109 protein-coding genes, 5 tRNA genes and 1 pseudogene (1 of these 115 only partly in view) are annotated in these 114,249 nt (G+C 56.5%); 44 read left to right on the plus strand and 71 right to left on the minus strand.

What is annotated here, in order from left to right:
* The first annotated feature begins 1,033 nt into the window (after positions 1 to 1,033).
* The 4 genes from CYR55_RS04845 (at position 1,034) to CYR55_RS04860 (ending at position 5,946) form a co-directional block, all read left to right on the plus strand.
* Positions 1,034 to 1,555, plus strand: a complete 522-nt coding sequence (locus CYR55_RS04845; protein ID WP_101815033.1) for a sugar dehydrogenase complex small subunit — start codon at positions 1,034 to 1,036, stop codon at positions 1,553 to 1,555.
* 8 nt (positions 1,556 to 1,563) lie between these two features.
* Entirely contained in the window at positions 1,564 to 3,165 is a 1,602-nt protein-coding gene (locus CYR55_RS04850; protein ID WP_101815034.1) for a GMC family oxidoreductase, read from the plus strand.
* Between the two features lie 10 nt (positions 3,166 to 3,175).
* Positions 3,176 to 4,573: a c-type cytochrome gene (locus CYR55_RS04855; protein ID WP_101815035.1), complete on the plus strand. Its 1,398-nt coding sequence runs from the start codon at positions 3,176 to 3,178 to the stop codon at positions 4,571 to 4,573.
* 92 nt (positions 4,574 to 4,665) lie between these two features.
* Positions 4,666 to 5,946, plus strand: coding sequence for a DUF445 domain-containing protein (locus CYR55_RS04860; protein ID WP_101815036.1), 1,281 nt, complete (start codon positions 4,666 to 4,668; stop codon positions 5,944 to 5,946).
* A gap of 34 nt (positions 5,947 to 5,980) precedes the next feature.
* Here CYR55_RS04860 and CYR55_RS04865 read toward each other — a convergent pair whose 3' ends face one another.
* The 3 genes from CYR55_RS04865 to CYR55_RS04875 all read right to left on the minus strand — a co-directional run bounded on the left by CYR55_RS04865 (position 5,981) and on the right by CYR55_RS04875 (position 9,599).
* Positions 5,981 to 6,373, minus strand: a complete 393-nt coding sequence (locus CYR55_RS04865) for a VOC family protein (protein ID WP_101815037.1) — start codon at positions 6,371 to 6,373, stop codon at positions 5,981 to 5,983.
* 72 nt (positions 6,374 to 6,445) lie between these two features.
* Positions 6,446 to 7,543, minus strand: a complete 1,098-nt coding sequence (locus tag CYR55_RS04870; RefSeq protein ID WP_101815038.1) for a glycerol dehydrogenase — start codon at positions 7,541 to 7,543, stop codon at positions 6,446 to 6,448.
* 403 nt (positions 7,544 to 7,946) lie between these two features.
* Entirely contained in the window at positions 7,947 to 9,599 is a 1,653-nt protein-coding gene (locus tag CYR55_RS04875) for a glucan biosynthesis protein D (RefSeq protein ID WP_101815039.1), read from the minus strand.
* Positions 9,600 to 10,146: 547 nt separating this feature from the next.
* Between CYR55_RS04875 and CYR55_RS04880 the strand changes: the two genes are divergently transcribed.
* Together CYR55_RS04880 and CYR55_RS04885 are read left to right on the plus strand one after the other, a co-directional pair.
* Positions 10,147 to 10,728, plus strand: coding sequence for a flavin reductase family protein (locus CYR55_RS04880; RefSeq protein ID WP_101815040.1), 582 nt, complete (start codon positions 10,147 to 10,149; stop codon positions 10,726 to 10,728).
* 46 nt (positions 10,729 to 10,774) lie between these two features.
* Positions 10,775 to 12,163 (plus strand): CoA transferase, encoded by a 1,389-nt coding sequence (locus tag CYR55_RS04885; RefSeq protein WP_101815041.1) that lies wholly within the window; start codon positions 10,775 to 10,777, stop codon positions 12,161 to 12,163.
* Positions 12,164 to 12,181: 18 nt separating this feature from the next.
* On the opposite strand, the gene CYR55_RS04890 is transcribed toward CYR55_RS04885, so the two are convergent.
* Positions 12,182 to 13,036, minus strand: a complete 855-nt coding sequence (locus CYR55_RS04890) for an AraC family transcriptional regulator (protein ID WP_101815042.1) — start codon at positions 13,034 to 13,036, stop codon at positions 12,182 to 12,184.
* A 319-nt stretch (positions 13,037 to 13,355) separates the two neighbouring features.
* Between CYR55_RS04890 and CYR55_RS04895 the strand changes: the two genes are divergently transcribed.
* The 3 genes from CYR55_RS04895 to CYR55_RS04905 all read left to right on the plus strand — a co-directional run bounded on the left by CYR55_RS04895 (position 13,356) and on the right by CYR55_RS04905 (position 17,767).
* The gene (locus tag CYR55_RS04895; protein WP_101815043.1) at positions 13,356 to 15,206 is read left to right on the plus strand and encodes a DUF2264 domain-containing protein; all 1,851 of its coding nucleotides are present in this window, start codon (positions 13,356 to 13,358) and stop codon (positions 15,204 to 15,206) included.
* A 73-nt stretch (positions 15,207 to 15,279) separates the two neighbouring features.
* The gene (locus CYR55_RS04900) at positions 15,280 to 16,566 is read left to right on the plus strand and encodes an oligosaccharide MFS transporter (protein ID WP_101815044.1); all 1,287 of its coding nucleotides are present in this window, start codon (positions 15,280 to 15,282) and stop codon (positions 16,564 to 16,566) included.
* Between the two features lie 28 nt (positions 16,567 to 16,594).
* The gene (locus tag CYR55_RS04905; protein WP_101815045.1) at positions 16,595 to 17,767 is read left to right on the plus strand and encodes a glycoside hydrolase family 88 protein; all 1,173 of its coding nucleotides are present in this window, start codon (positions 16,595 to 16,597) and stop codon (positions 17,765 to 17,767) included.
* Between the two features lie 39 nt (positions 17,768 to 17,806).
* Here CYR55_RS04905 and CYR55_RS04910 read toward each other — a convergent pair whose 3' ends face one another.
* The gene (locus CYR55_RS04910) at positions 17,807 to 18,520 is read right to left on the minus strand and encodes a GNAT family N-acetyltransferase (protein ID WP_101815046.1); all 714 of its coding nucleotides are present in this window, start codon (positions 18,518 to 18,520) and stop codon (positions 17,807 to 17,809) included.
* A gap of 833 nt (positions 18,521 to 19,353) precedes the next feature.
* On the opposite strand from CYR55_RS04910, the gene rcsA reads away from it, so the two are divergent.
* Entirely contained in the window at positions 19,354 to 19,986 is a 633-nt protein-coding gene (gene rcsA, locus CYR55_RS04915; RefSeq protein WP_101815047.1) for a transcriptional regulator RcsA, read from the plus strand.
* Between the two features lie 501 nt (positions 19,987 to 20,487).
* Entirely contained in the window at positions 20,488 to 22,206 is a 1,719-nt protein-coding gene (locus tag CYR55_RS04920) for a methyl-accepting chemotaxis protein (protein WP_101815048.1), read from the plus strand.
* Positions 22,207 to 22,253: 47 nt separating this feature from the next.
* Here the strand turns inward: CYR55_RS04920 and dsrB are convergent, their stop codons facing one another.
* From dsrB to CYR55_RS23490, 6 genes are all read right to left on the minus strand, one after another.
* Complete coding sequence (gene dsrB / locus CYR55_RS04925; protein ID WP_101815049.1) at positions 22,254 to 22,445, minus strand: protein DsrB; 192 nt, start codon at positions 22,443 to 22,445, stop codon at positions 22,254 to 22,256.
* Positions 22,446 to 22,845: 400 nt separating this feature from the next.
* Entirely contained in the window at positions 22,846 to 23,055 is a 210-nt protein-coding gene (gene cspE, locus CYR55_RS04930) for a transcription antiterminator/RNA stability regulator CspE (protein WP_072928349.1), read from the minus strand.
* Between the two features lie 340 nt (positions 23,056 to 23,395).
* Positions 23,396 to 23,737 carry a hypothetical protein gene (locus CYR55_RS04935; protein ID WP_101815294.1) on the minus strand — a complete coding sequence of 114 codons (342 nt, stop codon included), beginning with the start codon at positions 23,735 to 23,737 and terminating at the stop codon, positions 23,396 to 23,398.
* Between the two features lie 116 nt (positions 23,738 to 23,853).
* Positions 23,854 to 24,864 (minus strand): AI-2E family transporter, encoded by a 1,011-nt coding sequence (locus CYR55_RS04940; protein WP_101815051.1) that lies wholly within the window; start codon positions 24,862 to 24,864, stop codon positions 23,854 to 23,856.
* A 450-nt stretch (positions 24,865 to 25,314) separates the two neighbouring features.
* Positions 25,315 to 25,965 carry a metallophosphoesterase gene (locus CYR55_RS04945; protein ID WP_101815052.1) on the minus strand — a complete coding sequence of 217 codons (651 nt, stop codon included), beginning with the start codon at positions 25,963 to 25,965 and terminating at the stop codon, positions 25,315 to 25,317.
* Between the two features lie 254 nt (positions 25,966 to 26,219).
* Positions 26,220 to 26,372 carry a hypothetical protein gene (locus CYR55_RS23490; protein WP_165699526.1) on the minus strand — a complete coding sequence of 51 codons (153 nt, stop codon included), beginning with the start codon at positions 26,370 to 26,372 and terminating at the stop codon, positions 26,220 to 26,222.
* Positions 26,373 to 27,096: 724 nt separating this feature from the next.
* Here CYR55_RS23490 and CYR55_RS04950 point away from each other — a divergent pair.
* Positions 27,097 to 27,855 carry a DUF2076 domain-containing protein gene (locus CYR55_RS04950; protein ID WP_101815053.1) on the plus strand — a complete coding sequence of 253 codons (759 nt, stop codon included), beginning with the start codon at positions 27,097 to 27,099 and terminating at the stop codon, positions 27,853 to 27,855.
* A 31-nt stretch (positions 27,856 to 27,886) separates the two neighbouring features.
* On the opposite strand, the gene CYR55_RS04955 is transcribed toward CYR55_RS04950, so the two are convergent.
* From CYR55_RS04955 to CYR55_RS23495, 3 genes are all read right to left on the minus strand, one after another.
* On the minus strand, positions 27,887 to 28,150 hold the full coding sequence (locus tag CYR55_RS04955; RefSeq protein WP_101815054.1) for a hypothetical protein: 264 nt from the start codon (positions 28,148 to 28,150) through the stop codon (positions 27,887 to 27,889).
* Between the two features lie 100 nt (positions 28,151 to 28,250).
* Positions 28,251 to 28,598: a phage holin family protein gene (locus tag CYR55_RS04960; RefSeq protein ID WP_101815055.1), complete on the minus strand. Its 348-nt coding sequence runs from the start codon at positions 28,596 to 28,598 to the stop codon at positions 28,251 to 28,253.
* 78 nt (positions 28,599 to 28,676) lie between these two features.
* Positions 28,677 to 28,850, minus strand: coding sequence for a hypothetical protein (locus tag CYR55_RS23495; protein WP_165698501.1), 174 nt, complete (start codon positions 28,848 to 28,850; stop codon positions 28,677 to 28,679).
* Positions 28,851 to 29,174: 324 nt separating this feature from the next.
* Here CYR55_RS23495 and CYR55_RS04970 point away from each other — a divergent pair, with 324 nt between their 5' ends.
* Both CYR55_RS04970 and CYR55_RS04975 read left to right on the plus strand, forming a co-directional pair.
* On the plus strand, positions 29,175 to 29,558 hold the full coding sequence (locus tag CYR55_RS04970) for a helix-turn-helix domain-containing protein (protein WP_101815056.1): 384 nt from the start codon (positions 29,175 to 29,177) through the stop codon (positions 29,556 to 29,558).
* A gap of 127 nt (positions 29,559 to 29,685) precedes the next feature.
* Positions 29,686 to 30,087 carry a hypothetical protein gene (locus CYR55_RS04975; RefSeq protein WP_101815057.1) on the plus strand — a complete coding sequence of 134 codons (402 nt, stop codon included), beginning with the start codon at positions 29,686 to 29,688 and terminating at the stop codon, positions 30,085 to 30,087.
* Between the two features lie 111 nt (positions 30,088 to 30,198).
* On the opposite strand, the gene CYR55_RS04980 is transcribed toward CYR55_RS04975, so the two are convergent.
* Positions 30,199 to 30,288 (minus strand) — tRNA-Ser (locus CYR55_RS04980).
* Between the two features lie 93 nt (positions 30,289 to 30,381).
* On the opposite strand from CYR55_RS04980, the gene mtfA reads away from it, so the two are divergent.
* The 18 genes and pseudogenes from mtfA (at position 30,382) to CYR55_RS05070 (ending at position 47,142) form a co-directional block, all read left to right on the plus strand.
* A complete protein-coding gene (mtfA, locus tag CYR55_RS04985) occupies positions 30,382 to 31,149 on the plus strand; it encodes a DgsA anti-repressor MtfA (protein ID WP_101815295.1) in 768 nt (255 codons plus the stop codon).
* A 129-nt stretch (positions 31,150 to 31,278) separates the two neighbouring features.
* A tRNA-Asn gene (locus tag CYR55_RS04990) sits at positions 31,279 to 31,354 on the plus strand.
* A 240-nt stretch (positions 31,355 to 31,594) separates the two neighbouring features.
* Positions 31,595 to 31,670 (plus strand) — tRNA-Asn (locus tag CYR55_RS04995).
* A 343-nt stretch (positions 31,671 to 32,013) separates the two neighbouring features.
* Positions 32,014 to 32,589, plus strand: coding sequence for a TetR/AcrR family transcriptional regulator (locus tag CYR55_RS05000; RefSeq protein WP_101815058.1), 576 nt, complete (start codon positions 32,014 to 32,016; stop codon positions 32,587 to 32,589).
* Between the two features lie 617 nt (positions 32,590 to 33,206).
* A pseudogene (locus CYR55_RS23935) lies at positions 33,207 to 33,956 on the plus strand (iron-containing redox enzyme family protein).
* Between the two features lie 226 nt (positions 33,957 to 34,182).
* Positions 34,183 to 35,052, plus strand: a complete 870-nt coding sequence (aepX, locus tag CYR55_RS05010) for a phosphoenolpyruvate mutase (RefSeq protein ID WP_101815059.1) — start codon at positions 34,183 to 34,185, stop codon at positions 35,050 to 35,052.
* 77 nt (positions 35,053 to 35,129) lie between these two features.
* Complete coding sequence (locus tag CYR55_RS05015) at positions 35,130 to 35,390, plus strand: thiamine pyrophosphate-binding protein (protein ID WP_101815060.1); 261 nt, start codon at positions 35,130 to 35,132, stop codon at positions 35,388 to 35,390.
* A gap of 109 nt (positions 35,391 to 35,499) precedes the next feature.
* Complete coding sequence (locus tag CYR55_RS05020; protein WP_101815061.1) at positions 35,500 to 36,639, plus strand: 2-aminoethylphosphonate--pyruvate transaminase; 1,140 nt, start codon at positions 35,500 to 35,502, stop codon at positions 36,637 to 36,639.
* Positions 36,636 to 37,655, plus strand: a complete 1,020-nt coding sequence (locus tag CYR55_RS05025; protein WP_101815062.1) for a GNAT family N-acetyltransferase — start codon at positions 36,636 to 36,638, stop codon at positions 37,653 to 37,655. The genes CYR55_RS05020 and CYR55_RS05025 overlap by 4 nt, the downstream gene beginning before the upstream one ends.
* Before the next feature lies 1 nt (position 37,656).
* The gene (locus tag CYR55_RS05030) at positions 37,657 to 38,577 is read left to right on the plus strand and encodes a hypothetical protein (RefSeq protein ID WP_101815063.1); all 921 of its coding nucleotides are present in this window, start codon (positions 37,657 to 37,659) and stop codon (positions 38,575 to 38,577) included.
* Between the two features lie 10 nt (positions 38,578 to 38,587).
* Entirely contained in the window at positions 38,588 to 39,811 is a 1,224-nt protein-coding gene (locus CYR55_RS05035; protein WP_101815064.1) for a pyridoxal phosphate-dependent aminotransferase, read from the plus strand.
* Positions 39,804 to 41,144, plus strand: a complete 1,341-nt coding sequence (locus CYR55_RS05040) for a hypothetical protein (RefSeq protein ID WP_101815296.1) — start codon at positions 39,804 to 39,806, stop codon at positions 41,142 to 41,144. Before CYR55_RS05035 ends, CYR55_RS05040 begins: the two co-directional genes overlap by 8 nt.
* Positions 41,145 to 41,190: 46 nt before the next feature.
* A complete protein-coding gene (locus CYR55_RS05045) occupies positions 41,191 to 41,931 on the plus strand; it encodes a phosphocholine cytidylyltransferase family protein (RefSeq protein WP_101815065.1) in 741 nt (246 codons plus the stop codon).
* Positions 41,928 to 43,214, plus strand: coding sequence for a pyridoxal phosphate-dependent aminotransferase (locus CYR55_RS05050; RefSeq protein WP_101815066.1), 1,287 nt, complete (start codon positions 41,928 to 41,930; stop codon positions 43,212 to 43,214). The genes CYR55_RS05045 and CYR55_RS05050 overlap by 4 nt, the downstream gene beginning before the upstream one ends.
* The gene (locus CYR55_RS05055; protein WP_101815067.1) at positions 43,211 to 43,840 is read left to right on the plus strand and encodes a CDP-alcohol phosphatidyltransferase family protein; all 630 of its coding nucleotides are present in this window, start codon (positions 43,211 to 43,213) and stop codon (positions 43,838 to 43,840) included. The genes CYR55_RS05050 and CYR55_RS05055 overlap by 4 nt, the downstream gene beginning before the upstream one ends.
* Positions 43,841 to 43,870: 30 nt before the next feature.
* Complete coding sequence (locus CYR55_RS05060) at positions 43,871 to 45,163, plus strand: ATP-grasp domain-containing protein (protein WP_101815297.1); 1,293 nt, start codon at positions 43,871 to 43,873, stop codon at positions 45,161 to 45,163.
* Positions 45,132 to 46,463: an MFS transporter gene (locus CYR55_RS05065; RefSeq protein WP_241522085.1), complete on the plus strand. Its 1,332-nt coding sequence runs from the start codon at positions 45,132 to 45,134 to the stop codon at positions 46,461 to 46,463. Before CYR55_RS05060 ends, CYR55_RS05065 begins: the two co-directional genes overlap by 32 nt.
* Before the next feature lie 139 nt (positions 46,464 to 46,602).
* Positions 46,603 to 47,142, plus strand: coding sequence for a P-loop NTPase family protein (locus CYR55_RS05070; protein ID WP_101815069.1), 540 nt, complete (start codon positions 46,603 to 46,605; stop codon positions 47,140 to 47,142).
* A 65-nt stretch (positions 47,143 to 47,207) separates the two neighbouring features.
* Here the strand turns inward: CYR55_RS05070 and fusA are convergent, their stop codons facing one another.
* Entirely contained in the window at positions 47,208 to 49,310 is a 2,103-nt protein-coding gene (gene fusA / locus CYR55_RS05075) for an elongation factor G (protein ID WP_101815070.1), read from the minus strand.
* A 204-nt stretch (positions 49,311 to 49,514) separates the two neighbouring features.
* On the opposite strand from fusA, the gene CYR55_RS05080 reads away from it, so the two are divergent.
* On the plus strand, positions 49,515 to 49,826 hold the full coding sequence (locus CYR55_RS05080; RefSeq protein ID WP_101815071.1) for an ArsR/SmtB family transcription factor: 312 nt from the start codon (positions 49,515 to 49,517) through the stop codon (positions 49,824 to 49,826).
* Between the two features lie 99 nt (positions 49,827 to 49,925).
* On the opposite strand, the gene CYR55_RS23500 is transcribed toward CYR55_RS05080, so the two are convergent.
* The 7 genes from CYR55_RS23500 to CYR55_RS05110 all read right to left on the minus strand — a co-directional run bounded on the left by CYR55_RS23500 (position 49,926) and on the right by CYR55_RS05110 (position 57,521).
* Positions 49,926 to 50,090, minus strand: coding sequence for a hypothetical protein (locus CYR55_RS23500; protein WP_165699527.1), 165 nt, complete (start codon positions 50,088 to 50,090; stop codon positions 49,926 to 49,928).
* Between the two features lie 117 nt (positions 50,091 to 50,207).
* Positions 50,208 to 51,719: an EmmdR/YeeO family multidrug/toxin efflux MATE transporter gene (locus tag CYR55_RS05085; RefSeq protein ID WP_146000948.1), complete on the minus strand. Its 1,512-nt coding sequence runs from the start codon at positions 51,717 to 51,719 to the stop codon at positions 50,208 to 50,210.
* 285 nt (positions 51,720 to 52,004) lie between these two features.
* Positions 52,005 to 52,616, minus strand: a complete 612-nt coding sequence (gstA, locus tag CYR55_RS05090) for a glutathione transferase GstA (protein ID WP_101815073.1) — start codon at positions 52,614 to 52,616, stop codon at positions 52,005 to 52,007.
* A 68-nt stretch (positions 52,617 to 52,684) separates the two neighbouring features.
* The gene (locus tag CYR55_RS05095) at positions 52,685 to 54,193 is read right to left on the minus strand and encodes a UbiD family decarboxylase (protein ID WP_206604029.1); all 1,509 of its coding nucleotides are present in this window, start codon (positions 54,191 to 54,193) and stop codon (positions 52,685 to 52,687) included.
* Between the two features lie 168 nt (positions 54,194 to 54,361).
* A complete protein-coding gene (locus CYR55_RS05100; protein ID WP_101815075.1) occupies positions 54,362 to 55,360 on the minus strand; it encodes a hydroxyacid dehydrogenase in 999 nt (332 codons plus the stop codon).
* On the minus strand, positions 55,357 to 56,238 hold the full coding sequence (locus CYR55_RS05105) for a TauD/TfdA dioxygenase family protein (protein WP_101815076.1): 882 nt from the start codon (positions 56,236 to 56,238) through the stop codon (positions 55,357 to 55,359). The genes CYR55_RS05100 and CYR55_RS05105 overlap by 4 nt, the downstream gene beginning before the upstream one ends.
* Positions 56,235 to 57,521: an aminotransferase class I/II-fold pyridoxal phosphate-dependent enzyme gene (locus CYR55_RS05110; protein WP_101815077.1), complete on the minus strand. Its 1,287-nt coding sequence runs from the start codon at positions 57,519 to 57,521 to the stop codon at positions 56,235 to 56,237. Before CYR55_RS05110 ends, CYR55_RS05105 begins: the two co-directional genes overlap by 4 nt.
* Positions 57,522 to 57,684: 163 nt before the next feature.
* Between CYR55_RS05110 and CYR55_RS05115 the strand changes: the two genes are divergently transcribed.
* Positions 57,685 to 58,578 carry a transcriptional regulator GcvA gene (locus tag CYR55_RS05115; protein ID WP_277622310.1) on the plus strand — a complete coding sequence of 298 codons (894 nt, stop codon included), beginning with the start codon at positions 57,685 to 57,687 and terminating at the stop codon, positions 58,576 to 58,578.
* A 6-nt stretch (positions 58,579 to 58,584) separates the two neighbouring features.
* Here the strand turns inward: CYR55_RS05115 and nac are convergent, their stop codons facing one another.
* Entirely contained in the window at positions 58,585 to 59,502 is a 918-nt protein-coding gene (gene nac / locus CYR55_RS05120; RefSeq protein WP_101815298.1) for a nitrogen assimilation transcriptional regulator NAC, read from the minus strand.
* A 324-nt stretch (positions 59,503 to 59,826) separates the two neighbouring features.
* Here nac and CYR55_RS05125 point away from each other — a divergent pair.
* Positions 59,827 to 59,902 (plus strand) — tRNA-Asn (locus CYR55_RS05125).
* A gap of 124 nt (positions 59,903 to 60,026) precedes the next feature.
* Here CYR55_RS05125 and CYR55_RS05130 read toward each other — a convergent pair.
* From CYR55_RS05130 to CYR55_RS05160, 7 genes are all read right to left on the minus strand, one after another.
* A complete protein-coding gene (locus CYR55_RS05130) occupies positions 60,027 to 61,253 on the minus strand; it encodes a fimbrial protein (RefSeq protein ID WP_146000949.1) in 1,227 nt (408 codons plus the stop codon).
* Between the two features lie 19 nt (positions 61,254 to 61,272).
* On the minus strand, positions 61,273 to 61,887 hold the full coding sequence (locus CYR55_RS05135) for a fimbrial protein (protein ID WP_101815080.1): 615 nt from the start codon (positions 61,885 to 61,887) through the stop codon (positions 61,273 to 61,275).
* 83 nt (positions 61,888 to 61,970) lie between these two features.
* Positions 61,971 to 62,579 carry a fimbrial protein gene (locus tag CYR55_RS05140; protein WP_101815081.1) on the minus strand — a complete coding sequence of 203 codons (609 nt, stop codon included), beginning with the start codon at positions 62,577 to 62,579 and terminating at the stop codon, positions 61,971 to 61,973.
* Positions 62,580 to 62,596: 17 nt separating this feature from the next.
* Complete coding sequence (locus CYR55_RS05145; RefSeq protein ID WP_101815082.1) at positions 62,597 to 63,160, minus strand: fimbrial protein; 564 nt, start codon at positions 63,158 to 63,160, stop codon at positions 62,597 to 62,599.
* A gap of 28 nt (positions 63,161 to 63,188) precedes the next feature.
* Positions 63,189 to 65,744: a fimbria/pilus outer membrane usher protein gene (locus tag CYR55_RS05150; RefSeq protein ID WP_165699528.1), complete on the minus strand. Its 2,556-nt coding sequence runs from the start codon at positions 65,742 to 65,744 to the stop codon at positions 63,189 to 63,191.
* Positions 65,745 to 65,845: 101 nt separating this feature from the next.
* A complete protein-coding gene (locus tag CYR55_RS05155; RefSeq protein ID WP_101815084.1) occupies positions 65,846 to 66,553 on the minus strand; it encodes a fimbria/pilus periplasmic chaperone in 708 nt (235 codons plus the stop codon).
* Between the two features lie 55 nt (positions 66,554 to 66,608).
* On the minus strand, positions 66,609 to 67,208 hold the full coding sequence (locus CYR55_RS05160) for a fimbrial protein (protein WP_146000950.1): 600 nt from the start codon (positions 67,206 to 67,208) through the stop codon (positions 66,609 to 66,611).
* Positions 67,209 to 68,099: 891 nt separating this feature from the next.
* Between CYR55_RS05160 and CYR55_RS05165 the strand changes: the two genes are divergently transcribed.
* The 3 genes from CYR55_RS05165 (at position 68,100) to CYR55_RS05175 (ending at position 73,296) form a co-directional block, all read left to right on the plus strand.
* On the plus strand, positions 68,100 to 69,830 hold the full coding sequence (locus CYR55_RS05165; RefSeq protein WP_101815086.1) for a hypothetical protein: 1,731 nt from the start codon (positions 68,100 to 68,102) through the stop codon (positions 69,828 to 69,830).
* A gap of 153 nt (positions 69,831 to 69,983) precedes the next feature.
* On the plus strand, positions 69,984 to 73,076 hold the full coding sequence (locus CYR55_RS05170) for a beta-galactosidase (protein ID WP_101815087.1): 3,093 nt from the start codon (positions 69,984 to 69,986) through the stop codon (positions 73,074 to 73,076).
* 144 nt (positions 73,077 to 73,220) lie between these two features.
* Positions 73,221 to 73,296 (plus strand) — tRNA-Asn (locus CYR55_RS05175).
* A 98-nt stretch (positions 73,297 to 73,394) separates the two neighbouring features.
* Here CYR55_RS05175 and CYR55_RS05180 read toward each other — a convergent pair.
* The 3 genes from CYR55_RS05180 to CYR55_RS05190 form a co-directional block, all read right to left on the minus strand.
* Positions 73,395 to 73,883, minus strand: coding sequence for a GNAT family N-acetyltransferase (locus CYR55_RS05180; protein WP_101815088.1), 489 nt, complete (start codon positions 73,881 to 73,883; stop codon positions 73,395 to 73,397).
* The gene (locus CYR55_RS05185) at positions 73,880 to 74,173 is read right to left on the minus strand and encodes a type II toxin-antitoxin system TacA family antitoxin (protein ID WP_101815089.1); all 294 of its coding nucleotides are present in this window, start codon (positions 74,171 to 74,173) and stop codon (positions 73,880 to 73,882) included. Before CYR55_RS05185 ends, CYR55_RS05180 begins: the two co-directional genes overlap by 4 nt.
* Positions 74,174 to 74,468: 295 nt before the next feature.
* A complete protein-coding gene (locus tag CYR55_RS05190) occupies positions 74,469 to 74,729 on the minus strand; it encodes a hypothetical protein (RefSeq protein WP_101815090.1) in 261 nt (86 codons plus the stop codon).
* Positions 74,730 to 75,114: 385 nt separating this feature from the next.
* On the opposite strand from CYR55_RS05190, the gene CYR55_RS05195 reads away from it, so the two are divergent.
* On the plus strand, positions 75,115 to 76,386 hold the full coding sequence (locus CYR55_RS05195; protein ID WP_101815091.1) for a zinc-dependent alcohol dehydrogenase: 1,272 nt from the start codon (positions 75,115 to 75,117) through the stop codon (positions 76,384 to 76,386).
* An 81-nt stretch (positions 76,387 to 76,467) separates the two neighbouring features.
* On the opposite strand, the gene CYR55_RS05200 is transcribed toward CYR55_RS05195, so the two are convergent.
* From CYR55_RS05200 to CYR55_RS05210, 3 genes are all read right to left on the minus strand, one after another.
* Positions 76,468 to 77,112, minus strand: a complete 645-nt coding sequence (locus CYR55_RS05200; protein ID WP_101815092.1) for an RpiB/LacA/LacB family sugar-phosphate isomerase — start codon at positions 77,110 to 77,112, stop codon at positions 76,468 to 76,470.
* Positions 77,113 to 77,190: 78 nt separating this feature from the next.
* On the minus strand, positions 77,191 to 77,982 hold the full coding sequence (kduD, locus tag CYR55_RS05205) for a 2-dehydro-3-deoxy-D-gluconate 5-dehydrogenase KduD (RefSeq protein ID WP_101815093.1): 792 nt from the start codon (positions 77,980 to 77,982) through the stop codon (positions 77,191 to 77,193).
* A gap of 150 nt (positions 77,983 to 78,132) precedes the next feature.
* A complete protein-coding gene (locus tag CYR55_RS05210) occupies positions 78,133 to 79,701 on the minus strand; it encodes an MFS transporter (protein ID WP_101815299.1) in 1,569 nt (522 codons plus the stop codon).
* 482 nt (positions 79,702 to 80,183) lie between these two features.
* On the opposite strand from CYR55_RS05210, the gene CYR55_RS24185 reads away from it, so the two are divergent.
* The gene (locus CYR55_RS24185; RefSeq protein ID WP_420912720.1) at positions 80,184 to 80,354 is read left to right on the plus strand and encodes a hypothetical protein; all 171 of its coding nucleotides are present in this window, start codon (positions 80,184 to 80,186) and stop codon (positions 80,352 to 80,354) included.
* 632 nt (positions 80,355 to 80,986) lie between these two features.
* On the plus strand, positions 80,987 to 81,979 hold the full coding sequence (locus tag CYR55_RS05220) for a hypothetical protein (RefSeq protein ID WP_146000951.1): 993 nt from the start codon (positions 80,987 to 80,989) through the stop codon (positions 81,977 to 81,979).
* 50 nt (positions 81,980 to 82,029) lie between these two features.
* Here CYR55_RS05220 and CYR55_RS05225 read toward each other — a convergent pair whose 3' ends face one another.
* From CYR55_RS05225 to CYR55_RS05260, 8 genes are all read right to left on the minus strand, one after another.
* A complete protein-coding gene (locus CYR55_RS05225; protein WP_101815095.1) occupies positions 82,030 to 83,520 on the minus strand; it encodes a SulP family inorganic anion transporter in 1,491 nt (496 codons plus the stop codon).
* Positions 83,513 to 84,139 carry a carbonic anhydrase gene (locus CYR55_RS05230; protein ID WP_241522086.1) on the minus strand — a complete coding sequence of 209 codons (627 nt, stop codon included), beginning with the start codon at positions 84,137 to 84,139 and terminating at the stop codon, positions 83,513 to 83,515. The genes CYR55_RS05225 and CYR55_RS05230 overlap by 8 nt, the downstream gene beginning before the upstream one ends.
* A gap of 415 nt (positions 84,140 to 84,554) precedes the next feature.
* Entirely contained in the window at positions 84,555 to 85,013 is a 459-nt protein-coding gene (locus tag CYR55_RS05235; RefSeq protein ID WP_101815097.1) for a GNAT family N-acetyltransferase, read from the minus strand.
* A 60-nt stretch (positions 85,014 to 85,073) separates the two neighbouring features.
* Entirely contained in the window at positions 85,074 to 85,733 is a 660-nt protein-coding gene (gene alkB, locus CYR55_RS05240) for a DNA oxidative demethylase AlkB (RefSeq protein ID WP_101815098.1), read from the minus strand.
* Positions 85,705 to 86,811, minus strand: a complete 1,107-nt coding sequence (gene ada / locus CYR55_RS05245) for a bifunctional DNA-binding transcriptional regulator/O6-methylguanine-DNA methyltransferase Ada (RefSeq protein ID WP_101815099.1) — start codon at positions 86,809 to 86,811, stop codon at positions 85,705 to 85,707. Before ada ends, alkB begins: the two co-directional genes overlap by 29 nt.
* Positions 86,812 to 86,893: 82 nt before the next feature.
* Positions 86,894 to 87,907 (minus strand): alpha/beta fold hydrolase, encoded by a 1,014-nt coding sequence (locus tag CYR55_RS05250; protein WP_101815100.1) that lies wholly within the window; start codon positions 87,905 to 87,907, stop codon positions 86,894 to 86,896.
* Between the two features lie 205 nt (positions 87,908 to 88,112).
* On the minus strand, positions 88,113 to 88,445 hold the full coding sequence (gene tmaR / locus CYR55_RS05255) for a PTS system regulator TmaR (RefSeq protein ID WP_101815101.1): 333 nt from the start codon (positions 88,443 to 88,445) through the stop codon (positions 88,113 to 88,115).
* Positions 88,446 to 88,587: 142 nt separating this feature from the next.
* The gene (locus tag CYR55_RS05260; protein WP_101815102.1) at positions 88,588 to 89,646 is read right to left on the minus strand and encodes an FUSC family protein; all 1,059 of its coding nucleotides are present in this window, start codon (positions 89,644 to 89,646) and stop codon (positions 88,588 to 88,590) included.
* Between the two features lie 167 nt (positions 89,647 to 89,813).
* On the opposite strand from CYR55_RS05260, the gene CYR55_RS05265 reads away from it, so the two are divergent.
* Together CYR55_RS05265 and CYR55_RS05270 are read left to right on the plus strand one after the other, a co-directional pair.
* Positions 89,814 to 90,182, plus strand: a complete 369-nt coding sequence (locus tag CYR55_RS05265; protein ID WP_101815103.1) for a GtrA family protein — start codon at positions 89,814 to 89,816, stop codon at positions 90,180 to 90,182.
* On the plus strand, positions 90,179 to 91,099 hold the full coding sequence (locus CYR55_RS05270) for a glycosyltransferase family 2 protein (protein WP_101815104.1): 921 nt from the start codon (positions 90,179 to 90,181) through the stop codon (positions 91,097 to 91,099). The genes CYR55_RS05265 and CYR55_RS05270 overlap by 4 nt, the downstream gene beginning before the upstream one ends.
* Positions 91,100 to 91,106: 7 nt before the next feature.
* On the opposite strand, the gene CYR55_RS05275 is transcribed toward CYR55_RS05270, so the two are convergent.
* From CYR55_RS05275 to CYR55_RS05355, 17 genes are all read right to left on the minus strand, one after another.
* Positions 91,107 to 91,373: a hypothetical protein gene (locus CYR55_RS05275; protein WP_101815105.1), complete on the minus strand. Its 267-nt coding sequence runs from the start codon at positions 91,371 to 91,373 to the stop codon at positions 91,107 to 91,109.
* Positions 91,374 to 91,414: 41 nt separating this feature from the next.
* Positions 91,415 to 92,497 carry a mechanosensitive ion channel family protein gene (locus CYR55_RS05280; RefSeq protein ID WP_101815106.1) on the minus strand — a complete coding sequence of 361 codons (1,083 nt, stop codon included), beginning with the start codon at positions 92,495 to 92,497 and terminating at the stop codon, positions 91,415 to 91,417.
* 482 nt (positions 92,498 to 92,979) lie between these two features.
* The gene (locus CYR55_RS05285) at positions 92,980 to 93,768 is read right to left on the minus strand and encodes a hypothetical protein (RefSeq protein ID WP_101815107.1); all 789 of its coding nucleotides are present in this window, start codon (positions 93,766 to 93,768) and stop codon (positions 92,980 to 92,982) included.
* A gap of 9 nt (positions 93,769 to 93,777) precedes the next feature.
* A complete protein-coding gene (locus CYR55_RS05290; RefSeq protein WP_101815108.1) occupies positions 93,778 to 96,105 on the minus strand; it encodes a prophage tail fiber N-terminal domain-containing protein in 2,328 nt (775 codons plus the stop codon).
* Positions 96,106 to 96,159: 54 nt separating this feature from the next.
* Positions 96,160 to 97,521 carry a pyocin knob domain-containing S74 family peptidase gene (locus CYR55_RS05295; protein ID WP_101815109.1) on the minus strand — a complete coding sequence of 454 codons (1,362 nt, stop codon included), beginning with the start codon at positions 97,519 to 97,521 and terminating at the stop codon, positions 96,160 to 96,162.
* Positions 97,522 to 97,579: 58 nt separating this feature from the next.
* Positions 97,580 to 97,867 carry a TonB family protein gene (locus CYR55_RS05300; protein WP_101815110.1) on the minus strand — a complete coding sequence of 96 codons (288 nt, stop codon included), beginning with the start codon at positions 97,865 to 97,867 and terminating at the stop codon, positions 97,580 to 97,582.
* A 99-nt stretch (positions 97,868 to 97,966) separates the two neighbouring features.
* Positions 97,967 to 98,617: a hypothetical protein gene (locus CYR55_RS05305; protein WP_101815111.1), complete on the minus strand. Its 651-nt coding sequence runs from the start codon at positions 98,615 to 98,617 to the stop codon at positions 97,967 to 97,969.
* A gap of 310 nt (positions 98,618 to 98,927) precedes the next feature.
* Positions 98,928 to 102,059 (minus strand): TipJ family phage tail tip protein, encoded by a 3,132-nt coding sequence (locus tag CYR55_RS05310; protein WP_101815112.1) that lies wholly within the window; start codon positions 102,057 to 102,059, stop codon positions 98,928 to 98,930.
* 9 nt (positions 102,060 to 102,068) lie between these two features.
* On the minus strand, positions 102,069 to 102,596 hold the full coding sequence (locus CYR55_RS05315; protein WP_101815113.1) for a tail assembly protein: 528 nt from the start codon (positions 102,594 to 102,596) through the stop codon (positions 102,069 to 102,071).
* Positions 102,539 to 103,264 (minus strand): C40 family peptidase, encoded by a 726-nt coding sequence (locus tag CYR55_RS05320; RefSeq protein WP_101815114.1) that lies wholly within the window; start codon positions 103,262 to 103,264, stop codon positions 102,539 to 102,541. Before CYR55_RS05320 ends, CYR55_RS05315 begins: the two co-directional genes overlap by 58 nt.
* Positions 103,264 to 103,968 (minus strand): phage minor tail protein L, encoded by a 705-nt coding sequence (locus tag CYR55_RS05325; RefSeq protein ID WP_101815115.1) that lies wholly within the window; start codon positions 103,966 to 103,968, stop codon positions 103,264 to 103,266. The genes CYR55_RS05320 and CYR55_RS05325 overlap by 1 nt, the downstream gene beginning before the upstream one ends.
* The gene (locus tag CYR55_RS05330) at positions 103,965 to 104,315 is read right to left on the minus strand and encodes a phage tail protein (protein WP_101815116.1); all 351 of its coding nucleotides are present in this window, start codon (positions 104,313 to 104,315) and stop codon (positions 103,965 to 103,967) included. Before CYR55_RS05330 ends, CYR55_RS05325 begins: the two co-directional genes overlap by 4 nt.
* Before the next feature lie 12 nt (positions 104,316 to 104,327).
* Positions 104,328 to 107,789 carry a tape measure protein gene (locus CYR55_RS05335; RefSeq protein ID WP_101815117.1) on the minus strand — a complete coding sequence of 1,154 codons (3,462 nt, stop codon included), beginning with the start codon at positions 107,787 to 107,789 and terminating at the stop codon, positions 104,328 to 104,330.
* Positions 107,790 to 107,852: 63 nt separating this feature from the next.
* Positions 107,853 to 108,149, minus strand: a complete 297-nt coding sequence (locus tag CYR55_RS05340; RefSeq protein WP_101815118.1) for a hypothetical protein — start codon at positions 108,147 to 108,149, stop codon at positions 107,853 to 107,855.
* 118 nt (positions 108,150 to 108,267) lie between these two features.
* The gene (locus CYR55_RS05345) at positions 108,268 to 108,972 is read right to left on the minus strand and encodes a Rha family transcriptional regulator (protein WP_101815119.1); all 705 of its coding nucleotides are present in this window, start codon (positions 108,970 to 108,972) and stop codon (positions 108,268 to 108,270) included.
* Positions 108,973 to 109,037: 65 nt separating this feature from the next.
* Positions 109,038 to 109,739, minus strand: coding sequence for a P22AR C-terminal domain-containing protein (locus CYR55_RS05350; protein WP_101815120.1), 702 nt, complete (start codon positions 109,737 to 109,739; stop codon positions 109,038 to 109,040).
* Positions 109,736 to 109,882, minus strand: coding sequence for a DNA-binding protein (locus CYR55_RS05355; protein WP_101815121.1), 147 nt, complete (start codon positions 109,880 to 109,882; stop codon positions 109,736 to 109,738). Before CYR55_RS05355 ends, CYR55_RS05350 begins: the two co-directional genes overlap by 4 nt.
* Before the next feature lie 118 nt (positions 109,883 to 110,000).
* Here CYR55_RS05355 and CYR55_RS05360 point away from each other — a divergent pair, with 118 nt between their 5' ends.
* Complete coding sequence (locus CYR55_RS05360) at positions 110,001 to 110,294, plus strand: Arc family DNA-binding protein (protein WP_101815122.1); 294 nt, start codon at positions 110,001 to 110,003, stop codon at positions 110,292 to 110,294.
* A 6-nt stretch (positions 110,295 to 110,300) separates the two neighbouring features.
* On the opposite strand, the gene CYR55_RS05365 is transcribed toward CYR55_RS05360, so the two are convergent.
* The 9 genes in view from CYR55_RS05365 to CYR55_RS05405 are tightly spaced (at most 51 nt apart) and all read right to left on the minus strand, a layout consistent with a single transcriptional unit that may run on beyond the window.
* Entirely contained in the window at positions 110,301 to 110,975 is a 675-nt protein-coding gene (locus CYR55_RS05365) for a DUF6246 family protein (RefSeq protein ID WP_101815123.1), read from the minus strand.
* Positions 110,976 to 111,026: 51 nt separating this feature from the next.
* On the minus strand, positions 111,027 to 111,770 hold the full coding sequence (locus CYR55_RS05370) for a phage tail tube protein (RefSeq protein WP_101815124.1): 744 nt from the start codon (positions 111,768 to 111,770) through the stop codon (positions 111,027 to 111,029).
* Between the two features lie 25 nt (positions 111,771 to 111,795).
* Positions 111,796 to 112,179: a phage tail termination protein gene (locus CYR55_RS05375; RefSeq protein ID WP_101815125.1), complete on the minus strand. Its 384-nt coding sequence runs from the start codon at positions 112,177 to 112,179 to the stop codon at positions 111,796 to 111,798.
* The gene (locus CYR55_RS05380) at positions 112,176 to 112,544 is read right to left on the minus strand and encodes a hypothetical protein (RefSeq protein WP_101815126.1); all 369 of its coding nucleotides are present in this window, start codon (positions 112,542 to 112,544) and stop codon (positions 112,176 to 112,178) included. The genes CYR55_RS05375 and CYR55_RS05380 overlap by 4 nt, the downstream gene beginning before the upstream one ends.
* A 1-nt stretch (position 112,545) precedes the next feature.
* Positions 112,546 to 112,893, minus strand: coding sequence for a hypothetical protein (locus CYR55_RS05385; RefSeq protein WP_101815127.1), 348 nt, complete (start codon positions 112,891 to 112,893; stop codon positions 112,546 to 112,548).
* Between the two features lies 1 nt (position 112,894).
* Positions 112,895 to 113,065 carry a 50S ribosomal protein L13 gene (locus tag CYR55_RS05390; protein ID WP_101815128.1) on the minus strand — a complete coding sequence of 57 codons (171 nt, stop codon included), beginning with the start codon at positions 113,063 to 113,065 and terminating at the stop codon, positions 112,895 to 112,897.
* The gene (locus tag CYR55_RS05395) at positions 113,065 to 113,442 is read right to left on the minus strand and encodes a DUF7370 family protein (RefSeq protein WP_101815129.1); all 378 of its coding nucleotides are present in this window, start codon (positions 113,440 to 113,442) and stop codon (positions 113,065 to 113,067) included. The genes CYR55_RS05390 and CYR55_RS05395 overlap by 1 nt, the downstream gene beginning before the upstream one ends.
* Positions 113,443 to 113,448: 6 nt before the next feature.
* A complete protein-coding gene (locus tag CYR55_RS05400) occupies positions 113,449 to 113,805 on the minus strand; it encodes a hypothetical protein (protein WP_101815130.1) in 357 nt (118 codons plus the stop codon).
* A 10-nt stretch (positions 113,806 to 113,815) separates the two neighbouring features.
* On the minus strand, positions 113,816 to 114,249 hold the 3' end of the coding sequence (locus tag CYR55_RS05405; RefSeq protein WP_101815131.1) for a major capsid protein. 634 nt of this gene lie beyond the right edge of the window; the window shows 434 of its 1,068 coding nt (coding positions 635-1,068); its start codon lies off the right edge, out of view — the gene reads right to left on this strand; its stop codon occupies positions 113,816 to 113,818.

The following is a 114,249-nucleotide window of genomic DNA, read 5'->3' on the forward strand; positions in this document are numbered from 1 at the left end:
GGGGTGAGTGGGGTGATTGGGGTGATTAGGGTGATTGGGGTGATTGGGGTGATTGGGGTGATTGGGGGAATGTTTCGGTTGTTTATGTGCCGTTGTCTACCCTGATTGCTGAGCCTCAACCGAGCAGGGCGCGCCAGTGCGCTCGCCCTGCACCCGCGCACTTTCGGTGCCCTGGCTGAATCATTGCCCGCGTAGCGGGTGCCCTCATTTCGCCTTCGGGCCTTCCGGGCCGGTACAGACACGCTCCCAGCGTGGCTGTACCTCTCGCACACATCCTTGTGTGCTCGCCCGGCCCTGCGGCTCCACTCGGCAATGATTTTTACGCCCCCACCAGACTGCAAATTCTTAAGTATGTAAGGAAAAGGTAGGGGCGGATTTTCGCACATGTGATGTGCTCACCCGGCCCTGCGGCTCCGCTCGGCAATGATTTTTACGCCCCCACCAGTCTACAAATTCTTAAGTATGTAAGGAAAAAGTAGAGGAGGTTTTGGGCTATTCTGCCCGCTCGCCCGGCCCTGCGGCTCCATTCGGCAATGATTTTTACGCCCCCACCAGACTGCAACTCCTTGGGTATGTAAGGAAAAAGTAGAGGGAGTTTCTCTTTGCTGAAGGTACATTGACACTTACTCTTCCGCTCCACTCGGCAATGATGTTTACACCTTTCTCTGACTGTTTTTACCCCTTTCCCTGATGGCTGCTTTTTGCCGTTCGCCGCTGTTCCCGCCATAAAGCCTGCGTTTTCCCTGCTTTTATCAGGCTTTCTCCGCATGTAAAGCCATAAACCTGTCATACCAATATGAAAATGATTGTTGTGACTCTTAATTTTATTGTGAATTTAGTCACACAATTTGTTTCAATATTGTAAAGATTTCGCCGTTTTTTGTATGACTAAACCGGTTTCTAAGCGGTAGACTGCGCAGAGTTATTATACCAATAGGTTGGGATGCAGCGCCTGTCGTGCCCGCTGCGCACCCGGCTTGAAAAGACCCTGTGCCTGAGGCGCTTTTCACTTCACCAGAGAAGGTTTAGAAACATGAAGGACGTTGTTCCGACCCGCCAGGTATCGCGGCGGATGTTCATTGGCGGGGCGCTGGCGGCGCTGTCGGTGCCGCTGGCCAGCTCCCTGCTGACCGGCAATGCCCTGGCGGCGCCCTCCCCCGTTTTGATGCAGGCAAAAGCCGATTTTATCCGCTTGTCACACCTGCTGACGGGCCACCCGTCACTGGATGCATCCATGGCCGAACGCCTCTATCAGCATATGCTGACCCTCTACCCAGACTTCACCCAACAGGTGCGGGCGCTGGCGCAGTTCGTTGATGCCAACTCCCCTGGCGCGGATACCCTCCATCCGGCGCTGCTGCAACAACAACCGGCACTGGCCCCCCTCCCGGCCGCCATCCTCACCGCCTGGTATCTCGGCGTGGTCGGCACCGGCAAACAAGCCGTCTGCCTGGCCTATGAAAACGCCCTGATGAACCAGGCCGTGCGTGACCACCTCACCCCTCCGAGCTATGCCTACGGCGCCTACGGCACCTGGGCGACAAAACCCCAATAAGGCAACCTATGGCTGATAAACTCTCTGCGGACGTCGTGGTCATCGGGTCCGGCATCTGTGGCTCGCTGGTGGCGCACCGGCTGGCAAAACAAGGCATCTCGGTCATCATCCTCGAATCCGGCCCCCGGGTCGATCGCGGCACCATTACCGCCAACTTCCGTAATTCACCGCGCAAAAAAGATTTCATGTCCCCCTATCCGTTCTCACCCTGGTCGCCGCACCCGGTCTACAAACCGGACGATAACGGCTACCTGGTGCAGGCCGGGCCGCACCCCTACCCGGCGGAGTATATCCGTATGGTCGGCGGCACCAGCTGGCACTGGGCCGCGCAGGCCTGGCGCCTGATGCCCAATGACTTCGACATCAAAACCCGTTACGGCGTCGGCCGCGACTGGCCGATCGCCTATGAAGACCTCGAGCCGTTCTATTATGAGGCCGAAGTGAAAATGGGTGTCTCCGGCGCACCCAATAACGGATCGCCGCGATCCAAACCCTTCCCGATGCCGCCGGTGGCGGAATCCTACCTGCAACAGCGCTTCCGCGAGCGGCTGGCACCGGAAGGTTACGAGGTGATCGTCAACACCACCGCGCGCAACAGCCGCAACTACGATGGCCGCCCGGCCTGCTGCGGCAATAACAACTGCATGCCGATCTGCCCGATTGATGCCCAATACCACGGCGGCATCGCGGCGAACGCCGCCGAAGAGGCCGGGGCGACGCTTATCGCCAATGCGGTGGTCTACCGGCTGGAACATGATGACAAAGGGCGCATCGTGGCAGCCCACTACTACGATCCGGACAAACGCAGCACCCGCGTCACGGCAAAAAACTTCGTGCTGGCCGCCAACGGCATCGAAAGCCCGAAACTGCTGCTGCTCTCCGCCAGTGACACATACCCCAACGGGCTGGCCAACAGCTCCGGCACCGTCGGCCGCCACCTGATGGACCACCCCAGCAACTCCCTGACCTTCTACACCGATGAGCCGCTGTGGCCGGGGCGCGGGCCGATGAGCCCGGCGTCGATCAACAGCCTGCGTGACGGGGACTTCCGCCGCGAGCATGCGCCGTTCCGCATCGACATCTCGAACGCCTCGGCGGTGCAGTCGGTGACGGAGAGCCTGATCTCGGAAGGGGTGTACGGCATCGACCTGGACCGCCAGATCAACTACCGCGCCGCGCATCAGGTGAGCCTGAAAAACGTGATGGAGCAGTTGCCGGACTATAACAACCGCATCATCCTCAGCGACCGCAAAGATGCGCTCGGCATCCCGACCCCGGCGGCGATCTACCAACTGGATGACTACATTGAGCGCGGTATGCAACGTTCCCTGGAAGAGTACACCCGCATCGCCAGGATCATGGGCGGCACCGGCCTGCGCTTCAGCAAACCCGGCGTCTACAGCAACAACCAGCACATCACCGGCACCCTGAGCATGGGACACGATCCGCATGACTCGGTGGTGGACAGCTTCGGCCGTAGCCACGACCACGAAAACCTGTTCATCGCCAGCACCGGCGTGATGCCGACCTCGGCAACCGTGAACTCCACACTGACTGCGGTGGCGCTGGCGTTACGCACCGCTGACCACCTCGCGAAGACCGCCCTGTAAGGAGGCATGGATGACCCGATTTATTTCCCGCGCCCCGGTGCGGCGGCTGACGCGTCTGGCGCTGTTGCTAGGCGGCCTGCTGGCGGCCGGTGCGGCAGCAGCCGACACCCCGGCAGAGGCGCTGATCAAACAGGGCGAATATGTGGCGACGGCCGGTGACTGTGTGGCCTGCCACTCGGCGGCGGGCGGCAAGCCCTTTGCCGGTGGGCTGGCGATCGCGACCCCGCTCGGCACTATTTTCTCCAGCAACATTACGCCGTCGAAAAGCCACGGCATCGGTGATTACAGCTACGCGCAGTTTGAGCGCGCGGTGCGCGGCGGCGTGCGTGCTGACGGTGCCCACCTCTACCCGGCGATGCCCTATACCGCCTATGCCGGGATCAGTGACGAGGATATGCACGCGCTCTACGCCTACTTTATGCAGGGCGTCGCACCGGTGGATCAGGATGCACCGCGCACCGCGCTGCCCTTCCCGTTCAACATCCGGCTGTCGATGGCCGCCTGGAACCTGCTGTTCCTGGACAAACACCCCTACAAACCGGCTGCCGCTGCCAACGCGGAGGTGAACCGGGGTGCCTATCTGGCGGAGACACTGACCCACTGCTCCACCTGCCATACGCCGCGTAATGCGCTGATGGCGGAAGAGAAAGGCAGCAACCTGGGGGGCAGTTCGCTCGGCACTTGGTTTGCGCCCAACATCACCTCCGACGCGCAAAGCGGCATCGGCGCGTGGCAGGTGGATGAACTGGCCCACTACCTGAAAACCGGCGTTGCCCCCGGCAAGGCACAGGCGGCCGGGCCAATGGCAGAAGCGATTGACCACAGCCTGAGCCACCTCAGCGATGCGGATCTGCATGCCATTGCCGTCTGGCTGAAACAGACCCCGCCGGTGCATGACGCACAGGACACGCGCGCCGCGCACCAGTGGGGCGAGGCGGCAACCGGCGTTGATGCGCTACGCGGTGAGGCGCGCCCGGCCAACCCGGATGCCCTGAGCGGCCCGCAACTGTATGACGCCTACTGCGCCAGTTGCCACCGGCCGGATGGCCGCGGCACGCCGGATGGCGGGCTGCCGCCTCTGCTGCATAACACCGCGCTGGGGCGCAACAACAGCGATAACCTGGTGATGGCGATCCTGCGCGGCGTGCAGCGTGAACCGGCGGCACAGGCGGTTAACATGCCGGCCTTCGCACCGCTGCTCTCCGATACGCAGGTCACCACCCTCAGCAATTATCTGCTGACGCAGTTCGGCAACCCGCAGATGCAGGTGACGCCGGAACGGGTCGCCCAGTTGCGTGCCGGGGGCACGCCGTCGCCGCTGCTGGCGGTGGCGCGCTACGGCATGGCCGCCGGTGGGGTGATCGTGCTGCTGCTCCTGCTGTGGGGGTGGCGTCGCCGCCAACGCTGACCGGATATTCGCGGGGCCATTTTTGGCCCCGCTCTTTTTTATGCGCCGGGAAAATTTTGCCCTCCGGTAAAAAATGATCCTAAACTGTTCTTATGGATAAAGAAAAAGAACTCAAACGCAGTAAGCGCAATGCCCTGCTGCTGTTGCTGGCGGCGGCGGCCGTCTTCCTCATTACCCTGTTCCTGCCGCGCAATCTCTGGGTTGACGGCATCAAGGCCGTGTCAGAAGCCGCGATGGTGGGCGCACTGGCGGACTGGTTCGCGGTGGTGGCCCTGTTCCGCCGGGTGCCGTTGCCGTTGATTGGTGCCCATACCGCGGTCATCCCGCGCAATAAAAACAAAATTGCCGATAACCTGGCGCTGTTTGTGCAGGAAAAATTCCTGGATGCCAACTCGCTGGTCGGGCTGATCCGTAAATATGACCCGGCCACTATGCTTGCCGACTGGCTGAATAACCCGGCCAATACCGAACGGATGGCGCGTTACCTGGTGCGGGTGCTGCGCGGCCTGTTTGAAATGACCGACGACGTGCGCATCCAGCGCTTCCTGAAAAAAGCGCTGTTTACCCTGATCGACAAAATCGACCTGACGGCCTCTGTCTCCACCCTGCTGGAAAGCATGACCAAAGAGGGGCGGCATCAGGAATTGCTCGACAGCGCCGTGACCCAACTGATCCGCACGCTGCAACAGCCCACCACCCGGGCCACCCTGTCACGCCAGATTGTGCGTTGGGTGAAACGCGAACACCCGATCAAAGAAAAAATCCTGCCCACCAGCTGGCTGGGCGAACATGGCGCTGACATGATTGCCGATGCGGTGGGCACCATTCTGGATGAAATCAGCGCGGATCGCGGCCACGCGCTGCGGGTGCGCTTTGATATGGCGGTGGAAAGTTTCATTGAGCGGCTGAAACACGACCCGTCGATGGCGCTGAAAGCCGAAGAGATCAAAAGTTACCTGAAACATGACGAAACGCTGAACACCTACGTTAAAGCGCTGTGGGGCGACCTGCGGGAGTGGATGCGTAACGATCTGGACAAACCCGATTCGCTGCTCCAGCAAAAAATGCGTGATGCCGGGCGCTGGCTGGGCGAGACGCTGGCCCAGGATGCCACCCTGCGCGGCACGCTGAACCGCCAGCTTGAACAGGCCGCCGGGCGCATGGCCCCTGACTTCGCCGCCTTCCTGACCCAGCACATCAGCGATACGGTGAAAAGCTGGGATGAGGCGGAGATGTCACACCAGATTGAGCTGAACATCGGGAAAGACCTGCAATTTATCCGTATCAACGGCACCCTTGTGGGGGCATCTATCGGTTTACTGCTCTACCTCTTCTCACTGCTGCCGCTGGTGGTGCCGCGCCTGTTGCAGTGATCGTTGCTGTCCGCTCGTCCCTATGCGATTGTCCCTATTCCGGCGTGTGGCAACAGACGCAGAGTTTGTTGCCCTCCGGGCAGCGGAAATAGGCACCGTAGTAGTCCGGGTGATAATGCGGCCGTAACCCCGGCTCGCCTTCATCCTGCGCGCCCTGGGCTAACGCCAGGGCATAGACCTCATCCACCTGCGCCCGGCTGTTGGCCAGGAGTGCCGTCATCTGCCCGTTACCGGGTGAGGCCGGTTCACCATTGTGTGGGCGGCTTACCACCAGCAACGGCCGCGCGACCCCCGCCTGCTGCCACGCCGCGCACTGCGCCTGCTCATCACAAAATTTCAGTTGCAGACCGAGTACCGGTAACAGCCGGTTATAGAACTGAAAAGCACGCGTGAAGTCATTCACACCGAGATAAAGATGGGAAAACATGCCGGCTCCTGATGCACGATATCAGTAATGCATGAGGCCGGGCGGCAGAGTGCCGCCCGGCCGGGAAACGGCTTACTTCACCGTTTTACTGAAGGTGTCCACCGCCAGAATCGCGTGGGCCACATCTTCGGCGGAGAGGTGCGGGTTGAGGTTTTTCAGTGTGTCGCCGTCGCTGCCGGCCAACGCCCCGACCTTGACCAGATTCTCAAAGGTCTCGTTCTCCAGGTGCATTTCTGCCAGCGTGGTCGGCATCTTAATGGCGCGGTAGAAACGCACATAACGCGCGATCTCCTCATCCGGGCGCTGCTCCAGTACCATCTGGGTCAGGGTGCCGTAGGCCACTTTCTCCCCGTGCGTCAGGTGGTGAATGTCCCCCTGGATCGCGGTGAAGCCGTTATGGATGGCGTGCGCCCCGGCCAGCCCAGCATTCTCAAAGCCCAGCCCGGAGAGCAGTGTGTTGGCTTCCACCACCGCCTCAACGGCCGGGGTCACCAGTTTCTGCTCCACCGCCTTGTAGGCGCTGTAACCGTAGGTCAGCAGCGTTTTCTCACAGGCTTCGGCAATCGCCATCCCGGCGATGGTCGGGTCGCCGTCTACCATCGATTTGCTGTGGGAGCGCTTCACCGCCTGCGCCTCAACGTAAGTCGCCAGCCCGTCCGCGATGCCGGAGGCAAACAGGCGCGCCGGGGCCTGCGCACAAACGGCGGTATCCACCAGCACCAGATCCGGGTTTTTGTCATAGAAGCGGTAGCTGTCAAATACCCCTTCATCGGTGTAGATCACGGACAAGGCGCTGCACGGCGCATCCGTGGAGGCCACGGTCGGCACAATCGCTACCGGCTGGTGCAGCTCGTCCGCCACCGCTTTGGCGGTGTCCAGGGTCTTCCCGCCGCCCAGCCCGACCACCACCGTGGTGCCGCCCTGTTTTGCCGCACCCGCCAGCCGGGAAATTTCATTGCTGGAGGCTTCGCCATTAAAGCGTTCAAACTGGTAACGGAGGTCCGCCTCACGCAGCGCCGCTTCCACCCGCTCGCCGATAATGCCCCAGACGATATCATCGGCAATCAGCAGCGCATTATTGCCGAGCGCAGGCAGGTAACGCCCCAGCTCATCAATTATGCCGCTGCCCTGAACATATTTCCGTGGTGATGAGAAGACAAATTTACTCATGGTTTTCACCTCTTAATAGCGTCATTAGCCGGCCCGGATACATCAGGCCGGGAAGATTACCGTCGTTACCGGAATAGCCTGCCAGAGGCATACACGATATATGTGAATTTAGTGTTAATGCTTAACATTAAATTCACACAAACCTGGCCGTAGGCTGCTGATATTTCCGGCACCTGATAAAGCGTAGAGCATCATGCGCCGCCCTGCCGCCGCGTGGTAGCAGAAACCGCATGATTTGCAAAGGAAATCGCAAACCTCGCTGCAACGGCATGATAACGAAAATAAGAGGTTACGGATTTCAGCGACGCGGGGAAATAGGCATTGGCGGCGCAAACCGGGTTAATGCGCAGGCAATAAAAAGCCCGCAATAGCGGGCTTTTGGGTCGCAGGACAAGGCGGGAAATTAACGCATCTGACGGTCGTCAATATATTTGCGTTTATCGGCCGGCGGCGGGAAATATTGGTAGAGCCAGGTTTCGCTCAGCGTGGTCTCATGGGAGCGCAGGAACATGCGCATCTCCACCGGGTCGGCTTTGTCGCTGTCCGGGAACCAGTCAAACAGGATGCGGTAGCCGTTGATCGGATCGACATACAAAATCTCAATATTGTTCACCCGGCCGGACGAGACGTTGATCACCGGCTCGATGCCCTTGTCGGCGTAGGCTTTCAGCTCACCGTTGACGAAGTCCACCGCGAAGCGGCGCGCCCAGACCGTGGGGTAATTTTCCCCCGGTGCCCACCCTTCCGGGAAGGCACCCATGCCGCTGCGGGTCGCTTTGATGTTCGCCAGTGGGCTTTTCACCGGTGCCTCAGACGCCCAGTAGAGACGGTAAGCGTAGCTGTGCGACTGACCGGCACGCAGCGGCTGCTCCGGCTGCCAGAAGCAGACAATGTTGTCCAGCGTCTCCCCGGTGGTCGGGATCTCCATCAGGTTGATGGCCCCTTTGCCCCACTTGCCGATCGGCTCGACCCACAGGCTCGGCCGCTTGTTGTACCAGCCGATCACGTCCTGGTAATCATCAAAGTCATGGTTGGTTTGCAGTAACCCGAAGCCCTGCGGGCTGTCGTCTGCATAGGCGTTGAATTGCAGGCGCTGCGGATTGTTGAGCGGGCGGCAGATCCATTCGCCGTTACCGCGCCACATCGCCAGGCGGTCGGAGTCATGGATCTGCGGGTGGATGGTGTCACACATCCGGCGCTCGTTGGTGCCGCAGCTGAACATGGTAGTCATCGGCGCGATGCCGAGCTGTTTGATGTCTTTGCGCGCGTGGAGGTGCTTTTCAATCTCCATCACCACCCGCTCTTTCTCACAACGGATGATAAAGCGGTACGCCCCGGTGGCGCTGGGGCTGTCGAGCAGCGCATAGACCGTGAAGGTGGTGTCTTCCGGCTTCGGCGTGTCAAACCAGAAGGCGGTGAAGTCCGGGAACTCTTCGGGCTGGTCGGTGAAGGTATCAATCGCCAGGCCACGGGCAGAAAGCCCGTACTGGTAGGTGTCATCCACCGCACGGAAATAGCTCGCGCCGAGGAACGAGACCACGTCACGCCGCGTCAGCTCCGGGGCTTTGTTGACCTTGAACCCGGCAAAGCCGAGGTTGTCCCGCCCTTCCAGCTGTTTGGTGTCAACGCCGGCGTCGTTGTAGTTAAACAGTTCCGGGCGGAAGTGGATCTCACGCGCCTGCTTTTTGGCGGCATCCACCGAATAGACACGCACCCGGCGTTTAAAGCCCATGCCGACATGGAACAGCTCCACATCCAGCTGGCGGCCTGCGCCGTTGCCGTTCCACAGTGAGTGGTCGTGGTCATACTGGATTTTGTTGTACGCCTGCGGGGTCAGCCCGGCCAGCGTCGGCGGCAAGGCAGCCGGTGCGCCGCCGTACGGGGTGGCGGCCAGTTCGCGGGCCATGGTTTGCAGGGTGGAGAAGTCGAACGGGGTAACGTCGCCGTCGGCCACGTCGGCGGCTGCCGCAGAACGGCTGAATAGTGACGACATCACCGGGGTACCGCAGTAGGCGGCGAACGCCAGTGACGCTTTAAGAAATGCTCTTCTTTCCATGCCTGAGGAAGTTCCTGTGCTGGGCAAAGTGTCAGTCCGGGCGTCCTGGCCGCAACAACGGGGTGCGGCAAAAAGGGCCACGCCGGGGCTCGAAAATTTACGACATCAAGGGCGACGAAAAATTCATGGCGTGAATACGGCAATACCCAACAATCACAGCCCGTTACGCCCCGCCTGGGGCAGCGGGAAACGCACGCCACGCCGCAGTGTATGCGGGCTGCGGGCGCGCCGCAATATGTTGCCGGGCAGTTGCGGAAAAGTTCGGCGCCGGGGGGCGTTTAAGAACTTTCTGTATCCCTCACGGCATGGGTGTGGTTGAAAATGCAGCAAATTTTCCCCGCCCCCGCCGCCGGTTATCCCTGTTTCACGCGCTGTTATGCCGCTGCCACACGCGTTACCCCGCGGCTGCCACGGGCATGCGGTAGCAATAAAAAGTATGTTGTAACTACCTGCAATGATAACGGCCACTGACTTCGCACGCTTACCTTGCCACTGACGGCGGCAGATGTTTTACAGTAAGGCTTCTTTTCACTGACCGGGAATCACTATGTCCTTTTTTCAACCCGTACTGCCGGAACACGCCAGCCGCTTGCTGAACCACGGCCCGACTATCCTGATCACCAGCCGCAGCCGTGACGGCGGGCAGCGCAACGTGATGACGGCCGCCTGGTCCACGCCGGTGGAATTCACCCCGGCACGCATCGCGATTGTGGTGGACAAAAGCACCCTGAGCCGCACGCTGATTGAGGAGAGCGGCGTGTTCGGCATCTGCGTGCCTACCGCCGCATTTATAGACACCGCCTACGCCGTCGGCAGCGTGTCAGGGCGCGAGGAGGAGAAGTTCTCCCGTTTCCGGATTGCGGCGCAGGCCGGGGCGCAGACCGGCGTGCCGCTGATCGAGGCCGGCTGTGCGGCCTGGCTGGAGTGCCGCCTGCTGCCAGAAGCCGGGGCGCAGGAGAAGTACGACACCTGTTTTGGCGAAGTGCTGTCAGCCGCCGCGGATACGCGGGTTTTCAACAGCGGGCGCTGGCACTTCACCCTGGAAAACCGCGCGCTGCATTCTATCCACCACCTCGGCGGCGGCCAGTTCGTGCTGAGCGGCGAGGCGGTGCAGGCTAAGCCACTGTAATCCGGCAGGGTGTATATACTTGAAGAAACCTTTTCCGGAGAACGCTATGCCTGAGAATCTGACGTCCACCTTGCTGGAGACACTGTGGCACCAACTCGCCCCGCAGGGGGCGGCTGCCCCGGTCCATTTCACCGGCGAGGGGCGCTACCCGTCGCTGTTTCCGGTGAGTGAACTGGCGCAGGCGGCGTTTGGCGTGATGGGCCGGGCGCTGTCGGCGCTGCTGGCGGAACGCCACGGCACGCCGGCCCCGGTACACATTGACCGGCGGCTCGCCTCGCTCTGGTTCGGCACCACGCTGCTGCCGCACGGCTGGGCGCTGCCCGCCGCCTGGGACGCACTGGCCGGTGACTACCCCACCGCAGACGGCTGGATCCGGCTGCATACCAACGCCCCGCACCATCGCCGGGTGGTGGAGGCGCTGCTGGGCGCGGCGGCAGACCGTGCGGCGCTGGCCCCCCGGGTGGCCGCCTGCCGCAAGGCGGAACTGGAAGCGGAGATTGTCGCGGCCGGGGGCTGTGCCGCCCAGATGATGACGGAGGCTGAGTGGCAACAACACCCGCAGGGGCAGGCGGTGGCGCAAAGCCCGCTTTTTTTGTGGCAGCCGCAGGCGGCGGAGGCCGCCCGGCCGCACTGGTCACTGCCGCGTGCGCGGCCGCTGAAGGGCATCCGGGTACTGGATTTGACGCGCATCATCGCCGGGCCGGCCGCCACGCGTGTGCTGGCCGGGTTGGGCGCGGAGGTGCTGCGCATCGATCCGCCCGGCTGGGAGGAGCCGTCCATGGAGCCGGAGGTGACCGCCGGGAAACGCTGTGCACGCCTCGACCTGCATAACCCGCAGGATCGCACCACCTTTGAGCAGTTGCTGGCCGGGGCGGATGTGCTGGTGCATGGCTACCGCGCCGGGGCACTGGAGAAGCTGGGCTATGGCGAGACACAGCGGCAGGCGCTCAGCCCGGGGCTGGTGGATGTCTGCCTGAATGCTTACGGCTGGCACGGCCCGTGGCGCGAACGGCGCGGCTTTGACAGCCTGGTGCAGATGAGTTGCGGCATTGCCGCCAGCGGTATGGAGAGCCTGCAGGCACCTGCCCCACGGCCGCTGCCGGTGCAGGCGCTCGACCACGCCACCGGCTGCCTGATGGCGGCGGCGGTGCTGCATGGGCTGGCAGAAAGGCTGCGGCACGGGCGCGGGTGCAGTGTGCGGCTGTCGCTGGCGCGAACGGCACAAGAGTTGGCCGCCCACCGCTACCCGGCCTTTTTAGCCGGCGAAACCCTGCCGCCCGCCACGCGCCACGATTGCCGCGACACGCTGGAGCTGACGGCCTGGGGCGGGGCCTTCCGGCTGCGTGCGCCGCTCACCCTCGACGGCACCGCGATGCTCTGGCACTCGCCCGCCGGGCCGCTCGGCCATGGCCTGCCGGCGTGGTCTGCGCGCTGACAGGGCCTGTATGCTGCATCAGCCCGGGTCAGGGTGGCAGCTGGTTTTGCGGTATTGCAGCGGCGTCTGGCCGATCAGTTTTTTGAAGCTGGTAATAAAGTAAGGCGTATCGGCAAAGCCGCTTTTCTGCCCAATCTGCTCAATGGTGAGATCGGTGCCGCGCAGCAGTTCACAGGCGCACTTGACGCGCCGGGTCACCAGGTATTCCTGGATCGAGCCGCCGGTCTCCTGGCTGAACACCCGCGAGGTGTAGCTGCGTGACAGCCCCACCGCCTGCGCCAGCCGCTCCAGCGAGAATTTGCAGTCGTAGTTCTCTTCGATCCAGTTCATGACTTTGGTGGCAGTGGTGTGCGGGAAGTTATGGTGGTGCACCCCCTGCTCCGGCATAAAGGCCATCAGTTGCAGCACCAGCACCGTGATGTCTTCCAGCTGGTGCGTGCCGTGGCGGCAGAGGGTGTTGAAATTCTCCAGCAGGAAATCCAGGTGATCGCTGTGTTCGCTCAGGTCGTAGATGCGCGCCAGGCTTTGGGTGTCGCAGAGCTGGCGGAAAATCGCCCGGCGTTTCGGGAAGGGTTGCAGGGCGGTGTCCAGCACCACGTTTTCAATATGGAGCGTGGTGCGCTCATAGGGGTTTGACGGCCCCTGCTCCACATAAACCTTATGTAATTTGAACGGCGGGAAAATGAACATCCGGCCGGGGCGCAGGGTGTATTGCTGGTTATCGACAATCACGATGCCGTACCCGCGCATCACAAACAGGATTTCAAGGCACTGGTGCCAGTGGTAATAATTGGCGCTGGTGGTGCTCATCCGGTTAAAGGAGATAAATCGCTCATTCAGTGCAATACGTTCCAGAAAATCGTTATCCGCCATAAACAGGCTCCTGACTCGGGTTTTATTATTGTTGAGGACATTTTTTTCCCTGTATGGCGAAGACAACAAAATTAAATTTTTTAGCATTTTTTTATAATTTAAGCCGGGTTACGGCCAGATAATCAACTGACATTTAAAATACGCGCGCATTTTGTGAGCTGCCTAACAATTGGCGGCTTTTCCCTGCCTGTATTATCCGCCCAGCCGTTCAGCCGTAAAAAAAATAAAGTGCTTACAAGGTTAGCCTATTTTCTGACCTTTTATTCCCGACTATTCCGATTATTCCCGTTAACCCGATCCGCCGGATCAGGAGGCCCCGATGCACCCTGAATATACCCCTTCCCCTGTTTCGCCCGCTGTTGGCGATCTCACTACCCGGCCACAGATGCAGGCGGCGCTGAATAGCTTGCTCGGGGCAGTCGCGCCCTATTGCCGAGCCGGGGAGAGCGGCATTCCGCTCGGCCATTTCACCGCCCATTACGGCCCCAAAATAGCGGAAATGGAGGCGCTGGCGCGGATGCTGTGGGGGCTGTTCCCGCTGCTGGCAGGCGACGGGCACAGTGACCCGTTGCCCTTTTTTATTGAGGCGATCGCCCACGGCACCGATCCCTCACACCCCCACTACTGGGGAGACGTGCAGGCGTATGACCAGCGCTGCGTGGAGATGGCGGTGTTCGGCATCGGGCTGGCGCTGCTGCCGCAGCGCTGGCGGCAATGGTTCAGTGAGGCGCAGCAGCAGGCGATGTTTACCTGGCTGAACCAGAGCGCGGCGGCGGAAATCCCGGATAACAACTGGCACTATTTCCCGATTCTGGTGCAGGTGGGGTTCCACCGCGCCGGGCTGCCGTTCGACCGCGCGGCGGTTGAGCGCCATTTCGCCTGCATGGAGCACTACTACCTCGGCGACGGCTGGTATTCCGACGGGCCGGGCCGCCCGCGCGATTACTACATCTCGATGGGGTTCCACTTTTATGGCCTGCTCTACGCCACCCTGATGGCGGAGGAAGACCCGGCGCGCGCCCGCTGTTTGCGTGAGCGTGCCATGGCGTTTGGGCAGGATTTCATCTACCAGTTTGCCGCCGACGGTTCCGCCATTCCGTTTGGCCGCAGCCTGACCTACCGCTTTGCCGAGGCGGCTTTCTGGAGCGCGGTGGCCTTCTCCGGCCTGCCGCTGTTTTCGCCCGGCGTGGTGAAGGGGCTGGTGCTGCGCCACCTGCGCCACTGGCTGCAACAGCCGATTTTCGATCGCGACGGCGTGCTGAGCGTGGGCTACCACTACCCGAACCTGATCATGGCCGAGGATTACAACGCGCCCGGCTCCCCCTACTGGGCGCTGAAGCTCTTTCTGGTGCTGGCGCTGCCGGAAGAAGGCGACTTCTGGCAGGCAGAGGCATTGCCGCTGCCGCGCCTCGACCGGCAACGCGCCCTGCCGCACGCCGGGCAACTGATTGTGCGGGATGCGCAGGATGACCACCTGTTCCTGCTGACCGCCGGGCAACTGGAGCTGAATAACTTCGTCAACAGCGGCCCGAAATACACCAAGTTTGCTTACTCCAACCGTTTTGGCTTCTGCGTGGAGCGCGGCCGCTACGGGCTGCCGCACGCCGCCGGGGATTCGATGCTGCTGCTGGCGGAACAGGATGAGTACTGGCGCGGGCGGCGCGACTGCCGGGAGGTGGAAACGCGCGACGACCTGATTTTCAGCCGCTGGCTGCCGTGGCACGACGTGGAGGTGGCGACCTGGCTGATCCCGGCCGGCGAAGGCCATGTGCGGCTGCACCGGATCGCCACCGCGCGCACGCTGACCAGCGCCGAGGGCGGCTTCGCGGTGGTGTCTGACGCGCAGACCGCGATCCGCACCGGCGCACAGGGCCGCCGCTGTGACGCCATCGCGCGCAACGGCACCAGCGTGATCCAGTGCCTGTACGCCACCGTACCCCGGCAGGCGGACTGGGTGCGCACGCCGCCCAACAGCAACCTGATGTTTGCCGATACGGCGGCAATCCCGGTGCTGAAGGCCCTGTTGCCGCCCGGTGAACACTGGCTGGGCTGTTGGGTAGCCGCCTCGCCGCAGGCCGCCATCGCGGACGCCGAAGTGCCGCAATGGACGCTCGCAGAGGGCACGCTGACGCTGCTGTTTGACGGCCACACGCAGCGGATCCGCCTCTGATCGCGTTCGCTGTTTTCGCCTGACGGCGGCCTGTCGCCGCCAGGCCCCCCTGACCCTACGCAGGAGAACCACCATGGAAACACCGTTAACCGGCTCCGTCCCGGCCGCGGCAAAAACGGCTTACTACAAGATGAGCAGTTTCATTTTCCTCTACTTCTTTACCTGGTCCGCCAGCTTTGGCCTCTATGCGCTGTGGCTCAGCCAGAAAGTGGGGCTGGACAGCGTCACCATCGGCACGGTGTTCGCCGTGAACGGGGTGTTCGCCGTGGTGATGAAGCCGGTCTACGGCTACATCATGGACAAGATCGGCATGAGCAAACGCCTGCTGTATGTGGTGATCCTGATCTCCGCGCTGATGGCGCCGTTCTTCGCCGGGGTTTACCAGCCGCTGCTGCTGTCGCACCCGATGGCGGGCATCATGCTGGGGGCGCTCTACCTCAGCCTTGGCTGGTACGCCGGGGTCGCCGCCTCTGAATCCTACGCTGACCGCTTCAGCCGCCTCTATGGGCTGGAGTTCGGCCAGATCCGCATGTGGGGGTCACTCGGCTGGGCCATGGCCGCCGCGCTCTCCGGCGTGCTGTTCAATATCTCCCCGCTGCTGAATTTCTGCCTGAGCAGCGCCACCTCGCTCATCATGCTGGCGGTGCTGCTCAGCCTGAAGATCGGCGAGCAGGAGCTGAAGAACAATTCGGTGATCTCCGACGAGAAGATCGTGTTTGCGGATGTGGTTCTGCTGCTGAAAAACCGCAAATTCTGGATGTTCAGCCTCTACGTAGCGGGCGTGGCCTGGATGATGTTTATCGCGGAACAGCAATTCCCGCGCTATTTCGTCTCTTTCTTTGAGACGCAGCAGCAAGGAAACGCGATGTACGGCTACCTGAGCACCGCCCAGTCGGGGCTGGAGTTCCTGATGATGATGGCGCTGCCGTGGCTGGTGAACCACTTTGGGGCCAAGAAAGGGATGCTGCTCACCGGCGTGGTGGTGGGGCTGCGGCTGATCGCCTCTGGGCTGGTGCACGACCCGCTGATGATTTCACTCATCAAGCCGTTTTACGGGCTGGAGATTTCACTGCTGCTGATCTCGGTGTTCAAGTACATCGCGGAGCACTTCCCGAAACGGGTCAACGCCACCATGTACCTGCTCGGCTACCAGGCGATGATTTATGTCGGGTCGGTGGTGGTCGCGCCCCCGGCCGGTTACCTCTATGACCGTATCGGCTTTGACCGCACCTACCTGCTGATGGGATCGGTGGCGCTGCTGTTTACCCTGATCTCCGCCTTTACGCTCTCCGCCTGCCGCGCTGCCCGCACCGCGACGCCGCCCGTGCCGGCGGTGGATCTCACTCGCCTGAAACCCTGACTGATTCTTCACTGACAAGGAGTACGCCATGAGCCACCCCCCTTTTGTTGCCCGTCCCCAGCCGGACCGCGCCGCGCTGGCTGCCCGGCTGGAGCAGGCCTGGGCCACGGTGCTGACCCGCATTGATGCCGGGATGGCCGCCTTCGGCGACCGTTTTCCGTCGGAGACCTGCACCGACGGCCATTATCAGCCGCGTGACAACGTGGAATGGACACCCGCCTTCTGGAGCGGGCAGCTCTGGCTCGCCTGGCAGCACAGCGGCAATGCCGCTTACCGCGCGCTGGCTGAGCGGCATGTGGTCAGTTTTGGCCGGCGGATCGCGCAGCGGATCGACACTGCGACCCACGATCTCGGCTTCCTTTATACCCTCTCCTGCGTCTCTGCCTGGCAGCTGACCGGCGACCGTGCCGCACGCGGCATCGCCCTGCTGGCCGCCGAGGCGCTGCTGGAACGGTTTAACCCGCAGGCCGGGATCATTCAGGCGTGGGGGGATCTCAACGATCCGGCACAGCGCGGGCGGATGATCATCGACTGTAACCTGAACCTGCCGCTGCTCTACTGGGCGAGCGCGCAGACCGGCGATGCCCGCTTCGCCGACGCCGCCCGCACCCATGTAAACCAGGCGGCGCGCTATCTGGTGCGGCCGGACAGCTCGACCTACCATACCTTTTATATGGACACGGTGACCGGCGAGCCGCGTTTCGGCAATACCCACCAGGGTTACGCCGATGATTCCTGCTGGGCGCGCGGGCAGGCGTGGGGCATCCTCGGTTTTATGCTGAGCTGGCGCTATACCGGTGACGCAGACATGGTGCGGCTGGCGCAGCGGCTGGCGGACTACTTCCTGCTGCGCCTGCCGAAGGATGGCGTCTGCCATTGGGACCTGGCGCTGCTCGGCACCGGTGCCCTGCGGGACAGCTCCGCCGCGGCGATTGCGGTATGCGGGCTGCTGGAACTCTCCGCCGCCCTGCCCGCCGCCGGCCTTGATCGCGGGCGTTATGAAGCCGCCGCGCTGCATATTATGGAGTCCCTGACGCGGGATTACCTGGCCGCGCCGCACGAGGCGGGCACCGGGCTGCTGAAGCATTCGGTCTACCATCTGGCGGATAATAAAGGGGTGGATGAGTGTTGCAGCTGGGGGGACTACTTCTATATAGAGGCGCTGACCCGGCTGACCGGCATCTGGCAGCCTTACTGGTAAGGGTAAAGCCGGGGCGCGGCAGTGCGCCCCGGCCTCCCCTCAGGCCGGTTTCTGCGGCATGAAATCCTGCAAACGGCGGCGCTGTTGGCCCGTTTCATCAAAGTTACCGGCGGCCAGCCAGCCGGTGAGCGCCTGCCGGGCCGCCGGCCAGTCGCGATCCAGCAGCGCAAACCAGTCTGTGTCACGGTTACGCCCTTTGGTCACCAGCGCCTGATGGAAGCGCCCCTCATACCGGAAACCATACCGCAGGGCCGCCGCCCGCGAGGGGGCATTCAGGCTGTCACATTTCCATTCACAGCGCCGGTAGCCCAGTTCATCAAACAGGTAGCGCAGCATCAGGAAAATCGCCTCGGTGCCGGCGCGCTGCCGCTGCATCCGGGGCGACCAGTTAATCCAGCCCAGCTCCGCCACGCCGTGTGTGGGGTCGACGCGCAAAAACGCGGCGGTGCCGAGCGCCTCGCCGGTGGTTTTATCAATCACCGCCAGGTGTAAGTCATCACCACCGGCCAGGGAGGCCACCAACAGCCGGAACGCATGGAGATCAGCCGGGCGCTCAACCGGCAGGTAAGTCCACCCTTCGGTATGCGGCACACTGTAATAGGCATCAAACAACGGCTGGGTGTGGCGCTCCGCTTCCAGCGGCTCCAGGCGGCAATAGTCGCCGGGTAAAGTAATACGCGCCGGGCGCGGCCGGGCAGACCAGGAGGGCAGATCTTCCCCCACGGGTTGGCCGAAATGATTAATGTCAGGCATAGGTATCACCCTTATAAAGGTCGTTCACCCTCCCCCCCTGATGAAAAAACGGCGGCGCGGGCAACACAGGCTGAAAAGAGGATGTTTGATTTTTGTTATGGAAATTCTGAGGTTACATAACAAAATTTGAGCAACCGGTTAACGATAGCACAGGCTATATAAAATGAAATAGTGCAGTATGATTTCACCAATAGTTCAGCAAAACAGATTATTCATCAGCCTAAAATGCTTTTACTTCACAATTCAGGATAAAAACCGTACGGCATCGCTGTAAAATGCGTTACAAAAAGGACTTGCATACGTGATTTAAGTTTCAATTGTGTTACTAATTTGTGCATTAGCTGATCTTTTTTGAAGTACTTATCATTTCCACCCGTGATTAATTACTATAAGTTATTGTTTTAATTTAGGAAAAATCCAGGGGGTTTGTACGAAAAATAGACTTAAGACAAATTCTGATAATTAGTCAATCAGGATGCTGTAATAGATGAATTATTTTAATCTATCCCTCAAACGCCGGTTCATTGTCTATGCCGGCTTCTTTCAGACATCAAGCCCGCCAGCGCCGCCCTTTCTCTCGTTATCCCTACCTGAAAGGAGGTACCTGATGCTTTTTTCCTCCTCAGAACCCGGTTTACCGGCTGCCACTGACTTAAGGCAAATTTATAGTTAGTGTTGAATCAGCGGCTTAGTCTGAAATTATCATTGAACTGATGATAGGTTTGTTGGTAGAACATAGACCAACGTGATGTATCTGATCTATTTTCTCGTCTTCAGGATTTTTCTTACTGTAATTTCACGGTTAAAAACGGATTTAATTGAGGGGTTCTCTTATGCCGACGATCATTATGGATTCATGCAGCTATACACGCCTGGGTCTGACCGATTACCTGACCAGTAATGGCGTCAGAAAGAAACATATAAATGCCATTAACGACCTTGAAAGCCTTCAGGAACGATGCAGCAAATTAAATCCCAATGTTGTGTTTATTAATGAAGATTGCTTTATTCACGAGGCTAACGCAAAAGAACGCATTAAACGTATTATCATGCAGCACCCGGATACGTTATTCCTTATTTTTATGGCGATCACCAATATCCATTTTGAAGAGTATCTCTTTGTTCGCAAGAACGTGATTATCTCTTCAAAAGCGATTAAGCCGCAGACCCTGAACGAGCTGCTGAAAGGCTACCTGGAGAAGACCAGCCACGCGGCAGAACAGCGCCCAAAGATCGATGTGACGCCGGTAACGCTGAGCCAGACCGAGTCTAACATGCTGCGCATGTGGATGTCCGGGGAAGGCACCATCCAGATCTCTGACAAGATGCAAATCAAGGCGAAAACGGTCTCGTCACATAAAGGCAATATTAAACGTAAAATTAAAACGCATAATAAACAGGTTATTTATCATGTGGTGCGTCTGACTGACACCCTGACCAGCGGGATTTATGTCAACACCCGGTAATCCGTTTTATATCCTGAAGTTTTGAGTCCGCGCTAAATAAGCTATTGTCATTTTTAATTACTGCGGTAATTAAAAATGAGTAAATTCCCCAGTTACTTTTTTTGCGCTTTTACCCTACCAGGTTTGTGCCCGGTGGGGTTTTTTAATGCCTTGTTTTCCCTCTGCCCCGGTGGCCTGCGCTTTTTTTATTTTACCGGGCAGTAAAGCTCAATAAAATTTACGCCCGTACCGTTATTTTATTTCACCTGAAATGGCCGGTTTTATTTCAATTTCACCGCTCTTTTAAGAATCCTCTCATTTCACCCCGCAGAATTTTTCACTGCCTGCCGGGGCGCATGAATGCTGGCTTTAAGGCACTTTCCCCCTTTCTCACCGGCAGCGGTGCGGCAACATTACCGTGGTTAAAGCTTTGATTTCTGCTGCCGATAACAGGCTCGCATGCCCTTTCTGTGCGATTTGCCTGCACAGGGTTATTTTCATACCTTGCAATGAGTCACTATTATGAATGCCTCTTCACACGCTGAAGGTTCCTTACCGACCGGGGTGATCGGAAACACCCGTCTGGTTACGTTGTTTATTGTGATGTTGAGCAGCATCCTGCTGCTGTTTGCCGTCTCTATCGGGGCGTCCAGCTATTTCCTCAAAGAGAGCAATGATGCGCTGGTCAGCAATAACCAGGAGATCGCCACGCGAAAAGCGCTGACTGACAGTGCCAACCACCTGAGCACCGCCCGCCTGCTGATGATTCAGGCCGCGTTTGCCGCACGCATCAATGACACCCCGCAATCCCTGGCTGATATCACGGCGGCGAAAGCGATCATTAATCAATCCCAGACGTCGTTTGACCACTTTATTGTCAACAGCAAACGCAGTGAGTCCGGCACCGATTTCAACGCGGAGCTGAAACAAGCGTACAGCGCCTATCGCGATCAGGGCATTACGCCGATGATGGCGGCCACAGAAACGGGGCGGTTTGAGGATGTGCTGGCGCTGGAGTCCACGACGCTCAGCAAACTGGAGGCCGCTTACCGCAAGCCGGTGTCTGAATCCTCCGCGTTCCGTACCGCACAGGCCAATGAGATCAATGAGCACGCCCGTGCCAATGCCGGCCTCGGCTACCTGATGATGGCGCTGGCCTTTGCGGCGGCGCTGGGGTTGTCCCTGCTGACTTACCTTGTGCTGCGCCGCGCCGTGATCGCCCCGCTGCTGATGCTGGTAAACCGCATCCGCCAGATTGCCGCCGGCGACCTGACCCTCGCCGCGATGCGCCCCGGCCGCAATGAGATTGGCGTGCTGGCAACGAATCTGGATCTGATGCAGCACGCACTGGCTGAGACCGTGTCTGCCGTGCGTGAAGGCGCGGAGTCGATCCACCAGGGATCGGCAGAGATCGCCTCCGGTAACACCGATCTTTCCGCCCGTACCGAGCAGCAGGCGGCTTCGCTGGAGCAGACCGCCGCCAGCATGGAGCAACTCACCGCCACGGTGAAACAGAACTCTGAAAACGCTCACCACGCCAGCCAGCTGGCGGCCAACGCCTCTAATAAAGCGCGCCAGGGCGGTACGCTGGTGGGTGACGTGGTCAGCACCATGGAGAGCATCTCCAAAAGCTCCGGCAAGATTGCGGAGATCACCACCGTCATCAACAGCATCGCCTTCCAGACCAACATCCTGGCGCTTAATGCGGCCGTTGAAGCGGCACGTGCCGGTGAACAGGGGCGCGGGTTTGCGGTGGTCGCCAGCGAAGTGCGTAATCTGGCACAACGCAGCGCGGATGCGGCGAAAGAGATTGAGTCGCTGATTGAAGAATCCGTGACGCTGGTGGGTGAAGGGGCCGGGCTGGTGGCCAACGCCGGTGACACCATGCGCGAGATTGTGTCAGCGGTGACCAATGTGACGGACATCATGGGCGAGATTGCCTCAGCCTCTGATGAGCAGAGCCGCGGCATTTCGCAGGTGAGCCAGGCGGTGTCAGAAATGGACAGCGTCACCCAGCAGAACGCCTCGCTGGTGCAGGAGGCGTCGGCTGCCGCGGCCTCGCTGGAGGCGCAGGCTGCCCGCCTGACGCAGTCTGTGGCGGTATTCCGGCTGAACGACCGCCAGAGTGCAGCCCCTGCCCGCCCGGCTGCCACAGTGAACAGCCCCCGCACGCCGCTGCCTGTCAGTGCCGCCGGCGCACGCACCGGCCGGGTGAATGACAGCGACTGGGAAACCTTCTGACGTAAAAAAGGGCAGCTGCGGCTGCCCTGATCATTCTGCGGACGCAATTACGCGTTGCGGGGTTCAACAAAGGTGCCGTCCAGGCTGTCAACCTCATTGAAGAACCAGATGCCGGTGGGGTAGTCCTCCAGTTGCACCAGATACATGATCCCTTCGTTAAATTGTTCCACCGCCAGAATAACGCCTTCCCGGCGTGGGCCGCCGTCTGTTTTTACCGTCACCAAATCATTTACTTTCATGGCGTTGCCTCGCGTATTTACGTACTGAAAAGCGCACTGAAAAGAATGCAGGCACACAGGCTACCACAGAGTGGCCGGGGGTGTCTTCAGCCGTATATTTTCACAATCTTAACACTTCCCCGCGGGAATTCTGCCAGGGATTTCGTCTAGACTAGCCCAGTACTACCCCCCAAAGTAGTAGCTTCAAAAAACGATGTAACAAGGAACTTTGCCCGCTCACCGCGGGCTTTTTTTTGCGTGTTTTCCGCGGGCCCGGGCGCATGTTTACTGGACGTACAAAAACAAAAAACCCGCCGAAGCGGGTGACTATTCTCTTAAAACAAAAAACCCGCCGAGGCGGGTTTTTGGAATCTCTTTGACAGCGCGCGTGCCTGTTACAGCCTGCTGCGCAGCAGGGAGATTAGATAGCGGTAACGTTAGCCGCTGACGGACCTTTAGCACCGTTCTCGATGGAGAACTGTACGTTCTGGCCTTCAGCCAGGGTCTTGAAGCCGGTGTCCTGGATGGCAGAGAAGTGAACGAACACGTCTTTGCTGCCGTCAGCCGGAGTAATGAAGCCAAAGCCTTTAGACTCGTTGAACCACTTAACCTGACCTTTCATCATAGTCATGATAAATTCCTTAATATTAAAAATGTGACGCCGAAGGCGATATATAGCCGGCTTTCAGCCATTACTTATGAGGCACTCAAAAGGAAATTCGTCACAGAAGGGCTATCAACGATAACGCTTGGATTGAAACTTCTTTACTCAGGATGTCGTGCATAAATAGGTCTGTACCACAGGCCGGAGAGCATTTACTCATAGCGGGGATGTAATAGCAACTCTTTTTATGACTTGCAGTGATGATTGCCGCGTTTTTCATCACCGGGAACCCCCCTTCCTTTCCCGTCAAACACAGCAGGGGCGCGGCCCCGGCGGGTGTCGCGCCCCTGATTTTCCCTGCCCGTTTTTACGGTAAAATTTCGGATACCGCATGCCGGACATACGCGGTGATCTGCGCCAGGTCGTCCGGTTTTGCATGGTCGCCGCCAATCTGCCGCACTTTTTCATCCAGCTGGGCGATGTCCTGCTCGACTTTATTGGCGATCTGCACCTGGACAATCTTATCCACTGAGGCGATCAACGCCCGCAACACCGCTTTAATGGCGAACGTTTCACAGAACGAATCGTAAGTCTGACCATTTACCGTGGGAGGGCGGGATGCCGGGCGGGGCGCAAGCACTTTCAGGTTTTCCACATGTTCAATAATAAGATCGATATCTTTGAGTAACTGATCTAACTCTTTTGCCACTTTTTTTCCTTCGCCCCCGAAAACCGGGAAGAATACCACCCGCGCCACAGCGGGAGAAGCCACTGCCCGCTGCGGCGCACACATTTATTTTTAACGGCCGGTTACGCCGCTGTGGTTCAGATCAACGCCGCATGGCGCAGTTCATTTTTCAGGTAAGCGTAGTAGATCGGCGCAGCCACAACTCCCGGCAGGCCAAAGGCTGACTCAAAAATCAGCATCGCCAGCAGGATTTCCCAGGAGCGCGCATTGATGCGGGTGCCGACAATCCGGGCATTCAGGAAATACTCCACTTTATGGATGATGATGAGATAGCTCAGCACCAGCAGTGCCACCCAAAGCGACAGCGACAACCCGACGATAAAGATCAGCGTATTGGAGAGCAGGTTACCGATGACCGGGATCAACCCGCAGACAAAGGTCACCACCACCAGGGTTTTCGCCAGCGGCAGGTGAATGCCGAACAGCGGCAGCACGCCGAACAGGAAGGCCGCCGACAGCACGGTGTTAATCAGTGAAATCTTGAACTGCGCGAACACGATATTGCGGAACGCCGAGGCCAGTAACTGCACCCGCTGCAACAGTTCGGCCTTCAGGGGCGGGTACGGTTGCGCGCTGTCATCCCGTTGCAGGGAGACAATCGCCCCCAGCACCATGCCGATTAACATGGTGATAAAGGTGTGGGCCGCGTTTTTGCCGATATTTTGCAACATTACGATGTGCTCGCGCAGCCACTTCAGGAACTGGCGCTGCAACTCTTCAATGTTAGTCGGCAGATAATGGGACATCACCGGCGACAAGCGGGACTGCGCATCTTCCAGCAGCGACGCCACCCGTGCATTGAAGACCGCCGAGTTCTGGATGTCCTGCATCAGAAAGCTGAGGATGCCGGTCACGGCGGCAATCAGGCCGCTGACCACCACCGTGCTGATTAGCGCCACCACCAGCCAGCGCGCCCGGTCACCGCTGATGATCTTCTGGAAATGTGGCGTCAGGGCGTTGACCAGCTCATACACCACAAAACCGGCAATAAAACAGCCCAGCAGATGCAACGGCAGCAACAACAGTAAGCCGCCCAACATCACCACCAGGCTTAACCAACGAATTTGATTCAACGACATGATCTGCATTGCAAAAGTCCTTATGCCCTACGCCGCGCACGGTACGCGCCCGGCGCATCATACCATTTCAGGCAAATCTCCCGCAGCGCCCATTTTACCGCCCGGCATGTCACCGCCGGCACGCTCTGCCTTTGCGCCTTTTTCCGTGCTTTAATAAGCATCCGCTTTGATTTCACCTGATGAAATCTGCCTGAAAAAGTGAAAAAACAGCAACATCATTAATTATACTCTCATGATAAAAGCTTCAGCGGCCACCGGAAAATACGCCGACTGCTTCTTAATTACCTGTTATCGCGCATTAATTATTTTTACTGGGTGGACTATTATGCGTTTTAAACCTGTTGATGCTGTTTAACCTTTTTTATCCGCCAGAAAAAATAAAGATTAGCCATGCTGATCATTGGTAAACCGGTTATTTAGCCGGGAAAATCGCGGGTAACCCGAGGGAACGGGCGACGCTCAGGCCGATTTAATCCGCAGCATGCTCAGGCGGCCGCCAAATACTGCGCCGGTATCCAGGTAAAGTTGGTTAAGAAATTTAAGCGGACGTTTAAGCGGGGTATGGCCGAAGATAAATAAATCCGCCCCGCCAATGCGGCTGCCGTGCCCTTCCAGCGCACGGGTGACGCGTTTACGGCTCCACACCACATCTTCCGCGTTGACCGGCTGGTCATACACATAGTGACTGGCGGGGTAATCCGCATGGGCGATCACAATCTGTTGCGGGAGGTTCGTGACTTCAATAATCAACGGCAGGGCATCACAGCGGTGGATCAACGCTTCCGCCCGGCTCCGCGCCTCGCCTTTCAGGCGGTAGAACCAGTCGCCGCCATTGCGTTGCCAGTGAAATTCCACCCCACTTAACAGCGCCATTAACGCCATCTGTTCGTGGTTACCCAGCACCATGCAGAACCAGGGCGCATCCAGCAACCCCAGGCAGCTCAGGCTTTGTGCCCCGCGGTCAATCACATCCCCCACGGCGATCACCAGATCCTGTTGCGGATCAAAGGCCCGTGTCTGTAACTGCTGTTGCAGCGACTGGTAACAGCCATGCACGTCACCTACTACAAAAATTTGCCGGTAGCGGCTGCCGTCAATACGGTGATACATCGCAGGTTGGCCCTCACTGGACAGGAAATCGTACGCAGATAAGGAGTATAGCGGTTACAGCAGTGGGGATGGAAAGCGGGCAGAAGAAACAGGAGTACGTACCCGGCAACTGGCGCCGGGTACGTTTACGCGTTGCAAAGAAAACGCATCCTAAGTCAAAAAATAAAAGTGCGTGGCGTAAGTCATGCCAATTTATTTTTTAAATCAGTGCTCAATGACTGAAATTGCTGTGGCAGAGTATGTACGTTCCAGGATTAGCCATGACTGTGGCTGTGGCGGCGGCGAAGTGACATCATTCGCGGACGCACGATAAGTTTTTTCTTCTCTTTTTCACCGCGATACATTTTGAACGCGTAGACAGAGAAAGAGAGTAATATAACGGCCAGGGCGAACCAGACAATAAGCATGAAAACCTCCGTAACAAGAGACTATTTTAATTCAGTATTCCTAACTATTTCCTGCGTGCGAAATATCTTAGACACCCAAAACATCACACACCCGCCCGCCGGGTGCAATCGGTGAAATATAAAACCTCGGGTTATTTTATGACTTTTCACTTTTTGTGGGCGACGCTCGTCCGGCGTTAAGTGAAATCAAAATATTTCACATCTTTTTCCCTATTAGCATCAGAGAGATAGGGAAAAGCCTGTTATTCCGGTGATTTTGCCGGGCCGGCACGTCCGCAGGCAGAAAAAGCGCGTTTCTGGCTGCTTTGCCATTTTTTTTGGTTAATCCGGCCGTCCAAACCACTAAAAATGCCAATGGGGGGCGCATAAAACATCTCTCAAGCTAATAAATCCCTGCAATATTCCATACTGAACCTGATACATCGGTTTTTACGGCCGCTGTCAACCCCCTGCCGGCGGTGTGCCACCCCAATATGAGAAGTGAAATCACGTTCAGAGTTATTTTGCGCTGTCTATAGGCGCCGGACGAAACCTGAAAAGACTAAAAAATCGCCATATGAACAAAGTGGTAACACATTTCTGCCCTGCTTTACTTTTGAATTCTGTATTTGCCCCAATTAACAGGCTAACGTCATCTATTATTAATAGACATATGCAGTTAACCGGCGGTAACACGCTTGCCGTGTCAACGTAATACGGCGCTGCACCACCACTGGAGGTTTCTATGCAATCTGAAGAACAGCAACTCATTGATGGTTTGTTTGATCGTCTCAAACAGGCTGAATCACAAACCGGCGCACGTGACCATGCCGCCGAGCAACGTATCCAGGCGCGTATCCGTGAACAGCCGGCAGCGCCTTACTATATGGCGCAATCGATCATTATTCAGGAAGCGGCCTTAAAACGCATGGACCAACGCGTCAAGGCACTGGAGGCGCAGGTGAACACGCTGCAACAGCAGGCGGCCCAACCGCAGCAGAGCAGCGGCGGTTTCCTCTCCAGCCTGTTTGGCGGCGGCCACCGCTCTGCCCCTGCCCCGCAGCAGAACCAGAATTATCAGCCTGCCCAGCAGAATCAGGCCGCCTGGAACAATGCGCCGCAACAGCCCTATTCCCAGCAACCTGCCGCGCCGGTTCAGGCTGCACCTTCGCGGGCGGGAAGTTTTATCGGCGGTGCCCTGCAAACGGCGGCCGGGGTGGCAGGTGGGGTCATGCTGGCGGATATGCTGACCGGCATGTTCCACCATTCCCAACCGGAAGAGATTGTGAACATCATTAATAATGATGATCCGATGCCGGTGAATACCGCGGAAGATCAGAGCATGTTCCAGGAATTTGATGAATCCAATAATCTGGATACGTTTAACGGCACGGACGATCGCTACGCCAGTAATGGCTTCCTGGATAATCAGAATGATACGTTCGGCAGTAACGACAGTTTTGGCGATGACAGCTTTAACGATGACGATGACTCTTTCCTTTAATCCCCTCGCGTAATGCCATCAGTGCCTGCGGTCAACCCGCAGGCACTTTCTCCGCGTTATCCATGCGCTTCAGTTTCCGCTTATATCCCCTGACCTTACGCCGCTTGTTCAAAGCCTGCCATCCGGCCGTCAGGCAGATGCCCCCGGACAACAGCATCGGCCCCAGCGGGTGGCCGGTCACGCCCATCAGGATGAAATACAGGCCGGCAATGCCTGCCAGCCACATGGCGCTGTGGCTGATGCGGTGCTTTTCGTTTAACTGTCGGCGCAGGCGCTCTTTTTCACTGATTCCCATCTTTTTTTCCTTTTTATTGGTGAGAACGGAGAACAGATATGGGGGCAGTTATTTAATAATTCAATGGGTTACTGGTTTTTCTTTTCAGCCGCCTGCGGGCCTATTTCTTTTCAGAATCAATGAAAGGTGGGATTTTACGGCTCTCCCAGGCGGATAAGATGGCATCCCGGATGCGGTCCGCCCCGACAAAGCCGACAAAAATGCCGACAATCGGCATCCAGGACGCGTGCAGCCCGCTGGAACGCATGGCAGCCACCACCGCCAGCGTGGTCAACACACAGACCAAACTGCCGACAAGCAAGGGAAGGCCGCGCCGCCCCTCGGCCAGCCCGGACCAGCAAGAGACAATAAAAGCGGATAAGCCGGTAAAGCACCCCAGCGGGTGATCGGCCAGCCAGGTGCCGGCCTGTAACAGGTGGGAAAACCAATCCGGTTCAGACAGTGGCATAACGCCTCCAGACCAGAAATATGTACCGGCGGCACGGGTGCGCCGGGCCACTCGCGGGCCGCGCACCCTCCGGCCCGGTTACATCGGGACGATTTTATAGCCGTATTGGTTCAGCAGCGCCTCATACGACTCCGGAGTAATAATAATTTGGTCATCTGCAAGGGGTAACACCCAGATCACCTCCTCTCCGTCGGTATAAAGTTCATACCGTCCCCCAGGCGCAATAAATTCACGTAAATTGTCGAATGTCATAGCCATCGTTCCGATTAATTGTTCATCCCCTGCGGGGGCCTGTCCATTTAATCCTTTCGCGCGAATTTATATCTAAGACCTGAATGACCTATCCATCAAATTAGCCGCGCTAACCTATAAGGAGAGGCGCGTAATTTCAGGCCTGGCAGAGCGGGCCACGCACAGGTAATACGGGGTTGGCCGGCGGCTCATTTTTCTCAGTGAGGGCGTACAGCGCCCATCAACAGCAGGCGTGATATCAGCATAGCACCTAAGCCTAAAGCTTACAATAAACTCAACACTAAGCTTATTTATAAGCGTAACCCTTATGGGTATACTCGTTCGATGAAATCATTAAACCGTAGTGACCACGCCCTGGCCGTCAGGCTGGATGAATTGCTCAAAATGAAGGGTATCTCAAAGGCGGAGATGGCCCGTATCGCCGGTGTCAGCCCGCAATCCGTTAATGGCTGGTACCGGCGGGGGCAGATCAGTAAAACCTCGGCCCTGCGTCTCAGCACAACGCTCAGCGTGCCGTTGCCCTGGCTGCTGGGCGAGGAGGTAGAGCCCGATTCCGGCCTGACCTCACGCCAGCAACGGATGCTGGATTTGTTCGATCAGTTGCCGGATCTGGAGCAGGAAAATATGCTGGCGGTGTTTGAACAGCGGCTGAAAGAGCTGGATGCGCTGACTGAAAGCTACCTGCTGCGGCGAAAACGCGATACCTGAACCGCCTGCAAGGCCTTATCTCACCCGCCCGCTTATAAGCCTTAGGTTGACAATCAATACACCATAGGCTTAACTTTTCATCACGGTTATTTTTTACCTGAAAGCAACCTTTTCAGCGGGAGGCCCTATGTCCGCCCAGAGGGCAATTAAGAGTGCAGTGAAGAGTACAGCTAAAAAAACGCGTCCGAAAGCTTCAGCGGCTTACCTGGCCCTGGCGGCAGAAAATGCCGTTCTGAAAACCCGGCTGCTGGCCGCCCGCAAACTGGCGGGCTGCGGCCGCGTGGTGTTTGCCCTCCAGACGCTGGGCGGTGCGTTGCAGGAGCTGCCGGTCACCAATGCCGTAATAGCGGACATTGAGGTGCATGCGGCACAAAAAGTGGTGGCGCACTTGCGGCAACAGGCGTTGCGCGCCCGCCAGAAGGGCTATCTGGCGCAGGCCAACGCCCTCAACCATGCCGCCACAGTGACGGCGCAATTTGCAGTGGGTCTGCAGCCGGTTAAACTTCCCGCATCAGGGAAACATAAATAAAAGGTCGGTAAAGCCTGAACAGGCAGAAAAAACAGGGACAATGCCAGGTAAAACAGCAGGGGCGGGAGATTTATCACAGACAGGGAGCAGCGTAACTGCTTGAATAAAAAGTGGCGGAGAGAGGGGGATTTGAACCCCCGGTAGAGTTACCCCTACTCCGGTTTTCGAGACCGGTCCGTTCAGCCGCTCCGGCATCTCTCCGTAATTGCGGTTGCCATCATGCCCTGTTTTACGGCATTTTTACAGCACTAACCGGTGCCCGGATGTTCGAGTGATCACTTTGCGAGCAAGATGATGATTAAGTGGCCGTGGAAAGCAACCCCTCCCCCTTCCCCCCCGTTTGAACAGTGGCCGGAAGCCCTGGCGATTCCGCTGTTCGCTGCCTTTACCGCCGAAGAAAAACAGCAGATTACCGCGCTGGCGGCCCACTTCCTGCGGCAAAAACGCCTGGTGCCGTTACAGGGGCTGGTGCTTACCCCGCTGATGGAAGCGCGGCTGGGGCTGTTGTTTGCGCTGCCGGTGATGTCACTGGGGCTGCCGTGGCTGGACGGGTTCCATGAAGTGCTGATCTACCCTGCCCCCTTTCTGGTGGAGGATGTCTGGGAAGATGACGCCGGGCTGGTACACAGCGGGCCGATGGTGCACGCCGGGCAGAGCTGGGAACAGGGGCCGGTGGTGCTGAACTGGCAGGACGTGCAGGATTCGTTTGATCTGTCCGGATTTAACCTGGTGGTGCATGAGGTGGCGCATAAACTGGACCTGCGCAACGGCGGCGTGGTGAACGGTGTGCCGCCGATCCCGCTGCGGAGCGTGGCGGGCTGGGAGCAAGCGCTGCACGCCGCGATGGACGCCATTCAGGAAGAGAGCGATCTGGTGGGAGAAGCCGCCGCCAGCCTGGACGCCTATGCCGCGACCGATCCGGCGGAGTGTTTCGCGGTGCTCTCTGAATACTTCTTCAGTGCGCCCGAACTGCTGGCCGGGCGCTTCCCGGCGCTCTACCCCTATTTTGTCAGTTTCTACCGGCAAGACCCGCTGGCGCGCCTGCAACGACCGCCGGCCTAGTGCCATGTTGTGCCAGAGAGTGCCATCACAGCACCGTATTGTTTAGTTGCTGAGCAGTCAGCATAATCGTGTCACTTTGCCGTTGACAGGGTCGGGGCGTATGGATATGATGCGCCCCGTTCACACGATTCCTCTGTAGTTCAGTCGGTAGAACGGCGGACTGTTAATCCGTATGTCACTGGTTCGAGTCCAGTCAGAGGAGCCAAATTCGAAAAGCCTGCTTTTAAAGCAGGCTTTTTTCGTTTCTGCTTTCCGTTATTTCCCCCTTCTCTGCCTGCCGCATCGGTTCTGCGGGGCGTCATTTACAGCTTACCGGATAAATAAGCCGCTGTTTCTGCCGGGATTTCCCCCGGGTTGTTCATAATGCCAGCAAACAAACCGTTACGCTTTTTTCTGCTTTGACAAAGCCGGAGCACCCCTTTATTATGCACCCCGTTCACACGATTCCTCTGTAGTTCAGTCGGTAGAACGGCGGACTGTTAATCCGTATGTCACTGGTTCGAGTCCAGTCAGAGGAGCCAAACGTGTGTTCTCATACCACCCCGCGAATGTTTATCTGATTTATCCTCAACGCGTTAGCCTGAAAACTCTTCCAGATATATTTCAATTTCCCCTGTGCATCGTGAAACATTACTGGCCTGATTCAGGGTTATTTCACTTCAATTATCGGGTGACCACCCTATGTCTTTTCATGACGTAAAAACGCGCAGGTTCACCGCCCTGTGATACCCCTTTCAACATCTCCGGTTCCCACGCTCTCTCTTTTAGTCCACCCGAGTGGTTCACGGCTCGGGGATCTCACGTATACTTTTAGTTATATAATATGATATTGTTGTAAATAATTGTTGAGTTTCCGGGGGTATTATGAAAACCAAAAAACAAATAATAATTAATGTCGCGACGGACTTATTTAACAAAGAGGGTTATCAAGCGGTAGGCATTGATAAGATTATTTCTGAAGCGGGTGTTTCCAAACTTACCCTATACCGTAACTTCGCCTCAAAAGATCAGTTAATCATTGAAGTATTAACCCAGCGTAAAGATGAATTCATCAAAAATATCAAAGAGTTAATTGAAAATAAACACTCCCCTAAAGATAAACTATTTTCGGTGTTTAATTATTATCACACCTGGTTTAAAGATGAAAACTTTCACGGATGCATGTTTACAAACTCACTGCTGGAATTTGGTAATAAATCCAAAGAAATTTCTGATATCAATAAGGAAATGAAAGAAACTCTGGTGGCATTAATCGCCGGGATTCTTTTTCCGCTGGTAAAAAAAGAACGGGCACAACGCATCGCTTTTACCTTTGTCATCCTGTTGGACGGCGCAATCATCTCTGAACTGACCTACAAAGATCACAGCGAATACTCACCGGCCTTGCTGGCCTGGGCAACGGCCAAAACCATCCTTGAAGCCGAAAACATCGTACTGTAGCCCCGCGTCCGCCTCCCCCCTCCTGGACTCATGCCGCAGCCATCCGGCATTATCACCGGGCACCCTTTCTCGGCTCCCTTCTCCGCTGCACATTTCACAAATGCATAGACTTCGACGTATACCGATCTGTTTACATTAAAAGAAATTGAGACTAAAATCACACTTAGAAATTTATAGCAATAATTTTAATTCAAACAAAAACAATACATTAACAAAAAATTAAACATTTATGTAATATTTAAATTGATAAAACGACCGGTTTTATATTAGTTTGCTATCTCCACAGTTTTTGGAGGTAAATGATGGATAGTTTAGAGGTAATAAATACTAAACTGGCGCAAAACCCACTGCTGCCCGCCCACCTGGATGAGTACGTGGCAGAACTGTTGCGAATAGAGGATTTAGACACGTTTTTTAGCCATCATCCCACCCTGCCGGCAAAGCTGCAGGCCGCAACAGAGGCTGAACTGATTTCGGCCTATCACAGCATACAGAGTGACCACAGCCGTAAAGCGGTACAAAAAACCCTGTTTTGGTTGTACCAGACATGTCTGGCTGACCCGTTAACGGCTGAAAGCAAAAACCAGCACCACCCGGTGATGGTAACGATCAAACGAATGATAGAACGTAGATGGTTGGCGCATGAGACGCTGCATTTCGTCCCGTTACCCCTTGCTGCGAGCCCGGAACAGTTTACAGAAAGCCTGCGGGAACTCTGGTCGGCACACCGGGCCTCCACGCATCCGCTCTATACATTTTTGCAGCATGATGCGTCAAAACTGCAAATGAGCGCCTTCTTCAAAAGCGACAGTGCGTTGAATTTGTTGTTTTTTGATCTCATCGCCATGGCGATGGTAGGCGCACGTACCGAGGTGCGGGGTGAGCTCAGCCGCAATATGTGGGATGAGTGCGGCGAAGGCAGTGACCATCATACCCATGTCAATTTGTATAAAGACTTGCTGATGCGTCATCACATTGCATTGCCGTAAGATAATTTTGCCGACACCCTGAGCTGGCAAGGATTAAGCGGTTACAACCTGTTTATGTTGGGTGGGACCAACCGCGAACATTATTTCAAGCTGATTGGTGCCCTGGCTATTACAGAATTGCTGGATCCCAGTCAATATGAAAAGTTAGTCCTGGGCAGCAAACGGCTTGGTTTTACTGACCGGGATCTGCGTTACTACACCGAACATATCGGGATTGATGTCATCCATGCAGAAGGCTGGTTGCAGCAGGTCATCACGCCAATTGTGGAAAAATCACCCGCCGCAATGGCAGAAATATGGATTGGCGCCAATCTACGTCTTAATACGGTAGACAGTTATTATAATTCCCTGTTAAACAACCTCATCAAGATAAAGTAAATAATTAAAAATAACAGAAGCGCCCCACCCTCTTTAGTACGAAGACAATGAAGCATTATTCAGTCATTGCAGTTTTCTTTGGTTATTCTTGTCATCATCTATTATGACGGGCGTAATCATTGGGTCTTATTCTTATTGCTTTAATTATTCTTATTAGTACCTGACACTACCAGTATGACGAGTTATTAACCCATCACTGTATATCAATGCTAATTGAGGTAATGCCATGAGAAAAACATCGACTTTAAAAAACATACTGCAAAAGAAAGAACTCTCATTCCTGATGGAAGCCCATAATGCCATGAGCGCTAAAATAGCAGAAGAAAGCGGGTTTGAGGCATTATGGGCTTCCGGGCTCTCTATTTCTGCCTCTATGGGGCTCAGCGACAGGAATGAAGCGTCCTGGACTCAGGTAATGGACGTTGTTGATTTTATGGTAGATAACACCGCCATCCCTATTTTATTGGATGGCGACACCGGATTCGGCAATTTTAATAATGTCCGCCGTTTGGTTAAAAAGCTCTCTCAGCGCGGCGTCGCCGGGGTATGTCTGGAAGACAAATTATTCCCTAAAATAAACTCTTTTATTGGCGCAGGGCAGGATCTGGCTTCCATCAGTGAATTTTGCGGCAAAATAAAAGCGGCGAAAGACAGCCAGTTAGACAATGATTTTTGCGTGATTGCCCGTGTGGAAGCGCTTATCAGCGGCTGCCCCATGGAAGAAGCGTTGAAACGCGCCAACGCGTATGCCGGTGCGGGTGCCGATGCGGTATTAATTCATTCTAAACAATCAGACGGTGCGGAAATCATGGAGTTTTGCCGCCAATGGGAAAATGATTGCCCGATCGTCATTGTACCGACGAAATACTATAACACCGCGACCGATGCGTTCCGGGAAGCCGGTGTATCCACGGTTATCTGGGCTAATCATAGCCTGCGTGCTTCCATCGCCGCGATGCGCGCTATTACCCGGAATATCCGCCAGCATAATAGCGTTGCACAGGTTGAACGTGAAATTGCCTCTCTGGACGATGTTTTCAAGCTCACCAATGAATATGAAGTACAACTGGCTGAACAGAAATACTTAACCCTTTAACGCGGTCGTCAGTTAACGCGACGGTCAGTGAATGCACGAGTCAGCCGGTTTTCTATTCATCCGTGAGGAAATGGCAGATGATTAATGTCCGCAATTTTGTTGATGCATTGATTGAACAAGGGACACACTATTTTACCGGTGTCCCCTGCTCTTATTTAACCCCGCTGATCAATGACGTTATTGCTCGCGATGAAACCCACTACGTACTGGCTTCAAACGAGGGTGAGGCGCTGTCACTGGCCTCCGGGCTTTGGCTGGCCAATAAAACGGCCGTTGTCCTGTGCCAGAACTCCGGGCTGGGGAATCTGATAAACCCCCTGACATCCCTACCAGAGTAAATGGGCCACGCCGGACAATCCCATCTTTCACGTTTCCACCCCGACTCTGCACAGCGCACGGCAAACCAACGCCGGCACCGTGCCTCAATCCCGTTGAACGGTGACAACGATGCAATCACAGGAATTTCGTTTATTTACGCCCGGCCCGCTGAATACCTCGGTGCACGTGCGCCGGGCGGCCGGGCGGGATCTAGGGTCACGCAGCCCGGCCGCCACCCACTTAAGCGCCCGGTTGCGTGAGGACATCCTGGCTATCGCCGGAGGCGATGCGGCGTGGAGCGCCGTACCGTTATCAGGCAGCGGCACGTTTGCCGTCGAAGCGATGCTGTGTTCTCTGCCCGCGGCAGATGACCACCTGTTGATTATCGAAAACGGCGTCTACAGTGCCCGTATGGTGGAGATTTGCCGCATCCACGCGATCCCGCATTCGGTACTGACGCTGCCGCCACATCTGGGCATTGACCTGGCGCAGGTTGAACAGGCCCTGGCGCAAACGCCCCGGGTGACCCACATCGCCGCCGTGCATTTCGAAACGGCGCTGGGCGTGATCAATGATATTGATGGCCTGACCCAGCTGGCAAACAGGTACGGCTGCCAGTTGCTGATTGATGCCATCAGCACCTTTGGCGTACTGCCGCTGGACTACAGCGCGCCGTCGCTTTCCGCCGTCGCGCTTTCGGCCAATAAGTGCCTGCATGGGCTGCCCGGCCTCGCCTTCGTGTTAGTGCGTAAGCGTGTGCTGGCCACCCACGTCACCCCACGCACGCTCAGCCTGGATATCAGGGCGCAGGCCGGCGCGCTGGAGGGGGACGGACAGTGGCGTTTCACGCCGCCGCTGCAAATCATGCTGGCCCTGAAACAGGCGATTGACGAGTACCGTCAACAGGGCGGCCGGCATGCGCGCTACCAGGCGTATTCTCAACGGATGGCCCGCCTGCTCGGCGGTATGGCGCGCCTGGGTTTCAGCCCGGTAATTCAGCCACAGTTCTGCGCCCCGTTAATTGTCACGCTGGCGCCAAACCCGGGAATACCGTGCGACATCCACAGGCTGAACGACTTTTTATTCCAGCGCGGGCTGGTGATTTACCCCACCAAACACAGGACGGTAAATTCATTCCGCATTGGGGTGATGGGAGAGCTCAGCCTCCAGGATATCGATGATTTGCTGGCAGCCTTCGCTGAATTTACCGCACAGGCTGCCCCCGTCACCGCGCAACCGGCTCCCCTTTCGCTAAGGCCCACGCTATGAGTTATCACCTCTCTTGTCATCATCAGTTGGCGGAAATTAACGCCCAGGCCTATGCCGCCTTGTGGAGGGACTGCGGGCAGCCGGCCTTTTACCACCCTGACCTGCTGGCGGCAGCCGAACGTCACCCCCTGTTGCCGACGTTAGCGACGTATTACCTGGCGGCATGGCAAGGCGAGCGGCTTGAGGCGTTGTTAGTGGTGTACCAGCAATCGCAACCCGATCCCTTTGGTACGCTGGCCAAAAGTACTGGTTTTCATTTTACCGCTCCCCCCGGCGGGCTGTTGGGGCACATAGCCCATTGCTATGACACGCAAATCCTGCACCGGCCGGGTTCAGAAGACGCCGCACAACGCGTAATGACCGAACTCATGGTGCTTGCCGGCCGGCAGGGCATTCCGGGCTGCGGGCTGCTCAACCTCAGCGCCGGGCCGTCATTGAGCGCTGCAGAGCGGGCGGGTTACCGTTGCCATTTCATGCATGACCGCTTCTTTATCGATCTTATGCCGTTTGAACGGTTCGGGGACTATCTGGCAGCCCTGCCGCGCGATGGCCGGCACGAGATGAAACGCCAGTTGCGGAAATTCGACAGCGATCGCGGCAGCTACCGCGTGCTTCCGGGGCGGGACGCCGATCTGGCCGCGGCGGTCAAACTCTGCCACGCCACCAGCGCCCGGAACGGGACGCCGCACTATTATCCGATACCGGCGTTTCTCCATTTCCTGGAAACGTGCGGCGATCTGATAACCGTGGTTCAGGTTGAACATCAAGGCCAGCTGGTGGCTGCCGCCATCTGCCTGAACGACCCGCAATGCCTGCATCTGTGGGCCGGGGGCGTTGACTACCGGCTGTCGGGCTTCAGCCCTTACACCATCATGATCGCGGCCGGCGTTCAATATGCGTTTTCACAACGTATCCGCCGGATTGAGATGGGCCGAACCAATGCCCGGATTAAGGCGCGTTTAGGTTGCCGGTCTCAGCCGCTGTATTCAGCCCTCTTTCCACGGGAGGTAGCCTGATATGTCTGTGACCTCAGCCACCCCGCCCCATGAGTCTCCCCCGGCCCAGCTGGCGCGCGGGCAATTACTGACCTTGCTGTATATCGCCCTCACGTCCGCCTCACAGGTATTTTTAAGCCATGTCGGCGGCGGCATACCGCCAGAAATCAGCCTGTTTTATATGGCTCTGGCGGCCTGCGTGGTGTTTAACCTGTGGGAGTTCCGCCGCCTGCGGCGCAATCACAACGCGCTGCGCCGCCATTGGCGCATGTGGCTCACGCTTTCCGTCGCCTTTGTGCTGAACTGGATATGCTCTTATTACAGCGTGACGCACGCCTCCGCCGATTTTTTCATCAGCGTATTTTTCCTTTCTTCGGCACTGTGCAGTTGCCTGCGGGAAAGGCGCTGGCTGAAGTCACTGTTCATCCTGACGGCGATCCTGTGTATTCATGCTCTCTCCGCCTTCCCGCTGCGGGTGCTTTACACCTCAATGTCAGGGGGGGCCATGATGTATGTTTACTACGTCAGCTCGCTGCGGTTCAGCCGGCAGAGCGGGCTTGGCCCGGTCCCGGTGGTGTCTTTGCGCTGCTATATGCTGCTGGCCTGCAGCGCTGCTTACCTGAGTGCGCATCATGGGTTCGGCGCATTGTGGGTAGGCCCGGAAACCCTGCGCAACCTGGTGATCCTGATCGTCGCCAATATGGTTTTACCCTCTTTTTTGTCGCAAACCTGCCTGCAGTGGGTCGGCGTCACCGTGTTTACCTTTATGAATTCGTTGATCCCGGTGCTGGCCTTCGTGATGCAGTCGCTGGTCAGCGGCCAATGGCAAACCGGTATGTTGCTCGCCGTCACCCTTACCACGCTGATGCTGAATTACGATCGCCTGATTCAGCTGGCGCGTAACCTCATCGCAGTAACCCCTCAGTCAATGGATCAGGAATAAGAGGAATACCATGCCAGCCATCAATGCGTATCTGGAACACCTGAACCCGCTCTCATCAAAGAGCGTTGCCCAGCGAGCGAAAGCGAACGCGGCGATCCTGAATCTCAGCATGGGCGAACCCGATTTTGGCCCGCCCGCCGTATTGGTTGACGTGATCTGCCGGGAGGATCTCAGCAAAGAACGCTTTCTGGATGCGGTCAAGCGCTATGAACACTCACGCGGCTCGCTGTCGCTGCGCAGAGCAATAGCGGCGTGGTATCGGCGCCGTTACGCCATCGATATCGATCCGGAACGCGAAATAATGGTGACGCATGGGGGGATTGAAGCCCTCAATCTGGCGTTGCAGGCGGTGACCAACCCCGGCGACGGCGTCCTGCTGGCGGCACCGGCTTACACCCTTTATCAACGTGCCATTCACTTGTTGAACCGTAAAAGCCATCCGCTGCCCCGCCCTGAAGGCGAAAACGAATATGCGGCGGCCCTGGCGGCACATCCCCGCACCCCGGCGCGCGCCGTGCTGATCAACTCTCCGGAGAACCCCACCGGCTACGTGATGAGTGACACGGACTGGCAAGCGCTCGCCGAAGCGTGCCGCACAGGTGACCGCTGGGTCATTCATGATGAAGTCTACGACACCCTGGCGTTTACCCGCCGTCACCTTAACGCCTGGTGCATCCCGGCCCTTCGCGAACGCAGCGTGCTGATTAACAGTTGTTCAAAAAAGTTCGGCATTCCCGGCTTGCGCACAGGCTGGCTGATTGGGCCCGCCAGCGTGATTGAAGCCGCCGGCAAGGTCCACGAAAGCCTGTGTCTGGGGGTGAGTATTCTTGGCGAACCTATCGCCGAACGGCTGCTGAGCACCCCGGGGGTAGACGACTGGATGCAACAGCAGCAGGAGATGCTGGCCGCCCGTAACCGGTACGCCCTGTCAGCGCTGGACGAGACGCGGGGCTTCGGCTGGCCACGCCGGCCCATGGGGGGCATGTTCCTGTTCCCTGACGTTTCCGCACTTTATCCGGCCTTACCCGCCCGCTGGCGCGCTTTCTCGCCGGATGCCGGCAGCGCCGTCGCGGAGTATCTTCTGGTGGAGCGGCAGGTCGCCACGGTGCCGGGCATCGTTTACGGCGCTGAAAGCCGGCACCACTTACGGTTAACCAATTGCGCCGGTGAGCAGGTTTTCCATCAGGCCATCGCCCGTCTTTCATCCCTGGATGTGGGAGGCGCAGGTGCTTAAAAACAGGCTTGACCAACAGGTTATGGACTTTTACGCCACGCAGGGCGGCGCCCGGTCCGCTGATGCCTTCTCCCAGGCCCTGCTCAACGTGCACCCCGGCGACTGGCGCGCCACGTTCCCGCCGGCGGTGTTCCCACCCGGCCATCTGACCCAGATCGGCACCGGCGCCGCGCGGCTGCTGGCCCTCGTTTTCAGCCTGCCGGAGCGCCTGTTCGGCGGGGATTACGCGCGCTTTCTGGCGGCGCAATGCCTGACGCCGCAACAGCGTGAAGAGATCCTGGCCTTCTGCACGCCGCGCATCATTGCACGCGCCCGGCTGTTTGCAAGGCCGGACGCATTGCTGACCCACGGCGGCTTCAAACTGGTGGAAATGAACGTGACCCCTTCTCTCGGCGGGCTGGGCATCTGCGATCGTTATGTCACGACTTTGCAGGCACATCCGCTCAGCCACCGGCTGCAGGAAGCGGGCATTACCCTCTATGCGCCGGACATGGGGCGCCTCTGGGCCGACACATTGCACCGCCACCGCACGCCGCCGGCCGACGGCCGCACCCCGGTCATGCTGGAATTGCTGGACGACCCGGATGAGATCCCGGAGGAGAATTTCAGCTGGCCTGACTTCGGCCATATCGCCCGCCGGGGCGGTTTCCGGCTCCTGACCGGCAAACCGGCGGACGTCCATTTCACCCCCACGGGCGTCTATGCGTTTGGCGTAAAAATCGACATCGTTTTTACCGATTGGGTCTACGCCGAACAGCAGCAATACCACATTGACAACGCGTTTATTGCCGCCCTGGCCGCGGCGGAAAACCGGGGCCAGATAGACCTGTTCAGCGTGCCGGCCGGCTGTGCGGTTTACGACAACAAAGCAAACCTGGCCCTGCTCACCGATCCCGGTTATGCCCACCTGTTCACTGAGCAGGAGCGCGCACTGATCGATGCCCACATTCCCCGCACCTTTATGTTAACCCCGGGCAATCTGGCCCGTGCGATCCGCGAACAGGAGAATCTGGTGTTAAAACCGGGGCTGGGCCTGTGCGGGTTTCAGGTGATGTTCGGCAGACAGATGACGGCGCCGCAATGGCGGGCACAGCTGGAACAACAGCTGGCAGCAGGCGGCTCTTTTGTGCTGCAGGAGATGGTTGATGACATATGGACTTACACCCTGCCGCATCAACAGGACAACCCAAGAATGGTCTGCATCGGCCCGATAATCATCGATGGCCGTTACACCGGCACCTTCTCGCGTGATGAGGCTTACCACGGTAAAGCGGTCGTTGTTAACCATGCGCAGGGCGCAAGCTGGTCAACCGGTCTGGAACGCGCCGAGTAACCCCCGGCCTGCCACCCGGCGGCTGTTTTATACAAGGAGATTGAGAATGCGTCTTGCATGTTTAATGGCAGGTTCAAGCAGCAGGCTGTTGCCACTGACCACCTCCCGGCATAAAGCCTGTCTGATGCTTGGAAAACGACGAATGGTGGATTACCAGCTTGAATCCTTCGACCGCGCCGGCATCGGGCATAAAACCTTTGTTCTGGGGCACGGTGGCGCGGAAGTCGCGCAGATTCTGTTTGAATCCCTGGCGGGCAGCCATTTTAGTGTCTCGTACAATCCACAGTTCACCTCCCGGAATCTGGACTGGAGCGCCTGGCTGGCCCTCAGCCAACACCCCGGGCCGGTGATTTACTATGAAGGCGACCTGCTTATCCCGCCGTCGTTGCTCAGGCAGGTCATCGACAACCCGGCCGAGATTTGCATTGCCGTGGATTCCGACAGCAAAAACCCCTGCATCGATACGCTGGTTATCGCGCCCCAGGGCAAGGTGGAACAGTTGTTGTTTATTGAGCACGGAACGGCAAAAAGCCGGCCCGGTGACGGTGCCCTCGGCGAATTTATCTGCTTCGTCAAATTGGGCGAAGCGGCACGGCAGTTTATCGTTGGGGCGCTGAGTACCCTGCCGTTTGAGGGGGACATGCAGCTTTACCACATTTTTGAACAGGCATTCTCCCGCTTCCCGACTGCCTGCGTCGACGCCGCCGGCCGCCCCTGGATTGAAGTGGACAATCACAGCGACCTGCAGCGGGCTGCCCATCTGGCCGGGGAGATCGTCACCTCATGAGCGACCCGAACGCAGTGGATCAGGTAAAACCGGCGCTGCTTAACAGCACGCTGTCCGGCATCGGTGTTTACGGCTCAAAAGCCATCTCGCAGGCGGCGCGTGACAACCCGGATATCATGAACATGAGCATCGGTGAACCGGCATTTGGCCCACCCGCGCATTTGCTGGCAGAGATTGCCCGGACCGATCTGTCCCGCGAGGCGTTTCTTTCCTCGGCGAAACGTTATGGGCACTCGCTGGGTTCCCTGGCGCTGCGTCAGGCGATCGCTGACTGGTATCTGCGCCGTTATAACCTCAGGGTGAACCCTGACACCGAGGTCTTAATCACCCACGGCGGTGTTGAGGCTGTCGCCCTGGCGATTCTGTGCTGCTCGGAGCCTGGGGATACGCTGGCGATCACCGACCCTTCCTATATGTTGTATGAACGCGCCCTGCTGGCGCTCGGCCGCCGGCCCCGGCGCTTTTCGCGCCCGGTCGGCGATGCCGAATTCACCGGTTTGATTGACAATGACCCGTCATTCCGCCGCCAGCTCGGCGGGGCAAAAGCGGTGATTGTCAATTCCCCGGAAAACCCCTCGGGATATGTGCTGTCGGCCGATGAATGGCAACAGCTGATGCGTTGCGCAGAACGCAGCGGTGCCTGGGTTATTCACGATGAAGTGTATGACAGCATGGCATTTGGCCGCCCGCATTACCCCGCACGCTGCTTTGATCCCCTGGCGGGCAGGACGGTGCTGGCCAACAGCTTTTCCAAAAAATTCGGCATTCCCGGCCTGCGCATCGGCTGGCTGGTCGGCAGCGCCGGCTTTATCGCCACGGCCGGCAAAACCCACGACTATCTGGTGCTTGGCGTTAACCGCCAATATGAACAGATTGCCTTGCGCATACTCCAGGACGCCCACACTGACGAATGGCTGGCGGACCAGCAAACCCTGCTGCTCTCCCGGATACGCCTGGCAAAACAGCGGCTGACGCCGGCGCTGGGGTTCAGCTGGCCACGCGCACCGATGGGGGGAATGTTTCTGTTTCCCTGCGTCCGGGGGCTCTATCAACGTTTGCCGCCGGCGCAACAGCAACGCTTTGCCACCGCAGGCGAGAGCGTCGCAGATTACTTATTGCAGGTTGCGCGTGTCGCCACCGTCCCCGGCATTATTTACGGGCAAAGCTGCGCCGACCATATCAGGATCGTCCTGTGTTGTGATGAACCGACGTTCCATACCGCGCTTGAGCGCCTGGCGGCCTGCCGCCCTGCCGGCTTCACTCAAAAACAGGAACGGTCATGATGCCGAAACACCGCCGCTGGCTGATGCCCGGTAAATATACAGATGGCGCGAATCTGGTCACCGCTGTCAATGTCCTGGCGGGGATCGCCGCACTGATGCTGGTTTTGGCCCAGCGTCCGGGGTGGGCTATCGTGCTGGTATTTATCGCTATTTTGCTCGATCACCTTGATGGCTGGCTGGCACGGCGTTTTTATGCGCATCAGCAGGAGAAACGGGCCTTCGGCAAACAGTTCGATACCCTGGCCGATATGCTGAATTTCAATGTGGTTACCGCCCTGTTGTTGTTCCGGCAGTTTGCCTATGCCCCCCTTCTGACCGGCATTATTTCGGCCTCCATCGTCCTGTTTGGCTGCATACGCCTGGCGCACTTTACGCTGCAGACAGGCTCAGGGGACGAGAGCGCGTATGGCCTGCAAACGCCTTATGCCGCATTTATGATTACCAATATGTTGTTGCTGAACACGGCCGGTTATCTGCCCGGCGCCCTGGTGCTGCTTATGGCGGCCATCATTTCCATTTTGCAAATAGCCTGCGTGCCCATCCGTATGCCCAACGCCACTTTCTGCATCACGGCGCTAAGCGTGCTGTTCTTTCTTAATCTGCTGATCTGCGGTTTCCCACAGTAGTGCTTATTTTTAGTTCAAGGAGAAATGATTATGGCTCACGTTATCTTTATCGACAGTACCCCCACCGGCCTGAACGCCTTCCACAGCGCTCACCGGCTCGGCCACCAGGTCACCTTTATTCATCCGACCAGATCTTCCAGTTTCGTCAGCATCATGTCGAAAGACCCGACGAAACTGGCAACCCAGTTGGGGCATGTCGACCGGTATATTGAGGTGGATACCCTGGAAAACGAGCATCTTTTCCCCGTGCTCGACACCCTGGTGAAAGAGAATCCGTTCGACACCGTCATCAGTTCGGCCGAGACCGGCATCATGGCGGCCGCCCGTGCGGCTGAAAAATGGGGAACGCGCTACCCCAGCCCGCAGGATCTGGGCAACGCGGTATTTAAGAATCGCTTGCGTACCACGCTGAAGAACAACGGTATCCGCTCACCGGATTTTGAGGTGTTAAACGAAGAGGAACTGTTGCAGGGGCCGAAAAAAATCACGCTGCCGTTTGTGGTAAAACCCATTCGCGGCTTTGCCAAACAATTTTCCGCTATTTGCCGCACGCAGAGCGATTTCGACAAGTATGTCAATAACCTGAAGGCCGATCGGGCCAACAGCGCCCTGATTGACAGCGTGGTGTCCCATGAATACATCATCGAAGAATATGTGACCGGCACCCTGCACTCCGCAGAGGTGATCGTGCGTGAAGGCAAGGTCATGTTTTACGCCACCACCACCCGCTATCGTGCGCATTATTACGACCTGCTGGAACTGGCTGCGGTCATGCCCTCCGGTTTACCGGAACAGACGCGTGAAGAGATGAAAGCCTATCTGCAGGCCGTGTTTTCCGCCCTGAATATTCAGATCGGCCTCTATCACGTAGAGTTGCTGTTAACCGGCAACGGCCCGGTCTTGGTAGAAATCAATGCCCGGATGATGGGCAGCGTCTCTCCGATCATGTACCAGATTCAGACCGGCCACGATCCTTTCGAGTACCTGATCCGCCTGCATCTGGGGGAACCGGTAGAGGTCAACGACAATGAATTTACCAATGCGGGAATTACGCTGGCCGTGGCGGCCAGACATGGGGGCACCATCTCCTCATCCTTCCGGCCGGAACAGCTTGAGGCGCTGCTGGCTCGCTATGCGATCCCGCACAATACGCTGAATATCTATGCCGGCAGGGAGATTGGGCGCTACGAGGGCAATTTCAGCATTATGGGGCATGTCATTATTCTGGCCGACACGCCGCAGGAAGTGGCTGAAAAAGGGCATCGCTTCCTGAGTGAAATCGATGCGCTGATTGGCCTGGAAACAGCAAAATACGTTGAGTAAGGCTTATGGCATACACGGGCGGGTTAAGGAAGAAATTAACATGACGACACGGGATTCGGTTTTTCATTATCCGGCATTCGTACGGTTCTGTATGGGCGATATTGCCACCCAGCTTGGTACGGCGATAGTGATTATCATTATTCCGCTCATCGCCATCACCTTTCTTGATGCGACACCGTTTGAAGTAGGGCTTCTCGCCGCCAGCGAACGTTTACCCTTTATCATGTTTAGCCTGATCGCCGGCGTTTCCGCAGATAAGTGGGAGCGCAGGGCGATGCTGTTTTGCGCTAATTTTCTGCGGGTCGTTTTGCTGCTGATCATTATGTTTATCGTCTGGTCCGGCGCATTGTCAGTGATAACGCTGGCGGCGATGGTCTTTATCGTCGGCGCCGCGAATGTCTATTTTGAAGTGGCTTACTGGACGTATACCCCTGCGCTGGTTCCGGGGAGGCTGATTGCCAAAGGCAACGGCGCACTGGCGGCCATTGCCGGTGCGGCAGAGCTGGCCGGGCCTGCCGTGGGCGGCATGCTGTTAAAAATTGCCGGTATTCCCGGGGCCTTGTTAGTGAACAGCCTGCTGTTTCTGGTGGGAAGCGGCATGATCCTGACCGTCCCCAGGAATAAACCGGCGCCTCCCGAAGGTGCCCGCCTCTCTGGCCTCAGCCAAATCAAGCTGGGCATTCATACCCTTTTCCACTCACCGCCGTTACGTCGCCTGGTGATTACCGGCGCAGTGTGGAATCTCTTCGCCTGTGCGGCGACACCGCAAATCATGGTTTATCTCACCCGGACGCTGGGTCTTACCACCACGCACGTCGGGGTGATCCTGGGGCTGCAGGGGCTGGGGGGGTTGATCGGGGCGCTCTGTGCCGGTAAGGCCAGCGAAAGGCTGGGGCACGGGCGCAGCATCATGGTAGGGGGCGTGATCTACAGCCTCTTTACCCTGGCTATCTGCACCGTGACGCATGCCGCCCCCCGGGATCAGGGGTTACTCGGCGTATTCCTGTTCTGCGCAGGCTGGGGGTCATCAATTGGTGTGGTCAATATTATCAGCCTCCGGCAGTTGGTCAGCCCTGAATACCTTCTTGGGCGGATCAACGCCAGCTTTCGCTTCATCACCTGGGGTATCATGCCGCCTGCTGCCCTGTTAGGGGGAACGCTTTCGCAGTTAATCAACAGCCGGTTTGTTATTATTTCCGCCTGTCTGCTCGGGTTAGCCGTTATCGTATGTTCCTACCGCAGAAGCACGGCCATACTCTGCGTTGAGGCCGCCCCAGAGCGCCTTAGTGAAAACAGCTAAGCTTACCCTTTTACTTTATTGATGCGTGTATTACCGGCAAAGGCGATCTCAGTCAGAGACGCCGGACGCGGAAAGCCTGTTTTTAAAGCAGGCTTTGTTTGTGTCTGCCGTTCCTCCCATGTTGAATAGGTTCATCCCGATGACTGCATTTATCCCCCTGTCTGACCTTGGCCCCCGTATCTGCATCCTCGGCCCCTCGAACAGCGGTAAATCGACCCTGGCGCACGCCATCGCCCAGAAAACGGCCTGCCCGGTGGTGCATCTTGACCAGCTTCATCACCTTCCCCATACCCGCTGGCAGCCCCGGCCGGAAGCGCAATTTTTGGCGTTGCATCGCGCGGCTGTGCAGGAGGAACACTGGGTGATGGAGGGGAATTATACCCGCTGCCTGCCGGCGCGGCTGGAGCGGGCGACCGGGGTGATTCTGCTGGATATTGCGTTACCGCATATGTTGCTGCGCTATGTGCGCCGCACGCTGTTTGAACGTGAGCGGGTGGGCGGCATTGCGATGGGAAATCAACGCGATCGCATTACCGTGGAGATGCTGAAATACCTGATCGTGACCACACCGCAAAACAGAAAAAGGCACCGGCAACGCCTGGCTGACTGCGCGCTGCCCACGCTGTTTCTCTCCTCGCCGGCTAAGGTCAGCGCCTGCTGGCGGGCGTGGGCGCTGTAAACGTAAACATGCCGCGCCGGGGCAGGCCCGGCGCGGCATGGGTCAAAACACTTGCTTTACTGCGTTTACGCATTCCCCCGCGAGGCGATGATCGCGTCGGCCACGTTGCGCGGCGCTTCGGCGTAGTGGTTAAACTCCATGCTGTAGGAGGCGCGCCCCTGCGTCATGGATCGCAGCGTGGTGGCGTAGCTGAACATCTCCGAGAGCGGCACCTCGGCGCGGATCACCCGCGCACCGTGCAACTCATCCATGCCCTGCACCGTGCCGCGGCGTGACGACAGGTACCCCATCACCCCGCCCGCGTACTCTTCCGGCGTTTCGACCTCGACTTTCATCACCGGCTCCAGAATCACCGGACCGGCCTGTTTCGCCGCCGCTTTGAAGCCGAAAATCGCCGCCATACGGAACGCCATCTCGGAGGAGTCCACCTCATGGTAGGAGCCGAAGGTCAGCGTGGCCTTGAGATCCACCACCGGGTAACCCGCCAGAATGCCGTTGTTCAGCGCCTCACGGATGCCCTTCTCCACTGACGGGATGTACTCGCGCGGCACCACGCCGCCTTTGGTGGCATCCTCAAAGCGGAAACCGCTGCCGGGGGCCAGCGGCTCCAGCGTCAGCACCACATGGCCATACTGCCCTTTGCCGCCGGACTGACGCACAAATTTTCCTTCGACGTCGCGCACCGTTTTACTGATGGTCTCGCGGTAGGTGACCTGCGGGCGGCCGATGTTGGCCTCGACGCCGAACTCACGCTTCATGCGGTCCACAATGATCTCCAGATGCAGCTCGCCCATGCCGGAGATAATGCTCTGCCCGGACTGCTCATCGGTGTGCAGGCGGAAAGAGGGGTCTTCGGCCGCCAGCCGTTGCAGCGCGATGCCCATCTTCTCCTGGTCGCCCTGGGTTTTCGGCTCAATGGCCAGGGAGATCACCGGTTCAGGGAACTCCATCCGCTCCAGGGTGATCACCGCCTGCGGGTCACAGAGCGTTTCACCGGTGGTGACCTCTTTCAGCCCGACACAGGCGGCTATGTCCCCGGCGCGGATCTCATCCACCTCATGCCGGTCATTGGCGTGCATCTGCACAATGCGGCCGATGCGCTCTTTCTTGCCCTTCACCGCGTTGAACACGCTGTCGCCTTTGCGCAGCACGCCGGAATAGACGCGCACAAAGGTCAGCTGGCCGACGTAGGGGTCAGTCATCAGCTTGAAGGCCAGCGCCGAGAACGGCTCGTCATCGTCCGCATGGCGTTCCGCTACGTTGCCTTTCTCATCCACGCCCTGCACCGCCGGCACATCCACCGGCGACGGCATCAGCTCAATCACCGCATCGAGCATCCGCTGTACGCCTTTGTTTTTGAAGGCGCTGCCGCACAGCATCGGCTGAATTTCACCGGCCAGCGTGCGCAGGCGCAACCCGAGGATGACCTCCTGCTCATCCAGGGAGCCCTGCTCCAGGTACTTATCCATCAGCGTTTCAGTGGCTTCAGCCGCCGCCGACACCATCTTCTCGCGCCACAGCTGCGCGGTGGGCACGAGATCCTCCGGCACCGGCGCATAACGGAAAGTCATGCCCTGGGTGGCGTCATCCCAGTAGATGGCGCGCATTTTGTTGAGATCGACCACGCCGCTGAACTGCTCCTCACTGCCGATGGGGATCACAATCGGCACCGGGTGGGCACCCAGGCGGTCAATCATCATCTGCACCACCCGGAAGAAATCCGCGCCCGCGCGGTCCATTTTGTTGACGAACGCCAGCCGCGGCACCTTGTATTTATTCGCCTGCCGCCACACGGTTTCGGACTGCGGCTGCACGCCGCCCACCGAGTCATACACCATCACTGCGCCATCCAGCACGCGCATGGAACGTTCCACCTCGATGGTGAAATCGACGTGCCCCGGCGTATCAATGATGTTGATGCGGTGCGGCTCAACGCTGTTGTCCATGCCCGGCCAGAAGCAGCTCACCGCCGCCGAGGTAATGGTAATGCCGCGTTCCTGCTCCTGCGCCATCCAGTCAGTCGTTGCCGCGCCATCGTGCACTTCCCCCAGCTTGTGACTCATCCCGGTGTAAAACAGGATGCGCTCCGTGGTGGTGGTTTTACCGGCATCGATGTGCGCGGAGATGCCGATGTTGCGATAACGTTCGATGGGGAGGGTTCGGGGCATGATGCGTCCTTAGTCAGTGGGGTTCGCAGGCCGGCACCATTGCCGGCCATCCGGCCACTGCGGATCAGCATAATACAACTGTACGTGTATAGTCGAACTATTTGAGCTAAAATTAACCACGCGTGCGTATCCGTGATGATTTGCTATAGTAGCGGCCCGCCGGCGCAGGCTGCCGCCGTTGAATTCATGCTTAACAGGAAAACTATGATTGCCAACCACCCGGAAACGGATCAGATTCGCCTGGAAAATGTCCTGCTGGCGTTAGGCAACCCGCTGCGGCTGGAGATTGTGAGGACGCTGGCGCGCGAAGGCGAACAGGCGTGCGGCGCGCTGCGGCGGGACGTGGCGAAATCCACCATGACCCACCACTGGCGGGTCTTGCGGGACAGCGGCGTGATCTGGCAGAGGCCGCAGGGGCGGGAGAATTTGATCTCGCTGCGGCGGGATGACCTCAACGCCCGTTTTCCCGGCCTGCTGGATACGCTGATGGCGGTGATGGATGCCCCGCAGGCCTGAAGGGCGTAAAAAGAGCATAACAAAACGCCTGCCGGTCAGGGCAGGCGTTCAGTGCACAGTTCGTTCCAGTAACAGTAGCGGATGCTGAGGCGGTAGCGGCTATTTTCCATAATGCCGCTGCACAGAAGGGTGGAACGTCAGCCCATACAACGCACTGGCAGGGATCAGCACGTCGCACAGCGTGGCGGCATCCACCTCACGCGGCGGCCGGGTATCCGCCGGGCGTGGGGTACGGTGAAATAAAAAAGCCAGTAAACGCGTCATGCCATCCTCCAGGGTCAGTGAGTGTGCTGCTTAGCCCTGAGTAGAGCGCGTTTTTGCCGCCAACGGAAATACGCATTTTTGCGCTGCTTAGTGAAAAAACGCCAATGCCCCGCCGCGCTAGCGGGAACTTCTGGCTTTCAGCCAGCGTGTTTTTACCGGCTCAGGCGCCACCTCGCCCTGCTTCAGCCGTGGGTATTTCCACAGCCAGCGGCCACTGACCATCCGCCAGTAGAAGAAAGCCCCCCGCACCGCCCAGTCAAAGAACATCCCGAGCCAGACGCCCACCACGCCCAGCCCGAGCACAATCCCCAGCGTGTAACCGGCGACGACCCGGCAGCCCCACATGCCCAGCATCGACACCCACATGGCGAAGCGCGCATCCCGCGCGCCCTTCAGCCCGGACGGCAGCACCCAGGAGGCGGCCCAGATCGGCATAAACAGCGCATTGAGCCAGATCAGGTGTTTCACCACCTCTTTCACATCCTCCTCGCGGGTATAGAACGAGGCGAACAGCCCGGCAAACGGCGCGGTGCCCCAGGCGATCAGCGTCAGGCCAATGGTGGAGAGCCAGAACACATGCCGCAACTGCCGCTCCGCCTGCCCGACCTGCCCTTTGCCGAGCCGTTTGCCGACGATAATGGTAGAGGCGGAGCCGAGGGCGTTGCCCGGCAGGTTAATCAGGGAGGCGATGGAAAACGCGATAAAGTTACCGGCTATCACGTTGGTGCCCATGCCGGACACGAACATCTGCGTCAGCAGCTTGCCGCCGTTAAACAGCACCGACTCAATACTGGCCGGCAGGCCGATGCCCAGCACTTCCCACAGGATGTTCCATTTCAGCGGGGTGAAATAACTGCGCAGGGTGATGTGCAGCGCCGGGTTAAAGCCGATCATCAGCACATAGATAATGCCGATCGCGCCGATATAGCGTGAAATGGTCAGCCCCAGCCCGGCCCCGACAAAGCCCATCCCGCCCCAGCCAAACAGCCCGTAAATCAGGATGCTGCTGATGATGATATTGAGGATGTTCATGCCGCCGTTGATCAACAGCGGGATTTTGGTATTGCCCGCGCCGCGCAGCGCGCCGCTGCCGATCAGCGCAATCGCCGCCGCCGGGTAACTCCAGACGGTGGTTTGCAGGTAGGAGAGCGCCAGCGCTTTTACCTCCGGCGTGGCTGCCCCGGCAATCACATTGATAATGTGTTCCCCGGCGAGATGGATGCCGCCCGCCAGCAGAACCGACACCACCGTCATCAGCACCAGCGACTGCCGCGCCGCGGCCCGCGCCCGTTTGCGATCGCGCTTGCCGAGGCTGAACGCCACCACCACTGTGGTGCCGAGATCCACCGCCGCAAAGAAGGAGAGGATCACCATGTTGAAGCTGTCTGCCAGCCCCACCCCGGCCATCGCCTCTTTGCCGAGCCAGCTGACCAGGAAGGTGCTCAGCACCCCCATCAGCAGGACGCAGGTATTTTCCAGGAAAATGGGCACCGCCAGCGGCGTGATTTCACGCCAGAACAGCACCCGGTAGCTTTTTCGGTTGGTATACCAGCGTGTGCTGGCAACGCGCTGGTGCACGGCATTGATAACGTTCAAGGTTGACCTGCGAGACGGTAAGTGAAACCACATTTCAAATAATGATTTACAAACGCCTATCCTGCCAAGGCTTTTTTTTGCTCATTTTTTTGATCGCCGTTTTTGCCCCTTGTGCCCGGCAAAAAAAAGCCCGCGACAGGTGCGGGCGTCGGGTCAGGCGGGTGCGTTCAGCCCGGTGCTCCGGTGTAACGGTTGCTGCGCCGCCCACCTGTTTTATTTCCCTGTATCTTGCGGCGGAATGTTTTAATGCTGTGACGGTAATCTCAATTAATCACGCGGCCGCCGGGCAGACGTCTATCATCAGGGTATCCCCCCTGCTCAGACCGGCGTACTGGCTTCCTCTGCGGCAAGCGCGGCCTGCACCGCCGGGCGCGCGCCCACGCGATCCCGGAATCGGGCCAGCACCGGCCACTGCTGAATATCAATGTTAAAGACCGGCAACCAGCCCAGCACCGTAAACAGGTAGGCATCCGCCACGCCGAACTGCCCCATCAGGTAATCCTGGCCGTCCAGCTGCGTGTTCAGGTAATCGAGCCGGGTAAAGAGCCGGGTACGGAACATCACTTTGGCCTCCTCCGGCAGGGCGGCATTAAACAGCGGGGCGCTGCCGCCGTGAATTTCAGTGGTAATAAAATTCAGCCACTCCTGCAACCGCACGCGCTCCCAGCTTCCGGCGGCCGGGGCCAGCGCGCTGCCCGGCACCTGGTCGGCCAGGTATTGCAGGATCGCCGGCCCTTCCGTCAGCACCTCGCCATTCTCCAGCACCAGCGCCGCCACATACCCTTTCGGGTTAATGGCACGGAAGTCGCCGCCTTCGGCGGTGCGTTTGGTTTGGTTGTTCACGCGAACCAGTTCAAACGGCAGATTCAGCTCGCGCAGGGTAATGTGTGAGGCGAGGGAACAGGCCATCGGGGCAAAGTAGAGCTTCATGGTTTTTCCTTATTTATCCGTGTTTGTTTCTCGTGTTTGTTTCTGCCTGAAGCAGGAAAGCCAGGGCGTTACCGGTCGCCGGGCGCTGATGCCTCTGGTTCAAACCCGCAGACCGCGGGCACCGGCCCGCTGAAACCATACTCCGCCCAGCGGGCGGCCACCTGCTCATACACCGATTGCCGCAGCAAGGTGCGTGCCGGGAAGCTGTGCAGCACCCGGTAATCCTTGCAGGCATTAATCAGCGCTTTTGAGCCGAAGAAGCGCTTTTCCGGCGGGTTCTGTGCCGGGTCAAGCGGCGAGCCGCGGGTGTTGCGCAGAATGTCGATGTCGTCGGCCGGGGTGGCACGGGTCGCCATGGCCCACAGCACCTGGTTCATGTCTGACGGGTCAACATCGCTGTCCACGGCCACAATCCATTTGGTGATGTAAGCCCCACCCGGCACCGAGGCCGCCAACGCCAGCACCTGGGCAGCGTGCCCGGCATACTTCTGTTCCAGGCTTATCACCACCATACCGAACGCCCCGGCCGCGGCGGGCGGGCAGTACACGCCGCAAATGCCCTGGATGCCGAGCTTGTCGAGATCGTTCCAGATTTTGGCCGAGCGGATGGTGGAAAAAAATGCCCCCTGCTCGTTGGAGGGGAAATCCGCCATCAGCGCGTTGGTCAGCACCGGCCGGTGGCGGTAGTGCAGCGCCGTGACCTCAATCAGCGGTGCGTGCCGATCCTGGTAGCCGTAATAGCCGGTGAACTCCCCGAACGGCCCCTCGGCACGGGTGGCGTGCGGGTGGATCAGCCCCTCAATCACCACTTCGGCGCGCGCCGGGATCAGCAGGTCAGAGGTCGCGGCACGCACCACCTCAACCGGCTGCCCTTTAATGCCCCCGGCAAAGGCATATTCCGACGCCCCCGGCGGCAGCGATTGCGATCCGGCCACCATCAGCAGCGGGTCGATGCCCCAGGCGGCCGCCACCGGCAGCGCTGTTCCTTTTTCCCACGCCCGGTGGATATGGCGCAGCGCGTCTTTGCCGGGTGCCATCGACAACCCGACCTGGCGTTTCCCCTGAATCATCATCCGGTAGGTGCCGATATTCATCGCGCCGTTATCCGGGTCACGGGTAAAAACCGCATCGGCCGTCCCGGCGTATAGGCCGCCGTCACGCGGCCAGTGCCGTGGGATCGGCAGGGCATTCAGGTCAATCTGATCGCCGGTCAGGCTGTTCTGGAAGATCGGTGCCTCTGTGCGCGGCACTTCGCGTGGGTCAATGCCCTGCCTGAGCTTCTCTTTGGTCTGGCGGATTAATGCCATCACCGGAAGATCCGGGTCCGCTTCCAGCGTAATCGCGGTGCGCGCCACGCTGGGGCCAAACAGGTTCCACAGATGGCGGAAGCCGGACGGCGCGTCCGGCGACTCAAATAACACCGCCGGGGAAACGCCCTGGCGCGCGGCCAGGTAGGTCACCGCGCTCATCTCCTCAACCGGGCTGACCGGCAGGGTAATACGCTGTAATTCGCCGATCTGCGCGGCGCGTTCCAGCCAGTCACGCAGATCGGTGACCGGGTTAACAGGGTGGGCCATGGTTTTGTCCATCACAAAGGCGGCGGGACGCGCCCGCCGCAAAAAGGGTTAACAACCGTCGGGGGCGTAACGCCGCTCAGCATCATAATCCGGGCCACCAGAATCAACGCATCACGCCGATCGTCAAACCGGTTATAGCGCAGGTACCTGGCGTGCTTTTCCTCCCGGTTAATGGATATTGTGTTGCAGTACCACCGGGTTGACGGCGTAGTCCGGGTCACCGTTACCCGCCAGCACCTCCAGCACGTTGTGCGCAGCGATGACGCCCATCCGCGCCACCGCCTCCTGCGACACGCCGGAGAGGTGCGGCGAGCAGAGCACATTCGGCAGGCTAAACAGCGGGTTGTCGGTGGGCGGCGCTTCCGGCATAAACACATCCAGCGCCGCGCCGCCCAGCCGTTTCGCCTGTAACGCCCGGTAAAGCGCCGCCTCGTCAACGATGCCGCCGCGTGCGGTGGTGATCAGGAAGGCGCCCGGCTTCATCTGTGCCAGCCGCGCTTCACCGAACATGCCCAGGGTTTCCGGAGTTTTCGGGCAGTGCAGCGTCACGTAATCCGCCACGGGCAGCGCCTCGTCCAGTGACGCCACCCGCTGTATCCCCGGCGGGAAGCTCTCGGCGTCGCGGTACGGGTCATAGGCGCTGACCTGCATGCCGAAGGCCAGGCAGAGCCGGGCCACCCGGCTGCCGATGCGCCCGAGGCCCACCACCAGCACCCGGCTGCCCTCCAGCTCCGTCGGCAGGCAACTGTAGCGCTCCTGCCAGCGGCCGCTTTTCACCATGCTGTCCAGCTCGCCGAGGCGTTTCGCCAGCCCGAGCATAAAGCTGAGCGTATGCTCCGCCACCGCCCGGTGGTTGGCGTTGGCGCACACCATCACCGGCACGCCGGCGCGGGTCATACAGGGGATGTCCACCGCGTCGAAGCCGACGCCGATGCGCGACACCACCTGCAAGCTGCGGGCCGCCTCCAGCTCTGCCTCGCCAAACGGCGTGACGCCGAGGATCACGGCGTGCACCTCGTCAAACTGGTTACAGAGTTCGCGCAGCGCCTCCGGCGTGATGGTGTTGGGGAATTCCACGCACTCGATGTCGTCGCGGTCAGCCAGCATCTCTTTACCGGCCTGCCCGAGGATATGCGCCAGCAGTACCCGTTTTTTCTGCGTGCTCATGCCATCTGCTCCTCTGCCGCCGCGGTGATGCCGCTGCCGAAAAACGGCCCGTCATTGACGCCGATCCGGTACATCAAACGATCTGCCTCGGGCGGCAGCGGAGTAGCACAGTGCCAGACGGAACGGTTGTCCCAGAGAAGCATATCATTCGCCTCCCAGCGGTAGGCAAAGCGCGGCTGGGTCGTCAGCACCCAGTCCGTGATCGCCGTCAGCAGGGTGCGCCCGCGGTCGCCCTCATAGCCATTGACCTGCGAGGTATAGCCCGGGTTGAGGTAGAGGCTCTGCGCCCCGGTGCGCGGGTGGTGCGCAATGGCCGGGTGGGTGCTGGCCGGGAAGGTGCGGTGCAGGCGGTCCACAATCTCCTGTAACGACTCGCCGAGATCGTCCGCTTTGACTTTGTACGTCCAGCGCACGTCGTGCTGCGCGGTGCGCCCGGCGATCTGCGCGCACAGGTCGTCCGGCAGCGCGGCCAGCGCCGCCTGCATATCGATAAACAGCGTGTCACCCGCCGCCTCCGGCACCCGCTGCGCATGCAGGAAGGTCAGCGGCAGCGGCGCAGGCAGGTAGGAAGAGTCGCTGTGCCACATGTTGCCCAGCTTGCGCGCGCCGACCCCGCCGCCGCTGTTGCGGTTGTTGAGCACCAGAATGTGCGGATAGGCCGGGTCGTGGTAGTTCTTGAGTTTAAACGGCTCCAGCTCGCCAAACCGCGCGGCAAACTGCTGGTACGCCTCACGGCTGATGCGCTGGTGTTTCAGCGCCACCACTTTGCGGCGGTAGAGAAGGTCACGCAGCTGGGCGATCTCCGGGTCACCGGCGGTGGTGATGTCAAAACCAGTGACGGCGGTAACGAAACCTGGGGCTAAGTCGATGTGGTTCATTCCGGTTGCCCCTGTGCAATGGCGGGAGCGGACGCCGGCTGCGGCTCGTCATGGCGCAATACCAGGCTCAGGTCCAGGATGTCAGCCGGGTTGTGCGCGGCGGTAATCGCCATACGCAGTGCGGCCTGCCCGCGCGGTACCGTCGGGAAGAACACCACCGAGGCGTAGTGGCCCTGACGCAGCAGCGACTCCCCTTTCGCCAGCGCGGCGTGCTCATCCCCGATGCGGACGATACGGATCGGCAGTTCACTGCCCGAGGTTTCAGTCGGGATCAGGGTATCGAAGAGTTTCATATTGTTGTTCAGGGCGCGCTGGAGGGTATGCAGTTCCGGGGTGCGGTGGAGCTCCGCCGAGGCCAGCGCCGCGCCGACTGCCGCCATGTTGGGCGCGCAGGAGAAGCCGTACGTCGGGGCGTAGCGGCGGATGGCGTTTTCGATCTCCAGGCTGCCGAGCATCAGCAGGCCACCGGCGGCGCCAAAACCCTTGCCGAGCGAGGCGGCCACGATGGTGCGGTCATCCAGCCCGTCGAGCTGCGAGCGCACAAAGCCTTCGCCATGCTTGCCGACCACCGAGATACCGTGGGCATCGTCCAGGTAGACAAACAGGCCATATTTTTCCTGAAGTGCGCGCAGTTCCCGCACCGGGGCGGCACCGCCCATCGAGTAAGCACCATCACCAATGTAGGCCACCTGGCGGCCGGACCGGCACAGCTGCTCCAGGTGCGCCAGATCGTTATGCTCAATCACCACCACCTCCGTCTCCTCACGCAATACCGGGATGTGGTATTGCAGGGTGACGTGGGCGAAGCGGTCAAAGGCGATCAGCGGTTTTTCGCCGCCGGTGAACAGCCCGGCCGCCAGCAGCGGCAACGCGCCCATATTGGCAGCGGCCACCGTGGGGAACACCACCACGCTCTGCACGTCAAACAGCGAAGCCAGCTGGTGTTCCAGCCGGACCAGCGGTTCTGCGGAGAGGCGGGTACGGGCCACGGAAAAGTGCACCGAGGCGATCTCATCCATTGAGGCCTGTGCGGCGGCCAGCACCGCTGGGTGGCTGTCCAGGTTGAGGTAGCCGCAGCGGGTATAGTCGATGACTTCCTGTCCGGTGGCGGCGATCTCAATCCGGCGGTTATCGCGTACGCGGCAGGAGACACCCATCAGGCCGCTTTCATAAGCGCGGTTAAAGTGAGGACGGCTGACTTCCGCCATTTTGGCGGCGTTACGGGCTTTGGGTTGCGAAAGTGACAGCGGGGAATTAGGGAGGGTTTCTTTTGCCTTGCTCATAATAACTTCAGCCTCAACTGTTATAATAAATTTTCGTTTGTTAAGAAAACGCAAATATATTCTTGGGAGAGGAATCTGATTGCAAAGGACATGTTGCGTGGTAAGGTATGAAAAAATGTCATACCTTCTATTTTTATGAAGTGAATGTTATATGCCAGTGAAAATGCCATCGTTTAATGGGCTGAAAGCGTTTGAATGTGCCGCGCGGCATATGAGCTTTACCAAAGCCGCCGAAGAACTGAATGTGACCCAGACAGCAATAAGCCATCAAATCAGGAGGTTAGAAAAGGAGCTCGGGATAAAACTCTTTATTCGACAAAAAAACAGCCTCGCATTGACCACCGAAGGCCATATCTATTTCCCCCGTATTTGCGCCGCCTTTAATGAATTCCGTTACTCCACCGAAATACTTTTAGAAAATTGTAATAAGAGCGTCCTAACTATTAGCACTCTTGTTTCTTTCGCCTCAAAATGGTTGTTACCCCGTCTCGCTTCCTTTCAACAGGCCTACCCCGATATTGATATTCGCGTTAATGCCTCAACCGATTTAGCTGACCTGCGCTGGGGCAATATTGATGCGGCAATCCGTTACGGCCGCGGCAAATGGGCGGGGGTCCATGCGCACTGGCTGATGGGGGATGAGATCTTCCCGGTGTGCAGCCCGGCGTTGCTGAACGGGGATCGGCCGCTTAACCGCCAGGAGGATCTGCTGCACCATACGCTGTTGCAGGTCAGCGGGTTGACCGGCAATGACTGGAACCAGTGGCTGGAGGCGGCCGGGCTGCCGCGGACCCTGGCCGACGGCCCGCGCCTGACCTTCGACCTGGCGATGATGGCGATCCAGACCGCGATTGACGGCCGGGGCATCTGCATCGGCCGTACCGCCTATGTAGAGGATGACCTGCGCGCCGGGCGGCTGGTGCGCCCGTTTGCCCTCAGCCTGCCTACCGAACACGGCTTCTACCTGGTGACGCCGCTGGAGACCACCCACACCAAAAAAATCATCGCGTTGCGTACCTGGCTGGAGGAGACGATCCGCACCCGCCCCCAGCCCTGAGCGCCGTTACGCCACTGCCGCCATCCTCGCTGGGGCGGATTCCCCCATCAGCGATTGCAGGATATTTTTCACGGCAGTGGCCGCCGCCGAGAGCGGCAGGCTGTCGGAGAGGCAGAGCGAGAGCGGCACCTGCAACGCCGGGCAATTAATGCGTGACACCCAGGCCCGCGCCGGGCCGGCCAGCGCCCGCGCGGCGGATTCCGGCAAAATGGTGGCGCCCAGCCCGCTGGCCACGGCGGCCGTCAGGGTCGGTACCGATTCGATTTCACCAATCACCGTCGCCTGCAAGCGGCGCAGCGCCAGTGCGTCATCCACCAGCGTGCGTATCACATGGTAACTGCGCGGCAGGAACAGGTTGAGCTTCGCCACCTCTGACAGTTCAACCGATGCGCCAGGGTTCGGCACTGCCAGGGTGCCGACCAGGTAGAGATCCTCTTTCAGCAACGGCGTATAGCACAGGCCGCCGGTGGGTTTGTTGCCATAGAGCATCGCCATGTCAATCCGCCCGTTGGCAATCGCCTCGCCTAATGCGCTGCCGACATTTTCATTCAGGTAAAGCAGGATACCGGGGTGCTGCTCGCGTACCGCCTGCAACAACGGCAACGCCAGCTGCGATGCGGCCGAACCGGGCGTCAGCCCCACGGAAACCTGGCCGCTGAGCGCCTGCCCGACGCCGGTGACGGCGTTTTGCGCCTGTTCACACTGGCGCAGGATGGTCTGTGCATGGGCATACAGAATATTCCCCGCCTCGGTCGGCGTAACGCCGCGCTTGGTGCGGATCAGCAACTGCTGGCTGAGTTCCCCCTCCAGCGTCGCCAGTTGCTGGCTCAGCGCGGGCTGGGCAATGTGCAGGATCTCCGCGGCCTGGGTCAGACTGCCGATCTCGACGATTTTCACAAAGTATTTTAACCGTCTTAAATTCATCGCTGCCTCCAAAAGCATCAGGAAAGGAATAACCTGAAGAGAGTCAGCAAGAAACAGGCCAACCCGGCCGGTGCCGGCCATAGGTTAGGCTAATCGCCCGGAAAGTAACGGGAAACCCTGTCCCCCCGGCTCCACCGGCGTTCCCGGCCATGAGGCGGCGGCGTGTGCCCTGCACCAGCATAATGCAAACTTATGGCGCACCCGCACGCCGGGCGGTTATCGCGCAGGCAGATTGGCGAAGGTTGCAGCAAACAGTTCGGCAAATGGAAACCGGGCTTTGACAAGCTCCCGGCAGGCCGCTATTATCCGCCCCGTTCACACGATTCCTCTGTAGTTCAGTCGGTAGAACGGCGGACTGTTAATCCGTATGTCACTGGTTCGAGTCCAGTCAGAGGAGCCAGATTCGAAAAGCCTGCTTATAAAGCAGGCTTTTTTTCGTTTGGGCCGCAGCGCGGGTTTGTTGTTTTATTGCTGAGCGTTGTTATGTGCCCCTGCGGCACCCGCTTCCCGCCCCGGCGATGTAATCAGGGAACATTAAACGTCACGGTCGCAGTTGCAACATAACTCCCCCCGCCGCTGGGTTTATCATCCGTCATCATGGTTGGGAAGGAATAAAAGACTGCGGAGGCCTTAGTGCCGCTGATAATCGCCGCATTCTCTTCCCCTTTAATATTCACCGGCGTTGTGCCATTCACATCTTTCGTGAGCTTCACACCGAGGTTGTTAATCGTATTGCCCGCTGACGCCGTTGCCTTAAGAATACCGGGTTCGCTGCTGTCACTGATGGCAGTGGCGGTAACAGACCAGTTCATGCCAGAGAAGGTGCTCGCGATATCTTTATCGCAGTTAAAGACGATTTCCGTCCTTTCAGGGGTAAGGTTATTGGGTTTCAGCCCTTTACCTGTAAAATTCGTTGGCATCAGCTCCTGAAAATTAATCGCAATCCCGCCGCTGCTATTTAACAAACGGCAACTGTTATTAAATCTCAGCGTTCCATTAATGTAAAAGTCAAACTGTTCATATTGAGTAGAACTTTCAGAAATACTTCTGGCTTTTTCCCAGCCCTGAGTAGACATCCCAATACCGGATACCGTAGAGGCCGTGAGTAACACATTATTAAACACAATTTCCCGGGTCGGGATGCGGGGAATATAGATATATACATTACCGCTTCGGCCTGAAACTGAAGTCATATTCACATTTAACGTTGAAATCCTGCCATTTACCTTCACGCAGCTTATTCTCAGTCCTGCGTTATCCTCCCCTTTGTCACAGTTGTTACTCATACCGCTGTTCGTTTGATATAAATGCACGCTGGCATTGAGTGCATTATGTGCCGTGTAGGGGAAGGTGTAACTTTGCATCACGTCAGTGTCATTATTCCAGACATCCTGTTTGGCACTGACATAGACTTCATCCTCCATATTATTAATTCTATAATAGGTCAGACCCTTGAAGTTTATTGATTTAGCCGTATTCACCGCACTGGAATAACGGCCGCGATAATATTGCGGCCCAAGAGTCCAACGCTCATCCCTAAAAGCAATATCTTGCTTATACGTCAATTCCCCCGAGTTAGAAAAGGGGTACGTTCTTTCTATATGGCCGCTGCGACTGGTAAACTCCGTATCAATATTGAACACGTAATTTAAATTGTTTATAGTCGTTGTTAGCGTCGCATCACTGGCTAAAGCAGCCGGGGCGTTGCATAATAAAATTCCCCCCACCAGGGGAAAGGATAACCATTTCATTTCGCCACCTTGAATGACGTTAATTATAAAAAGAGCTCACCACCAGCACAACAGAGACATCCCCGGCCACCACGGCGGGCGCTGTCTGCATATATTGGCTGTAAAAGTAGCGCTCGGTATTAAAAGGCGAGCTCTCAGTGACCGGATAGGTCAGGCTCCGGCTCTCCCCGGTAGGGGTCAGCACATTGCTGTCGTCCCGCTGGTCAAATACCGCAATGCCCACCCCATTATTCACCGGTTGGTTATGTGAATCCTTCGCCTGATTGGCAAATGCGCCCGGTGCAACCTTATCGGTGCGGGCCTGGGTATCAAACGAGAGGAGAATGGTTGACATGGTGGCGGAAGAGAGCAGGCAATTTTCTACATGTAATGAAAAAGGCACCCGAAGTGCAGCCACACTGCCCGGCCCGGTAAAACTGTTAATGGCTACCGTATCCATGACCAGTAAATCACGGTTAAAACGGACATCACAGGTCGTAAGTTGTAGCGTACCGCTAAATTTAAACTCAATGGAGGCGTTACTTTCCGGCTCATCCCCGGCATCCGCCATTGCCTGAGTGATCATGATCGGAGGGAAAAATAATAACGCTATGAATGACAGCATCAACCGTCTGAAATAAGGCTTCATCAACATTATTATTTCCTTATGCGTAAATGTTTTGGCGATAGCGATAAAGAGCGGCCGGCATAGCGTTTTCGCCTGCCGGCCGTTTCATATTATTGATAGCTGACGGATACGAACGCCGTGGCTTGAAGATCCTGCCCGGCAGAGTAGGTATTGATCGCCGCAGCGGTAGCCAGCGGGCCATCTTTAGCCACCACCATCTTGGCAAACAGCGGCCATTTATACGTGTTAGCCCCATCTGCGGTCATACTGGAAAGCAACACTACCCGGTCTTCTTTAAATTTCACCGCAGACTCAACCGTGGTATCTGCACGGTTGGTAAACAGCGCAACGCCTAACCCTGAGTTAGCCTCCGTTTGATTCAGGAATACCGGTGCTCTACCACTAAATCCATAGCCGGAAATACTGGGCCCATTAAAATTGACCGTTACCTGGGTAACACCCGCCCCACAGTTAGCCAGCTTGAGGAATACATCTTTCACCGGTGCGGCGGGAATAATCGTATCCTGCGTTTTCGCTATAATATCGGAGGCATCCAGCGCGCCAAAGGCGATATCATTGCCTGCTGTGCCCAAAAACGAGGCGGTGCAGGTTGGCTGTAATAAGGTCCCCTCAAATTTCAAATCGACGGTGGCGGAGGGATCCGCTGCCAGTGCCGCGAATGGAGAACATATCATCAGAGTAGCTAAGATCTTTTTCATTGTGATAGTTCCTTTCATCACTGGTAAATAATATTTAAAACGGCGGTGGAGGCCAGGCTTCCCCCGCTCATTTGCGCGATAGAAGCCACCGTTGGGATCAGCGTTCCCTTAATATAAATACTGTATTCCGGTGTATATTTCTCCGTTCCGGTGTTGGGTGGCGTATTATCGGCCGGTAACGGATAGTACTTGGCTTCTCCGCCATTTTTGACTTCGGTTTTAAAGGCGACACCGGTCGCGCCGCCCGTGGCTGGAACTACCCATTTTCCTGCCCAGGTTCCCGTCAGGGTGGTGGTATTGTCAGAATTAAGTGAAATAGTCAAATTATTAACGGCAACACAATTATTCAGTTTAAAGCTTTTTTCTTTGACCAGCGTACCGGCCATAGCAACCAGCGGTGTGACTTCACCAAAATCAAGCGTAATACCGGCTGCACCCGAGCTTATTTCGCAGGTTCCGCGGTTAATATGCGTTGAGGCGGTAAAATCGACTTGTTCCGCGGATACCTGATTGCTCATGACCATAACACCCAGTAAAGAGGCGTAAACGCCCGCTTTACTGATTATGTGATTTTTTCCCATTTTTATACCCTTTAACTGTTTTTAGCGATCAATGACATATCACATTATCAAGCGACAATGTTTCCTGTTTGATTTCCCTTTCCGACAGGGACGGTAATGTATACTCCACCTGACACTGCTCTTGCGGGGCATCGCCCCATTTAACTGATAATTTCCCGGACGGTTCAATGCCGCGCGTAAAGGCGCGGTTACCCTGGCCTACGGTTCCCACTGGTTCACCCTTTTCATTAAAGACTTCCGCGCCCAACGGGATATTTTTACCCGTCTGCGTTTTCAGCCGGAAAAATACCGAACGACGTTCGTCAGTGCCAAATGTTACCCGCGTAATCGCCCCGGCTCGCGGCACGACTTTCACCATGGTCTCTTTTAATTCGGTATCTTTTTCCATTTTTGACGGATCAATGCCGACATCGTTAAAACGATACGGTGATAAGGTGGAGACATAGGCATAACCTGCCTCATTAATTCGCGTGGATTTATCGCCGGTGGCCTGCGCCCCTTCCGCCCCTTTGGCTTCAATCAGCGCAACCGGCGCATCATTGCTGATCGTCCGGCCAAACGTGACACCGCCGCCGTGTATCAGAATCCCCCCATTACCACTGAACGAAATCTGGCGGTTATCCTGGGTATCAGCTGACACATTGCTCCCCCATGAACCGTAACGCGTATTCCAGGTGGCATTTCCCCCGACGCTCTCCATTCGATCGTCAGACTGCCCACCGTTGCTGTAACCGGCGTTCACCCCATAATAAACATCCGCCTCTTCGTTATAGCCTGATGCCGATGCCGACAGGTTGCTGTTCTTATCACTGCCGCGTGTCATGTTCATATTCAGGTAATTAAACAACGGGCGGCTTTCGCTGCTGTTATCGCCTAATGGAATAGAGAGCGACAGGTAGATCTGATCGTCTTTATCACCCTCTTCGGTGTAATAGCGGTTCACCGACACGCTATACCCTACGCGCCCAACACTATTGCTGTACCCCAACTGATAGCTTTCTTCGTTTCTTCCTGAACGCCAGTATTGAGAGAACATCGCCGACGAATAAAACGACCCCCACCCCTCATTTAATGATTGGCTGATATTAAGCTGGACACGGGATTTAAGGCGGTCATCCATATCACGCCAGTCGTTCTGTGCCAGGTAATCTACCGCTTCACCCAGGTTGTAATACTCTTTGGTCGAATAGCGGTAAGCCGAAATATTCACGCTGGTATCCGTCGCGGCAACAAAGCTGTTATAGCTAATACCCAGGCTCTGCCCCTGATGTTTCCCATCCTCCGCTGAGAGGCTGGAATGCGTCAGATCCAGAGAAACCGCACCTATCCGTGTATTCAGCGCCACCCCGGCAATCATCGAATAATAATCCGGCATATATTCCGCGCCGCTGTAAAGCGACAGATAATTATTCAACCCGTATTGCCAGGTGCCCTGACCGATAACCGGCTTATTTCCACCGTTCGAATTGTTGTATTCCCCGACCGACAGCGAATAAATAGAGACACCGGGATAGAGCAACTGCCCGCCGCCATTAAAAGGCACCGTCATATTGCGTATCCGCCCATCTGCCTCCTGAATAGTGACATCCAGCGCATCGGATGAACTTATCGGGTGGTAATCCTCAATCGCGAATTCACCCGGCGGTACGGTAACCTCATGAATCTTGGTGCCTGCCTGGCTGATAATAATCTTTGCATTGCTCTCTGCAACGCCGCGAATCACCGGGCGAAACGAATTCAGTGAATCCGGCAGCATGCGTGTATCACTGCTGAGCGTGACGCCGCGCAGGGGAAACGCATCAAAAAAAGCGCTGCTGCTGTACACTTCACCTATACGCAACTGCGATTTTAAGGCAGCGACATCATGTTCAACGTAAAGGTTAGCGCTGTCGAACGTGGTGCCGTTCTCGGTTGCGTAGTTTACATCGCCCCGCACCCGCAGCCGCCAACCCAGCAGGTTCAATCCGCCATCCACGCCCAGCCAGGCGCTGTCTGACTTATTATTGTTATAACTGGAACGGTAATAGTTCATGTTATAGCTGGCAAAGGCGGCATTGATGCCTTCATCCCACAGGGCTTCAGGCACTTCATCCGGGCGCATCTCTTTGAGCAACGCCTGAGGGACATTCAGCAAAAAGCGCTGCTCGTTCATGTCCATTTTCCAGCTTGCGCCCGCGATCAAGGTCTTCAGGGGGGTACACGCCCCGGTATTCTCGCCGGTCATCGCTATCTTGTCGGTATCAATACCCATATCAATCAGCTGTTTAACGCTGAGGCAGGGTATGGCGCGCAATGGCTCGGCCGGGTTTTCCTGGAACGCTATCTCATGTTTGCCCATGGCCCGCTCATTAAGCACCACCATGACGTAGTGCTTACCCGCGGGCACCGGGTTGCCTTTCGCAAAGCGGCTTACATCAATAGGCTGGCTTGATAGAAAAGCATTATTAAACTCAACCTCTTCATCTTCTGAAGAGATGACCTCCTCCCCGGGTGGGGGAATGGCCCCCGGCTCAGCAGCCACCGGCAGGGCCGCGGAATGCTCAGCACTTTCCGCAGCCCTGACCATCCCGGGCATATTCATCATAATAAACAACCCGGCGATGATCGAAAGTCGGAAATAACATCCTGTTGGTTTTGTTTCCATTAAAAAGCATCCCACTTACTTTATGGCGAACAATGCAGGAATCAATTAATTTTGGCGTTACCTTCAACGTCATTACCATAATCGGAAATATAGCTATAGGTTAATTGCGTACCTGACGCGGGTTTTGCTGCTTTATTTTCAAAAGCAAATTTCTCAGAGGAGAAAGGCGCGACCATACCAGGTTTGGCAGACACAGCACCTGCTTTCAACATATTGAACGTGAGATAATAAGGGGTGTTGTTTTTTGCCACCAAATTCCCTTCTTCAACCGCCCAGCTCACTTTTGCGGCAGCATCCTGTGGTTTAATCGCCAGGTTATTTGGCCGGTAAAACATTTTGATACGGGTACGGAAGGCTAACTGCAGCTTGTTGTTAACCCCTGTTTCGCCCTTGGCTTTTGGCGGCACTTCAAGCACGTTCAGGTAATAAATCGATTCGCGGTCTTTCGGCAACGAATTATCAAGTTTGGCAATACGCAGTGTTTGCCCTTTTTTCGCGTCAATACGGGAAACCGGCGGCGTGATCATAAATGGCAGATCAATATTTTCCGGCGACTCTGTGGCACGGCCATCATCCAGCCAGGATTGAACCAGCAGCGGACGCACGCCTTCATTCGTCATGCGGACGTTAACTTCCTTCGCATCTTCTTTATACACTACGCGGGTCGTATTAATGACCACATCAGCCCAGGCAGATGAACTGAAAGCGAAGGCGGCTGCCAGAACGGCAGATAAATATTTAGCTGACATCTATTTTCTCTCTGAGTAATAAAGCAGGCACGTTATGCCTGCCTGTATAATGGAATTACATATACACCAGACTGAAGGTCGCTACCGTTTCCATATCACCGGCAGTGACATCAGCAACGTTGGCAGCCGTCTGTACATAGTGGGTTTCAAAACTAAAGGTTTGTGCGCTGGTTACCGGATCTTTATAGTCAGGCTCTGACAGGGTATTCATATCCATGAGCAGATCGGTGCCTGCGGGTTTGGTAAAGCCGATTTGTACCCCTTTGGCGGCCAGATCCATGGTATTCACAGAGTCGAGCAATATATTGCGGTAGGTCGACGTATTGGCATCCGCATAACCGCTGGAATCAAAGCTTACAGCGACTTTGCTTTTACCTGACGGTAACGAACAGTTTTGCAACGTGACATCCACAGTACGCATATTACGGGATGCGTCATGGCTGGTACCGCGTGCGGATCTCAGCGGGGTTTTTAAATCCTGAATCGCCACCGCGTCGAGGCTTAATAATGCACTGGTGGTCGCGCCATTAATCGCGACTTCACACGTTTTAGAGGTGACTTCCCCGTTAATACGAATCTGGCCGTCGGCTGCCACTGCATTTGCTGCAACAACACCGCCCAAAATAAGCGCAGAAAGTCGGGTTACTTTAACCATTGAATGGCACATTATATAACTCCATTTATTTTAAATACGGGTTTACTTTATGTAAAATTTCCTGAAAGCGGACCTTACGCGTCTGCTTTAATTTTTCTCAACAAAAATTTATTTTTTCTTAGAAAAATTTCTTTTTCCCTGGAGGGAAGGCATTGCAGCGCGAACGAATCAAATATTGATCATTATAATTTTATGGTACACCACCTATCACTTACATTTAAATTAAGCACCATTTAACCGTAAAAAAATCAATTCATTATCAATGAGTTAAAGGTTAAATATTTTACCAATACTTGTCTTTTTATTTTTTTCAAAACTATTACCAAACAAACATATCAGTTCTTAATGAAAAACCGGCCTGAGAAAACGCCCGCTTTTTACCCTTGCCACTGTGCTGTATGTCACAAATTTGTTTGTTTTTTTAGCGCCATATTGCGAAGTTTTTAAAAAATGAAAACAAACCTTTCGGCTACCGGTGCCTTTACACGGCGATGTCACTGTTCAAAACCCGGCGTCTCCGGCCTGTTCTCACGCCCTTCCCGGCCAGACGGCGTAATCCTCACACCACAGTTTATTTTTATTTAACCCTTCACAGCCATGATATGATTTAATTACGTCCTTTCCCCTGTAAAATGTGATTTTCCATACGATAATCTCACATTCATCATCGTGTTATCCGTAAGCATCGCTAAATAAATAGGTCTCCCGGCAGGTGTAAAGGCTGGGAAATGTTTTTCCAACAATAAAAATCCTTAAAAACAACGCCCGGCATCAATAAGAATTATTCCGCTGTTATTCAATAGACGCCGTCACGCACCTCTATTACAACTAAACGTGGTGATCACCTGATTCATTTATTTCCCTTACCCTATTTATCATGAGGAATGCCTGATGGACAGTTGCAAAGATATTGCCACCCTGCGCACTATTGAACCCACCAAAGACGGGCAGTTTATTGTGGTGATCAGTTATTATTCCGACTGGTTGGAGACCGGCACCAAACCCAGCGGCGGCGGCACCTTTGTCGCGCTGATGGATGACAAAACCTCCCCGGACGATAATGGCGAATATATTGTCACCAAAGGCGGCCACCGCTGGCACCGGCTCGGCGAACAGTTTTTGCCGGTTGATTTTGGCTGTACCCCCGGCGGCACCAAAGACTGCACCCAGCATATGCGCGCTTATCTGAAGGCGTCAGCCAATAAAACGGTGATTTTCCAGAACGGGCCGTGGCGGGTCAGCGGTACGCTGGATTTCACCCTGATCAAGCGCGTGATGGCCGATGACTCCGGCCGCTTTAAGATCAACCCCAAAAACTTTGACGGTGATTACGCCATCATTATGGGCGACCCCACCGACCAGCCCAACAGCGGTCGCAGCAGCCGGCTGGTGATTGACGGCGACCTGGTGGTGGACTGTGATAACCGCGATACCGAGCTGAACGGCATTTACATCAAGGGGCAGTGGTTCGTCGGCGGCCACATCCGCGTCAGCAGTTTTAACGGCACCGGCATTAATATGGATTCGGTGTGGGATTCCACCTTCGAGCGGCTCAGCGTCGAGCGCTGCGGCAACCTGAAAAAGTGGGCACTGGAGATCGGCTCCTCCGGGGATACCTTCAATGCCACCCATATCTCGTCGATTCAGTGTGAGCAGGCGTACCATCGTGGGATTTTCATCAACAACAACGTCCGCAACGTGTTTGACAACATCCACGCCGAGCGGCTGATTGTGCTCACCGAAGATGACGGCACCACCGGGCAGGCCTCCGGCCTGAAGTACCAGAACCACAACATCATCATCGGCAACAGCACCATTAACCAGGTGTTTATGGATGCGGCGCTGGAGGATTCCACCACCGGCCAGAAACCGGGCGTCACCACCAGGCTGTCGGTGAACATCGGCACCGACCGGGCGGAGATCAGGAACTTCAACGCCTCCGGCGCGGTGTGCAGCACCAGCTACGGCACCAAATCGGTGTTCAGCAGTTGCCGCTTCGGCAGCTGGTACATTGCCGCCCCGGCCTCCCATATGACGCTGGCGGAGCCGGAGATTGATGACCTGCTGATGGTGGAGCGCGATGTCACGGTGATTAACCCGACGCTGCAACGGCTCGATTTCCGCTACAACGCACAGAATGTGAAAATCATCAAAGGCGAGGTGAAGGACATCTCCCTGTCGAGCAACATCCTCGGCAACATCACCTTCTACGACACCAAAATCACCGGCAAAGTGAACGGCACCAAAGTGGCCAGCAACGGCTATATGCCGGTGACGTTCAACAACTGTATCTTCTCCGGGACGTTTGCCGGGGCTTACCAGTCCACGGCGATCGTCAACGGCGGCCATATTGTCACGGCCGCGCTGGTCTCCGGGGCGTCGGTGCAGTTCTACAACGTGACGTTCGACAGCTTCAGCTGTACCGGCAACATCAGCTTTATCAGCCGCGGTTGTCAGGCAAAAACGGTGTCGGGCTGGAAAAACCCTAACCATACTTTCCCGGTCTACCCGGCCGGGACGGTGAACGAGCGCCTCGGCAAAGCGGCTTCCGGCAACGGCATTCTTTACGTCAACGCCGACGGCACCCCTAACGGCTGGAAAATGGTGGTCACCATGCCGTAAGCCGCGCTCTTTGGGGCAAGGGATGCCCCACCCTCCCCCGATAAAATGTGACCCGGCTCACCCCCTGCCCGCCCCCGGCTTTACAGCGCCCCAGGCCGCAGGCAGTGTAAACGCAAATTGTGAGCGCATAACATTTTACTGCCGGAGCCTGTGATGAGTGCTGATGCTGCTGTTTCCCGCTGTTCCCTGGCCACGCTGCTGGCCGCCCGCGCCTGGGAATCCCCGGTGATAACCCACCTGAACCGGCTGCCGGCGCACCCGCCGTTTGCCAGCTGGCGTGACCCGCAGGCCGCACGTGACGACGCCTTCTCCCCCAGCCGCCACAGCCTGAACGGCGACTGGGCGTTCAGCTATTTCCCGCGCCCGGAGGCGGTGCCGGAAGCCTGGCTGGCAGCTGACCTGCCGGACGCCGCGCCCCTGGCCGTGCCGTCCAACTGGCAACTGGCGGGCTTTGATGCGCCGATCTACACCAACGTGCAGTACCCGATCCCGGTCAACCCGCCGTTCGTCCCGGCGGACAACCCTACCGGCTGCTATTCGCACCGGGTACGGGTACCGGAGGGCTGGCTGGCCGCCGGGCAGACACGCATCATTTTCGACGGCGTCAACGCGGCGTTTTACCTCTGGTGCAACGGTGAATTTGTCGGCTTCTCGCAGGACAGTCGCCTGCCGGCGGAGTTTGATTTAACGCCGTTCCTGCACGAGGGCGAGAACCGGCTGGCGGTGATGGTGCTGTGCTGGTGCGCGGGCAGCTATCTGGAAGATCAGGATATGTGGCGCATGAGCGGCATCTTCCGGGATGTCATGCTGCTGCATAAGCCTGCGGTGCACCTCACTGATGTGCGGCTGAGCACGCCGCTGGCTGCCGGGTTCCACCAGGGGGAGCTGGTGGCCGAGGTGCACGCCAACCTGACGCCGGAACAGCAGGCGGACTATCAGGTCGCGGTGTCGCTGTGGGACAGCGACCAGCAGGTGGTGATGCTCTGCCGCCCCTTCGGCAGCGATCCGGTGGACGAGCGCGGTGCCTATCACGACCGCGTGACGCTGCGGCTGCCTGTATCGCAGCCCCGGCTCTGGAGCGCCGAGGCGCCGCACCTCTACCGGGTGGTGGTGGCGCTTTGCCCGCGCAACGGCGAGCTGCTGGAGGCGGAAGCCTATGACGTCGGTTTCCGGCAGGTGGCGATTGAGAACGGCCTGCTGACGCTGAACGGCCAACCGCTGCTGATCCGCGGCACCAACCGGCATGAGCATCATCCCGATCGCGGTCAGGTCATGGACGAGGCGACCATGGTCCGCGACATCCTGCTGATGAAGCAGCACAACTTTAATGCGGTGCGCTGCTCGCACTACCCGAACGTGCCGCGCTGGTACCAGCTGTGCGACCGCTACGGGCTGTATGTGGTAGATGAGGCAAATATCGAAACCCACGGTATGCAGCCGATGAACCGTTTGTCTGACGATCCGCGCTGGTTCGCGGCGTTCAGCGAGCGCGTCACGCGTATGGTGCAGCGCGACCGCAACCACGCCTGCATCATCATCTGGTCACTGGGTAACGAGTCCGGCCACGGCAGCACCCATGATGCGCTCTACCGCTGGGTGAAATCCGTCGATCCGACCCGCCCGGTGCAGTATGAGGGCGGCGGGGCTGACAGCGCCGCCACGGACATTATCTGCCCGATGTATGCGCGTGTGGACGAAGACCAGCCGTTCCCGGCAGTGCCGAAATGGTCACTGGCGAAATGGCTCGGCCTGCCGGGTGAGACGCGGCCGCTGATCCTGTGCGAGTACGCCCACGCGATGGGCAACAGTTTTGGCGGCTTTGCCCGCTACTGGCAGGCGTTCCGCCAACATCCGCGCCTGCAGGGCGGCTTTGTCTGGGACTGGGCGGATCAATCCCTGACCCGGCTCGATGACCACGGTCAGCCGTGGCAGGCCTACGGCGGTGATTTTGGCGACACGCCGAACGATCGCCAGTTCTGCATGAACGGGCTGGTGTTCGCTGACCGCACGCCCCACCCTTCGCTGTTTGAGGCGCAGCGCGCGCAGCAGTTCTTCCAGTTCCGCCTGACCGGCACCGGCCCGCTGACGCTGGAGGTCAGGAGTGAATACCTGTTCCGCCACAGCGACAACGAGCGCCTGCACTGGCGGATAGAGCAGGACGGCGAGCCGCTGGCGCAGGGCGAGGTCACGCTCGACCTGCCGCCGGGCGGCGTGCAGCACATCACGCTGGATGCCGCGCTGCCGGTGCCGGGGGAGCGCTGGCTGAGCGTGGAGGTGATTCAGCCTGCGGCGACCGCCTGGTCTGAGGCCGGGCACCGCAGCGCCTGGGACCAGTGGCCGCTGCCGCGGTGCCTCGACGTGCCGCTGGCGCTGCCCGCGGGGATCGCCCCGGCGTTGCACACCACGGAGGAAGGCTATGAGGTCAGCCACGGCGACCAGCGCTGGCAGTTCAGCCGCACGCACGGCACGCTGATGCAGTGGATGCAGCACGGCGAACCGGGGCTGCTGTCACCCCTCACGGACGAGTTTGTGCGCGCGCCGCTGGACAATGACATCGGCGTCAGCGAGGTGACGCGCATCGACCCGAACGCCTGGGTGGAGCGCTGGAAAGCCGCCGGGCTGTATGCGCTGGTGCCGGAATTGCTGGCGTTCAGCGCTGCCGCAGTGCCGGAGGGGGTACAGCTCAGCAGCGATCACCTCTACCTGGCGAACGGGCGCGGCGTTATGCGCAGCCGCAAAACCTGGCTGATTGACCTTCAGGGCCGCCTGCATATTGATGTCACGGTGGAGGTGGCGGGCAGTGTGCCGCCGCCGCGCATCGGCCTGCGTACCCAACTGGCCACGGTGGCGGAACAGGCAGCGTGGCTCGGCCTCGGCCCGCATGAGAACTACCCGGACAGGAAACTGGCGGCGCAGCATGGGCGCTGGCAGTTACCGCTGGCAAAGATGCACACCCCTTACGTCTTCCCAACCGAAAACGGCCTGCGCTGCGACACCCGCGAACTGGCGTACGGCGGTTGGCGGGTGGAGGGCCGCTTCCACTTCAGCCTGAGCCGCTACAGCCGTGAACAGCTGACGGCCACCAGCCACCGCCACCTGCTGCGTGACGAGCCGGGCACCTGGCTGCATCTGGACGGCGCGCACATGGGCGTGGGCGGGGATGACTCCTGGAGCCCCAGCGTCCATGCGGACTTCCTGCTGAGTGCGCCGGTTTACCACTACCGCGTCACCCTCAGCCGCCGCTGACCTTTGGCGGCGCACCCGCCGTGCGCCGCCAAATCGCTAAAAATATCAACGACGTGCACAAAATAGCGTCAAACGCATCACTTTTTATGACAACCCTTTGACAGCGCGGCAGCAGGCCGTTATTATCCGCCCCGTTCACACGATTCCTCTGTAGTTCAGTCGGTAGAACGGCGGACTGTTAATCCGTATGTCACTGGTTCGAGTCCAGTCAGAGGAGCCAGATTTAAAGAAGCCCGCGCGGGAAACTGTGCGGGCTTTTTGCTGCCTGGGTTTTGGACTCTCTTTTTCCGGCTATCTTTTCCCGGCACATATCGGCCGTTACAGCGACGCCATTAATTCTCCCAGTGTCACCATCAATATCATCGGATCCAGCGGTGAAGGCGTAAAACCTACCCGCAGGTAAAAATCGCGGGCGTCTTCGGTCAGGGCATGGACCAACATGCCCCGGATGCCGATGGTTTCCGCGACCTGAATCACCCGTAAACCGGCATCCCGAACCAGGGCGCGCCCCACCCCGCAGCCATGCAGTGACTGGTCCACCGCCAGCCGCCCCAGCACAATCACCGGGATTGGATCGGGCATATTGCGGCGAAAACGGCCGGGTGCCGCATTCACCGTGACAGCGCTGGACGCCAGGGAGTAATAGGCACGAACCTGAAGATCGTCACTGCACACAAAGGTGCGGGACGTGCCGGTGTGTTGATTTTTCAGCGCCCGTTGTTTTAGCCAGGTATCCATACTCTCCACCCCACAACAAAATGCCGTGAGGTGATGCCGTGCATGCAACGGCTCCGGTGCGGCTATCACGCTTTTTTCTCCCAGGGGGCGGCCGTTTGCATGGTGTGACGCAGAGCCGCATTCGGGGCGGGCGGCTGATCCAGACGGGTCAGAAATTCATCATAGGCCGCAGGATCGGCCATGATGATACGTTGCTCAAGCAGCGTCTCTTCCGCCGCAGCGCGGGCAGCATCCAGCACGAAATCGGTGCGGTTTTTGCCTTTGGCTTTGGCCGCCCGATCAATCAGGTCACGTTCTTCAGACTTAATACGTAAATTCAGCGTCTCGCGCTTTATCGGCAGGGCATTGGCAGCCGGCATGGTGGGTTCCTCACATTTTCAGACAGGCTTAAGCATAGCGCGATGTAGTGTCAAAGTCATTACGCTATAGAAAGGGTAATTGTGTGGGTAATAGGGTTAAAAGAAGCCCGCGCAGGAAACTGTGCGGGCTTTTTGCTGTCTGGGGATCGCTGCACGCATTGGAGCTATAAAGCTGGAGCAATAAAGCGCGAAATATTAATCATCATTAAAGTGAAAATGATTCACCTGATTAATTCATGCATTTTTACGTGATGATTTTTTTACATTGGAAAAAGAGACGTTCCCCATTCCGCCGTTACCATTTAATATCGCGCGCTTCTTGCCGGCCGTCCTGTTTTGCTTCGCGTTTATCCTGGCGGCATTCATGGTTGCTTTTATCATCCCGCACCACGCATTCGCGTTTTTCCTGCCGGGCGTCCTGACGGGCATCCTGCCGCGTATCACGGGCTTCACGCCGCTCGCGCCCTTGCTCTGTGGCCTGCGCTGCCGGTGCCAGTGAGCCGGCCACCAGCGCACCAACCATCATCACACCCAGAAAACGTGTATAATTTTTCATCATAATTACCTGTTAATAACATGATATAAAGTCGTGCCTGTTTTCATTACCGGGCACACAGAAAGGGATAAATTCCCTTTACCAAATCCGCGTCAATATTACGGCAACAGCGGGTGATAAACCGGGGAATTAACGTAACGCCACGTGTCATCTCTTTTTATGGTTAATAAAGTATAACCAGAGGTTTCGTATTATTTGTCATGTGAATAATTATAATCCGCTATATAAATAGCCCGGATATTTATTCCCCTTTTGCGGGTGGCGCAGCATATTGGCCGTTTGTCTGATTTTTGGTTCCCGGTGCCGCCCGGCCCCCTATCGCCCGGCAGAGTTGCCCAAGTGCCGCTACAGTTAAGGAGGTCTTCCTCATAAAAAGGATAAAACTGTGAAAGCACTTACTTATCACGGCCCCTATAAGGTCAGTGTTGATAACGTCGCCGACCCCGGGATCGTCGATCAGGATGACATTATCCTGCGGGTTACCGCCACCGCCATCTGTGGCTCCGATTTGCACCTCTATCGCGGCAAGATCCCTAAAACCGAACATGGTGATATTTTCGGCCATGAGTTTATGGGTGAAGTGGTCGAAGCCGGGCGTGATGTCACGGCAGTGCAGAAAGGCGACCGGGTCGTTATCCCGTTTGTGATCGCCTGTGGTGACTGTTTCTTCTGCCGGATGCAGCAGTTTGCCGCCTGCGAAACCACCAACACCGGCCGTGGCGCCATCATCAATAAGAAGCAGATCCCACCGCCGGCCGCGCTGTTCGGTTTCAGCCACCTTTATGGCGGCATTCCCGGCGGCCAGGCGGAATATGTGCGCGTGCCGAAAGCCAATACCGGGCCGTTCAAGGTGCCGGATATCCTTTCGGATGACAAAGTGCTGTTCCTCTCCGACATCCTGCCCACCGCCTGGCAGGCAGTGAAAAACGCCCAGGTCGGCAAAGGTTCCCGGGTGGCGATTTTCGGTGCCGGGCCGGTCGGCCTGCTCAGCGCCGCCTGTGCGCGGATGCTGGGTGCCGAGCAGATTTTCATGATCGACCACCACCCCTACCGGCTGGCGTTTGCGCAAGAGCGCTATGGCGTGATCCCGGTGAATTTCGACGAAACCGATGACCCGGCCGCCGCGATCATTGAGCAGACGCCGGGCAACCGTGGCGTGGATGCGGTGATCGATGCCGTAGGCTTTGAGGCCAAAGGCAGCACCACCGAAACCATCCTGACCAACCTGAAACTGGAAGGCAGCAGCGGTAAGGCGTTACGCCAGTGCATCGCCGCCGTACGACGCGGCGGCATCGTCAGCGTGCCGGGCGTCTATGCCGGCTTTATCCACGGTTTCCTGTTCGGTGATGCGTTCGACAAAGGGCTGACCTTCAAAATGGGCCAGACCCACGTCCACGCCTACCTGCCGGAGCTGCTGCCGCTGATTGAGCAGGGGCTGCTGAAACCGGAAGAGATCATTACCCATAAGCTGTCGCTGGATGATGCCGCCAAAGGCTACGAGATTTTCGAGAAGAAAGAGGAAGAGTGCCGCAAGGTGATCCTGGTGCCGGAGACGGTCGCGATGCCGGAACCGTTGACTACCACCGCCGCCATCGAAAATGGCCCGGCCATTGTGGACACCCCGCCGCTGGTGACGCCGAAACCCGTGGTGCCGTGATCTCTCCTGCGCCATAAAAAAAGCCCGCTGATGCGGGCTTTTTATCGGGTTCGCGGGGCGGTTATGCCTGGCCCAGGACTATTACGCCTGGCCCAGAACTTCACGCACGTAAGCTTCGATCTCTTTATCCCGGCAGTTCTCAAAGAAGCACTGCTGGAAGCGCTCGCCGCTGACGGCGGTTTTCACCAGTTCCGGGTCGAGGGCGCGCAGCGTCTCCACGCAGCCGCCTTTCAGCATGCTGGTTTTCACCTGGTTCAGGATGCCCGCATTGCGCACCTGCGGCTCTTTGCGCTCCGGTGGGTAGCCCGCGCCGCGCTCGCCGGTAAAGGCTTTCTCAAAGATATAGCGCACATTCAGCTCGGCGCCCCAGCCAAAGCCCTTGGCAAACGGCAGCGCCAGCGCGTTGCCGTTATTGATCTGCGCAAACAGGAAGGCGTCTGCCGGGTCGATGCAGTAACCGCAACTGACGCCGGGGTGCAGGTTCAGGGAGAGCAGCGCGCCCTGCCCGGTGCCGCAACCACTCACCACGAAGTCTACGGCTTTTGAGTTCAGCAGCAGGCTCGCCATGATGCCCAGATGAATGTACGTCAGGTGATGATCCTGTTCGTCGCTCATGCCGACGTTGAACACGCTGTGCTCTTTTTCATTCGCCACCTCAGTGAGCTGTTTCAATACCACGGCGTTTTTGGCCGCCTGGCTGTTTTCCATCATCAGTGCAATGTTCATCTTTCTCTCCTCTGGGCGCACAGTCTGCCGCGCCCGGTGTGTTGAGTGGCCCCGGCTGACGCCGCGGCCGCAGAAGGGTTAACGTGCCAGCCACCCGCCGTCGACAGCAATAGTGTAGCCGTTGATGTAGTCGGACGCCGGGGAGGCGAGGAACACCACCGGCCCCATCAGATCCTGCGGCAGGCCCCAGCGGCCCGCCGGGATGCGCCCGAGGATCTCCTGGCTGCGCGCTTCGTCCGCACGCAACTGCTGGGTATTGTTGGTCGCCATGTAGCCGGGGGCGATGGCGTTAACATTGATGCCGTGCTTCGCCCACTCGTTGGCCAGCAGACGGGTTACGCCCATCACCGCGCTTTTGGAGGCGGTGTAAGACGGCACCCGGATGCCGCCCTGGAAGGAGAGCATTGAGGCGATGTTGATGATTTTGCCGCCCTCCCCCTGGGCGATAAACTGCTTCGCCACCGTCTGCGCCATAAAGAACACCGCTTTGATGTTGATGTTCATCACGTCGTCCCAGTCTTTTTCGCTGAATGACAGCGCATCTTCGCGGCGGATGATGCCGGCGTTGTTGACCAGCACGTCGATGCGGCCGAACTCCGCCACCGCACGGCTCACCAGATCGGGAATGATGCTGGTGTCACGCAAATCACCGGTAAGGCTGAGGAAGCGGCGGCCAAGCGCCGTGACCTGCTGCCCGGTCTCGGTTGGTTCCACAATGTTCACGCCGATAATGTCACACCCGGCCTGCGCCAGGCCGAGCGCCATGCCCTGCCCCAGCCCGGTGTCACAGCCGGTGACCAGCGCCACCTTGTTTTGCAAGGAGAAGCTTTGCAGCGAAAAGTTCTGCTGAGAAGACGTATCAAGACTCATCATAATTCCCTCGTTGTGCCGCCGCCCCCGCGGGGCCGCTTAGTTGTCACGCATCCTAACGCAAATAAAAAGGGGCGACAAATTAAAATAAAACATCGTTTCATTTTTTTTGAGGTGCATCAGAAATTTCGCCCGTGCACCGTTCTGCGGTTAAGGGTGCAGCGGCGGCACCTCTGCGGGTTTGGCCGGTGAAACCCTGAGCATTTTCCGGCAGACGGCGCTGTTGCCCCAGCACTCCTCATAGCGGTAGCCGATCAGGTTCTCCATCACCGCGCGCGTTGCAGGGGTGACATCCGCGATGCGGCCGCCCTGTTTAATCCGCGCCACCTCATTGAGCACCACCAGGTGGGTTTCACGGTTGAGTTTCATCTGCTTGCTGAACGCCATCGCCACCAGTGCCAGTGCGATGACGCCGATGCCGAACACCAGCGCAATCGCCATCACAGCGCTTTCCGGCTGGGTATGGGATTTGGACTGGAAGCCGTAGTAGCTGAGGATGGCGCCCATCACGAACACAATCACCGAGCGCATCAGCTTGCCGGAGAAGGTCATCGCCCCGGCGTAGATGCCTTCGCGGCGGCGGCCGGTAAAGGCTTCATCCACATCGGCCAGGAAGGTGTAGACCGTCCAGGGGATGTAATAGACGCCGCCGGTGCCGATGCCGAACACCACCGTGATGCCGAGCATCACCGCCGTGGCGTAGGCCGCCGGCAGGTGCATAAAGTAGAGCAGCGTGTAACAACTCACCGAGAACACCACGATGCCCAGCGCCAGGATGTAGGGTTTGCTGAAGCCCTTTTTCACGCACAGCGCGATAAACAGCGCGGTGGAGAAGAGTTGCAGGATGGAGTTCAGGCTGTTCAGCCCGGCCACCATCGCCGGGTCATACTGCAACACGAAAATCACAAAGTAAGTGAACACTGACGCGAACAGCCACTCCGCGCCGAAACCGAACAGGTACATGCCGAGGTGCTTACGGAACACCCGCAGGTGGAAGGTGGAGATCATGTCGCGCACCAGAGACAGCATGGTCTGCGCGAGGCTCTTTTTATGCAGATCCAGCGGGCGCAGCTCTTTCACATCGCGCTCCCAGCTGGAAAGGTAGAGCAGGCCGATGGCGATAAACAGGATCGCGCCGTAGGTCAGGCCGGTATAGAAGAACGGTTGCGCCGACGCTTTGCCGTAGATCAGGATGAACTGGCCGGGGATAAACGCGGCCAGGAAGTTGGCCATTTTGCCGAAAATCGCTTTATAACCGGTGAGTTTCGAGCGCACCGCGAAGTGGGTGGTCATCTCGGTGGCCAGCGTTTCATAGGGCACCATCACCGAGGTGTAGATCAGCTCAAAAATCACGTAGGTCGAGAGGTAGTACCAGAAGCCGAAGCCCTCGACCCACAGCAGCGGGTAGAACAGCATCAGCGGCGCGCCAATCAGCAGGAAGAAGCGGCGGCGGCCGAATACCTTGCCGAGCCGGGTATGGCCGAAGTTGTCGGTGAGGTAGCCCATCAGCGGATTACTGATGGCGTCAATGATGCTGGCGACTGAGAAAATCGCCGACGCTTCCAGCAGCGTCAGCCCGCAAAAGGTGGTGTAGAAATAGAGCAGCCAGGCCCCGGCAATCGCCAGCGCCCCACTGCCCAACAGGTTTCCGCCGCCATACGCCAACAGGTGCCGCACATAAATCGGGCGTTCCGCCGGGCCGGGCTGCACATCGTGCATCTTCATATTGAACCGCCGTTTCGTTTTTGTTGAATTGGCGTTTTTATACTTAGGGCGCACGCAGATTGATGTGAAAGCAATCACAGTTAGTGACACATGCGGCTACTTTTTACCCATTTTGTGACGCAGGCTAATCAATGGAAATTAAATGGTCATCAGGGCAACGAAATATCCCGCGCGGAAAATTCTCTGCTATACGCGCGGGCAGCGTTGGCGGTGCGGGGTGATAAATACTTACAGGAGATAAATAAAGCGGCCACTTTTATTAATCATCTCACCTTTTAATTTCCAAAAAATAACGTTACGGAAAACAGTAACGGCAAAATGTAATAGTAAAAAACCCACTCCAGATAATAAAAATCCTATTTTTTCTCTTCGCACGATTTGCCGATTTTATTTATTTAGCGCAGGCGTAACATCGCGTCTGGAACACCTTAACCGCATATCTCAAAAATGCGTCACACAGCCTAAAGGAGCGTAATATGACATGGATTTATCATCAGAGAAGCGGCGAGATTTATCATAACAGCCGCTACATGGGTAAAGGCTACGCCGGGCGCATGACCAATAAAAACAACCCCGACCGCCAGCAGGTAAAAGGGCTGGGGCCGCTGCCGCAGGGGCGGTACAAAATTATTGGGGTTTCTGAATAAAAGGGGCCGTTAACCATCATTTTAGAACAACAAAAACCTGGCGAGAGCTTCGGCCGCTCGGCATTCCGCATTCATGGTGAAAGAAGACAGCCACCGGCAGGCTGGGCTTCTGAGGGATGTATCATTTTGAAGCGTAATATAAGAGAGGCTATCTGGGAGTCTGATGACAGGATGCTGGAGGTGGTGCGATGAAATCTTGGTTATTCACCCCCCTGCTTCTGCCAGCCCTGGCTTTCGCTGAACCTGACTACCCGCCGGTAAACTGGCCGGTATTGATTGATCGCGTAACCTATGCCAGCCCCGGCACCTTACAAACCCTGGATATTCAATTATTTCCGTTAAGGCCAACACTGGATAAGGGGCATAAAAATGAACTTAACCGTGCGCTGACACTGGCCTTAGTGAAGTCGCCTGCCGCTACGCTTGATGCCCTGAGTGATATAGACCTTTTTAGCATCAGTGAAGACAATGCATTTATGCGTTCCTTTACGACCCACGCGGTATGCCGTTTGCCGCAGGTGCGTTATTACGACAAAGCGTCAATTACCCGTTATTACCAGCAGGCGACGCGGGTATTAAGCGCCAGTTCCCATAAAAACAGCCAACGCTGTTTGCATATTATGGAGACAGCGATGAACGACCTTAACGTGGATGACACGCACGGCGGGATCGCATGGGGAACCGAAAAATATTACGTGACAGCACCCGGCACCCAGGTGCCGGATAACTGGCCGGCACTGATTGAACAGGTGACCCGCGGCGACCCGGAGACGTTAAAAACGCTGCCGGAAAAAGTGTTCGCATTTGGGCTGACACTGGATGGTGACCATACTTCACAACTGAATCATGCCTTAAGGCTCGCGTTAATTAAGGCAACGCCGCAAACGCTCGACGCGCTAAGCATCATTGATCATCACCAGGCCGGGAAGCATACTGCACTTATTCAACGATTCAATACTGACAGCATGTGCACGCTATCAGTGGGTTTTTATTATGATAAGCCCTCTGCCTTCCGCTATTACCAAAAAGCAACACAGGTGCTGAAAAACAGCAAATACAAAAACAGTCAACACTGTTTATGGTTAATGAGTAAAACCATGGAAGCATTTAACGAGGAGGAGCAGCACGGGGGCATAAAATGGGGCACCCGCTTCTACCCGGAACCCGCTACAGCTGTCCCTGATAGCTGGCCAACCTATATCACGCAATTAACGCAGGCTGAACCCGGGGCGATTAAAGCACTGCCTGATGCGGTGTTTATCACCGGGCCGGTATTGAGTTATGAGCAATTAGTGGAATTTCACATCGCTGCCAGTATTGCCTTAATGAAAGCTCCAGCGCTGATGCTTGAGGCGTTAATGGTGATTGATGCCTACAGCGGCGACAATCCCCGCATTATCCAGCACTTTGATACCTACACTGTCTGCGGAATACCGAGTGCCATGGATCACACCAAAGCCTCGGTTATCCGTTATTACCGGCAGACAAAACAGGGGCTGGAAAAGACGGCCTATCAAAACACGCAACAATGCCTCTGGATGCTGAATGAGTCCATGGACGAAATCATGGCCGATGCGGCACGCAGCAACAGTAAATGGGGCACCCTCACCTATCCCACGCAGTAAAAAGGATGCCGCTTCCTGACAAGGAAACGGCATCGCAGAATAGAGCAAGGTTACGCCGGCCAGCGGTCAAGCTTTATGTTGCGGGTCGGGGCTTTCTCGCGGAATTCGTTGAGCAGCGCTTTGACGTCCGGGTCGATGTAATGGGCGTTTTCACTCTCCACCATCACCACGCTGTTGTCCGGGATCTCCGCCAGCAGGCTGTGCAGCCGCGGGTTATGCAGGAAGGTCAGGTTCTGGTGAATGCGCACCACGTAGTGGTCGTCATAGCTGGAGAGTTGCAGCGCGTTTACATGGCTTTTATAGGTGCTGCACAGCAACTGCGCCAGCAGCCCCAGCCCGATGCCGGCCAGCATCCCGAACAGCATGATCCCGGCCACCGTGGTGACGAACGGGAGAAACTGCGGCCAGCCCTGCTTCCATTGCATCAGCCATAGCGCGGGGGAGGCCAGTTTATACCCGGTATAGAGCAACACCGCCGCCAACGCTGCCAGCGGGATGGTGTTCAGCATGTCGCTGAAAAACAGCCCGCACAGCAACAGCAGCACGCCGTGCAGCAGGATCGAGGCTTTGCTGCGCGCGCCGGTGTTCACATTCACCGAACTGCGCACAATCACGGCAGTGATCGGCAAACCGCCCAAAAAACCGCTCAGGGCGTTGCCGATCCCCTGCGCGCGCATCTCTTTGTCCGGCGACGGTACCGGGACCTGCTCTTTCAGCTTCTTCAGCGCCTCCTGGCTCAGCAGGGTTTCCAGGCTGGCCACCAGCGCCAGAGTGACGGCCACCATATACACCGCCGGGTTTTGCCACGCCTGCCAGTCCGGCCGCTCCAGCTGGGCAGTCAACTCGCTCAGGCTATTGAACGCCGGCAGGGAGATGCGCGGCATCACGCCCTCCGGCAACCACCGCTCGCCAAATACCACCGCCAGGCTGCCCCACAGCACGGCCACCAGCGGGCCGGGAATGTAGGCCAGCAGCGGGATGCGCCGGAACGGCGCGGTGGTCCACAGCCACATAATCAACAGCGCCACCAGCGCGATGATCAGCGCCGGTGCGGAAAGCACCGCTGCACCACTGGCCAGCGCGCCCAGCCCCTGCCCCTCCGGCAGGCCCATCGCCACCGGGATCTGCTGCACAATCAGCAACAGCCCGATCGCCACCAGCATCCCCTGGATCACCGTCCCGGGGATAAGCGTGATAAAGCGCCCGGCGCGGGCGATACCGAGCATAATCTGTAACATCCCGGCCAGGATCAGCGCGAACAGCAATGCCGGAAAACTGCCCAGCGTCTCCATTGCGGCGGTGACAATCGTCACCAGCCCGGCCGCCGGGCCGCTGACGGCAAAGCGGGATGGGCTGAATACCGTCACCACCAGCCCGCCGATGACGCCGGTCAACAACCCGACGAACGGCGGCAGGCCGCTGGCCTGGGCAATGCCGAGGCAGAGCGGCAACGCCACCAGAAACACCACCAGCCCGGCCGGAATATCATGGCGCAGCGTCGAAGCACCGGCCGGGGTCTGGGTCAGGGTCGAGTCACTCATCGCGGGCCTCCATACTGCGTTGTTCAACCAGTTTTTTCAGGTGGCCGCTGTGCAGGTCATACACGCAACCGTAGACCTCCAGCGGTTTTTGCTGCTGCCAGGCGAGCCGCACCGGCCAGCATTCGGTCAGGTGAACGAACTGGCGGCGCACATGCGCTTCCACCAGCGCGTTCTGCCGCGCATTTTCATCCGGGTGGCCCTGCTCCGCGAGTGCGTCGCCCAACGAACGGCGCAGGGTACGCATCCGCCGTGCCAGCGCGCTCTCCTCCTGCGCCAGCGGCATATCCGGCAACATGCTGGCCGCCTGTACCCCGCCGCAGCCGTAATGCCCGCACAACACAATGCCGGAGACTTTCAGGTACTCCAGCGCGTATTGCAGCACGCTCATCAGGTTGTCATCCTCCTCCATCACCATGTTGGCGATATTGCGGTGGACGAATAACTCACCCGGATGGGAACCGGTCAGCACTTCGGCCGGCACCCGGCTGTCTGAACAGCCGATCCACAGCGAGTGCGGCTGTTGCGGGCGCGCCGTCTGGATAAAGTAGTCAGGATCGCTCTGCTGCTGCTTCATGGCCCAGCTGCGGTTTTTGGCCAGGAGGGGTGTCAGTATCGTCACGGCATGTATCTCTCTGTTGGGGGGCAAGTCGTGATCACGTCGCCCGGTTGCCCGATAACCTGGGAAAAACTCATCAGAAATTTCAACCATTCTTGAGGTGTACACTGTCCTTGTGTGCGGATGCCGGGGCAGGCGGAACCGCCCGATCCGCCGTTACCGCGTCGCGATAACGGAGATATTTACTAACATCCCAGTGAAAGGTACTGCATAAGAGTAATCTGCAAGTAACAACTGTGCGTTTTTATTTACAAAAGCATACTTTTCGATACATAGAGTCACAGTTCACACTTTTACATATTCAGATCAATTACTTTGCTTAGCCCGCAATCAAATAAGAAAATCTTATAACTTAGCAGGGAAAGCACGCAAAAAAGCCGCCCGCAGGCGGCTGAAACCGGGTAACGAAAGAGGAAGCTTACCAGCGACGGTAAGTGAGGAAGGCGGTGCGCTCGCCCAGCTGATCATAGAGCGCACGGGCGCGGGAGTTGGTTTCGTGCGTGGCCCAATAGACGCGGTCACACTGTTTTTCGTCCGCCAGTTGATATACCGCCTCAAACAGCCGGTGGGCAATGCCCTGCCCGCGTGCGGCCTCACTGACATAGAGATCTTCCAGATAGCAGTAGCCGTGCTCGCTCCAGCTTGAAGGATGGAAAACCAGATGCGCCAGGCCAAGCAGCGTGCCGTCCGGTGCTTCGGCCACCAGCCCGGCCAGCCGCTCGCCAATGCACAGGCGCTCGAAAGTCAGCAGCGTGACATGTTCACTCAGCGGCTGCTGGTAAAAGTGCAGGTAGCCGTTCCACAACGGCCACCAGCCGGGGTAATCGGTGTGGGTCAGCGGACGCACAATGACTGCGGTGGTGTCAGTGGTGTGCATAAATCCCCCTTATAGCGCGTGCGGTATGGTTATTAAGCATACTGTATGGCCGCCGGGGCGTCAGCCTGCGACCCGGAAGGTCAGATTAATGCGCTGCGCGCCCATACGCGGGTGCTCGCCCGGTTTGACCGGCAGCACGCCATGGAAACGCAGCCGGTCGGGGCCGCCCCACACCACCACATCGCCGTGGGTCAGCAGGTAGCGCTGCGCTTTGTCACTGCGCGCCAGCCCGCCAAACTGGAACACCGCCGGCAGCCCCAGCGACACGGAGACAATCGGCTGGCTGAAATCAGCTTCATCCTTGTCCTGATGCAGGGACATTTTCGCCCCGGGGACATAACGGTTAATCAGGCAAGAGTCGGGGCGAAACGCCGGGAAACCCGCCAGCGCCGCCGCCTGTTCAGCCAGCGTTGCCAAAAGCGGCGGCATGGTGGGCCACGGCGCCTGATCGCGCAGCGGATCGGCGGTGACATAGCGGTAACCGCGCCGGTCGGTCATCCAGCCCAGCCGGCCGCAGCTGGTGGTGGCAACGGACATGGCACGGCCGCCGGGGGTCTGCATCCGGCGGAACGGCGCTTCGGCGATCACGCCGCGTAACGCCGCCAGCAGCAGCGCCTCCTGTGCCAGCACAAAGCCGTGCAACAGCATCGTGCCGCTGCCAATCCGCTCATTCCACGGGTCGGCCGGATTCTCAAACAGATCCGGCGTGATCGTCTGCATCGGTTGCCCGCTCCTCGTCGTCTGCGGCGCGCTCTTTCAGCAGCAGCGCCCGTTTACGCTCCACGCCCCAGCGGTAGCCGGAGAGCGTGCCGTCGTGCTTTACCACCCGGTGGCAGGGGATCGCCACGGCCAGCCGGTTGGCAGCGCAGGCCCCGGCCACCGCCCGTACAGCTGACGGCGCACCGATGCGCTCCGCAATCTCCCGGTAGCTCAGGGTGCTGCCGGGCGGAATGGCGCGCAACGCCTGCCAGACGCGTTGTTGGAACAGGGTGCCGCGGATGTCCAGCGGCAACGCCAGCCCGGCCTGCGGGTGGTCAATCAAACCAATCACCTGCGCCACGCCCTGCTCGAAACCGTGGTCCGCCCCACAGAATTCCGCCTGCGGGAAACAGGCTTCCATCTGCTGAACCAGCGCCTGCGGGTTGTCCCCCAGCAGGATGGCACACACGCCGCGCGCGCTCTGGGCCACCAGCACCGAACCGAGGGTGCATTCGCCCACCGCAAACCACAGCCGCTCGCCCTGCCCACCCCGGCGGAACTGCCCGGGCGACATGCCGAGCTGCGCCTCTGAGGCGGCATAAAAGCGGCCGCTGGAGCCGTACCCCGCGCCATACAGCGCGTCAGTGACGCTGCCGGCCTGCGGCAAGGCATCCCGGACCCGCTGGCCGCGCCGGGCGGCGGCGTAAGCGCGCGGGGTGAAGCCGGTCAGCGCCCGGAAGCGCCGGTGGAAGTGCCATGGGCTGACCCCGGCCTGTGCCGCCAGCTGGTGCAGCGTGGGTTCGGTTTCTGCGTGTTCCAGCCGGCGGCAGGCTGCGGTGATGCGTGCCGCCCACAGCTGCTGGTCTGAGTCGCCGTCCGGGCGGCAGCGTTGGCAGGCGCGGTACCCGGCGGCGGCGGCATCCTCAACCGTGGCAAAGAACAGCACATTCTCCGGGCGCGCCCGGCGTGACGGGCATGAGGGGCGGCAATAAATACCGGTGGTACGCACCGCATACACAAAGCGGCCATCGGCCTGTTTGTCACGCGCCAGTACCTGCGTCCAGCGCGGATCGTTTACTGTGGCATAAGGCATCGTCATAAGGATCTCCTGCTCAGGTTACGTTACCCGATCCAGACTACCCGCCGCAACCGGCCGCCGCATCCCGCCCCTTGCGGTCAAATTACCCGCGTTGCAGCAGATCTTTCATCGCCCGCTCAATGAATTCACTCTCCGCCTCAAAGCGGCCCGGCAGCCCGGCACAATGGCCATAGGGGGAAACCAGCGGCCGCCATTCGCCACGCGGCAGCAGGTCACACTCAATGCGCGCCTCCGCCACCGTAAAGTAGTTATCGGTATCGCACGGCATAATGATGGCATCGGCGGTAATGCGCGACAGAATGTCGGCGAACTCGCCCTTCAGCCGGGGGTCGAGGCTGACATCAGCATGGTGCCAGGTCTCCAGCAGGGTCAGCAGGTCGTTGGCATCCTGCTGCTGGTGATTGCGTTCCCAGGCAAAAAGCAGGGCTTCCAGGCTGTTATAGCCCATCCGGCGGAACAGCTCATCGCGGAAAAAAGCGGCGGAATAGGCCCAGCCGGCATAGGTGCGGCCAAAGGCGGCCAGTCCGCGCAACGGCGGGATCAGGTAATCACCATTGGCAAAGGCGCTGTCACTCAGCAGCGCGCTGCGCATGTTATTGAGAAATACCCGGCAGAGCGGGCTGCAACGCGCGGTACCGCAGATCACCAGCAGCCGTTTCACATAGTGCGGATACGCCGCCGCCCAGTGCCAGGCCAGCATCGCCCCCAGAGACCAGCCCCCCACCAGCGCCAGCTGCTGCACGCCGAGATGCTCACGCAGCAGCAAAAACTGGGCGTGCACGTTGTCTGCGATCGAGACCCGGGGAAAGCGTCGCCCCGGCTGGCTCAGGCTGTTGCTGGGTGACGTAGAGAGGCCGTTACCAAACAGATTGACCAGCACGATAAAGTAACGGCCCGGGTCGAGTACCCGATCCTCCCCTATCAGCGGGAGGTAGGAGAGGTGGCCGTTTGAATAGGTACTGAGCAGCAAAATGGCGTTGTCACCGGCGGCGTTCAGTTCGCCGAACGTCTGGTAGGCCAGGGAGGCCTGCGCCAGCACCCCGCCCTGCTGCAGGGCCAGATCGCCCAGCAACAGGTGATGAAAATCGTTTCCCATGGCAATCCTCACTCTTCTTTTTATGCGTTTTTAGTGTTGTGTATTGCCTGGTCAATTTATCACGTGGGGGAATTATTCCGCGTTGGCGGCCGGTAAATTAGGAGGTTTCCGGGGGTCGGAGGACGGCAGTTACCTGCAGAAAAGGCGGGATAGCAGGCATAAAAAAACCGGGCGCATGGCCCGGTTATTTCAGAAAGAGAGGCGATTATTTCACAGCCAGCGCTTTGACTTCACCCATCGCTTTCAGTTTTTTGGAGATCTCACGGCGCTCTTTGGAGAGGTCCGCGTTTTTGATGATGTAATCATCAACACGATCTTCATAGTCACCGCGCATGTTGGCGATAATCGCCTGAATCTCTTCGATGCTCATGCCCGGTTTGATGTAGTCACTCAGGTTGTCCAGCAGCAAAACACGTTTCTGGTTGTCGCGGATTTTTTTCTCGTTATCAACAATTTCGCGCTGAAGCTTGTTCTTACGACGGAACAGACGAACGAACTCCAGCACATCCTGGAAACTTTGCTTGTTTGCATTATCCATTTTTACACCTTTGCTTAAGTTTTACACAAATTCATTCACTGACGCGCTGTAGACAACCATACCTTGTCGCCGGGGTCAGAGATAGCCCTGATTTCTCTATCTTACCTGCTTTGGCGCATGAACAACACCGCGCCCTGCCGGCCTACCTGCGCATCGCCATCGCCACCAGATCACCCAGCTCTTTCAGCTGCTTGGTCATCTCCAGGCTCAGCCAGAGGTAGCCGTAGATCGGGGCTTCCAGATTTTTGCCGGCGCTCATCTCATGCAACAGCGCTTTCAGCTCGCTTGCGATCTCTTCCATCTCCCGTGGGAAACCGCGCTCGCGCTCCGGTGAACCGTTGCGCAGGATGTCTGCCAGCGTCTCCATGGAGTGCAGCGTCAGCAATTGGGCACTGCGCAAAGTACGCGCGTTAAGCATAATAAAATGGCTTTCGCGCGAGGCCCAGTAGGCGTCCACCTGCAACTCCAGCGTGCAGACCAGGTTGCGGGTTAACGTCTGGATCGCCTCAAACACCTCTTTCTGAATGCCGCTCTCCTTGCTGGCGGGCGCAATCAACGTGCGGATTTTCACCACCTGCGTCAGGATGCCTTTCAGTTTACCTTCGAGATGCGGCCGTTCCACGATATTAGGCGACTGGTAGGCGCTGTAAATCTGGTGCAGCGTGGCCAGGCCATCGGCCATCTGCAGCCGCCAGTGAATGAAGGCCCGCTGTGGATAGATGCTGGTAAACAGTAACGCCAGCACCGAACCAAAAATGACATCACCGCTGCGCCACAGCGCGGTTTTCATATCACCGGTGGCGCTGCCGCAGACCACCGCCAGCGTGATGCCGATCAGCAGCGCCATATAGGGGCGTTTGCCCAGCGTCAGGTAGCCGCACACAAACATCACCACCAGGCTCCAGGCCAGCATCAGCGGCAGGGAATAGAGCTCCAGCCACAGCGCAATCAACCCGGAGACAGAGCCAAACACCGTTCCCGCGATGCGTTGCAGGGCGCGCGGCTGCACGTTACCCCAAAAGGAGATCGGCCCCATCACCACCACCAAGGTGATCAACGGCCAGGTCCCCTCCGGGATCGCCAGCAGGCGCACAATCAAAAAGGTCAGCACAAAGGCCAACGCAATCCGCAGGCCATGCATTACCCGGTAACGGCGGTAAATCAGATGTTCAAACGGGGAGATCTTTTTATCCAGGCGCATTATTAAAAGCCGGTTGGCAGCAAATCTGCACAGTGTAACGGAGTTGGCGGCCGTCAGCGAACCGGTTTACATCTGCGCCGGGGGTGCCGTTACAAGACCTTACACCTGCTGATAATTTCCATTGATAATGCTACACTTCGGCCACTTTTTTCAGCCGGTGCTTTCCGATGATTAAACTGTTTACCAAATATGCCCTGGTGGGGGTCATCAACACCCTGATCCACTGGGTGACCTTCGCCCTGCTCTACTACGCGGCCGGGGCCGATCAGGCGCTGTCGAACTTTGGCGCGTTCTGCGTGGCGGTGACCTTCTCCTTCTTTGTGAACGCCAAAGTCACGTTCAAAAGCGATGCCACCACCATCCGTTACATGTTCTATGTGCTGTTTATGGGCGCCTTGTCGGTGAGTGTGGGCTGGGTCGCCGAAGTCAGTGGCCTGCCGGCACTGTTTACGCTGGTGACCTTCTCCGCCGTCAGTTTGATTGTCGGTTTTTTCTATTCGCGCTTTTTTGTCTTCAAGGCTAAGGATGCCCGATGAAGATTTCCCTGGTGGTCCCGGTCTTTAATGAGGAAGCGGCCCTTCCCCTGTTCTACCGGGCAGTACGTGACTACGCGCCATTACAGGCGTGGCAGGTTGAGATCGTCTTTATCAATGACGGCAGCAAAGACCGCACGCCGGAGATTGCCGCCGCGCTGGCGCAGGCCGACCCGCTGGTCACGCTGGTGAATTTTACCCGCAACTTCGGCAAAGAACCGGCGCTGTTTGCCGGGCTGGAGCATGCCACCGGCGAGGCCGTGATCCCGATGGATGTTGACCTGCAAGACCCGATCGAGGTCGTGCCGCAACTGGTTGCCGCCTGGCAGGCCGGGGCGGATGTGGTGCTGGCGAAGCGGGTTGACCGCTCCACGGATGGGCGTCTCAAACGCAAGACGGCGGAGTGGTTCTATACGCTGCACAACAAAATCAGTACGCCAAAAATTGAAGAGAACGTCGGGGATTTCCGGCTGATGTCGCGGGAAATCGTCGATAACATTCTTATGCTGCCGGAACGCAACCTGTTTATGAAAGGTGTGCTTTCCTTTGTGGGCGGTCAGATCGCCGTGGTGGAGTATGCCCGCGCGGAACGGGTGGCCGGCACCACAAAATTCAATGGCTGGAAACTGTGGAACCTGGCGCTGGAGGGCATCACCAGTTTTTCAACCTTCCCGCTGCGGGTCTGGACTTATCTGGGGCTGGGCGTCGCTGCGCTGGCGTTTATCTATGCGTTATGGATGGTGGTAGACAAGCTGATCTGGGGCAACCCGGTGCCGGGCTACCCATCCCTGATGACCGCCATCCTGTTCCTGGGCGGCATTCAGCTGATTGGCATCGGCGTGCTGGGTGAGTACATCGGCCGCATCTATATCGAGACCAAGGGCAGGCCGCGGTATATTAAACGTAAAACCCACCGCTAAAGATGCCCTAGCCTACCCGCCCCTGCACGTGCTCCCGCAGGAAGATCACCTCTTCGCCGGGGCGGTATTTTCCGGGCTGGGCGGGGGGTTCAATTACATCGGTTTCCACCACTTCGCCCACATAGTGGCCGGCGTTCAGCCCGGTGATGCGCACCACCAGCTGATGGCTCTCCGGCGGGGTACCGGTGGGTACGGTAACCAGCAATACCCGGTCACCGCTCTGCGGTGCCGGGGTCAGTAATGTTAATGCGCGCTCAAACAGTGCTTCATCCATGGTTCCCCCTGTAATCGATGATAACAGCCGGGCCTGCCGGATTATGCTGCCCTGCCCGTCTCTTCCAGATCCTGCGGGTACACAATCTGGCTCGGCAGCGCCAGGCGAACATTAATTTTATCCAGCTCTTCCATAATACGGATATTAATCTCCTGCTGGATATCCATGTATGTATTATAGTCCGCCGAATTCACGATATGGACCACTTCAAATAACAGCCGGTCCTGGCCGAAGGCGGAGAAATGGGCGCGGTCAAACCGGGTATTCCCGACGTCGTTGATGATATTTTTCACGATACCGCCAATCTTGCGCAATTGATTGGGCGGCGTGTCGTTGGACAGACCAAAGGTAAACACGATGCGGCGCGTCTGCATCCGTTTGTAATTATGGATGGTCTGCTGAAGCAGAATGGTATTGGCGCAGACGATCTGTTCGCCGCTCAGGCTGCGGATGCGGGTGGTTTTCAGGCCGATGTGCTCGATGGTGCCGGAAATGTCTTTAAACACCACGAAATCGCCGATCTCAAAGGGTTTGTCAATGCCGATCGACAGCGAGGCGAACATGTCACTTAACACGGTCTGCACCGCCAGCGCGATGGCAATACCCCCAACCCCAAGGCTGGCCATAAAGGCGGTAATATCCACGCCCGCGTTCGACAGAATCGACAGCATCATCACGGACCAGACCAGCACCCGTAAAATCACCCCCAGGATCACCAGCGTCACCGGGTTACGCCGTGACCCTGGCGTATAGAGCAGTTTTTTCAGCCATGACTGCACGCCCTGATCTATCCAGATGGCGATCTGTACCGCCAGCACCAGGAACCAGGCGTGGGAAATGGTGCTGTATAACCGGTCTGACAGCCCCACGAACCGCAGGCTGAACAGGAAAGCAGCAAACAGGATCAATATCCGTTTGGTTTTGCCGATCACTTCCGAAATAAGGAGGTTGGCGTTGTTCTGTTTCTCATTGGCCCAGACCAACATTTTTTTATGCAGAAAGCCGATGGCCTTGGTAATTACCCAATACGTCACCATCGTCACGCCAATCACAATGGCGATGTCCGTCCAGAATGGTAACGACAGAAACAGCTTAAAATAATTAATATTCTGAATCGCTTCCATTAATCCCTCGATTTTATCAACTGTAAACAACAGCGTACCAGTATAGTTCAGTCGCCGGCAGGCCGCCTGGAAGCCCCCGCCCCATTAAAAAACAGCGACATGAAGGAAAGATGACCGCCGGGGAAAACCGTGGAGAGCACGGCACCTTCAGACAGGCCCGATTATGGTTTACCATAGGGGGAGCCGCGCCCACGCTTCTAAACAGAGAGTCTCAGTGAAAAACGAACCCCATCAGCCCACCTTCTACATTCACGATTACGCACATAATATCGCTTTCTTTTGATTTTATTAGGTTAATTTGAATACCTAGATTTTTTTGTACGCATTTTTGTACACGACGGTAATTTTGCTCGCGTATCAATCCAATTTTAAAGGGCAGCATCGTTATAAAGATGCAAAGGCTTGGGAAAGGTCACAAACCTTTGCATGTCCCAAATCCGTCCCATCACCCCCGGCCGTATTTCCCCCTTATCTCCCCTGTGTCAAATACTGACCGGCACGCTTAACTGCGAGTAATAATTTTTGTAGTACCGGTATACCAGAGACACCTCATCATCGGTCAGGATGCGGGTAAAGATCAGCGCAGCCCGAAGCTTAACCGGCACGACCGTTACGTTACTGGTACCGCTTGCCACCCCGTCTTCTGAACCGCCAATGTAAGCCATCTTCCCTGCCGGCAGCGTATACATTGGCAATGCATGGTTTGATGTCACTGTCTGTCCGGTTCTGATGTTGGTGAGGACAGTGCTCATTGGCGCGACGGGGTTAAAGCGGCCTACTAGAAACTCTGAAGTCCCGGCGACCATGCTGCGGTTAAAGCCTGGGGATTGCGCGGCGCCACTGCTGTTAAGGGTTTTGGCGCGGAACTGCGAGGCCGAAGAATCCAGCCCCCGCATACGTTGCGGTGCGGCCCATTGAACACTTCCCAGTAAAGGCGCCTGGCCGCCTGGGTTCTCAGCCACAATCGCAATCATGGTTAATGGCGTGGTGTTGTAGTTCGCCAGGTCGATACCGGTGTTGATGTAGTTGCCGGCGCTGAAGGTGGCTGAGTTACCAGCAACTGTCGGTGCGCCAACCAGGGTCATTGCGGCGCCGACCCGGTTGCGTGTCAGGGAGTTGCTAACCGATTCATCGGCATCCCATTGGAGAATGCAGCCGCCAATCTCGCTTGGTAGCTGGCTGATATCAAAAGGGTAAGCAATATCCGCCCCCTCAATGAAATTAGTGAATACCTTGTTTTTGAAAACTTTTACTTCAGTTGTTCCGGCCATGCTTTTTCCTTAGAGCGCCTGGTAAAAGGCCAACAGATCGTTATACAGAGGTAGGTTTGAGATGCGTGAGGTTTCGCTTGTGCTGTCATGGATGCAGCCTCGGGAGCCTGTTTTGGGGCCGGGGTTTGCACTCCGGTTGCCGATATAGGCATAACTGATGCCGGTTGCTGTGCCGGTCTTGGCTATATGCACGACATTGTTTTCATCCAGCGTGACGCCGGTTATCGTGGCGCCCGTGAGGCGAAAGCCATAATTGCCGGGGTCAGTAACCCGGTCAGTGTCTATCACCGCCTTCCCTACTCCTCCCAGCAATGGGACGGTGACTTCTGCATCTGACTGGGTGATGTTGCCCGGACGGAGTGCCAGTTCTTTCCCTGTGTTGAGATACTCAGCAACAGCGTTCCCAAATACTTCTCCATCCGTCCGGTAGCCATAATTGCTCAGGTGATCTTTATCGACATACGGCCGGGCATATTGGGTTCCGGTCATAATAAAATTCTCATCATCCCGGCAGAGCTCGTACTGGGCATTGCCGATTACCAGATTCACATCAGCAGCGGTGGCCCCGGCCTGTACACTGGCATTGCTGAATTGCTGGATAAAGACTTTCAGGACAAATGTTCTGTCACCCATCAGAGTGCGCAGGTAAGCCTGATAGGATTCCCGCAGGGATTTCACCATGCCTTTGTATGCTTCGGCAGATGTGCCGGCTACGGCATCCGCATTACCGTGAATGAACATCAGGTAAGGGGCGTAGGTCATGCCCAATGAACGCGATACCTCGTAAGCACGCCGCATCATCAGCGTTGTTGCAGTAAAGGAGGCGGTGCCGGCTGATATGTTCGCCAGCAGGGTGCCGCTGGCGCCCGTGGCCGTAACCATGCTGGTCATCCCGCTCTTTTCAAAGATGCGCTCACTGGCTCCGGTGCAATCCGATTCCTGCCCGCCACGCTTGCCAAAGTTCTCGGCTGCGGGCACCAGGTACAGCAAATCTGAGGCATCCAGGCTTGAAGCGGTATAGTTGGAATCGAATGCTGTTCCGCCATTGAAGCAGACGCACCCATAAGGGTATTGGGATGTGGTGGTCACCGCAGGCTGTGTAATGGTCGCCCCACCTACAGAGAGGGATTGCCCCGTGATGACGCCGTGGAAGAACGTGCCGTTACCCTGGCGAATACGGTTCAGGCCATCAGCGGTGATCCGGTTGATATGCAGCCCACCGGTGCTGTTTCCTTCACGTGATGCAAAGCGGATAAACTCACTACCATCTGTTGCAATCAGGCTCTGCGGTGAGGTATTGAAGCCGTCTGTTGTCAGTGTCTGGTAATCGCCGTCAACCGTCACTACCGCGATATTGCCGTTCTGCTCAACCGCCAGACTGCCGCCATTTACCAGCGTGCTTTTGACGCTGCTGCTGGCCTCCTTGATGTCACCATTGTCATAGACAATCCGGTTAACCTGTCCGAGACGGTCACACCAGATTTGTGCAATCCCCGGCATATTGTCGTAATACGTCAGTGTCTGCCCAATCTGGAAGCTGCCGTTATCGAACAACTCCCCCAATACCTCCCCAGTACCACGCTTACTGAACTGCACACTGTTCCGCTTTCCGGTAAAACTCACCTGATTGCCTAACAGCAGTGCTGCCAGGTTAGTGGTGCCGTCATCCAGCATCCGGGCTGCCACACGGCCACTGGCATCCGAAGAGATAGACGTGATGCCGCTGTAACTGGCTACCTGCGGCACCACATCACTCAGCGCCTTAATGGCATCCTCACCCACAGAGCTGGCAACCTCTAAGGCTGAGCCGGCATTATTCAGGTAATAACGAAATCCTTTCCCGATCCCCTGCCCGATGCGGAATGTCTGTCCGGAGGTCGTGCCGGCCAAGCCGGCTGACAATGACGTGAAGGTAAACTGGTTATCCCCGAGCACCTCCGCTTTCTTCGCTGCTTGCTCGGCGCGTTCGGCATCATTTGCCGTTGATGTGGCACTTTTCTGGGCCTGCTGGGAAAGCTCGGTGACGGTTTGAATGACGGCCGGCATGAGCTCGCTTTCATCAGGCGCCAGCAGGAAGTCATTCAGCGAGCCATTGGGTGAATCAGAATAAACAGTGATGCTCCCAGCAAGCTCTGGCGGCCTACCTGGTGCAGTAATGATGACCTTATGCTTACCCACCTTCACATTAAGCGAGTATTCACCGGAACCGGAAGTCATCGAAACGGAAGGTGCCTGGCGGAGTACGGCGGAAGAGTTCTTTTCTGCAATAAGGGTAATGGTCACCCCCGCCCGCGGAACGCCATTAGGCCCGATCAGCACGCCGCTGATAATTGTCATAAACGCTCCAAATAAAAAAACCGCCGCAGCGGTCAGGAAGATTTGAAAATTGATTTAAGAATTGCTGAGGGCATCCAATCGGGCAGTCAGAGTATCGATTTGCTTTTGTTGTGCCTGTACTGCTCCGGTCAATTTTGAAATCAATGCAATGGCATCGAGGTTGAGCATCCTTGTCACATCCTCCGGCGCTGCATCCTCTTCCCCTTCTACAATTCCCCCTTGGACGGCCACAGGATAGATTTCTTGCACGTCCTGGGCGATAAAGCCACGTTGTGGCCCAGACTCACTCATAATACCGCGGGCTGCGAACTTAAATGTAGCTGGGCGAAACTTCAGGACGTCATCTAAATCCTGATTAATATCTATTTCATATGAGATATCTTTCTTCAGGCGTTTATCCGAAGTAGCGCCCACAAATTTCCCGATAGGTGAGGCATCCACCCAAAAATAAAGCTCGTTATTAGTGTTCCATTCAGCATTGAACCCCGTACCACTATAAGCCCCATTAAGCCCTGGCTTACAAGCCAAGCCTTTTGTTGCACCTATCTGTTGGGTGCATGAAACCCTATATGCGGTATCCTGGATAAAGCGAGCTGTATAATCAGCAGTGCTACTGCCATAGTGGAAGTCTATATATGGCGTCGCCCCGGACAGCTCCAGAGCTGTAAATGTGGGCGCGGCTGACAAACCTAATCCAATTTTCGTCCTGAAGTCTCCGGCATTAGTCACTGACAGTTCATCAAGCAAAGGCTTTGATGCCGTGCTGTAACTTTCCGCCCATGCCCCCCAAGTGTTTGCGGCCGTTCTTGTGCGGGTGAAAACCCGGTTGGCGGTTGTGGCATGCCAAATCTGCACAGCTACAGTGCTACTTACTTCTACGTGTTGCATCTCGGCATAGACAGCTAATGGTACGTTTGCCGCTGTATTAAGTACCTGATACCAGCCAGTAGAAGTGATCGTATTAGGGTCAGTAACTCCAAGGGCTGCGGTCTTAGAAACCTTCCCAGCCATGTCTGCAGTCAGCTTAGCAATTGATGACATACTGACGCTGGTTCCATCCGGAGCAACGAGCGTTACGCTGTCAGTACTGGTCAGCAGTTGTTGCCATCCGTCCATCTGGCTCTGGTAGTAGCTCAATTGCGCAGCCAGACGCCGGGCGAAGTCAGGCACGGAATCTGTGTAGAACGACATAATGGCATATGCCTGCCCCGCAGCCAGTGTCCCCGCGTTACTCATCAGCGTAAGCTTTGTTGCACTGTCCACGCTTTTAATTTCGTACATCTTCACAGTGCCGGCACCAGGAATAAGCAGTGCTTGCCCCGGACCGATACCCTGCTTGTTATCCGTCCAGTTTGTGCCGGTGCCGGTTACGGTTGTTCCTGATACGGCAATTGTGCCGGTGGTATACCATGCCATTAGTTTTCTCCAGACAATAAAAAACCCGCCGTAGCGGGTTCTTTATAAATAAGTTGGTTTAGTTAGCTTTGAAGGTGACATCCAGTGGAACATCACGCTTTGCATCGTTAGCTTTAAAATGCCAATGCCGCATCTGCTCTCTAATCGATTTTTCAAATGAATGCTTAGGCGACGCCTCAATAAACCGAATGTTTTCTACCACACCTTTATTATTTACATCGTAAATTACTTTTACGTGACCATCAATTCTCAAGGCTTCCGCCCGTCGAGGATAAGATAACGAATTGTCTTTAGCGTAAGTCAGTAGTGGTAACATTGCGGCAATTGCAACCAGATATGGTTTCATAATCTCTCCCTGTATTAATATTAATCTTATTGGTTATCGACCATGCCTGCAATTTGTTTAGAGTTGATATTATTCAATCGTGAAGATCTGCGAATTAGATTAAGAAAGCACAGGTATAATGGCATAAGGGATACGCAAGCCATAGTTCTGAAGCGTGCTTGCCCAGGAATATTGATTTTGGTTTATCCATGTGCATTGGAGCGTACCGCCACTATAACGAAACATCAGGCCGCTATAGCCGCTTATCATGTCGGCATCTGTTGACAAATTTCCAGGGCAATGGCTGGATAATATCCATGCATCTGGGCCTATATATTGAGAGTACACACCACCATCTAAGGCAGCACCGGCTGGAATATCAAAGAAACCTAACACCCTTGGCACTTTTGCAGCAGAGACAACAGACCATACAAGTTGGCCAGCCCCATTATAAACATCCCAGTAACCACTAGTAAGTGGTACATCATAACCTGTTCTTGCTATGCGTCCCGCATTGGTGGTCATGTATGGGTCATCCCCAAAAAAAACCTTCGCGCCTTCGTTAAATTTGAACCACTGAAGATTGGCATCACGACTATATCTAGAAGAAGGAAAACCCATATCTGTGCCATCACCAATTGGGGAATTTATTGAAAAATACCCCTGATCTACTATTGCTCCAGTGGTGATGTTATCCCGGTAATAAGTTCCGAAGTAATCAGAGTCGATGACCAATGCACCGGCTGAATTCCATATCTGAACACCGCTCATAAGAATCCGTATACATGAATAGTCAAGGTTGCCGCAGCTGCGGATTTTAATAGTGAAAACAGTCTGATACCTCCATCATATGTCCGACATGTAAATGTCCCTGGTGTTCTGATGGTAGTGGATGAAGACACGATAACAGCAAAGCTGCCTGCTGCAGTGATGCCATTAAATCCCGCCGTTACAACTGGGGTATTGCCCGGCATACTCACGTTAATCGAACCGATAAACCGGCAGTTATAGTCCCCTACATCAGCTACCAACTTCCCGGTTGCGTCCCAGCATTGAATGCCTGCGCCCATGAATTACCCCCTTACCAAAGGCCAGATCGCATACGGAGCACGCCATTGCCGTCATAGACCAGCTCTTGTGTTGCCGTGATGACTTTGCGTCCTTGGCCGGCGATGGAACCATTAATTTCAAATGTCCCACTTTTATCCAGCTTCCAGCCGGTAGTGCCGGCCACATAGTTTGTTGATTGGATGAAGTTGCCGATTTTTGCATTATCAATCGACCCATCCTGGATAAAGGCAGAGCGCAAGAATGTTTGCCCATTAACAGCCGCAAAAGCTAACTGGTAAGTGCCATTATTGGTGTTATAGATGGCAAAGTTATCGGCACTGAACAGGGCGTATGATTGCGTTCCGCCCCCATTTCCTTCTACGCCTAACTGCATACCCGCCACATATTTATTGCCATTACTATCAATTTGAACCTTAACGCCCCATTGAGCAGACAGCTTCCCACTCAAGTCTGCGTAAGCACTAGAGACCTGCTGAACCACTGCACTGTTTTGGTCTGAGTCGGCTTGTAGCTGCTCAAATCTTTCGGCATAAGCATGATCGTTGTCAGCGATGAGCGTGGTTATCTGAACAAATTGCGCTCTGTTCTTTCCGTTTTCTATACGCCGGCGCTGAATGTCAGCATCATTCGAGATCGCATTTTCTATAACGGCATCCAGGTTGGTATCAATTTGAGCACTGAGGCGATCAAATGCTTCAGAGTTCCTGACCGCTTCGTCTATATAGTCCAACATGCCAGGTATATCTGCTGAAGCTTTGCCCGATGCCTCTACAAATGCAGAGACCCCAAACGCGTTTTTGGTCCGCACATACATGTAGTACGTTGTGTCAGCCTTTAAGCCATGCAGCGTCCATTGTGAGGCGCGCCCAAGAAACTGAGCCTCAGTCTCAACATTTCCGATATTTGTAACTGCTGTCTCTCCCGTATACCAAAACTCAAAAGAGGTATCGGTAGTTGCCGTTACGTTCATTACCGGAACAATATCCGCAGAGAAGATCCCGGGATTCCATTGCACAAATGAAGGGGCTGACGGCGCACCAATCACCAGACTGACCTGGGTTTCTGCTCCTTTCATGCCGTTTTCATTGCGACCGCGAACGCCGAGTGTGTAGCTGCCCGCATTCAGCCCGTAGAATTCATATCGGAATTGGTCAGTTTCATACTGAGCGACCACCGCGCCACTGCTGTTATAAACGTAGAGCTCAAACATCAGTTTGCGTGTTGTCGTTGCTGTCTCCCAGGTGGCAGTAACCTGGACAGTTTCACTGTTAGTGTTGATGATGCGCAGATTTTCGATGTTTGGGACGCGATACCCATTCAGTGTGTCGGTTGGCATTTCAAACACCGCGCCTTCATCCACAATCGCCTGCTTGTTCGGGTCATAAAGCGTTGCTGAGATGCTGTAAACAGAGTTGTTATCGTCCTCTGATACCCCCATCACACGAAAAAGCCGGGTGGCGACCTCCCCTGTTGAGATCACAAAGATGGTGCCGTCTTTTACCCATGCCGGTGAGGTGCGAAGGGTGATAACCCTGCCTGCTACGCTGCCGATAGTGAACTTAGAGAACTTCCCATCAGCCCCCATCAGAGACATGGTGTCACCACCGCCAACAACGTCAGATACATCAGCATCAACGGTAATCACGGCGCCGCTGTGGGAGACGATACGCCCACCTAATCGTGTGGCCGCGTAGTTGTTATCCATCACTTCAATGATGTCGCCTGGAATGAAGCCAATCGCGTCACGTGCCATACGGAACGTCACCTTCTTGGTTTCACGCTTCGCACTCTCGATGAGCCACTTGCCGGCACGGAATGCCTGTCCACGGGAGGTGCAGCCGAACGCTTCCAGCGTAGTCTCGTTGTAGCCGTAGCGGTCAATCATCTCGTCATCAGAGACGTACTCTTTAACCTGCTCCCAGCCGTTATTTGGGTCTGTCCATGAGACCACCACTGCGTTATAGCGGTCTGAGCGCTTCATGGAGCTATAGGTGAAAAGGCCGTCTACCACGTTGGCATTCGTGACCGCGGTAACCGGATCTTGTGGGTTATCCAGCATGATAGAAAAGCGCATCCCATCCCACAGCGCGATGCCGCGAAACATCCCAGCGATGCTATCCAGAATATCCCGCGCACTTTTCTGCTCAGTGATGTAAGCGTTTAGGGTAAAGCGTGGTTCCTGCCCACCATAGCCATCATCGACAAGCTGATCGCAGAACTGCGAAAGCACATAGAGGCTGCCATCATCGACATCAATATAACCAGCTCGCTTTGCCAGCCCGTAGCGAGTGTTTTTTACCAGAGCCCGGAAAATCCAGGCGGGGTTATTTGTCCAGGCTGACTTGAAGCCGCCAGTCCAGATACCGGTATAAGAGCGGGCTATTGGGTCATAGTTATCCGGCACATCAACAATCAGGCCGCGTAAGTGATAAGTGCGGGTCGGTGTGTCGGTATATTGGTCCCGGTCAACCACGGCGCCGGCAATAGCGGCATACGGGTAAGAGAGGTTGTCGTCAGTGATTTCTGTATAGCTATTCCAGACGGTCCCATTGGTTAGCAGGTCACTTGAACTGTCAGCGGTGACACGACGCAGGCGAATATCAAAAGGCTTCGTCTCGGGCGCGTCAATTAAATGCGCCTCGAGGTATTCACCGGAGATTTTCCCCGTAATGGTGACTGACTTGGCAGTCTGCCAAGCGCTATTACCTGTTCTGAGTTCGATCACCATGGTTACAGATGTATTTTTCTGATTGCCTTTCGTGTCTTGCTCCATCAGCCCTGAAACACCAATGTTCATACGCACACGGGTAACATCTGAATCAGTAACAGTGCGCACAAGTGGCGTATTCTGTGTGACATCAGCATTAACAATCGTTGTGGCTTCGATAGCTGAAAAGCCATTAATTGGTGATTGCGTTGCCGTACCAGGACGCCATGCCACACTGACGCCGTTAATGCTCGCGTTGCCCTGCGCATCCGTTACTGGTGTCTTGTTCAGCATGAAAGAAGAGAGATGCACCTGGTCTACCGGGCCATAGATTGGGCCTTCAGAAATGAGGTCGAGAACGCGGAGGAATTGTTTTGATTTGAGGTTGTCGTCAATAAGTTTGGGTGTGCTGCCACCGCCGCCGCCTGAGCCCATGTTTTCACCTTAGCTAATAGAAATGTTCCAGTCCTGGTTGTTTGATGTATCGATACCGAGGGAGATGACGTTTGAACCCACTACCATCTCGCCAAGAAGCAATGGCACTGGCCTGCCCTGACCAACACGGTTTTCGGCACTCGTAAAGGAGTTATTGGTCAGCGAGTTCGTTTCAGCGGATTCAGCAGATGTCTTGGTCTTCATGGTTGAAGACATATAGAGGGAGTAAGCCACTGACGCGACGCTGACAGCCACCATAATCCACACCGCTGCTACTGCACTGATAGCCCCCTCAATCACTGGCACAAACAGGACTGTCGCACCGTTTCCAAGATGCCGGTTCATGTGAAACTCAAGCGTGTCAGCAGCCACATCCGAGCCATCTACCCGCATACGGATCTTTGTTTTATAGAAGTCACGCTTAAAGGCTGGGCATTGCGCCAGGAGAAGCCGTAACCCTTGTGATGGCGTGTCGACATTTAAAGTGATTTGGCGGAAATGTCGTCGAAGATTCCCCGCAAATCTAAAGATGAGCATTGTTCATGCCTCCAGATGGAATGGGTGAGCTTTATGTAGGCTTGACGGTATGGCTCACGGCGGCTGAGTCGCCCGGCTAATTCGTGATGGAGAACCGTATTGTCACCAAGCCAGAGCATGGCATGGCACGGGTCGGCCTCGGGAAATGCACGGCGGATAATCACATCACCAGGCTGAATATCTGCCGGCGATACCTCGTAGAACCCATTGAGCGCCATATTTTTGACATACAGGTTCTCTCCGCGAACCCACCAACCATTCGTTCTCTCAAAGTCAGGCAAATCGATGCCGCAGAGGTGGTAGGCGTCCCTGAACAGGGTGTAACAGTCCATCACGCCATGCTCGAAGGTGCGCCCCAGCAAATGCGATACAGGGCGCAATTTGCGAAGGCGGTTGTCACTGGCTAACCACCAGTCCAGCCCGGAAGAGATCTGCGCCTGACGGTCAGCCCCTGAGAGAACCAGTTTTGGTTCAGGATGAGAATGAAAAACGGCGGTGATTTCTCCCGCCGCTTCTGCTTTTAGCCAGTCCGTGTCGCTTATCCGAAAGTGTCGCTCCGGCTCGGGATGCGTGTTTTCACAGCGCATTAGCCGGCTGCCATCGATGATCAGGCCGCAGACCTCGTTACAGGACTGCGCTGCATAAGCCAGGCATTCATCTTCAATCATCAGGACACCTTCGCTGATCCAGGGAAGCCACCAAATGGCAGAGGCTCAGGTTTAGGAAATCGTAGCCGACAGCCGGTCAGGTGTTTTGAACACTTATCTTTCGACAGGTCAGAGGTTGGATTATCTTTCTCATCTGCTACTGCCGGCCCGTCATAGCCACAACCATCACCGCGGTAAACCCACTGACAGACGTCCGCCAAGATAGTGCGTGCCGGGATAATAGCATTGTCACAGTCAACGGGCGTTGCCAGGCTATAGGTCACCGTTTCGAACGTTTCCTCGGTCATTTCCTCAATGACATAACGCGACACGGCCTCCATTGTGCTGTCAGCATCTGCATTCCCGTTTGGGAAGTTGACCGCGTCAAGATGCTGTACCAGTACCTGGCGGCGAGTCACCACCGCGCCCAAAGCATCGTCGAAATCATGGTTGATACCGGTAATCAGGCCGGAGATATTCGCGACCTTCATCGTCGGGCGCGAATACGTACCTTCGGATTTTGATTCGAACCCCTCAACGGCTATCGGATAAGCTGAATATTGCCGGCCTTGCCAGATAACGTCGCCGTAATAACCGTTGGTGCCGGCATGGAAGCGGATTACATCACCGCCAAACGCCTGGAGATCAACCTCAAACAGATCGAGCATGGCGCCGACGCCGGCATCTGTGCTTTCAATAATGAGTTCTGCTGGGATATCCCTCATCGCGGCACCTGCTCAAAATCAGCGGCCAGCTTATAGTGGCTGCCATTTTTCACCATCGACCACGATCGGCATACAAATAAAGCCTGAATTCCGGTATCAGACGGCGTCCAGTAGAATGACTCAACAGCCATTCTCGCTTTGATAAAGGCTTCGGCTTCTTTAGCAACGTTTGGCCGGCCGCACTTGTCATCCACGCCCACAAACTCCAGCGTGTATTTGTCCATTAATGGATTGATGCCCTTTGTCTGGCGCTGTTCATAGCCGTCACCCAGATTCACTACTGCCACATTTGGCGCGCGCGAAGCCGTGAACCCTTTTTGTGGGCTCCATTGAAAAGTTTGAGGCATGGGGAAATCCTGTTATTTGCGAAGAATGCCGCCTGGGCGCTGCTCATCCTGCATTGTCTTGAGGCTGACCTGTTTCATCATGGCGGCCATCTTTTGCATGGTGGCATCGTCAATGCCATTGGTGGTGTTAATGGTGAACTGAACTGTCTGGTTTATCGCGGCCCCGCCGCTTGATGAGCCGCTCAATTCCCGATTACTGAGGACGGAGCCATTGTCCCCGGGGATCATGTACTGACTGCCGTTGCTGGCTTTGAAGATTTCAGGCTTACCGCCCTCACCTACCCGATACATACTGCTGGCAGAAACAGGGCCGCCATGTTCGCGCATACCTGCCAGTGATACGGCTTGAGATGTCGTCATTGCAGTGGTGTAACCAGCTAACCCTGCTGCCGCTGCTCCACCTGATGTTGCAACGGAGGCAGCCATAGCAGCAGGAGAGTAAGCCGCGAGCAAAGCAGCAGCTGCTGCAACGCCAGTAGCGGTAGATGTGGCTAAAGCAGCTGCGGCTGTTGCCTGGTTAGAAGCAATAGCTGTTTGCTGGGCTGCTTGCCCCATAACAGCCGATTCAACCCAGCGGACTCCCATTTCTACGAGGCTACTAACCAATCCATTAAGCACAGAGGTGCCAAGGTTTGCAAATGCTTGACTCAAGCTTTGGGTTCCATTTAGCAGCCCAGTAATGGCATTTGATGCCCCACCACTAAGAGACTCGATCGCAGTGCCTAACAGTTCGTTCGATTCACTTTGTGCTTTGAAGATTTCCCACTGTGCCGCTATACGCTGCTGCTCGTATTCGGTATTAGCCGCGTTCCTTAGCATTAATCCATTCTGAGTGAGTTTTCCTTTCTCAGTTTCGAATTGTTTAATCAGCTCAAGCTTTTTGGCATTTTCGTTGGCTAGTGCCTGTACGGGATCTATTGCGCCTTGAGCTTCCTGCAAGGGGGTTACTCCGGCGTTTTGGCTAGCCCGAATTTTGGCGAGATTCACCTGATGCTGTTGCTCCATCTGCACGGCTGCCGCATCGTGTTGTTTCTGTGTTATAGCCTTTTGCTGTAAAGCAATTTTTAGGTCAGAGACATCCTGTTTATAACGAGCATTCTCAGCCTGTTCTGGTATCAGCTTCAGTGCTGCGGCCTGCGCACGAATTGCAGCAGCCTCGTCCCACCTTTTAGCCGCGTATTCCCCTGCCAACTGAATATCAGCTTGTGTAGCGCCTTTCCCTAAAGATTGTTGAGCTGTGAGGATAGCTTGTGCGCGACTCATTTCATTTGTGGAGTCAGCCACTAACTCTGATTGCTGCTTCAGACTCGCCAGCTTTTGAGCAACTGACGCAGCCTGATTAGCTGCTTTTTTGCTTTCCGCTGTGGCTTCTCTATCCTCTTTCTTTTTATCTTTTACGGCCTCTTTCGCCTGGTTAGTTCTTACATACACTTCCTGGAGCTTAGCGATTGCCAATGGATCAACCACGCCAGCGTCCTCGGCATCGTAGGTAGCCTGAAGCCTTTCTCTTTCGTCACCCTCTTTTTTGGATAAAGCCAAACGACGCTCTGCCTGCTTGATGAGCTTTTCGCCCTCGCTTCCGCCCCAATTTACCTTCAGGCTTTCGGCATTAAACTTTTGCATCGCTTCGGTAGATTGCCCCAATTTAGTTGCCAGAAAGGAGTGAGTCTGACCAAGGAAAGATGCATTTTTTTCTGCTTCAGCTAAGGCAATTGAGCTATCTCTGGCAGCTTTCATTTGGTCAACGATACCTTGGTTGACCTGAATGTTTATGAGCCTTAAAGCGTCCTGAGACTCATTGAGCGTTCTGACTTTAGTATTGAGGTCTCGGTTTGCTTTTGCCAGTTCATTAGCGAGGTCACTAGCGATGCGTAAATGACCATTATTTTTCTCATCACCACCGCCCATTTGAGCTGCTAGTTCTATTCGTTCTTTGTATTGTTTATTAAGGTCAGCAATGTGGGACTCTAAATCCGCAATTTCCTCTTTCTGGTTTTTGATCGAGGTAACAGTATCAGCGCGGACACCCTGAGCCTGGGTTAGATTCATCTCTTTAAGCTTTGAAATTACACTTGGTAATGTGGAAGCAAATTCGATGCTGGCTTTCCTGGCCTCTTCCTGTCGCTGAGCATAGAGATACCAACCAGCAGCGACGATAGCGATCACCCCCAGAGGCCCGCCAAGAGGGGAAGTCACTAAATTCATTGCCTTCATGGCATTAGCTGCGGTCAGCCCAGTGGCAGCCAGTCGGGCTTGTGACGCGGCAACAAGGTTGTTGGCTTGGGCAGCGGCTATTCCTGCTTCAGTGTATGCAGTTCTTAGGCGGGTGACGTTGGCTAATGCTGTTGCTTCAGCAGCACTACCTTTTGCTACCTGGTATTCAACAAGTGCCAGGTTCATCGCTGATTCAGCCGCGCCTCTGTCTGCCATGGTTTTTCTTTGTGTTACTAATGATGCGGCAAGTTCATCTTTTGCTCTTGCTCTCGTTGCGACTGCCTGATTGATAGACGCTGCGGCTTGCCGGCCCTGTTGTATAGTTGCCATAGCCAAGGCACCAACAAATCGCCCACCGAAAACAAGCGCCGCTATACCAACTGCCTGAGCCACAACATCAAGATTTTCGCTGAGCGAGATCACGCCTTTGTTGAAAATGTTAATCGTGGTACTCACGCTTGAACTTTCACCGACAAACTTGGTGATATTGTTTGTGGCCGTGGTCATCGCCTGGCCCATTGTCATCGCGGTATTGGCAAATTCTTTCGCAATTTTATCGCTCTGCTGAAGCAAGCCATTTACTACAACTTCAGTCGTCAATTTTCCTTGTGCAGCCATTGCGCGAAGCTGACCAATGGTAACGCCAAGTGAATCCGCCAGGGCTACAGCAAGACGGCTACCGTTCTCGGAAATAGAGTTGAATTCCTCTCCACGCAGAACGCCGGATGCCAGCGCCTGAGAGAGCTGCGTCATGGTAGAGCTGGCTTCTTCGGTAGTTGCACCTGAAACCGCCAGTCCTTTGTTGATTGTTGATGTCAGAGTTACAAGGTCTTTGGTGCTTGTGCCTGCACTCCGGGTTGCTCTTTCAAGGCGGCCGTAAAGCGTTGCGGTAGCGCCAAGGCTACTCATGGTGGATTGCGAAATATCAAAAACACGCTGAGTTACTTCAGCTAAAGACTCATTGGCCCGCACTGAGTTAGCCAGCTTGTTGTTGACTGTAACCCACTCGTTTCCATATTGAGCGACCTGTTGGATAGATAGAGCAGCGATAACACCTTTCGCCACCCCGCTCAGGCTGGACATAGCGCGCTCCATAGAAGCGACTGACCGCTCGGTTCTGGTAACGCTGGCGTCTAATCGCCCCATGCTTCCACTTAAGCCATTGAGCGCAGCGTCCACTTCCCTACGCGCAGCAAGAAACCGGGCAGTGTCCATATCCACTTCATAAACAATGCTGCCTGCGTTGACTGAACCTGCCATTTACCTTTCTCCGGACGTAAAAAAACCCCGCCGAAGCGAGGTTTAGATTGATTGCTGTTCTGATTAACTTTTGGATTTACTTACTGTATAGGATTCAACTTTTCCATCGTGAGTCTTAACTGCCAGCACTTTTGCATCTGCCCCAAAAGCACTGCCAATGCTGTATGTCCACATCAGCAATTCATTACCTTCAGAGTCCACTGTTGTCGTAGAGGGATTTCCAAAGTAGGAGATAATTTCCTGCTTCGTAGTCTGTCCTTTCTGAACATTCGCTAGTTTCGACTCATCAAAATTGGTGCCGGTATACACGCAGCCAGAGAGAACCATTACCACCAACGACCCAATAATCAGCTTCTTCATATCCCTACCCCCCTCAGTACAAGATGGAACGAATCCTAAAGGGAAACTGATGCAATGGGAAGCAAGAAACCCGCCAGAAGCGGGTTATGCATTATATCCAATAAGGTGATCGAAATAGTTAAGCTACATCAGCGCCATGAATAAGGTAGCGTAGCGCTTTAATGCCTTCAGAGTTATAGCGGAACGCCTCGACCTGCTTACTGCTATAGGCTGATTTGTCCATAACAGTGATGCCGTACTGCTCAGTTTTCAGATTGTTCGCGTTGGCTACCCTTCCGATTTTCTGAGCAGATACACCAAGCATCTCACCCACTTCACCAGCGCTGTGGTAGTGCTCTTCTATTTGCGGGAGCGGAAGCAACTCCATGCCTGCAGCATCATTCACCGCCCGGGCCATTGCGGTTTGTTTAGCTACGTCGCTCAGTTTAGGCATGTAGGAAAGTGCAAGGTTCATCGCCTCAACTTCCATTTTGATAGCGCGAGCGCGGCGATACTCTGGCAGGTACGATGCTGATTTCTGCGGCATTACCTCACCAGACTCCAACTGACGCCAGCGCTTGGCAACCTTATGGCGCAATGGGATGCTGTATCCAGTCATCAAAGTAAGCGTCAGATCTTGGTCGAGCCAAAACTCTTGATAAGTGCGCCCCCGACTATCTTGGTAATCGGCGGAAAAGTCCGCCGATTGAAGATTGAGAGCGTCGAACATTTTTCGGCAGTCATGAAGCACATCTTTGTGCTGTTTACCGGTCAATTTTGCAATCTCACGGCTAGACATTTTCGTGACAGCAGATCTTTGGTTTGCTACAGTAACTTTATTCATAGAGTTCGCCTTCTATGTAGTGATGATGACCGCCAGCAGCCACTGGCGGTTTTTCTTTTTGGCGGTTAGTGAATCCGCCCCATTCTCAAGTCGCTTAACACCCCCCAGTTATCATTCCGGTAAGATGCATCAACATGAGACGTTTCTCGCTCCAGCAATGCTCTTGCTTTGTTGATGGTGCGAGAGTATTCGCGTGGCATGGAGTAATAAGATCCTGCCAGCCGATGCTCAGCCACTCGCAGAATGGGCTCAACCTCTTCGATTTTGCTCGCCATTACAGAGGATGCCTTCCACAGCCAACAAAGGTCGCGCAATTCTTCTTCGGTAAACTGAGCCAAAACTGGAGACTGCGTTGATTCACCATCCAGGATGTCGAGCACCCAGCGGCGAAATTTTTTGGCGACTGACGTAGTAGCAAACATTGCGATTAGGTGGCAGCCACGCAATGAAAATACGCGCACGCTTTTTTCACGTAAGTTATTGTTTATTCCGTTGGTCTTCATTTTGATGACCATTGACATGGCATCTGTAAATTCATCGGAATTACGCGAATAGATTGTTGATACGCTCTTGGGCGATGCATAACCCAAAGCCTTCGCGATGTCGCTAGACGTCAGCCACACTTCATCTAAATTTGCGACTGGTTGCATTTGGATACCGTGGAAGTTGAGATCTGATTTGGCTATAATGTTCATATCGTTAGTTCCTTGCTGGGGATTTTCGGTTAACGAAGCCTGACGGTCTGACCACCGTTGGGCTTCTGTCATTCTGGGCACTTCATACCTTGACGTTCTGCATACTCTCTCATTGCTCTGACAGCCTCCTTACTAAAGGAGCGATCCCCCTTTTGAGCTAAGTCTTCCATTACCTTTTCCAGCCACTCCGGCATACGCAGTGTTTTTACTTTCATATATTCTCCATATGTATTAGGTATGCATACATAGTATTTTGGTACGTATTGCTAGTCAATAGGTATGTACGTACTATTTTATAATTAGCGAATCGCCCGCTCAGGCGAAGGAGTAGTTATGTCAGAAAGAAAATACAAAAATCCTCAGGTGAATCTAAGGTTGCCTGAGGATCTCAAACAGCATATTGCTGTAATGGCAGAAAGAAATAAGCGGTCTGCTAACGCTGAGATGGTTGCTGCTATTGAAGCGTGGGTAAATGCCGACAAAGCCCCTTATTCGCAAGCAGAAGATGTAACTTTAATTATGAAGAAATCCGAGCTTAGAATGCTGATAGATGAAATTCTTGAAAGCTCAATGAAAGAGGTGTTGGGTGAGTACGATCTGGCTTCTATGAAGAAAAAAACCACTTGATGGTGGTTACCCCGCCTTAGCTACCCTTCTCGCTTTTTTTGCAAGATATGCATCAGTGACTCCGTCATACTCTTCTTTCGTAAAGCCCTTCTGGTCAGGGTACTTGGCGGCCAGCAGCATCTGGAACTCCGTCATAGTCAGTTGCTCTGCCTCTGCGCGGCTCATGCCGAAGTGGTTGCGGGCAGCGCTGATATACTCCAGAGCATTGAACTCGCTCGTTGCTTGTCCGCCCTCATGCCTTTGTAATCGCCTGACCTTTGCCTTACCGATAACCCCATGTGTAATGAGCGACTGCGCAATCAGCACCATCTCGGGCAGAGGCATGTGTCCAGGCCGGTAAACAAACGCCCATTTGCCTGTCCGGCCAGGAACCAGTTCACCAATCAGTGGAGTAATGTCATGCTCACAACATGCGCGGAGTACGTTCATTGCGGCATAGGCTGGCGGTTTAGATAACTGAGGTTTGCTGGCAAATGTGAGCAGCCAGCCGGGAGCGCTTCCATAAGCCTCCAAACCTCGTCTCAATAACTGAGTTACTTCATCGTTATGCAGGTCATGGAAGGCTTGCACTATCTCCCCTGGTTCTCCAATGGCGGACATTGCACTGAAGGATGGTCGAAAGAAGTAATCCGTCTGACCATCGATAATCAGGCATTCGCCAATATCCTTGAGTGGTGTCATTCATCCTCCGTAATCAATATCAAGGGCAGTCATAACCACCCTTTGTATTGGTTATGAGGCAGTAATGGTTGCAGCGGTAGAGCCAGTGAAAGCACCATCAGTAGAGGTAAAGGTGATCGTCGCTGTCCCGGCTGCGACGCCGGTTACCAGACCCGTTGAGCTGACTGTGGCCTTAGTAGCATCAGAGGTCTTCCAGGTGCCTGACTTATCGGTAGCATCGGATGGTGTTACAGCAGCAGTAAGTTGCCGGGTTGCGCCAACAGCCAGAGAGGTAGTTGCTGGGGTCACAGTAACGCCTGTAGCAGCTACCGTTTCATCAGTATCGCGTACATCAATGGTACTGGCATCGCCTACTTTGAACTCAGTGGAGAACGTGACAATGTCATTGGTGCCGCCGTCAGAGCTCAGCGCCGTCACGACCATATAGCCAATGAAAGTAACCGGGCCGTACTCCATACGCACCCAGATGCCAGGCTGACGCCGTGCTTTGAGTTCGGTAGCGAAATACTTAATGAAGCGGCCAATGCCGTACTGATCGAGTTTGTCGTTTTTACGGACCTCACCTTCAAAGCTGATGGTGAAGTCAGCGTTAGTGATGATGCTTTCGACATAGCCGCCGCCGTCATCAGCATCGCTGGTTACCGTATTGGGTGAAAAATCCCAGCCCTTGGAAGTGCCGGCCGCCAGGGCTTTCCACTCTGATTCTTGCGGTAGCGTATCTGAACACCCGTCTGCCACTTCGAGCACAACGGCGCCACCGAACAAGCGTTCGTTGCTGTTCTGGCAATTAGCCATGTTTAAATTCCTCTTTGACGTTTAACTAGTCGCCGTAAGTGGCAACAAACTGAAGCCGATAGACCAAGCGGCCTTCGGTTGTAAGAATGGGTGCGGGGATGCCACCTAAGTTCTCCAGGTAGCCGACGCAGGGGTCTGACATGGGGTTGCTTTGGATATGCGCAATAATTCCCTGTACAGCCTCATCAGCAAGGCCATTCATGCCTTTTGCACCAATCACATCGACCATGACGTAATACTCGGAACCGAGGTCATTACGCACAGCTGAGCCGCCATTAGGCCGAAACACGATGAAGCTCTCAGAGAGATTGCCGCTATCAGTCCAGACCAGCAGTTGCGTGGTAAACCCAAAGGTCAGCCCGGCGTCAATGAAATAGTCCCGCACACGGGTATGCATTGGAGGCGTCACAATGACATCTCCTTCTGGATGGTTCTGTCGATGAGGGGTTGTGTATCTGCGAAGCCTTTTGTTAAGAACTCTTTTTGGGCGGTAGCCCGGCGGAAGTTTTGCGGAATGCTTGGGTCATGGACATAAGCGGCATAACTTGCTGTGTAACCTACCCGGCCGGTTATCCTGGCACCGTTGATAACAATCTCCCGGAACTGGCTGTTAATCAGAAGCGACGTATCGATGGGCGTATAAAGAGCGGCTTGTGAACCGCCAATGATCATGGCGCTCTGCAATGCCCTGACAACTTTTCTGCCCTGAATATCATTGATGATCGTATTCAGCTTTCTCTGGGATTGCTTTACCCCCCTTACTTTCACGCCCATATCAGCCTCCTGTGATGATTGCAAAGTCATCAGCCATTCGTTCGAAAGTGTCTGCGTAACGTATGACCTGCATGACTTCATCAGCGCCGGCACTAATTGGGCTGGGATTGTCAGACGCCCCGATTAGGATGTAATCCCCATGCTCTGCTGAACCGTATTCAGTCCAGAAGGTATTTTTCACCACCCTTTCAGCCCCAATATCGCCCAGGCGTTTAGACAATCCGCCCTCATAGTCACACATAATGACCAGTGGCTCAGAAAACACCGGGTCGCCATAATCATAAGTGGCACCTGTTCGCTTCCAGATGGTCGCCTGCGCTGTGTATGACCAATTGGCTAAGGAAGACATGTCATTTTCTCCAGCTCGTTACAGCGGGCTTTTGAGCGGCAATGCGTGGGCAGTTAATCACCCACACACCGCTGCTGTTTACGTAGCCGGTCGTTTCATCCCCGGCTGACGTTTTCACCCACACACGTTCGAAAGGCTTGGGTAGCTGCTGGCTGGCAATAATCCAAATCATCAGCACCCCCTGACCACGTCAAAGAAGCCAACTGAAACGCCTGATATTGGCAGCCCACCGAGGCAGCCATTCGTATCCCATGCAAGAATTTGCCTGTAGAGATGATCTGTTCCCGAGCTGTCATAAGTGAATGAGCGTGATGCTCCGGATGGTGCAGATTGAGAGGCAATTTTCCGGGCACCGGACAGGGCAGCCAATCGCGCGGCCGCATAGATGAGTAAAAGCTTTTGCAGGCTCTCGGCGTAGCCTGCCCCGTCCATACAGACAGACGCAGCACTAACCTGGTCTAACAGCAGTTGAAGGACAGTATCAGGAACCGTGAAGCCCAGTTCAGCCATCAGCGGTTTAACATCTTCCAGCGTGATTTGGGCTGCCATAGTTACTTATCCTTTTTTGGTGGCCTCTGCCAGAGCGGCTTCTGCATCGTCTGCGCGCTTGGTTTCAGCTGCCAGTGCATCAGCGTGTGCTTTCTCTTTCGCCTCCGCATCGGCCTGCTGCTGCTTCAACGCGGCCTGTGCTTCATCCAGTTGCGACTGAAGCGCGGAAGTATCAGCAGCAGCGGACGGCGTGGCGACTTCGAACTGCAACGCTTCGCCCTTTTCTTTCGAAGTCTCTGCTTTGCCATCGGCAATCCACTTTTCAGCAATCGCCTTATCAACGTCATAAACCTTACCGGCCTCCAGTTTCTGGAAGCCGGCACCGGCAAAAAGGTTCGTGGACAGAATTTTTACAAGTGCCATTGGTTACTCCTTAGGAGGCGTGGATGACAGAGAACTTGTTGTTGATGTCCTGCTTGACCATCAACCCCATCGCACCCCAGGTGCGCCATACGTAATCGCTGTTGTAGTACTGGCGCGGGTCTGCAACGGTCCCGATTGCCTGGCCGACAATTGGCGCGATAACGCCTGCAGTCAGCGGAACAATCAGGATTTCATTGCCGGACAGTTGCGCATCTTCTTTGATCGCCGCAATACCGGAGAGCTTCAACAGCTCTTCCAGCACGGTGCGGGTGGCGTTCACGTCGAAGTAACGTTCGAGGTTCGACATGATTTCCGCGGAGACGTACCACGTCTGAGGTGCGTACTGGCTGTTAGTGACACGCACCACATCGCGCAGAGCGATAGCGTTGGTACGCAGCGCAACCGGGTCAGTACTGGTCGCAAAGTTAAAGGTCAGGGTTGCCT

Source organism: Chimaeribacter californicus (genome assembly GCF_002858675.1).
GTDB classification, from domain to species: domain Bacteria; phylum Pseudomonadota; class Gammaproteobacteria; order Enterobacterales; family Enterobacteriaceae; genus Chimaeribacter; species Chimaeribacter californicus.

Coding starts and splice junctions, on each gene's coding strand:
- CYR55_RS05370 (WP_101815124.1), bottom strand. CDS start 111,770: ATGGCTAATTGCCAGAACAGCAACGAACGCTTGTTCGGTGGCGCCGTT.
- CYR55_RS04970 (WP_101815056.1), top strand. CDS start 29,175: ATGAAATCATTAAACCGTAGTGACCACGCCCTGGCCGTCAGGCTGGAT.
- CYR55_RS05300 (WP_101815110.1), bottom strand. CDS start 97,867: ATGAAACCATATCTGGTTGCAATTGCCGCAATGTTACCACTACTGACT.
- CYR55_RS05335 (WP_101815117.1), bottom strand. CDS start 107,789: ATGGCAGGTTCAGTCAACGCAGGCAGCATTGTTTATGAAGTGGATATG.
- CYR55_RS05290 (WP_101815108.1), bottom strand. CDS start 96,105: ATGACAATTATCAGCGGCGTGCTGATCGGGCCTAATGGCGTTCCGCGG.
- CYR55_RS05330 (WP_101815116.1), bottom strand. CDS start 104,315: ATGCCTCAAACTTTTCAATGGAGCCCACAAAAAGGGTTCACGGCTTCG.
- CYR55_RS05225 (WP_101815095.1), bottom strand. CDS start 83,520: ATGAGTGACTCGACCCTGACCCAGACCCCGGCCGGTGCTTCGACGCTG.
- CYR55_RS05390 (WP_101815128.1), bottom strand. CDS start 113,065: ATGATTTGGATTATTGCCAGCCAGCAGCTACCCAAGCCTTTCGAACGT.
- CYR55_RS05295 (WP_101815109.1), bottom strand. CDS start 97,521: ATGGCATGGTATACCACCGGCACAATTGCCGTATCAGGAACAACCGTA.
- kduD (WP_101815093.1), bottom strand. CDS start 77,982: ATGAGTCTTGATACGTCTTCTCAGCAGAACTTTTCGCTGCAAAGCTTC.
- nac (WP_101815298.1), bottom strand. CDS start 59,502: ATGAATTTAAGACGGTTAAAATACTTTGTGAAAATCGTCGAGATCGGC.
- CYR55_RS05055 (WP_101815067.1), top strand. CDS start 43,211: ATGATGCCGAAACACCGCCGCTGGCTGATGCCCGGTAAATATACAGAT.
- CYR55_RS05130 (WP_146000949.1), bottom strand. CDS start 61,253: ATGAAATGGTTATCCTTTCCCCTGGTGGGGGGAATTTTATTATGCAAC.
- CYR55_RS05210 (WP_101815299.1), bottom strand. CDS start 79,701: ATGCACGATGTGCAGCCCGGCCCGGCGGAACGCCCGATTTATGTGCGG.
- ada (WP_101815099.1), bottom strand. CDS start 86,811: ATGACGATGCCTTATGCCACAGTAAACGATCCGCGCTGGACGCAGGTA.
- gstA (WP_101815073.1), bottom strand. CDS start 52,616: ATGAAGCTCTACTTTGCCCCGATGGCCTGTTCCCTCGCCTCACACATT.
- CYR55_RS04960 (WP_101815055.1), bottom strand. CDS start 28,598: ATGCCACTGTCTGAACCGGATTGGTTTTCCCACCTGTTACAGGCCGGC.
- CYR55_RS05000 (WP_101815058.1), top strand. CDS start 32,014: ATGAAAACCAAAAAACAAATAATAATTAATGTCGCGACGGACTTATTT.
- CYR55_RS05260 (WP_101815102.1), bottom strand. CDS start 89,646: ATGCGCCTGGATAAAAAGATCTCCCCGTTTGAACATCTGATTTACCGC.
- CYR55_RS05280 (WP_101815106.1), bottom strand. CDS start 92,497: ATGGAAGCGATTCAGAATATTAATTATTTTAAGCTGTTTCTGTCGTTA.
- CYR55_RS04950 (WP_101815053.1), top strand. CDS start 27,097: ATGCAATCTGAAGAACAGCAACTCATTGATGGTTTGTTTGATCGTCTC.
- tmaR (WP_101815101.1), bottom strand. CDS start 88,445: ATGGATAATGCAAACAAGCAAAGTTTCCAGGATGTGCTGGAGTTCGTT.
- CYR55_RS04940 (WP_101815051.1), bottom strand. CDS start 24,864: ATGCAGATCATGTCGTTGAATCAAATTCGTTGGTTAAGCCTGGTGGTG.
- mtfA (WP_101815295.1), top strand. CDS start 30,382: ATGATTAAGTGGCCGTGGAAAGCAACCCCTCCCCCTTCCCCCCCGTTT.
- CYR55_RS05345 (WP_101815119.1), bottom strand. CDS start 108,972: ATGAATAAAGTTACTGTAGCAAACCAAAGATCTGCTGTCACGAAAATG.
- CYR55_RS05160 (WP_146000950.1), bottom strand. CDS start 67,208: ATGGTTAAAGTAACCCGACTTTCTGCGCTTATTTTGGGCGGTGTTGTT.
- rcsA (WP_101815047.1), top strand. CDS start 19,354: ATGCCGACGATCATTATGGATTCATGCAGCTATACACGCCTGGGTCTG.
- CYR55_RS04905 (WP_101815045.1), top strand. CDS start 16,595: ATGAGCCACCCCCCTTTTGTTGCCCGTCCCCAGCCGGACCGCGCCGCG.
- CYR55_RS04850 (WP_101815034.1), top strand. CDS start 1,564: ATGGCTGATAAACTCTCTGCGGACGTCGTGGTCATCGGGTCCGGCATC.
- CYR55_RS04845 (WP_101815033.1), top strand. CDS start 1,034: ATGAAGGACGTTGTTCCGACCCGCCAGGTATCGCGGCGGATGTTCATT.
- CYR55_RS05250 (WP_101815100.1), bottom strand. CDS start 87,907: ATGGGAAACGATTTTCATCACCTGTTGCTGGGCGATCTGGCCCTGCAG.
- aepX (WP_101815059.1), top strand. CDS start 34,183: ATGAGAAAAACATCGACTTTAAAAAACATACTGCAAAAGAAAGAACTC.
- CYR55_RS24185 (WP_420912720.1), top strand. CDS start 80,184: ATGACATGGATTTATCATCAGAGAAGCGGCGAGATTTATCATAACAGC.
- CYR55_RS05035 (WP_101815064.1), top strand. CDS start 38,588: ATGCCAGCCATCAATGCGTATCTGGAACACCTGAACCCGCTCTCATCA.
- CYR55_RS04975 (WP_101815057.1), top strand. CDS start 29,686: ATGTCCGCCCAGAGGGCAATTAAGAGTGCAGTGAAGAGTACAGCTAAA.
- CYR55_RS05015 (WP_101815060.1), top strand. CDS start 35,130: ATGATTAATGTCCGCAATTTTGTTGATGCATTGATTGAACAAGGGACA.
- CYR55_RS05115 (WP_277622310.1), top strand. CDS start 57,685: ATGCCATCGTTTAATGGGCTGAAAGCGTTTGAATGTGCCGCGCGGCAT.
- CYR55_RS04865 (WP_101815037.1), bottom strand. CDS start 6,373: ATGTTTTCCCATCTTTATCTCGGTGTGAATGACTTCACGCGTGCTTTT.
- CYR55_RS04895 (WP_101815043.1), top strand. CDS start 13,356: ATGCACCCTGAATATACCCCTTCCCCTGTTTCGCCCGCTGTTGGCGAT.
- CYR55_RS05355 (WP_101815121.1), bottom strand. CDS start 109,882: ATGAAAGTAAAAACACTGCGTATGCCGGAGTGGCTGGAAAAGGTAATG.
- CYR55_RS05080 (WP_101815071.1), top strand. CDS start 49,515: ATGATTGCCAACCACCCGGAAACGGATCAGATTCGCCTGGAAAATGTC.
- CYR55_RS05315 (WP_101815113.1), bottom strand. CDS start 102,596: ATGCTCATCTTTAGATTTGCGGGGAATCTTCGACGACATTTCCGCCAA.
- CYR55_RS05165 (WP_101815086.1), top strand. CDS start 68,100: ATGGACAGTTGCAAAGATATTGCCACCCTGCGCACTATTGAACCCACC.
- CYR55_RS05360 (WP_101815122.1), top strand. CDS start 110,001: ATGTCAGAAAGAAAATACAAAAATCCTCAGGTGAATCTAAGGTTGCCT.
- alkB (WP_101815098.1), bottom strand. CDS start 85,733: ATGCAGACGATCACGCCGGATCTGTTTGAGAATCCGGCCGACCCGTGG.
- CYR55_RS04890 (WP_101815042.1), bottom strand. CDS start 13,036: ATGGCGGATAACGATTTTCTGGAACGTATTGCACTGAATGAGCGATTT.
- CYR55_RS05100 (WP_101815075.1), bottom strand. CDS start 55,360: ATGAGCACGCAGAAAAAACGGGTACTGCTGGCGCATATCCTCGGGCAG.
- CYR55_RS04885 (WP_101815041.1), top strand. CDS start 10,775: ATGCCTGAGAATCTGACGTCCACCTTGCTGGAGACACTGTGGCACCAA.
- CYR55_RS05400 (WP_101815130.1), bottom strand. CDS start 113,805: ATGGCACTTGTAAAAATTCTGTCCACGAACCTTTTTGCCGGTGCCGGC.
- CYR55_RS05140 (WP_101815081.1), bottom strand. CDS start 62,579: ATGAAAAAGATCTTAGCTACTCTGATGATATGTTCTCCATTCGCGGCA.
- CYR55_RS04900 (WP_101815044.1), top strand. CDS start 15,280: ATGGAAACACCGTTAACCGGCTCCGTCCCGGCCGCGGCAAAAACGGCT.
- CYR55_RS05135 (WP_101815080.1), bottom strand. CDS start 61,887: ATGTTGATGAAGCCTTATTTCAGACGGTTGATGCTGTCATTCATAGCG.
- CYR55_RS04920 (WP_101815048.1), top strand. CDS start 20,488: ATGAATGCCTCTTCACACGCTGAAGGTTCCTTACCGACCGGGGTGATC.
- CYR55_RS05070 (WP_101815069.1), top strand. CDS start 46,603: ATGACTGCATTTATCCCCCTGTCTGACCTTGGCCCCCGTATCTGCATC.
- fusA (WP_101815070.1), bottom strand. CDS start 49,310: ATGCCCCGAACCCTCCCCATCGAACGTTATCGCAACATCGGCATCTCC.
- CYR55_RS05050 (WP_101815066.1), top strand. CDS start 41,928: ATGAGCGACCCGAACGCAGTGGATCAGGTAAAACCGGCGCTGCTTAAC.
- CYR55_RS05020 (WP_101815061.1), top strand. CDS start 35,500: ATGCAATCACAGGAATTTCGTTTATTTACGCCCGGCCCGCTGAATACC.
- CYR55_RS05340 (WP_101815118.1), bottom strand. CDS start 108,149: ATGAAGAAGCTGATTATTGGGTCGTTGGTGGTAATGGTTCTCTCTGGC.
- CYR55_RS05030 (WP_101815063.1), top strand. CDS start 37,657: ATGTCTGTGACCTCAGCCACCCCGCCCCATGAGTCTCCCCCGGCCCAG.
- CYR55_RS23495 (WP_165698501.1), bottom strand. CDS start 28,850: ATGACATTCGACAATTTACGTGAATTTATTGCGCCTGGGGGACGGTAT.
- CYR55_RS05320 (WP_101815114.1), bottom strand. CDS start 103,264: ATGATTGAAGATGAATGCCTGGCTTATGCAGCGCAGTCCTGTAACGAG.
- cspE (WP_072928349.1), bottom strand. CDS start 23,055: ATGACTATGATGAAAGGTCAGGTTAAGTGGTTCAACGAGTCTAAAGGC.
- CYR55_RS05170 (WP_101815087.1), top strand. CDS start 69,984: ATGAGTGCTGATGCTGCTGTTTCCCGCTGTTCCCTGGCCACGCTGCTG.
- CYR55_RS05185 (WP_101815089.1), bottom strand. CDS start 74,173: ATGCCGGCTGCCAATGCCCTGCCGATAAAGCGCGAGACGCTGAATTTA.
- CYR55_RS05270 (WP_101815104.1), top strand. CDS start 90,179: ATGAAGATTTCCCTGGTGGTCCCGGTCTTTAATGAGGAAGCGGCCCTT.
- CYR55_RS05095 (WP_206604029.1), bottom strand. CDS start 54,193: ATGGCCCACCCTGTTAACCCGGTCACCGATCTGCGTGACTGGCTGGAA.
- CYR55_RS05145 (WP_101815082.1), bottom strand. CDS start 63,160: ATGGGAAAAAATCACATAATCAGTAAAGCGGGCGTTTACGCCTCTTTA.
- CYR55_RS05365 (WP_101815123.1), bottom strand. CDS start 110,975: ATGACACCACTCAAGGATATTGGCGAATGCCTGATTATCGATGGTCAG.
- CYR55_RS04855 (WP_101815035.1), top strand. CDS start 3,176: ATGACCCGATTTATTTCCCGCGCCCCGGTGCGGCGGCTGACGCGTCTG.
- CYR55_RS05150 (WP_165699528.1), bottom strand. CDS start 65,744: ATGATGAATATGCCCGGGATGGTCAGGGCTGCGGAAAGTGCTGAGCAT.
- CYR55_RS05310 (WP_101815112.1), bottom strand. CDS start 102,059: ATGGGCTCAGGCGGCGGCGGTGGCAGCACACCCAAACTTATTGACGAC.
- CYR55_RS05060 (WP_101815297.1), top strand. CDS start 43,871: ATGGCTCACGTTATCTTTATCGACAGTACCCCCACCGGCCTGAACGCC.
- dsrB (WP_101815049.1), bottom strand. CDS start 22,445: ATGAAAGTAAATGATTTGGTGACGGTAAAAACAGACGGCGGCCCACGC.
- CYR55_RS04875 (WP_101815039.1), bottom strand. CDS start 9,599: ATGGAAAGAAGAGCATTTCTTAAAGCGTCACTGGCGTTCGCCGCCTAC.
- CYR55_RS05110 (WP_101815077.1), bottom strand. CDS start 57,521: ATGAGCAAGGCAAAAGAAACCCTCCCTAATTCCCCGCTGTCACTTTCG.
- CYR55_RS05380 (WP_101815126.1), bottom strand. CDS start 112,544: ATGGGCGTGAAAGTAAGGGGGGTAAAGCAATCCCAGAGAAAGCTGAAT.
- CYR55_RS05325 (WP_101815115.1), bottom strand. CDS start 103,968: ATGAGGGATATCCCAGCAGAACTCATTATTGAAAGCACAGATGCCGGC.
- CYR55_RS05350 (WP_101815120.1), bottom strand. CDS start 109,739: ATGACAGAAGCCCAACGGTGGTCAGACCGTCAGGCTTCGTTAACCGAA.
- CYR55_RS05265 (WP_101815103.1), top strand. CDS start 89,814: ATGATTAAACTGTTTACCAAATATGCCCTGGTGGGGGTCATCAACACC.
- CYR55_RS05200 (WP_101815092.1), bottom strand. CDS start 77,112: ATGAACATTGCACTGATGATGGAAAACAGCCAGGCGGCCAAAAACGCC.
- CYR55_RS05395 (WP_101815129.1), bottom strand. CDS start 113,442: ATGGCAGCCCAAATCACGCTGGAAGATGTTAAACCGCTGATGGCTGAA.
- CYR55_RS04880 (WP_101815040.1), top strand. CDS start 10,147: ATGTCCTTTTTTCAACCCGTACTGCCGGAACACGCCAGCCGCTTGCTG.
- CYR55_RS05275 (WP_101815105.1), bottom strand. CDS start 91,373: ATGGATGAAGCACTGTTTGAGCGCGCATTAACATTACTGACCCCGGCA.
- CYR55_RS04910 (WP_101815046.1), bottom strand. CDS start 18,520: ATGCCTGACATTAATCATTTCGGCCAACCCGTGGGGGAAGATCTGCCC.
- CYR55_RS05155 (WP_101815084.1), bottom strand. CDS start 66,553: ATGTCAGCTAAATATTTATCTGCCGTTCTGGCAGCCGCCTTCGCTTTC.
- CYR55_RS04945 (WP_101815052.1), bottom strand. CDS start 25,965: ATGTATCACCGTATTGACGGCAGCCGCTACCGGCAAATTTTTGTAGTA.
- CYR55_RS23500 (WP_165699527.1), bottom strand. CDS start 50,090: ATGACGCGTTTACTGGCTTTTTTATTTCACCGTACCCCACGCCCGGCG.
- CYR55_RS05220 (WP_146000951.1), top strand. CDS start 80,987: ATGAACGACCTTAACGTGGATGACACGCACGGCGGGATCGCATGGGGA.
- CYR55_RS05285 (WP_101815107.1), bottom strand. CDS start 93,768: ATGGCCGGAACAACTGAAGTAAAAGTTTTCAAAAACAAGGTATTCACT.
- CYR55_RS04955 (WP_101815054.1), bottom strand. CDS start 28,150: ATGGGAATCAGTGAAAAAGAGCGCCTGCGCCGACAGTTAAACGAAAAG.
- CYR55_RS05385 (WP_101815127.1), bottom strand. CDS start 112,893: ATGTCTTCCTTAGCCAATTGGTCATACACAGCGCAGGCGACCATCTGG.
- CYR55_RS04870 (WP_101815038.1), bottom strand. CDS start 7,543: ATGAGTAAATTTGTCTTCTCATCACCACGGAAATATGTTCAGGGCAGC.
- CYR55_RS05305 (WP_101815111.1), bottom strand. CDS start 98,617: ATGAGCGGTGTTCAGATATGGAATTCAGCCGGTGCATTGGTCATCGAC.
- CYR55_RS04860 (WP_101815036.1), top strand. CDS start 4,666: ATGGATAAAGAAAAAGAACTCAAACGCAGTAAGCGCAATGCCCTGCTG.
- CYR55_RS05045 (WP_101815065.1), top strand. CDS start 41,191: ATGCGTCTTGCATGTTTAATGGCAGGTTCAAGCAGCAGGCTGTTGCCA.
- CYR55_RS23490 (WP_165699526.1), bottom strand. CDS start 26,372: ATGCTTATTGTCTGGTTCGCCCTGGCCGTTATATTACTCTCTTTCTCT.
- CYR55_RS05235 (WP_101815097.1), bottom strand. CDS start 85,013: ATGCACACCACTGACACCACCGCAGTCATTGTGCGTCCGCTGACCCAC.
- CYR55_RS05025 (WP_101815062.1), top strand. CDS start 36,636: ATGAGTTATCACCTCTCTTGTCATCATCAGTTGGCGGAAATTAACGCC.
- CYR55_RS05105 (WP_101815076.1), bottom strand. CDS start 56,238: ATGAACCACATCGACTTAGCCCCAGGTTTCGTTACCGCCGTCACTGGT.
- CYR55_RS05085 (WP_146000948.1), bottom strand. CDS start 51,719: ATGTGGTTTCACTTACCGTCTCGCAGGTCAACCTTGAACGTTATCAAT.
- CYR55_RS05190 (WP_101815090.1), bottom strand. CDS start 74,729: ATGAAAAATTATACACGTTTTCTGGGTGTGATGATGGTTGGTGCGCTG.